97 protein-coding genes, 6 pseudogenes, 1 riboswitch and 1 other annotated feature are annotated in these 115,343 nt (G+C 51.2%); of the genes and pseudogenes, 41 read left to right on the top strand and 62 right to left on the bottom strand.

What is annotated here, in order from left to right; genetic code table 11:
• Window positions 1-39: 39 nt before the first annotated feature.
• From lpxC to ilvI, 20 genes are all read right to left on the bottom strand, one after another.
• The gene (gene lpxC, locus QUE74_RS00515) at window positions 40-957 is read right to left on the bottom strand and encodes a UDP-3-O-acyl-N-acetylglucosamine deacetylase (protein WP_000595482.1); all 918 of its coding nucleotides are present in this window, start codon (window positions 955-957) and stop codon (window positions 40-42) included.
• A gap of 100 nt (window positions 958-1,057) precedes the next feature.
• The gene (gene ftsZ, locus QUE74_RS00510; RefSeq protein ID WP_000462776.1) at window positions 1,058-2,209 is read right to left on the bottom strand and encodes a cell division protein FtsZ; all 1,152 of its coding nucleotides are present in this window, start codon (window positions 2,207-2,209) and stop codon (window positions 1,058-1,060) included.
• Window positions 2,210-2,269: 60 nt separating this feature from the next.
• Window positions 2,270-3,532 carry a cell division protein FtsA gene (gene ftsA, locus QUE74_RS00505; protein ID WP_000588474.1) on the bottom strand — a complete coding sequence of 421 codons (1,263 nt, stop codon included), beginning with the start codon at window positions 3,530-3,532 and terminating at the stop codon, window positions 2,270-2,272.
• The gene (gene ftsQ / locus QUE74_RS00500; RefSeq protein ID WP_000075744.1) at window positions 3,529-4,359 is read right to left on the bottom strand and encodes a cell division protein FtsQ; all 831 of its coding nucleotides are present in this window, start codon (window positions 4,357-4,359) and stop codon (window positions 3,529-3,531) included. The genes ftsA and ftsQ overlap by 4 nt, the downstream gene beginning before the upstream one ends.
• Window position 4,360: 1 nt before the next feature.
• Window positions 4,361-5,281 carry a D-alanine--D-alanine ligase gene (gene ddlB / locus QUE74_RS00495; RefSeq protein ID WP_000130049.1) on the bottom strand — a complete coding sequence of 307 codons (921 nt, stop codon included), beginning with the start codon at window positions 5,279-5,281 and terminating at the stop codon, window positions 4,361-4,363.
• On the bottom strand, window positions 5,274-6,749 hold the full coding sequence (gene murC / locus QUE74_RS00490; RefSeq protein ID WP_001096048.1) for a UDP-N-acetylmuramate--L-alanine ligase: 1,476 nt from the start codon (window positions 6,747-6,749) through the stop codon (window positions 5,274-5,276). Before murC ends, ddlB begins: the two co-directional genes overlap by 8 nt.
• 53 nt (window positions 6,750-6,802) lie before the next feature.
• Window positions 6,803-7,870, bottom strand: a complete 1,068-nt coding sequence (murG, locus tag QUE74_RS00485) for an undecaprenyldiphospho-muramoylpentapeptide beta-N-acetylglucosaminyltransferase (RefSeq protein ID WP_000016571.1) — start codon at window positions 7,868-7,870, stop codon at window positions 6,803-6,805.
• The gene (gene ftsW / locus QUE74_RS00480) at window positions 7,867-9,111 is read right to left on the bottom strand and encodes a cell division protein FtsW (protein ID WP_001355212.1); all 1,245 of its coding nucleotides are present in this window, start codon (window positions 9,109-9,111) and stop codon (window positions 7,867-7,869) included. The genes murG and ftsW overlap by 4 nt, the downstream gene beginning before the upstream one ends.
• Window positions 9,111-10,427, bottom strand: coding sequence for a UDP-N-acetylmuramoyl-L-alanine--D-glutamate ligase (gene murD, locus QUE74_RS00475; RefSeq protein WP_000796457.1), 1,317 nt, complete (start codon window positions 10,425-10,427; stop codon window positions 9,111-9,113). The genes ftsW and murD overlap by 1 nt, the downstream gene beginning before the upstream one ends.
• Window positions 10,428-10,429: 2 nt before the next feature.
• Window positions 10,430-11,512: a phospho-N-acetylmuramoyl-pentapeptide-transferase gene (gene mraY / locus QUE74_RS00470; RefSeq protein ID WP_000964122.1), complete on the bottom strand. Its 1,083-nt coding sequence runs from the start codon at window positions 11,510-11,512 to the stop codon at window positions 10,430-10,432.
• Complete coding sequence (gene murF, locus QUE74_RS00465) at window positions 11,506-12,864, bottom strand: UDP-N-acetylmuramoyl-tripeptide--D-alanyl-D-alanine ligase (protein WP_000626660.1); 1,359 nt, start codon at window positions 12,862-12,864, stop codon at window positions 11,506-11,508. The genes mraY and murF overlap by 7 nt, the downstream gene beginning before the upstream one ends.
• Window positions 12,861-14,348, bottom strand: a complete 1,488-nt coding sequence (gene murE, locus QUE74_RS00460; protein WP_000785123.1) for a UDP-N-acetylmuramoyl-L-alanyl-D-glutamate--2,6-diaminopimelate ligase — start codon at window positions 14,346-14,348, stop codon at window positions 12,861-12,863. Before murE ends, murF begins: the two co-directional genes overlap by 4 nt.
• Entirely contained in the window at window positions 14,335-16,101 is a 1,767-nt protein-coding gene (gene ftsI, locus QUE74_RS00455; protein ID WP_000642222.1) for a peptidoglycan glycosyltransferase FtsI, read from the bottom strand. The genes murE and ftsI overlap by 14 nt, the downstream gene beginning before the upstream one ends.
• 15 nt (window positions 16,102-16,116) lie before the next feature.
• On the bottom strand, window positions 16,117-16,482 hold the full coding sequence (gene ftsL / locus QUE74_RS00450; RefSeq protein WP_000625658.1) for a cell division protein FtsL: 366 nt from the start codon (window positions 16,480-16,482) through the stop codon (window positions 16,117-16,119).
• Window positions 16,479-17,420, bottom strand: a complete 942-nt coding sequence (gene rsmH, locus QUE74_RS00445; RefSeq protein WP_000970479.1) for a 16S rRNA (cytosine(1402)-N(4))-methyltransferase RsmH — start codon at window positions 17,418-17,420, stop codon at window positions 16,479-16,481. The genes ftsL and rsmH overlap by 4 nt, the downstream gene beginning before the upstream one ends.
• Window position 17,421: 1 nt before the next feature.
• Window positions 17,422-17,880 (bottom strand): division/cell wall cluster transcriptional repressor MraZ, encoded by a 459-nt coding sequence (mraZ, locus tag QUE74_RS00440; protein ID WP_001295770.1) that lies wholly within the window; start codon window positions 17,878-17,880, stop codon window positions 17,422-17,424.
• Window positions 17,881-18,480: 600 nt separating this feature from the next.
• Window positions 18,481-19,485, bottom strand: a complete 1,005-nt coding sequence (cra, locus tag QUE74_RS00435; protein ID WP_000762400.1) for a catabolite repressor/activator — start codon at window positions 19,483-19,485, stop codon at window positions 18,481-18,483.
• Between the two features lie 81 nt (window positions 19,486-19,566).
• On the bottom strand, window positions 19,567-19,653 hold the full coding sequence (locus tag QUE74_RS00430) for a hypothetical protein (protein WP_032160836.1): 87 nt from the start codon (window positions 19,651-19,653) through the stop codon (window positions 19,567-19,569).
• An 11-nt stretch (window positions 19,654-19,664) separates the two neighbouring features.
• Window positions 19,665-20,156 (bottom strand): acetolactate synthase small subunit, encoded by a 492-nt coding sequence (ilvN, locus tag QUE74_RS00425; protein ID WP_001252744.1) that lies wholly within the window; start codon window positions 20,154-20,156, stop codon window positions 19,665-19,667.
• A gap of 2 nt (window positions 20,157-20,158) precedes the next feature.
• Window positions 20,159-21,883, bottom strand: a complete 1,725-nt coding sequence (gene ilvI / locus QUE74_RS00420) for an acetolactate synthase 3 large subunit (RefSeq protein WP_000425647.1) — start codon at window positions 21,881-21,883, stop codon at window positions 20,159-20,161.
• Between the two features lie 117 nt (window positions 21,884-22,000).
• Here ilvI and QUE74_RS00415 point away from each other — a divergent pair, with 117 nt between their 5' ends.
• Window positions 22,001-22,045, top strand: coding sequence for a hypothetical protein (locus QUE74_RS00415; RefSeq protein WP_175565144.1), 45 nt, complete (start codon window positions 22,001-22,003; stop codon window positions 22,043-22,045).
• A 154-nt stretch (window positions 22,046-22,199) separates the two neighbouring features.
• On the opposite strand, the gene leuO is transcribed toward QUE74_RS00415, so the two are convergent.
• Window positions 22,200-23,144 (bottom strand): transcriptional regulator LeuO, encoded by a 945-nt coding sequence (gene leuO, locus QUE74_RS00410; RefSeq protein ID WP_001355213.1) that lies wholly within the window; start codon window positions 23,142-23,144, stop codon window positions 22,200-22,202.
• 656 nt (window positions 23,145-23,800) lie between these two features.
• Here leuO and leuL point away from each other — a divergent pair.
• The 5 genes from leuL (at window position 23,801) to leuD (ending at window position 28,661) form a co-directional block, all read left to right on the top strand.
• Entirely contained in the window at window positions 23,801-23,887 is an 87-nt protein-coding gene (gene leuL / locus QUE74_RS00405; RefSeq protein WP_001300467.1) for a leu operon leader peptide, read from the top strand.
• A 92-nt stretch (window positions 23,888-23,979) separates the two neighbouring features.
• Window positions 23,980-25,551, top strand: coding sequence for a 2-isopropylmalate synthase (leuA, locus tag QUE74_RS00400; protein WP_000082846.1), 1,572 nt, complete (start codon window positions 23,980-23,982; stop codon window positions 25,549-25,551).
• Complete coding sequence (leuB, locus tag QUE74_RS00395) at window positions 25,551-26,642, top strand: 3-isopropylmalate dehydrogenase (RefSeq protein ID WP_000042368.1); 1,092 nt, start codon at window positions 25,551-25,553, stop codon at window positions 26,640-26,642. The genes leuA and leuB overlap by 1 nt, the downstream gene beginning before the upstream one ends.
• A gap of 2 nt (window positions 26,643-26,644) precedes the next feature.
• Window positions 26,645-28,045, top strand: a complete 1,401-nt coding sequence (gene leuC, locus QUE74_RS00390; RefSeq protein WP_001140645.1) for a 3-isopropylmalate dehydratase large subunit — start codon at window positions 26,645-26,647, stop codon at window positions 28,043-28,045.
• A 10-nt stretch (window positions 28,046-28,055) separates the two neighbouring features.
• A complete protein-coding gene (gene leuD, locus QUE74_RS00385; RefSeq protein ID WP_000818223.1) occupies window positions 28,056-28,661 on the top strand; it encodes a 3-isopropylmalate dehydratase small subunit in 606 nt (201 codons plus the stop codon).
• A gap of 107 nt (window positions 28,662-28,768) precedes the next feature.
• Here leuD and sgrT read toward each other — a convergent pair whose 3' ends face one another.
• Complete coding sequence (sgrT, locus tag QUE74_RS00380) at window positions 28,769-28,900, bottom strand: glucose uptake inhibitor SgrT (protein WP_001248768.1); 132 nt, start codon at window positions 28,898-28,900, stop codon at window positions 28,769-28,771.
• A gap of 88 nt (window positions 28,901-28,988) precedes the next feature.
• Between sgrT and sgrR the strand changes: the two genes are divergently transcribed.
• The 4 genes from sgrR to thiQ all read left to right on the top strand — a co-directional run bounded on the left by sgrR (window position 28,989) and on the right by thiQ (window position 34,059).
• A complete protein-coding gene (gene sgrR / locus QUE74_RS00375) occupies window positions 28,989-30,644 on the top strand; it encodes a DNA-binding transcriptional regulator SgrR (RefSeq protein WP_001355215.1) in 1,656 nt (551 codons plus the stop codon).
• A gap of 33 nt (window positions 30,645-30,677) precedes the next feature.
• A riboswitch (TPP riboswitch) is annotated at window positions 30,678-30,777 on the top strand.
• 30 nt (window positions 30,778-30,807) lie between these two features.
• On the top strand, window positions 30,808-31,791 hold the full coding sequence (gene thiB / locus QUE74_RS00370) for a thiamine ABC transporter substrate binding subunit (RefSeq protein WP_001355216.1): 984 nt from the start codon (window positions 30,808-30,810) through the stop codon (window positions 31,789-31,791).
• The gene (gene thiP, locus QUE74_RS00365; RefSeq protein ID WP_000235658.1) at window positions 31,767-33,377 is read left to right on the top strand and encodes a thiamine/thiamine pyrophosphate ABC transporter permease ThiP; all 1,611 of its coding nucleotides are present in this window, start codon (window positions 31,767-31,769) and stop codon (window positions 33,375-33,377) included. Before thiB ends, thiP begins: the two co-directional genes overlap by 25 nt.
• On the top strand, window positions 33,361-34,059 hold the full coding sequence (gene thiQ / locus QUE74_RS00360; RefSeq protein WP_000916312.1) for a thiamine ABC transporter ATP-binding protein ThiQ: 699 nt from the start codon (window positions 33,361-33,363) through the stop codon (window positions 34,057-34,059). Before thiP ends, thiQ begins: the two co-directional genes overlap by 17 nt.
• Window positions 34,060-34,171: 112 nt before the next feature.
• Here thiQ and QUE74_RS00355 read toward each other — a convergent pair whose 3' ends face one another.
• Window positions 34,172-34,936 carry a DedA family protein gene (locus QUE74_RS00355; protein WP_001148408.1) on the bottom strand — a complete coding sequence of 255 codons (765 nt, stop codon included), beginning with the start codon at window positions 34,934-34,936 and terminating at the stop codon, window positions 34,172-34,174.
• Between the two features lie 85 nt (window positions 34,937-35,021).
• Complete coding sequence (gene araC, locus QUE74_RS00350) at window positions 35,022-35,900, bottom strand: arabinose operon transcriptional regulator AraC (RefSeq protein WP_001300811.1); 879 nt, start codon at window positions 35,898-35,900, stop codon at window positions 35,022-35,024.
• Window positions 35,901-36,238: 338 nt separating this feature from the next.
• On the opposite strand from araC, the gene araB reads away from it, so the two are divergent.
• The 7 genes and pseudogenes from araB to QUE74_RS00315 form a co-directional block, all read left to right on the top strand.
• Window positions 36,239-37,939, top strand: a complete 1,701-nt coding sequence (gene araB / locus QUE74_RS00345) for a ribulokinase (RefSeq protein ID WP_000951832.1) — start codon at window positions 36,239-36,241, stop codon at window positions 37,937-37,939.
• Window positions 37,940-37,949: 10 nt separating this feature from the next.
• Window positions 37,950-39,452 (top strand): L-arabinose isomerase, encoded by a 1,503-nt coding sequence (gene araA / locus QUE74_RS00340; protein WP_000151727.1) that lies wholly within the window; start codon window positions 37,950-37,952, stop codon window positions 39,450-39,452.
• Between the two features lie 114 nt (window positions 39,453-39,566).
• Window positions 39,567-40,262, top strand: coding sequence for an L-ribulose-5-phosphate 4-epimerase (gene araD / locus QUE74_RS00335; protein ID WP_000888679.1), 696 nt, complete (start codon window positions 39,567-39,569; stop codon window positions 40,260-40,262).
• 74 nt (window positions 40,263-40,336) lie between these two features.
• Window positions 40,337-42,688 carry a DNA polymerase II gene (gene polB / locus QUE74_RS00330; RefSeq protein ID WP_000035609.1) on the top strand — a complete coding sequence of 784 codons (2,352 nt, stop codon included), beginning with the start codon at window positions 40,337-40,339 and terminating at the stop codon, window positions 42,686-42,688.
• Between the two features lie 163 nt (window positions 42,689-42,851).
• A complete protein-coding gene (gene rapA, locus QUE74_RS00325) occupies window positions 42,852-45,758 on the top strand; it encodes an RNA polymerase-associated protein RapA (protein WP_001117040.1) in 2,907 nt (968 codons plus the stop codon).
• A gap of 11 nt (window positions 45,759-45,769) precedes the next feature.
• Window positions 45,770-46,429 (top strand): bifunctional tRNA pseudouridine(32) synthase/23S rRNA pseudouridine(746) synthase RluA, encoded by a 660-nt coding sequence (gene rluA / locus QUE74_RS00320; protein ID WP_000525176.1) that lies wholly within the window; start codon window positions 45,770-45,772, stop codon window positions 46,427-46,429.
• 213 nt (window positions 46,430-46,642) lie between these two features.
• Window positions 46,643-46,821: pseudogene (locus tag QUE74_RS00315) on the top strand (transposase DNA-binding-containing protein); the annotation flags it as partial.
• Window positions 46,822-46,837: 16 nt separating this feature from the next.
• On the opposite strand, the gene espY1 reads toward QUE74_RS00315, so the two are convergent.
• Window positions 46,838-47,599, bottom strand: coding sequence for a T3SS effector EspY1 (gene espY1, locus QUE74_RS00310; RefSeq protein WP_000868890.1), 762 nt, complete (start codon window positions 47,597-47,599; stop codon window positions 46,838-46,840).
• 294 nt (window positions 47,600-47,893) lie between these two features.
• Entirely contained in the window at window positions 47,894-48,709 is an 816-nt protein-coding gene (djlA, locus tag QUE74_RS00305) for a co-chaperone DjlA (RefSeq protein ID WP_001200577.1), read from the bottom strand.
• Between the two features lie 254 nt (window positions 48,710-48,963).
• Between djlA and lptD the strand changes: the two genes are divergently transcribed.
• The 6 genes from lptD to apaH are packed head-to-tail and all read left to right on the top strand — an operon-like array spanning window position 48,964 to window position 55,699.
• Complete coding sequence (gene lptD, locus QUE74_RS00300) at window positions 48,964-51,318, top strand: LPS assembly protein LptD (RefSeq protein WP_000746156.1); 2,355 nt, start codon at window positions 48,964-48,966, stop codon at window positions 51,316-51,318.
• 52 nt (window positions 51,319-51,370) lie between these two features.
• Window positions 51,371-52,657: a peptidylprolyl isomerase SurA gene (gene surA, locus QUE74_RS00295; protein WP_000800469.1), complete on the top strand. Its 1,287-nt coding sequence runs from the start codon at window positions 51,371-51,373 to the stop codon at window positions 52,655-52,657.
• Entirely contained in the window at window positions 52,657-53,646 is a 990-nt protein-coding gene (gene pdxA, locus QUE74_RS00290; protein WP_000241268.1) for a 4-hydroxythreonine-4-phosphate dehydrogenase PdxA, read from the top strand. Before surA ends, pdxA begins: the two co-directional genes overlap by 1 nt.
• Window positions 53,643-54,464, top strand: a complete 822-nt coding sequence (rsmA, locus tag QUE74_RS00285) for a 16S rRNA (adenine(1518)-N(6)/adenine(1519)-N(6))-dimethyltransferase RsmA (RefSeq protein ID WP_001065391.1) — start codon at window positions 53,643-53,645, stop codon at window positions 54,462-54,464. Before pdxA ends, rsmA begins: the two co-directional genes overlap by 4 nt.
• Before the next feature lie 2 nt (window positions 54,465-54,466).
• Complete coding sequence (gene apaG, locus QUE74_RS00280; RefSeq protein WP_000610901.1) at window positions 54,467-54,844, top strand: Co2+/Mg2+ efflux facilitator ApaG/CorD; 378 nt, start codon at window positions 54,467-54,469, stop codon at window positions 54,842-54,844.
• A 6-nt stretch (window positions 54,845-54,850) separates the two neighbouring features.
• Window positions 54,851-55,699 carry a bis(5'-nucleosyl)-tetraphosphatase (symmetrical) ApaH gene (apaH, locus tag QUE74_RS00275; RefSeq protein ID WP_000257195.1) on the top strand — a complete coding sequence of 283 codons (849 nt, stop codon included), beginning with the start codon at window positions 54,851-54,853 and terminating at the stop codon, window positions 55,697-55,699.
• Here apaH and QUE74_RS00270 read toward each other — a convergent pair.
• The 10 genes and pseudogenes from QUE74_RS00270 to QUE74_RS00225 form a co-directional block, all read right to left on the bottom strand.
• Window positions 55,696-56,010 (bottom strand): annotated as a pseudogene (locus QUE74_RS00270) (CcdB family protein). The gene apaH and the pseudogene QUE74_RS00270 sit on opposite strands and share 4 nt — an antisense overlap.
• 2 nt (window positions 56,011-56,012) lie before the next feature.
• Window positions 56,013-56,246 carry a type II toxin-antitoxin system CcdA family antitoxin gene (locus QUE74_RS00265; RefSeq protein WP_000125566.1) on the bottom strand — a complete coding sequence of 78 codons (234 nt, stop codon included), beginning with the start codon at window positions 56,244-56,246 and terminating at the stop codon, window positions 56,013-56,015.
• Window positions 56,247-56,331: 85 nt separating this feature from the next.
• A complete protein-coding gene (gene folA / locus QUE74_RS00260) occupies window positions 56,332-56,811 on the bottom strand; it encodes a type 3 dihydrofolate reductase (RefSeq protein WP_000624375.1) in 480 nt (159 codons plus the stop codon).
• Between the two features lie 192 nt (window positions 56,812-57,003).
• Entirely contained in the window at window positions 57,004-58,866 is a 1,863-nt protein-coding gene (gene kefC, locus QUE74_RS00255; protein WP_000377141.1) for a glutathione-regulated potassium-efflux system protein KefC, read from the bottom strand.
• Window positions 58,859-59,389 (bottom strand): glutathione-regulated potassium-efflux system oxidoreductase KefF, encoded by a 531-nt coding sequence (gene kefF / locus QUE74_RS00250; protein ID WP_000600746.1) that lies wholly within the window; start codon window positions 59,387-59,389, stop codon window positions 58,859-58,861. The genes kefC and kefF overlap by 8 nt, the downstream gene beginning before the upstream one ends.
• 107 nt (window positions 59,390-59,496) lie before the next feature.
• On the bottom strand, window positions 59,497-60,828 hold the full coding sequence (locus QUE74_RS00245) for an MFS transporter (RefSeq protein ID WP_001183187.1): 1,332 nt from the start codon (window positions 60,826-60,828) through the stop codon (window positions 59,497-59,499).
• Between the two features lie 58 nt (window positions 60,829-60,886).
• Window positions 60,887-61,174 (bottom strand): ferredoxin-like protein FixX, encoded by a 288-nt coding sequence (fixX, locus tag QUE74_RS00240; protein ID WP_000203741.1) that lies wholly within the window; start codon window positions 61,172-61,174, stop codon window positions 60,887-60,889.
• Window positions 61,171-62,457 carry an FAD-dependent oxidoreductase gene (locus QUE74_RS00235; RefSeq protein ID WP_001287744.1) on the bottom strand — a complete coding sequence of 429 codons (1,287 nt, stop codon included), beginning with the start codon at window positions 62,455-62,457 and terminating at the stop codon, window positions 61,171-61,173. The genes fixX and QUE74_RS00235 overlap by 4 nt, the downstream gene beginning before the upstream one ends.
• A 50-nt stretch (window positions 62,458-62,507) precedes the next feature.
• Complete coding sequence (locus QUE74_RS00230; RefSeq protein ID WP_001091487.1) at window positions 62,508-63,449, bottom strand: electron transfer flavoprotein subunit alpha/FixB family protein; 942 nt, start codon at window positions 63,447-63,449, stop codon at window positions 62,508-62,510.
• 14 nt (window positions 63,450-63,463) lie between these two features.
• Window positions 63,464-64,234: an electron transfer flavoprotein gene (locus QUE74_RS00225; RefSeq protein WP_000692219.1), complete on the bottom strand. Its 771-nt coding sequence runs from the start codon at window positions 64,232-64,234 to the stop codon at window positions 63,464-63,466.
• 472 nt (window positions 64,235-64,706) lie between these two features.
• Between QUE74_RS00225 and caiT the strand changes: the two genes are divergently transcribed.
• From caiT to caiE, 6 genes and pseudogenes are all read left to right on the top strand, one after another.
• The gene (gene caiT, locus QUE74_RS00220; RefSeq protein ID WP_000787108.1) at window positions 64,707-66,221 is read left to right on the top strand and encodes an L-carnitine/gamma-butyrobetaine antiporter; all 1,515 of its coding nucleotides are present in this window, start codon (window positions 64,707-64,709) and stop codon (window positions 66,219-66,221) included.
• A gap of 30 nt (window positions 66,222-66,251) precedes the next feature.
• Window positions 66,252-67,394: a crotonobetainyl-CoA dehydrogenase gene (gene caiA, locus QUE74_RS00215; RefSeq protein ID WP_000347098.1), complete on the top strand. Its 1,143-nt coding sequence runs from the start codon at window positions 66,252-66,254 to the stop codon at window positions 67,392-67,394.
• 128 nt (window positions 67,395-67,522) lie between these two features.
• Window positions 67,523-68,740 (top strand): L-carnitine CoA-transferase, encoded by a 1,218-nt coding sequence (caiB, locus tag QUE74_RS00210; RefSeq protein WP_000349918.1) that lies wholly within the window; start codon window positions 67,523-67,525, stop codon window positions 68,738-68,740.
• A gap of 72 nt (window positions 68,741-68,812) precedes the next feature.
• A complete protein-coding gene (caiC, locus tag QUE74_RS00205) occupies window positions 68,813-70,366 on the top strand; it encodes a crotonobetaine/carnitine-CoA ligase (protein WP_001355218.1) in 1,554 nt (517 codons plus the stop codon).
• Between the two features lie 108 nt (window positions 70,367-70,474).
• Window positions 70,475-71,260, top strand: coding sequence for a crotonobetainyl-CoA hydratase (gene caiD, locus QUE74_RS00200; RefSeq protein WP_001353468.1), 786 nt, complete (start codon window positions 70,475-70,477; stop codon window positions 71,258-71,260).
• A 5-nt stretch (window positions 71,261-71,265) separates the two neighbouring features.
• Window positions 71,266-71,855 (top strand): annotated as a pseudogene (gene caiE, locus QUE74_RS00195) (carnitine operon protein CaiE).
• 116 nt (window positions 71,856-71,971) lie between these two features.
• Here caiE and caiF read toward each other — a convergent pair.
• From caiF to QUE74_RS00140, 11 genes are all read right to left on the bottom strand, one after another.
• Window positions 71,972-72,367, bottom strand: a complete 396-nt coding sequence (gene caiF / locus QUE74_RS00190) for a carnitine metabolism transcriptional regulator CaiF (protein WP_000333125.1) — start codon at window positions 72,365-72,367, stop codon at window positions 71,972-71,974.
• 261 nt (window positions 72,368-72,628) lie between these two features.
• Window positions 72,629-75,847, bottom strand: a complete 3,219-nt coding sequence (gene carB, locus QUE74_RS00185) for a carbamoyl-phosphate synthase large subunit (RefSeq protein ID WP_001126398.1) — start codon at window positions 75,845-75,847, stop codon at window positions 72,629-72,631.
• A 17-nt stretch (window positions 75,848-75,864) separates the two neighbouring features.
• Entirely contained in the window at window positions 75,865-77,013 is a 1,149-nt protein-coding gene (gene carA / locus QUE74_RS00180; protein WP_000597260.1) for a glutamine-hydrolyzing carbamoyl-phosphate synthase small subunit, read from the bottom strand.
• Window positions 77,014-77,468: 455 nt separating this feature from the next.
• Window positions 77,469-78,290 (bottom strand): 4-hydroxy-tetrahydrodipicolinate reductase, encoded by an 822-nt coding sequence (dapB, locus tag QUE74_RS00175; protein WP_000543585.1) that lies wholly within the window; start codon window positions 78,288-78,290, stop codon window positions 77,469-77,471.
• A gap of 166 nt (window positions 78,291-78,456) precedes the next feature.
• Window positions 78,457-79,371, bottom strand: coding sequence for a ribonucleoside hydrolase RihC (gene rihC, locus QUE74_RS00170; protein ID WP_001239114.1), 915 nt, complete (start codon window positions 79,369-79,371; stop codon window positions 78,457-78,459).
• 65 nt (window positions 79,372-79,436) lie between these two features.
• A complete protein-coding gene (ispH, locus tag QUE74_RS00165; RefSeq protein WP_001166395.1) occupies window positions 79,437-80,387 on the bottom strand; it encodes a 4-hydroxy-3-methylbut-2-enyl diphosphate reductase in 951 nt (316 codons plus the stop codon).
• Window position 80,388: 1 nt separating this feature from the next.
• Complete coding sequence (gene fkpB / locus QUE74_RS00160; RefSeq protein ID WP_000004655.1) at window positions 80,389-80,838, bottom strand: FKBP-type peptidyl-prolyl cis-trans isomerase; 450 nt, start codon at window positions 80,836-80,838, stop codon at window positions 80,389-80,391.
• Between the two features lie 107 nt (window positions 80,839-80,945).
• The gene (lspA, locus tag QUE74_RS00155) at window positions 80,946-81,440 is read right to left on the bottom strand and encodes a signal peptidase II (protein ID WP_000083381.1); all 495 of its coding nucleotides are present in this window, start codon (window positions 81,438-81,440) and stop codon (window positions 80,946-80,948) included.
• Entirely contained in the window at window positions 81,440-84,256 is a 2,817-nt protein-coding gene (ileS, locus tag QUE74_RS00150) for an isoleucine--tRNA ligase (RefSeq protein ID WP_001286887.1), read from the bottom strand. The genes lspA and ileS overlap by 1 nt, the downstream gene beginning before the upstream one ends.
• 42 nt (window positions 84,257-84,298) lie before the next feature.
• A complete protein-coding gene (ribF, locus tag QUE74_RS00145; protein WP_000767324.1) occupies window positions 84,299-85,240 on the bottom strand; it encodes a bifunctional riboflavin kinase/FAD synthetase in 942 nt (313 codons plus the stop codon).
• 7 nt (window positions 85,241-85,247) lie between these two features.
• Complete coding sequence (locus QUE74_RS00140; RefSeq protein ID WP_001353471.1) at window positions 85,248-85,466, bottom strand: DUF2575 family protein; 219 nt, start codon at window positions 85,464-85,466, stop codon at window positions 85,248-85,250.
• A 102-nt stretch (window positions 85,467-85,568) separates the two neighbouring features.
• Here QUE74_RS00140 and rpsT point away from each other — a divergent pair, with 102 nt between their 5' ends.
• From rpsT to QUE74_RS00110, 6 genes and pseudogenes are all read left to right on the top strand, one after another.
• Window positions 85,569-85,832 carry a 30S ribosomal protein S20 gene (gene rpsT / locus QUE74_RS00135; RefSeq protein WP_001274021.1) on the top strand — a complete coding sequence of 88 codons (264 nt, stop codon included), beginning with the start codon at window positions 85,569-85,571 and terminating at the stop codon, window positions 85,830-85,832.
• A 485-nt stretch (window positions 85,833-86,317) separates the two neighbouring features.
• Window positions 86,318-87,790, top strand: coding sequence for a hypothetical protein (locus QUE74_RS00130; protein WP_000651452.1), 1,473 nt, complete (start codon window positions 86,318-86,320; stop codon window positions 87,788-87,790).
• Window positions 87,791-88,033: 243 nt separating this feature from the next.
• Complete coding sequence (locus QUE74_RS00125) at window positions 88,034-88,567, top strand: fimbrial protein (protein WP_000759925.1); 534 nt, start codon at window positions 88,034-88,036, stop codon at window positions 88,565-88,567.
• Between the two features lie 50 nt (window positions 88,568-88,617).
• A pseudogene (locus tag QUE74_RS00120) lies at window positions 88,618-89,299 on the top strand (fimbria/pilus periplasmic chaperone).
• 12 nt (window positions 89,300-89,311) lie between these two features.
• Window positions 89,312-90,767, top strand: a pseudogene (locus tag QUE74_RS00115) (fimbria/pilus outer membrane usher protein); the annotation flags it as partial.
• A gap of 102 nt (window positions 90,768-90,869) precedes the next feature.
• Window positions 90,870-91,829, top strand: a complete 960-nt coding sequence (locus QUE74_RS00110; protein ID WP_000826127.1) for a fimbrial protein — start codon at window positions 90,870-90,872, stop codon at window positions 91,827-91,829.
• 37 nt (window positions 91,830-91,866) lie between these two features.
• Here the strand turns inward: QUE74_RS00110 and nhaR are convergent, their stop codons facing one another.
• From nhaR to QUE74_RS00085, 5 genes and pseudogenes are all read right to left on the bottom strand, one after another.
• Window positions 91,867-92,766: a transcriptional activator NhaR gene (nhaR, locus tag QUE74_RS00105; protein WP_001300855.1), complete on the bottom strand. Its 900-nt coding sequence runs from the start codon at window positions 92,764-92,766 to the stop codon at window positions 91,867-91,869.
• Between the two features lie 65 nt (window positions 92,767-92,831).
• Entirely contained in the window at window positions 92,832-93,998 is a 1,167-nt protein-coding gene (nhaA, locus tag QUE74_RS00100; RefSeq protein WP_000681365.1) for a Na+/H+ antiporter NhaA, read from the bottom strand.
• A 235-nt stretch (window positions 93,999-94,233) separates the two neighbouring features.
• A complete protein-coding gene (locus tag QUE74_RS00095; protein WP_000494931.1) occupies window positions 94,234-95,493 on the bottom strand; it encodes an IS1/IS1595 family N-terminal zinc-binding domain-containing protein in 1,260 nt (419 codons plus the stop codon).
• 128 nt (window positions 95,494-95,621) lie between these two features.
• On the bottom strand, window positions 95,622-97,115 hold the full coding sequence (locus QUE74_RS00090; RefSeq protein WP_001355224.1) for a sulfatase family protein: 1,494 nt from the start codon (window positions 97,113-97,115) through the stop codon (window positions 95,622-95,624).
• Window positions 97,116-97,135: 20 nt separating this feature from the next.
• Window positions 97,136-97,896: pseudogene (locus QUE74_RS00085) on the bottom strand (outer membrane protein OmpK).
• A 615-nt stretch (window positions 97,897-98,511) separates the two neighbouring features.
• Here QUE74_RS00085 and mokC point away from each other — a divergent pair.
• Window positions 98,512-98,664 carry a type I toxin-antitoxin system toxin MokC gene (gene mokC, locus QUE74_RS00080; protein ID WP_000809168.1) on the top strand — a complete coding sequence of 51 codons (153 nt, stop codon included), beginning with the start codon at window positions 98,512-98,514 and terminating at the stop codon, window positions 98,662-98,664.
• 103 nt (window positions 98,665-98,767) lie between these two features.
• On the opposite strand, the gene dnaJ is transcribed toward mokC, so the two are convergent.
• Both dnaJ and dnaK read right to left on the bottom strand, forming a co-directional pair.
• Complete coding sequence (gene dnaJ, locus QUE74_RS00075) at window positions 98,768-99,898, bottom strand: molecular chaperone DnaJ (protein WP_001118464.1); 1,131 nt, start codon at window positions 99,896-99,898, stop codon at window positions 98,768-98,770.
• Window positions 99,899-99,986: 88 nt separating this feature from the next.
• A complete protein-coding gene (gene dnaK / locus QUE74_RS00070; RefSeq protein ID WP_000516135.1) occupies window positions 99,987-101,903 on the bottom strand; it encodes a molecular chaperone DnaK in 1,917 nt (638 codons plus the stop codon).
• 375 nt (window positions 101,904-102,278) lie between these two features.
• Between dnaK and QUE74_RS00065 the strand changes: the two genes are divergently transcribed.
• The 3 genes from QUE74_RS00065 (at window position 102,279) to satP (ending at window position 104,137) form a co-directional block, all read left to right on the top strand.
• Window positions 102,279-102,683: a DUF2541 family protein gene (locus QUE74_RS00065; protein WP_000843579.1), complete on the top strand. Its 405-nt coding sequence runs from the start codon at window positions 102,279-102,281 to the stop codon at window positions 102,681-102,683.
• 25 nt (window positions 102,684-102,708) lie between these two features.
• Window positions 102,709-103,422, top strand: coding sequence for an acidic protein MsyB (msyB, locus tag QUE74_RS00060; protein ID WP_001102367.1), 714 nt, complete (start codon window positions 102,709-102,711; stop codon window positions 103,420-103,422).
• Between the two features lie 148 nt (window positions 103,423-103,570).
• A complete protein-coding gene (gene satP, locus QUE74_RS00055) occupies window positions 103,571-104,137 on the top strand; it encodes an acetate uptake transporter (RefSeq protein ID WP_000528541.1) in 567 nt (188 codons plus the stop codon).
• 34 nt (window positions 104,138-104,171) lie between these two features.
• Here the strand turns inward: satP and mog are convergent, their stop codons facing one another.
• Entirely contained in the window at window positions 104,172-104,759 is a 588-nt protein-coding gene (mog, locus tag QUE74_RS00050) for a molybdopterin adenylyltransferase (protein WP_001094685.1), read from the bottom strand.
• A 114-nt stretch (window positions 104,760-104,873) separates the two neighbouring features.
• Window positions 104,874-105,827 carry a transaldolase gene (tal, locus tag QUE74_RS00045; RefSeq protein WP_000130187.1) on the bottom strand — a complete coding sequence of 318 codons (954 nt, stop codon included), beginning with the start codon at window positions 105,825-105,827 and terminating at the stop codon, window positions 104,874-104,876.
• Between the two features lie 278 nt (window positions 105,828-106,105).
• On the opposite strand from tal, the gene QUE74_RS00040 reads away from it, so the two are divergent.
• Both QUE74_RS00040 and yaaA read left to right on the top strand, forming a co-directional pair.
• Window positions 106,106-107,536, top strand: a complete 1,431-nt coding sequence (locus QUE74_RS00040) for an alanine/glycine:cation symporter family protein (RefSeq protein WP_001112573.1) — start codon at window positions 106,106-106,108, stop codon at window positions 107,534-107,536.
• A 69-nt stretch (window positions 107,537-107,605) separates the two neighbouring features.
• Window positions 107,606-108,382: a peroxide stress protein YaaA gene (gene yaaA / locus QUE74_RS00035; RefSeq protein ID WP_000906203.1), complete on the top strand. Its 777-nt coding sequence runs from the start codon at window positions 107,606-107,608 to the stop codon at window positions 108,380-108,382.
• Between the two features lie 191 nt (window positions 108,383-108,573).
• On the opposite strand, the gene QUE74_RS00030 is transcribed toward yaaA, so the two are convergent.
• The 6 genes from QUE74_RS00030 to thrL all read right to left on the bottom strand — a co-directional run bounded on the left by QUE74_RS00030 (window position 108,574) and on the right by thrL (window position 115,154).
• On the bottom strand, window positions 108,574-109,554 hold the full coding sequence (locus QUE74_RS00030; protein ID WP_000399529.1) for an IS110-like element IS621 family transposase: 981 nt from the start codon (window positions 109,552-109,554) through the stop codon (window positions 108,574-108,576).
• 260 nt (window positions 109,555-109,814) lie between these two features.
• On the bottom strand, window positions 109,815-110,111 hold the full coding sequence (locus QUE74_RS00025) for a DUF2502 domain-containing protein (protein WP_000738723.1): 297 nt from the start codon (window positions 110,109-110,111) through the stop codon (window positions 109,815-109,817).
• A gap of 213 nt (window positions 110,112-110,324) precedes the next feature.
• Window positions 110,325-111,611, bottom strand: coding sequence for a threonine synthase (gene thrC / locus QUE74_RS00020; RefSeq protein WP_000781038.1), 1,287 nt, complete (start codon window positions 111,609-111,611; stop codon window positions 110,325-110,327).
• A complete protein-coding gene (gene thrB / locus QUE74_RS00015; RefSeq protein ID WP_000241660.1) occupies window positions 111,612-112,544 on the bottom strand; it encodes a homoserine kinase in 933 nt (310 codons plus the stop codon).
• Between the two features lies 1 nt (window position 112,545).
• Entirely contained in the window at window positions 112,546-115,008 is a 2,463-nt protein-coding gene (thrA, locus tag QUE74_RS00010) for a bifunctional aspartate kinase/homoserine dehydrogenase I (protein ID WP_001264706.1), read from the bottom strand.
• 25 nt (window positions 115,009-115,033) lie between these two features.
• Window positions 115,034-115,153, bottom strand: a sequence feature (Thr leader region).
• The gene (gene thrL / locus QUE74_RS00005; RefSeq protein WP_001386572.1) at window positions 115,089-115,154 is read right to left on the bottom strand and encodes a thr operon leader peptide; all 66 of its coding nucleotides are present in this window, start codon (window positions 115,152-115,154) and stop codon (window positions 115,089-115,091) included. Its footprint overlaps the feature before it by 65 nt.
• Between the last annotated feature and the right edge of the window lie 189 nt (window positions 115,155-115,343).

Raw genomic sequence — 115,343 nt, 5'->3', positions numbered from 1 at the left:
GATTTGCCAGTCGAATTTTATACGACAGTATAAATGTCGTTATGCCAGTACGGCTGAAGGCGCTTTGAAGGCCAACGGCAGTTCTGCGTCGTCCTGGAAGGTCACATATTCCCAGGCTTCCTGTTTTGCAAGGACAGCCTGCAGCAGTTTGTTATTCAGTGCATGACCAGATTTATAAGCGGTAAATGCACCAATAATATTATGACCACACATGAACAAGTCACCGATCGCATCGAGCATTTTGTGACGCACAAATTCGTCTTCAAAACGCAGGCCGTCTTCGTTCAGTACGCGATAATCGTCAACAACGATGGCACAATCGAAGCTGCCGCCCAGGCACAAACCACGGGACTGCAGATATTCGATATCACGCATGAAACCGAACGTACGCGCACGGCTGATCTGGCGCATAAACGCATCAGCGGAGAAGTTCATCGCATAGCGCTGGTTGCTGGAATCAATAGCCGGATGGTTAAAATCGATGGTGAAATCCAGCGAAAAACCATTGTACGGCTTAAATTCAGCCCACTTATCGCCATCTTCGACACGAACAGTCTCTTTGATGCGAACAAATTTCTTGGCGCAGTTCAACTCGTCGATACCGGCGTCAAGCAGCAGGTATACAAACGGAGCGGCGCTGCCGTCCATGATCGGGATTTCCGGCGCGTTAACTTCGATAACAATGTTATCGATGCCCAGGCCCGCGAGAGCAGCATTGAGGTGCTCTACGGTTGAAATCCGTACATCATGCTCGTTGACCAGACACGTACAGAGCATGGTATCACGCACAGATTTGGCATCGGCCGGGAAATCTACCGGTGGATTCAAGTCGGTGCGACGATAGATGACCCCGGTGTTGGCCGGCGCAGGGCGTAACGTCAGGGTGACTTTCTTGCCGGTATGTAAACCGACACCCGTCGCCTGAACGATACGTTTAAGTGTCCTTTGTTTGATCATCGTATTATCTCGCCAAATTACCTATCCAACCGAAGTGTACTATACATTCGGCGGGCCAGTTTAGCACAAAGAGCCTCGAAACCCAAATTCCAGTCAATTCTTAATCAGCTTGCTTACGCAGGAATGCTGGGATATCCAGATAATCCGGCTCTTTCGCAGTTTGCGGTGCGTTGTCATTCACGACTTTAGCAACCGGTTTCTGCTCCTGAGTCAGCGGTGCCATCCCGTGCTGCTGGTAGCGATCCATCACTGGCTGCTGAACCTGCTTATTGGTCACCAGGGTGATTTCAGGACGTTTGTCCATACCGATACCTGTCGCAACAACGGTTACGCGCAGCTCGTCATTCATATCCGGGTCAAGAGAAGTACCGATAACCACAGTTGCGTTGTCGGATGCAAATGCACGGATGGTGTTACCTACCGTTTCGAACTCATCCAGACGCAGGTCGAAGCCCGCCGTGATGTTAACCAGCACGCCGCGCGCGCCAGACAGATCGATATCTTCCAGCAGCGGAGAGGAGATAGCCATTTCAGCAGCTTCTTCCGCACGGTCTTCGCCGCTCGCCACACCAGAACCCATCATTGCGTAGCCCATTTCAGACATTACGGTACGTACGTCTGCAAAGTCCACGTTCATCAGGCCTGGACGAGTAATCAGTTCAGCGATACCTTGCACAGCACCTTTCAGTACATCGTTCGCTGCGCCAAATGCATCCAGCAGGGAGATACCGCGGCCCAAGACTTTCAGCAGTTTGTCGTTAGGGATAGTGATCAGAGAGTCCACATGCTTGGACAGTTCAGTGATCCCCTGCTCAGCGAATGCCATACGCTTCTTGCCTTCAAAGTTGAAAGGCTTAGTCACGACAGCAACGGTCAGGATCCCCAAATCTTTTGCCACTTCAGCGACAACTGGTGCTGCACCTGTACCGGTACCACCACCCATACCCGCAGCAATAAAGACCATGTCTGCACCTTCCAGCGCCGCACGCAGTGCATCGCGATCCTCATCAGCCGCATTACGGCCAACTTCTGGATTTGCGCCAGCTCCCAGTCCTTTGGTGATACCGCTACCGATTTGAATCGTCTGTCCAACCGCTGTTTTACGCAGCGCTTGTGCATCGGTATTTACCGCGAAGAATTCAACACCTTCAATGCGCTCGCGCACCATGTGTTCAACAGCATTACCGCCGCCGCCGCCGACGCCGATGACTTTAATCACCGCGTCATTGGTAAGTTCCATTGGTTCAAACATAGTTTCTCTCCGATTTGTGCCTGTCGCCTGAGGCCGTAATCATCGTCGGCCTCATAAAAATTAAAACTCTTTTCGCAGCCAACTATTGAGTCGCTTGATCCACGAGCCAACTGATGCTGTAACACGTTTTTCTACTTCAGCTTCACCGTTAAGATGTGACTCTTTCCCATAGTGAAGCAATCCCACCGCCGTCGAATAATACGGCTCCTGAGCATAATCCGTTAAACCGGTAATGTTCAGCGGCGCGCCGATACGCACTTGCGTATGAAACACGCGCTGAGCACAGGCTGCAAGACCTTCGATCTGCGCTGCGCCACCAGTTAAAACAATGCCTGCCGCCAGGTGATGTTTAACCCCTTGTTGGCGAAGCTTTTCCTGCAACTGCAATATCTCTTCGTTGACCAGGTTGAGCAGCTCGGTATAGCGCGGCTCGATCACCTCTGCCAGGGTCTGACGTTGCAGACTCCGCGGTGGACGACCGCCTACGCTCGGCACTTCCACGCTCTCATCTTTTCCAACGATGGAACCCAGCGCACAACCGTGGCGAACTTTAATCGCTTCGGCGTCGCTTGGCGGCGTGCCAAAGGCGTAAGCGATATCACTGGTCACGACATTGCCAGCATAAGGAATTACCTTAGTGTGGCGCAATGCCCCACCGGTATAAACGGCGATATCCATTGTACCACCACCGATATCGACGACGCAGACACCCAGTTCACGTTCATCTTCCGTCAATACCGAATAACTTGATGCCAGTCCGGCAAATATCAGTTGGTCAACTTTCAGCCCACAACGTTCAACCGCTTTGACGATGTTTTTCGCCATATCGTTGTGACATGTGATCAGATGCACTTTTGCCTGCATCCGCACGCCCGAAAGTCCTACCGGATTCTTGATCCCTTCCTGATAGTCAATCGCATACTCTTGCGGGATCACATGCAGCACACGATGCTCATCGCGCACACGCACTGATTTCGCGGTATGGACGACGTTTTCCACATCTTCTTGCGTCACTTCTTCTTCAGAAATAGGCACCATACCAATTTCATTCTGGCAGCTGATGTGCTTACCAGAAAGCGCCAGATATACCGAAGAGATCTGACAATCTGCCATCAATTCTGCCTGGTCAATGGCGCGTTGTACGCACTTGACCACGGATTCGAGGTCGTTTACCCCGCCTTTATCCATACCACGCGACGGGCAGCTGCCCACGCCAATGATATTGACCATACCGTCGGGCAGAACTTCCCCTACTAAAGCGGCAACCTTCGCGGTACCAATCTCCAGTCCTACTACCAGTTTTCTGTCCGTCGCCTTGATCATTGTTGTTCTGCCTGTGCCTGATTTTGTTGCTGAGTAGATTCCTCTGGCGGCAAAGGCGCCCAGCCTACTGCCGCTCCAGAGTCATAACGCAAATCAACGTAGCTAATCCGTTTGCCATCGGTTTGCGCCTGCTGCTGTAAAACCGGATAAAGTTCTACAAAGCGAGCCAAACGTTTCATCGTATCGCCCCGGCCAAGATTGAGCTTAATATCGTTATTCAGCGTCAACTGCCAGGAACGCCGCGCGGTCATCGCCGCTTCCTTCAGAGTAAATCTGTCCTTTGCCAGCATCTGCCCCATTTCGCGATAGCCCTGCAACACTTCATTGGCGCTGCCTTCCGGGCCATACAGCATTGGAAGCACCTGCTTGCTGGTGCGATCTGGCGGCACGCTGAAAGTGTTTCCTTCCGCGTCTACCATATGTTGATCATTCCACCGCGCAATCGGCACATATTCAACCAGATGAATCTTCAATTCATCAGGCCACTGCTTTCTGACGCTCACCTGCTTAATCCACGGCAGGCGTTGTTCTATTTGCGTCTGGATGATGTTGACATCCTGGGTCATAAAGGTACCTGGCTCACCCAATGCCAGGATCGACTGTCGGATATCGTCATTACGCGTGTAATGGCGTTCACCGGTCAACACCAGCTTTGAGAGCGGCAGGCGTTGCGCATCTTCCATCCAGCCCAACACGACCCAGCCGCTCACCAACACTGTCGTTAAAACGGTCAGCAGGAAAAGGATCCCCGCCAGACGCGTTCCATTATTGCGGCGAGAAGAAACCTCTTCTTCGCTGTTTCGCGTGTTCAGAGCAGCCTGCGACATATTAGTCCGCCAGTTCCAGAATTCGTACTACCAACTGCGAGAAGCTCATACCTGCCTGACGTGCCGCCATTGGCACCAGGCTGTGACTGGTCATACCCGGTGAGGTATTGGCTTCCAGCAGATAAAACTGTCCATCGCTGTCCAGCATAACGTCAATACGTCCCCATCCTTTGCAACCTAACGTCGTCCATGCTTTCAGCACTAATGCCTGCAAATTGGCCTCTTGTGACGCATCCAGCCCTGCGGGGCAGAAATACTGTGTCTCATCAGAGAGATACTTCGCCTCATAATCATAGAAGGTTCCGGCCGGTTGAATACGTATTGACGGTAAAATTTCTTCACCAAGTATCGCAACCGTGAACTCCGGCCCACTTAGCCATTTTTCAATCAATACTTCTTCATCGTGCTGAAATGCCAATCTTAATGCATCTTGTAGAGCATTTTCTGCTACTACTTTTGACATTCCCACGCTGGAACCTTCGCGACTCGGCTTAACGATAACCGGCAAACCTAAGGCAGAAATTTCTGCTAACTGCTTATCGCTCAGGCCTTTTTCAAACTCTGCGCGGGTTAATGCTACCCACGGCGCTACCGGTAAACCAGCGCCCTGCCAAAGCAATTTGCTGCGTAGTTTATCCATTGAAAGCGCAGATGCCATCACTCCGCTGCCGGTATAAGGCAAGCCCATCAGCTCGAGCATACCCTGCAGCGTGCCATCTTCACCGCCGCGACCATGTAGCGCGATAAACACTTTCTGAAAGCCCATCGACTTCAGTTGCGTCACGTCGACTTCTTTCGGGTCGACAGGATACGCGTCAATACCGCCTTCACGCAGCCCGGCTAACACCGCTGCACCAGAATTCAGAGAAACTTCCCGCTCAGCGGAGGTCCCGCCCAACAGGACCGCGATTTTATCAGTCATGTTGTTCTTCCTCCGGAGTTTGCGGCTTCAGTTTGATTTCAGCTAAAGAACGAGCAATTTTTCCGATATTACCGGCCCCCTGAACGAGAATCAGGTCGTTACCGGTTAATACCGGTGCCAGCATCTCGGCTACCTGCGCCGGGTCCGGCACCAGAATGGGATCAATTTTCCCACGTCCACGAATTGTGCGACACAGCGAACGGCTGTCCGCTCCCGGAATTGGCGCTTCGCCAGCCGGATACACTTCCAGCATCAACAGGGTATCAACCTGCGTCAGCACATTGGCGAAATCATCATACAGGTCGCGCGTACGGGTAAAACGGTGCGGCTGAAACAGCATTACCAGGTTTTTATCCGGCCAGCCAGCACGCGCCGCTTTAATGGTGGCATCCACTTCGGTCGGATGGTGACCGTAGTCATCAACCAGCATTGCCGTACCGCTTTTACCATTCACTGGCTCCAGCGGGAATTCACCGAGGAAATCAAAACGACGGCCTGTCCCCTGGAAACTCTCCAGCGCACGCAAAATAGCCTCGTCGTCAATCCCCTCTTCCGTGGCAACAGCGACCGCAGCTGCGGCATTCAGCGCGTTATGACGGCCTGGCGCATTCAGGGTAACGCGCATCGGCTCTTTGTCCTGGCGCAGCAGCGTAAAGTGCCCCTGCGGACCAATCTGCTGATAATCTTCTACACGCACGTCGGCATCTTCGCTGAATCCGTAAGTCGTGGTCTGACGCCCCACACGCGGTAACAATTCGCGGATCACCGGATCATCTACACACATCACCGCACGACCGTAAAACGGCAGGTTGTGCAGAAAATTAATAAAGGTCTGTTTTAAATTCTCAAAGTCGCCCTGGTAGGTATCCATGTGGTCGGCTTCGATATTGGTGACAATCGCCACCATCGGTTGCAAATGGAGGAACGATGCATCGCTCTCATCCGCTTCGGCAATCAGGTATCGACCATGCCCCAAACGCGCATGAACACCCGCCGCTTTTACCAGCCCGCCGTTAACGAAGGTTGGGTCGAGCCCCGCTTCTGCGTAGATGCTGGAAACCATCGCGGTGGTTGTCGTTTTGCCGTGCGTTCCGGCAATGGCGATGCCATGACGAAAACGCATTAACTCAGCCAGCATTTCGGCACGACGGATCACCGGAATACGCGCTTCATGAGCTGCGACAATTTCCGGGTTATCGGCAGAAATCGCGCTGGAAACAACGACCACACTGGCATCACGTACGTTTTCCGGGCGATGGTTGAAATAAATCGTCGCTCCCAGATTCATTAACTGTTGCGTGACCGGATTTGGCGCTAAATCGGAACCACTGATCTGATAACCTTCATTGGCCAGAACTTCGGCAATACCGCCCATACCGGCACCACCGATGCCGACAAAATGTATGTGCCGAACGCGACGCATTTCGGGCACGATGGAACGCAGTTTTGCCAATTGTTGTGTATTCATTCTTTACGCCATTAACTTCTTACATTCATACGATGCAAAAGGCATCGCTACAATTACGCCCGGGCAGCCCGGCTCACTTCATTTGCCACTCGCTCGGTGGCATCCGGAATGGATGCAGCACGGGCGCGTTCTGCCATGGTTAATAAGGTTTCTCGCGACCACCCGGCCAGGGTGTTGGCGACAGCATCCACAGTAAGCTGTGGCTGCTCGATAATTTTGGCTGCGCCCGCTTTTTCCAGCGGTAGCGCATTCCAGTATTGCTGGCGGTCTTTATGTTGAAACGGCACAAACAATGCCGGTAGCCCCGCTGCGGCAATTTCACTCACCGTTAACGCACCGGAGCGGCAAACAACGACATCTGCCCACGCATACGCCGCCGCCATATCATCAATAAATTCCGTCACTTTATGCTGCGGTTGCCCCGCTTCCGCATACGCCTGTTCAACGGATTGTTGCGAACCTTTGCCGCTCTGATGCCAGATAGTGACTGAATCACCCAGTTTCGCAGCAACCTGCGGCATTGTCTGGTTAAGAATGCGTGCGCCCTGGGACCCCCCCACTACCAACACACGAACCGGACCTTCACGACCAGCCAAACGTTGCTGCGGCAGTGGCAACGCCAGCACATCGGTACGCACCGGGTTACCCACCACTTCCGCATTAGGGAAAGCGCCTGGAAACGCCTGCATCACTTTGGTGGCAATCTTCGCCAGCCATTTATTGGTTAAGCCCGCAATACCGTTTTGTTCATGAAGTACAACCGGAATGCCTAACGACCACGCTGCCAGTCCACCTGGACCTGATACGTAGCCGCCCATACCGAGCACCACATCAGGTTTGAACGCTTTCATAATCGCCCGTGCCTGACGCCAGGCGTTAAAAATACGCAGAGGTGCAGCTAACAGTGCTTTTATACCTTTACCACGCAGACCAGAGATACGAATGAAATCAATTTCGATGCCATGTTTTGGCACTAAGTCCGCTTCCATACGGTCGGCAGTCCCCAGCCAGCGAACTTGCCAACCCTGAGCCATTAGATGGTGCGCAACCGCCAGTCCCGGGAACACATGTCCACCGGTTCCGCCGGCCATCACCATTAATCGCTTTCCTTGACCACTCATCGTGAACCTCGTACAAACGCCTGCGCTTTCTCCAGACGCGTTTCATAATCAATACGCAACAGCATCATGATGGCTGTCGACATAATCAGTAAGCTCGAACCACCGTAACTGATCAGCGGCAATGTCAGACCTTTGGTCGGTAACATCCCCGCTGCCGCGCCTACGTTAACCAGCGCCTGGAAACTAAACCAGATGCCAATGGAACAGGCGAGAAAACCGGAAAAACGATGGTGAATTTCTAATGCTTTACGGCCAATCGACATCGCACGAAAAGCGACGAAGAATACCATTAAAAGTGCCAGCACCACACCGACATACCCCAGTTCTTCGCCGATAATGGCGAAAATAAAGTCAGTGTGTGCTTCCGGCAGATACTCCAGTTTTTGAACCGAGTTACCTAAACCTTGCCCCCACAGTTCGCCGCGACCAAACGCCATCAGCGATTGCGTTAACTGATAGCCGCTGCCAAAGGGATCTTCCCACGGATTCCAGAATGCGGTAACACGGCGGATACGGTACGGTTCGGCGAGGATCAGTAACACAACCGCTGAAATCCCCATGCCGATAATGGCAATGAACTGCCACAATTTCGCCCCCGCCAGGAACAACATCGCCAGCGTGGTCACAAACAGCACCACCACCGTACCAAGGTCTGGCTGTGCCAGCAGTAACACTGCCAACACCAAAATCACGCCCATCGGTTTCAAGAAGCCGCGCAGGTTATTACGCACTTCGTCGCCTTTACGCACCAGATAGTTGGCGATATAGCAAAACAGCGACAGTTTTGTCAGCTCCGCAGGCTGGATACGCAGCAAGCCGAGATCGATCCAACGCGATGCCCCTTTAACAGAGCTACCCACTACCAGAACGATCATCAACAGGATGATTGAACCGAGTAGCATCGTAGCGCTGTAACGTTGCCAGAACTCCATCGGCAGACGCAGCGTAATGATCGCCAGAATGAACGCCAGGATCAGGTAGACGCCATCACGCTTAGCGAAGAAAAAGGGATCGTTAGTCAAGCGTTGTCCGATAGGCATTGATGCGGACGTCACCATGATAAAGCCGATCGCCGCGAGGCCGAAGGTCAGCCACAGTAAGGTGCGATCGTACATGATCAGGCTGTCGGTATCTTTTTCCCGCGAGCCCATCACCCAGCCCTTTAGCGCCGTGGAGATCCAGACCAGAATACTGAATCCTGGCAGGCGCGGCATTTTCAGGCGAGGGAGAGATAAACGCATCAACCTAACTCCTTCGCCAGACGGGCAAACTCATTGCCTCGTTGTTCAAAGTTCTTGAATTGATCAAGGCTGGCACAGGCCGGGGAGAGCAGAACCATATCTCCTGGTTGAACACGCGGAGCCAGCAAGCGCATCGCCTGTTCCATGGTTTCGGTTTGTTCTGCCACTTCCGGGCGCAGTGCCGCCAGCTGTGCGCCGTCACGACCGAAACAATACAAACGTACGTTATCGCCATTCAGGTAACGTGCCAGCGGACTAAAGTCCGCCGATTTACCATCGCCGCCCAGCAACAAATGCAGCGTGCCATCTACGTGCAGGCCATTGAGCGCCGCTTCCGTACTGCCGACATTGGTCGCTTTCGAGTCGTTAATCCAGCGCACACCGTTATGTTCCAGCACCACTTCAAAGCGATGCGGCAAACCAGTGAACGTAGTTAACGCTTTCAGGCTACTGGCGCGTGGCAAACCAGCTGCGTCTGCCAGCGCCAGTGCCGCCAGCGCATTGGTGTAGTTATGCTGACCGGAAAGTTTCATCTCTTTCACGTTCAACACTTTCTCGCCTTTCACCCGCAGCCAGGTTTCACCCTGCTGATGATTCAGGTGATAGTCGCCCATATTGATACCAAAGCTAACGCAGCGTTCATCCGCACCACGAATCGGCATTGTTAAGGCATCATCAGCATTAACCACGCAAACTTTCGCATTTTCATAAATGCGCAGTTTTGCCGCACGATACTGCTGTAAACCAAATGGATAGCGATCCATATGATCTTCAGTCACGTTCAGAATGGTCGCTGCTACCGCCTGTAAGCTGGAGGTGGTTTCAAGCTGGAAGCTCGACAGCTCGAGCACGTACAGTTCGCACTCATCATCCAGCAGCATCAACGCAGGCAGGCCAATATTGCCACCCACACCAACGTTAACCCCCGCCGCTTTCGCCATTTCACCCACTAGCGTGGTGACCGTGCTTTTGCCGTTAGAACCGGTGATCGCCACAATCGGTGCTTGTGCTTCGCGGCAGAATAGCTCGATATCGCCAACGATTTCGATTCCGGCATCAGCGGCAGCGCTTAAGGATGGATGCGCCAGTGCAATACCGGGACTGGCGACAATCAGATCGGCCGCCATCAGCCATTCATCATTCAGACCGCCCGTGTGGCGTTCTACGGCTTCGGGTAATTTATCCAGGCCAGGCGGTGTCATACGCGTATCCATAACGCGCGGCGTCACACCGCGAGCGAGGAAAAAGTCCACGCAAGAAAGCCCGGTGAGGCCCAGGCCGATAATGACGACATTTTTACCCTGGTAATCAGCCATGATTAACGTACCTTCAGCGTTGCCAGACCAATCAGGACCAGCATCAGCGAAATAATCCAGAAACGTACAATGACGCGCGGTTCCGGCCAGCCTTTCAGTTCATAGTGGTGATGAATCGGTGCCATGCGGAAAATACGTTGTCCGCGCAGTTTAAAGGAGCCGACCTGCAGGATGACGGAAAGTGTTTCTACCACGAACACGCCCCCCATAATCACCAGCAGGAATTCCTGACGCAGCAGTACGGCGATAATGCCTAACGCACCACCTAACGCCAGCGAACCGACATCGCCCATAAAGACCTGCGCCGGATAGGTGTTAAACCACAGGAAGCCCAGCCCTGCCCCGACTATCGCGGTACAGACAATGACCAGTTCCCCGGCGTGTCGTAGATACGGTATGTGTAAATAGCTGGCAAAGTTCATGTTGCCGGTTGCCCATGCCACCAGCGCAAAACCACCGGCGACGAATACAGTCGGCATAATCGCCAGGCCATCAAGACCATCGGTCAGGTTTACCGCGTTGCCAGTACCCACAATGACGAAGTAAGCCAGCAGAATGTAGAACAGCCCCAGTTGCGGCATCACATCTTTAAAGAACGGAACCACCAGCTGCGTTGCGGGCGTGTCTTTGCCGGCAAGGTACAGCGCGAAGGCAACACCCAGCGCAATGACCGACATCCAGAAATACTTCCAACGAGCGATCAACCCTTTGGTGTCTTTACGCACCACTTTGCGATAGTCATCAACAAAGCCAATGATGCCGTAACCTACCAGCACCACCAGTACGCACCAGACGTACGGATTGGATGGATAAGCCCACAGCAGCACGGAGATCACAATCGCCGTCAGGATCATAATCCCGCCCATGGTCGGCGTACCGCGCTTGCTGAAGTGTGATTCAGGACCGTCGTTACGCACCACCTGACCAAAGGAGAGTTTTTGTAAATGAGCAATCATGCGCGGGCCCATCCACAATGAGATGAACAGCGCAGTCAGCAGGCTGACGATGGCGCGAAACGTCAGATAGGAAAAGACGTTAAAGCCGGAATAATATTTGACCAAATGTTCGGCCAGCCAAACTAACATGTCCCATTCTCCTGTAAAGCGCGTACTACCTCTTCCATGGCAGCACTACGTGAACCCTTAACTAAAATCGTAATTACCTGTTGCTCAGCAATCAGTGATTTAAGACGTGTGATAAGCGCAGTTTTATCGGAAAAATGTTCGCCAACGCCGCTGGCGGTGCTGATAGCATGGCTTTGTTTACCCACACTTAACACGCGGTCAATACCCGCCGCCTTCGCCGCTTCGCCCACCTGTACATGGCAGGCCTCGCTTTCAGCGCCCAGTTCCGCCATATCGCCCACCACCAGCACACGGTAGCCCGGCATTTCAGCCAGTACCTGAACAGCGGCGGTCATGGAGCCGACGTTAGCGTTGTAGGAGTCGTCGAGCAGCAACTGATTTTCCGCCAGTTGAATGGGGAACAGACGGCCAGGAACAGCTTTCAGATTTGCCAGCCCCGCTTTAATAGCATCAAGCGTTGCGCCCACGGACATGGAGAGCGCAGCGGCTGCCAGCGCATTCGCAATATTGTGACGCCCCGGCAACGGCAGCAGAACATCGACGCTACCCGTTGGGGTTTGCAGCGTAAATTCCGTACCGTGCGAGGTCACGTGGATATTGGTGGCGGTGAAATCGCTGTTGTTAGCATTCGGTGAGAAGCGCCACACTTTGCGTGAGCCAATCACACTCTGCCAGTTCAGCCAGTCGTTGTTGTCGGCATTCATAATGGCGATACCGTTTTCCGGCAGGCCGCTAAAGATTTCACCTTTCGCTTTCGCGACACCCGCAAGCGAGCCAAAACCTTCCAGATGCGCCGCTGCCAGGTTGTTGACCAGCGCCGCTTCCGGGCGAGTCAGACTCACAGTCCAGGCAATTTCGCCCTGATGGTTCGCGCCAAGTTCAATTACTGCGTAATCGTACTCTGGCGTTAAGCGCAACAGCGTCATCGGTACACCGATATCGTTGTTGAGATTGCCTGCCGTATAAAGCGTGTTGCCACACTGGCTTAAAATCGCTGCCGTCATCTCTTTAACGGAGGTTTTGCCGGAGGAACCGGTCAGAGCAACCACGCGCGCCGGAACTTGCTGGCGAACCCATGCAGCCAGTTCACCAAACGCCAGACGCGTATCCTTGACGATTAACTGCGGCAGATCGATATCCAGCGGACGGCTAACCAGCAGTGCACCCGCACCGCCAGCTTTCGCCTGGTCAGCAAAATCATGGGCATCGAAACGTTCGCCTTTCAGGGCAACAAACAGGCAACCCGGCGTCAATTTACGGGTGTCAGTGGTTACAGCATCAAGGGTAATATCTGCCCCTTTTAGTTCACCGTTGAGAATATCGGTAAGTTGGCTAAGGGTTACGCTAATCATGCAATCACCCCCAGTAGACGCGCTACCGTGACGCGATCGGAGTAGTCCAGACGCTGGTTGCCAACAATCTGATAATCCTCATGGCCTTTGCCCGCGATCAGCACCACATCATTCTCTTTAGCCTGCATAACAGCGCAAGTCACCGCTTCAGCGCGGCCTTCCATCACTTTGGCATGTCCGGCGTCCAGCATTCCCGCCAGAATATCGTTGATGATAGCGCGCGGTTCTTCGGTACGCGGGTTATCGTCCGTTACCACCGCCACGTCAGCAAACTCTTCAGCAATTGCTCCCATCAGTGGACGCTTACCTTTATCGCGATCGCCACCACAGCCAAAGACGCACCACAGCTTGCCTGCACAGTGAAGACGTGCAGCCTGCAAGGCTTTTTCCAATGCATCCGGCGTATGCGCGTAATCCACCACCACCGTCGGTTTGCCCGGTGCAGTGAACACTTCCATACGTCCGCAAACCGGTTGCAGACGCGCGGCGGTTTTTAACAGATCAGCCAGCGGGTAGCCAAGTGCCAGCAGCGTCGCCAGCGCGAGCAGCAGGTTGCTGACGTTAAAAGCGCCCATCAGATGGCTTTCAATTTCGCCATCACCCCAGCTTGAGCTAAAGCGAATAGTCGCACCGCTGTCGTGATAGTTCACTTCAGTCGCTTTCAACCAGCGTCCGTGACAGTTCGGATTGATATGATCTTCCATTGATACCGCAACCGCGTCCGGCAGTTTTGCCAGCCAGCGGCGGCCCACTTCATCGTCGGCGTTAATAATCGCCTGACCGCAATGATGCTCAGAATAAAGCAGCCATTTCGCGGCTTCGTAGTGTTCCATATCACCATGATAATCAAGGTGATCGCGGCTTAAGTTGGTAAAGACCGACGCCGCAAATTTCAATGCCGCCACACGGTGCTGTACCAGTCCGTGGGAGGAAACTTCCATTGCGCAAAAAGTCGCGCCCTGATCCACCAGCCCCGCCAGCTCATGCTGAACATCGACTGCCGAACCGGTGGTATTTTCTGTCGGGATCACTTTTCCCAGCAGGCCGTTACCAACGGTGCCCATTACCGCGCTGGTTTCGCCAAGCAGTTGGCTCCACTGCGCCAGCAGCTGGGTAGTCGTGGTTTTGCCGTTGGTGCCCGTTACGCCTACAAGACGTAAATTGTCAGAGGGTTCATGGTAAAAGCGGCCCGCCAGTGCAGATAAACGCTCGTTGAGCTGGCTGAGATAGATGACTGGTACGCCGTGCATTTCACGGATTTCACCGTCGGTCGCCTCATCTTTCGCCTCTGCAATAATGGCAGCCACACCTTGCGCTATCGCCTGCGGGATATATCGACGCCCGTCCGCCTGATGACCTACTACAGCTACAAAGAGATCGCCCGCCGCAGCCACACGGCTGTCGAGTGTCATCTCTCGCAGTGCTCGCGAAGGTGCGTCTGGCACCCACGGAGCAAGAAGGTCGCGCAAATTACGATCTGCCACCTGTCCCCTCGCCTTGATTAATCACAAATTCATTTTTATCGCCCGTTGTCAGCGCATCCGGCTCGATGTTCATGGTACGCAATACGCCGCCCATGATGGCACCAAAGACCGGCGCGGAAACGGCGCCGCCGTAGTATTTACCCGCCTGCGGATCGTTGATAACAACAACCAGCGCGAAGCGCGGCTGACTCGCAGGCGCAACGCCTGCGGTATAAGCAATATATTTATTGATGTAGCGACCGTCCGGCCCGACCTTTTTCGCGGTACCGGTTTTAATGGCGATACGATAGCCTTTAATCGCCGCCTTCACGCCGCCACCGCCCGGTAGCGCCACGCTTTCCATCATATGCACCACGGTGCGAACAATGGACTCCGGGAAGACACGTTCACCGGGAACCGGGGGATCAACTTTGGTAATCGACAGCGGGCGATAAATGCCATAGCTGCCGATAGTTGCGTAGACTCGCGCTAACTGTAACGGTGTTACCATTAGCCCATAGCCGAAAGAGAAGGTGGCCCTCTCTATGTCAGACCACCGTTGTTTTTGAGGATATAAGCCACTGCGTTCTCCGACCAACCCCAAATTGGTCGCTTTTCCCAGTCCAAAACGTGAGTAAGTATCTACTAACGCTGAGGACGGCATCGCTAACGCCAGTTTGGAAACACCGACGTTACTCGACTTCTGTAATACCCCGGTCAGGGTTAATTCGCTGTAGCGTGCCACGTCTTTGATTTCGTGGCCGTTAATTCGATAAGGAACGGTATTCAGTACCGAGTTTTCTCGCACCACGCCACGTTGCAACGCGGTCATCACCACCATCGGTTTGACCGTTGAGCCAGGTTCAAACACGTCGGTGATGGTACGGTTACGCATCGCCTCTTTCGGCGTGCCACTCAGATTGTTTGGGTTGTATGACGGGCTGTTAGCCATCGCCAGCACTTCACCGGTGTTGACATCCACCAGCACGGCACTACCAGATTCAGCCTTGTTAAAGGCCACCGCGTTATTCAGTTCGCGATAAACCAGCGCCTGCAGGCGTTCATCAATACTCAGCGCCAGGTTGTGTGCCGCCTGACTGTCGGTGGAAGAGATATCTTCAATTACGCGACCATAGCGGTCTTTACGCACAATGCGCTCGCCAGGCTGCCCGGTAAGCCATTTATCGAAACTCTTCTCGACGCCCTCAATCCCCTGACTATCGACGTTAGTAAAGCCGATGAGGTGAGCGGTCACTTCGCCAGACGGATAGTAACGGCGAGATTCTTCACGTAGATGAATCCCCGGCAGCTTCAGTTTTTTGATGTACTCAGCCATGTCAGGGTTAACCTGACGCGCCAGATAGATAAAGCGCCCTTTCGGGTTGGCATTAATGCGGGCGGAAAGTTGATCCAGCGGAATATTGAGCGCGTTAGCCAGCGCCTTCCAGCGGTCACCGACGCTGATGCCGCCAGCTTCATGCACTTCTTTCGGGTCGGCCCAGATCGCTTTTACTGGCACACTCACTGCTAACGGGCGACCAGAACGGTCGGTAATCATGCCGCGGGAGGTGGAAACTTGCTGAACGCGAAGAGAACGCATGTCGCCCTCTTTTACCAGCATATCCGGGGAGATAACTTGTAACCACGCTACGCGTCCGAGCAGAAAAGCCAGCGCCAGGAGAATACAGCCGCATAACAACGCAAAACGCCAACTGATAAAGTTGGCATGTTCTTCCTGACGTTTTGGTTTCTGCGTTTTCGCCGCTGCTTTCATGCGTCGCGTTTATCCTTATTTTTGCACTACGATATTTTCTTGTGACGGATCAACATGCTGCATTTGCAGCTTTTCCGTGGCGATCCTTTCCACCCGGCTATGGTCGCCGAGCGCATTCTCTTCAAGGATCAGGTTGCGCCATTCAATGTCTAAAGCATCTCGCTCCAGCACCAGTTGTTCGCGCTGAGCGGTCAGTAAACGGGTATGGTGCGCCGTGGTTACCACGGTCACCGCCGTCAAAATAATGCAAATGAACAGGCAGAGTGGCAGCTTCCCAAATCGCAAAAGATCGTCACCGATAACACCAGGCAATGCATGGCGCTCGTGGCTTCCCATCGATCCTTTAACTTTGCTTAGAGCTTCTGTCACTCTGCTGATCATGCGTTCGTCCTCTCTGCAATACGCAGAACTGAACTACGGGCACGAGGGTTCTCAGCCACCTCTTCTTCGCCCGGCATTAACTTGCCTAGTGCTCGCAGCTGACGGCCACCCAGTTTTTTGAGTTGCTCTTCAGTCATCGGTAACCCTGCCGGAACTTGCGGACCACGGCTGTTTTCACGCATAAAGCGTTTCACAATGCGGTCTTCCAGCGAGTGGAAGCTGATGATCGAGAGCCGCCCCCCCGGGGCCAGCACGTTGAGCGAGCTTTTTAGCGCCTGCTCTATCTCCTCCAGTTCACTGTTTACCCAAATGCGCACCGCCTGGAAGGTACGGGTCGCGGGATGTTTAAACTTATCTTTCACCGGCGTTGCGGCAGCCACGACTTCCGCCAGTTCTTTGGTGCGGGTCATCGGCTGTTCGCGGTTTCGCTCGACAATGGCGCGGGCAATGCGTTTGGCAAAACGCTCTTCACCATAGGTTTTCAATACCCAGGCGATATCGGCTTCTTCTGCGGTTTGTAGCCATTCAGCGGCTGACTGCCCACGGGTTGGGTCCATACGCATGTCCAGCGGACCATCGCGCATAAAGGAAAAGCCGCGTTCAGCATCATCAAGTTGCGGTGAAGAGACGCCAAGATCGAGGAGAATGCCGTCGATCTTGCCGATAAGATCGCGCTCGGCAACGTATTCGCCCAGCGCGGAGAAAGGTCCGTGGATGATGGAGAAGCGCGGATCATCAATAGTCTTCGCAACGGCGATAGCCTGCGGGTCGCGATCGATCGCCAGCAAACGCCCCTCTTCGCCAAGCTGCGAGAGGATCAGACGTGAGTGACCACCGCGACCAAAAGTCCCATCAATGTAGATGCCATCAGGACGGATATTGAGGCCATTAACGGCTTCATCCAGCAGCACCGTAGTATGTTTATAGTTTTCCATCATTTTATAGAGACAAGTCCTGCAGTCGCTCCGATAAGTCTCCAGTAGCCAACTGCTCTGCGTCGATATCTTCCTTGACCTGTTGATGCCAGGTTGTTTCATCCCACAGCTCAAACTTGTTGAACTGTCCAACCAGCATCACTTCTTTTGTCAGACCGGCATGTTGCCGCAGTACTGGCGCGATTAACAATCGACCGGCGCCATCCATCTGACATTCGCTGGCATGACCTAACAGAAGGCGCTGCACACGGCGCTCAACCGGGTTCATGCTCGACAGACGCGATAATTTTTGCTCGATAATTTCCCATTCAGGCAGGGGGTAAAGCAGCAGGCACGGGTGATGAATGTCAATGGTGCAAACCATTTGACCGGCAGCGTTCTCAAGCAGCTGTTCCCGATAACGGGTAGGCACTGATAAGCGCCCTTTGCTGTCGAGATTGACTAACGTTGCTCCCCGGAACATGCCAGCCTCACCCCTTATTCCCACTTTGCCCCACAATTTCCCACTGAAAGGAGTTTACGGAGCGGAGGAAAAGCTTGTCAAGCCAGTCACAAGGCATACCGAGGTAAAAAACCCGATGTTTACGGCTAATATCAGCGTTGTTTATTTTACGTCCAACGTGCGAAGCAAATTAACGTTATGAATAGCTGTAAGAAAAAATCCCTCATGGTCATCACCGTTTTAAAATGACTAACTATTTTCCACAGCAAATATAAAGTGTCAGTTTGCGACGCGAGCGGCATTTTAGGACATATCTTCCCCGGTTAACAGTCCCTGTTGCGTCTGTGTGGCGCTTGATGCCAGCAGGTTTGCGCAAAAGCAAAGAAAAGTGTTTGTTAAATCGGCAATTCATCTCTGCATGTAACAAAATAATGCAAAAACGCTCTGTCAATATTGCTTAATTATTGTGAATTTCAGCAGGTGAGTTAATTAATGGGCGGGTTTAAAAGCATTTATCAATAATAGCCAGGAATAGTCTTATTTACTTTAAGGATATTGATGTCCATTCCCGTACTCGACGCGCCAATGAGAAATTCACTGGCGCGTATTTTTGTTCGCGGCTTAGTTACGGCTGAGCACGCCGCGGCGATAGAGATTACGTTTAATGCGCGTTAACCCAGGTTTTGGCTTACGCGGTTCGTCCAGGCTTGCCAGGACAATTTCCAGCACACGCTCTGCGACATCGCGGTGACGTTGAGCCACTGCCAGCACCGGGCACTGTAAGAAGTCGAGCAGTTCGTTATCGCCAAAGGTGGCAATTGCCAGGTCAGAAGGCAGTTTGCCATCGCGACGCAGCGTGACATCCATCACCCCTTGCAACAACGCAAACGACGTTGTGAACAGCGCCTGCGGCATCGGATGCGTTTCCAGCCATTTTTCGAATAACTGGGCAGCCGCCTCCCGCTCATAACTGTTGGCATAAAGGAAATGCACTTCGCGCGGATCATCTTTCCAGGCAGTACGGAAACCTTGCTCACGCAAGAAGCTCACAGAAAGCTCCGGCAGCGCGCCAAGATAAAGCACCGTCTCGGCGGGAAACTTACGTAACTCTTCCGCCAGCATTTCGGCATCATCCTGATCGGCACCAACCACGCTGGTGAAGTGTTCACGATCGAGGGCGCGATCCAGCGCGACAATCGGGAACGGGTCGTTAGCCCAGCGTTGATAAAAAGGATGCTCTGGTGGCAACGACGTCGAAACAATAATGGCATCAACCTGACGCTGTAGAAGATGCTCAATACAACGCATTTCGTTGTCTGGCTGATCTTCTGAGCAAGCAATCAGCAGTTGATAACCCCGTTGCCGCGCCTGACGTTCAAGATAATTAGCGATGCGGGTATAGCTGGTGTTCTCCAGATCGGGGATCACAAGACCAATAGAACGTGTGCGTCCAGCACGAAGCCCAGCTGCCACGGCGTTCGGGTGGTAATTGTGCTCACGCACCACAGCCATGACTTTTTCAACGGTTTTGTCGCTCACACGGTATTGCTTCGCTTTGCCGTTAATAACATAGCTTGCAGTGGTCCGCGACACTCCCGCTAGCCGAGCGATTTCATCCAGTTTCACAATTGCCCCTTGCGTAAAATGTAAAAACCATAGCCATTGTGCTGGTATGGGTTAAATTCATTAACATCTAAGCGCAGAAAATTAACTGCGGCAACTGCTTTTATTCCAGGTTCCCACTGAATTCGCAAAAAAAGCCCAACGTGACATGTTGGGCTGCAAATTGCGCATTGAGATCATTCTCAACGCATTATTTTATCGCCGCGCGAAAGTCCAACTACACCAGAGCGAGCAACTTCCACAATTTTCGCCACATCGCGAATCGATGCTAAAAATGCATCAAGCTTATCGCTGGTGCCTGCCAGTTGGACGGTGTAAAGCGATGGCGTGACATCGATGATTTGCCCACGAAATATTTCCGTATTGCGCTTCACTTCGTCACGTCCGTAGCCGCTGGCCTGAATTTTCACCAGCATGATTTCCCGCTCGACGTGCGCCCCCTGCCCCAGCTCGCTCACGCGCAAGACATCGACCAGTTTGTGTAATTGCTTTTCGATCTGCTCAAGCACTTTTTCATCGCCCACGGTCTGGATGGTCATACGCGATAATGTCGGATCATCGGTGGGCGCAACGGTCAGGCTTTCAATGTTGTAGCCACGTTGGGAAAAAAGGCCAATCACGCGGGATAACGCGCCTGATTCATTTTCGAGTAAGACTGATAATATCCGGCGCATAATCAGGTTCTCTCCGTTTTGCTTAACCACATTTCATCCATTCCGCCCCCGCGAATCTGCATCGGGTAGACGTGCTCACTGCCATCGACGGTAACATCAACAAAGACCAGACGATTATTGCGCACCTGTTCCAGCGCCTCGCTAAGTTTGCTTTCCAGCTCTTGCGGATGAGAAATCTGAATCCCGACATGCCCATAGGCTTCCGCCAGACGGACGAAATCGGGTAGCGATTGCATATAAGATTGTGAATGACGGCCGGAATAGATCATGTCCTGCCACTGCTTCACCATCCCCAGATAGCGATTATTGAGATTCACCACCAGTACGGGCAACTCGTATTGCAACGCGGTAGACAGTTCCTGAATGTTCATCTGAATACTGCCGTCGCCAGTGACGCAAACCACGGTTTCTTCTGGCAACGCCATTTTGACGCCCAGTGCCGCAGGTAAACCAAACCCCATCGTGCCGAGGCCACCAGAGTTAATCCAGCGACGCGGTTTGTCGAAAGGATAATAAAGTGCGGCGAACATCTGGTGCTGCCCGACATCGGACGTCACGTAAGCGTCCCCCTTCGTCAGCCGCCAAAGAGTCTCGATAACCGCCTGCGGTTTAATCTTTTCACTGTGAATATCGTATTTCAGGCACTGACGAGCACGCCACTGTTCAATCTGCTGCCACCAGTCGCGGATCTCATCCAGCGGTTGATGGGCGGATTCTTGCGACAGGAGTTCAAGCATTTGTTCGAGGACCTGGCGGGCATCCCCAACAATCGGGATATCAGCAGTCACAGTTTTAGAAATGGAGGTAGGATCAATATCGATATGCAAAACAGTGGCATTTGGGCAGTACTTTGCCAGATTGTTCGTCGTTCGATCATCAAAACGTACCCCGACGGCAAAAATCACATCCGCGTTATGCATCGTCATATTGGCTTCGTAGGTGCCGTGCATTCCCAGCATGCCCAGTGCCTGACGATGCGTTGCCGGAAACGCCCCCAGCCCCATTAATGAGGAAACAACAGGCAGATTTAACGCCTCCACCGTGTCTTTCAACTGCTGATGGCAGCCCGCCGTGATTGCCCCACCGCCTACATACACAACCGGTTTTTTTGCCGCCACCAGCGTTTGCAGAGCGCGCTTAATTTGCCCTTTATGTCCGGAGGTCGTGGGATTGTAAGACCGCATACTGACCGACTCCGGCCAGACGTAGGGTAATTTGTTCGCAGGATTAAGAATATCTTTCGGTAAATCAACGACCACTGGTCCAGGGCGACCACTTGCCGCCAGCCAAAAAGCCTTTTTCAGCACCTGCGGAATGTCTTCCGTTTGCTTAACCAGAAAACTGTGCTTCACCACCGGGCGGGAAATTCCCACCATGTCGCACTCCTGAAAGGCATCGTAGCCTATCAACGAGGTCGCTACCTGCCCGGAAAGGACAACTAATGGAATGGAATCCATATAAGCGGTGGCAATGCCAGTAATCGCATTGGTCGCCCCTGGACCCGACGTTACCAGCACGACGCCGACTTCCCCGGTCGCGCGCGCCAGACCATCGGCCATATGCACCGCCGCCTGCTCATGACGAACTAAAACATGATCGATACCACCCACGGTATGCAATGCATCGTAAATATCAAGGACCGCGCCTCCGGGATAACCGAATACTTGTTTAACGCCCTGATCGATAAGCGATCGGACGACCATCTCGGCTCCAGACAACATCTCCATGGCCTGCCTCACTGTTTAACGGAAAAATGTGTAAAACACATTAACCGTCCGATCTTGCTTAAGCAATTGGTAGCCAGAGACATAAACACGAGGTAATAAGAATAAACAGGAGGAAAGGTGAAAAGAAACGATAAAATCCTCCATTACGGAGGATTAAATTGATAATAAATCGGCTAAATCCCACAACTTACAGCAATTTCTCTATTTTTTTAATTAATCCTAAAATAGCGAGCTCTCACATTTAGAATAAAATTCTATATTAAATAAAAAATACAGAATAAACCAGACATCAATGCCTGACCTATTCTGCATCCAGTTAGCGTTTGCAAATTGAGACTAATTGCTCTTCCATCCACTGATGGCCTTTGTCGCGTCCGGCAGCTTCATGCCAGGAGAGATAACAGGTTCTGCTGTTGTGTTTTAATGGCAGCGGTAATACCTGTAACTCTAAAGATTCAGCGAACTCTTCAGCCAGCCAACGCGGCGCAATAGCGACCAGATGCGTTTGCGATACCACGCTCAGTACGCTCATCATTGCCATGCCCTGATACGCGATACTGGCTTGCTTGTCTACCGTGTCATACCACGGTTGACTAAATGACGCGAAACGATCGAGCGAAACTGCCGCATGTTGTTCGTTATAAACATCATGTTTCAGTAACGGGCCTTTAATTGTTGGATGATTTTTGCTGGCTACCAGCACCATTTCATCTTTAAATAATGGCACACTGGTAAATTCAGGACGATGGAAGTCTTCATAACTAATCACAAACTCCGTTTCCTGATAACGCAGCTGATGTTCAGTGTTCTGATTTAATGAAGACTTGAACATAACATGTATATTTGGCGCAGTTTGCTCAATGTGATTATATATCTGCGAGGTCAGAATGCTGTCTAACGGGCTGCAAACACAAAGATGAAATACACGTTCACTGCTCGCGGGTTCAAAACCTGAACCTGGCAATTCATTTTGCACTAATTGCAATGCCTGACGAACTGAACCAAAAAGTTGAAATGCGCGAGCAGTCGGTTGAATGCCACGGCCATAACGAACAAAAAGCTCGTCATTAAACATCACCTTCAGGCGTGCAACCGCGTTACTGACCGCAGGTTGCGACATCCCCAGAACATGAGCGGCACGGGTGATGTTTTGCTCCTGCATCACGGCATCGAAAACGGTTAATAAGTTGAGATCGACCATGCGTAGCTGTGGTTTGCTTAACTCCGCCGTCTCTGGTTGATCTGTTTGTACCTCTGGCATACTTAACTCCACTGTCACACTTAACTCCCTTTCCCTTATTGGAATGCAGAGAAATAATCCTCGAGAATATGATTTATCATGCATATAAAATAAGAAAAAGGAAAATGAGAAAAATTAGGAAAACATAAAGATACGGGTTCTTATAAAAACAGAACCCATTGCCAAGTAAAGAGTCATTTACCGCAGCATAATAATCCATAATGTTTTTGTTGCGAAAACAATCTAATCATAACTACCGCGAATACTCAATCATCCACAAAATGGATTAAATGTGCTTTTTAATAATTAATTTATATGTTTAATGCATTAATTCTTAACATTAATCGAACAATAATATTCACCAAATGAATATCAAAAAATTAGCAAAATATATAATTCAATACAAATCATCAAGATAGGTTTTGTACGCGTGCATTTTATCCCCCTTTTCCTCGTTGATTAGATGCAAAAATTTATTCTGAAATATGTCAACCGATGAAAAGCGTCGGTGGTTAAGCAGAAATTAATATCGCTTGTTTTAACCACCGCAGCACAATTAGCTAATTTGACGAATGCAGAACTCACTCTGGCGGAATGTTTTTATTGCGTCAGGGTTGACATCCGTTTTGGTATCCAGTAACTCTAAAAGCATATCGTATTCATCTGGAGCTGATTTAATGACTCACATCGTTCGCTTTATCGGTCTACTACTACTAAACGCATCTTCTTTGCGCGGTAGACGAGTGAGCGGCATTCAGCATTAAGCCAGCACGCAGTCAAACAAAAAACCCGCGCCATTGCGCGGGTTTTTTTATGCCCGAAGCGAGGCGCTCAAAAAGAGACAAGGACCCAAACCATGAGCCAGCAAGTCATTATTTTCGATACCACATTGCGCGACGGTGAACAGGCGTTACAGGCAAGCTTGAGTGTGAAAGAAAAACTGCAAATTGCGCTGGCCCTTGAGCGTATGGGTGTTGACGTGATGGAAGTCGGTTTCCCCGTCTCTTCGCCGGGCGATTTCGAATCGGTGCAGACCATCGCCCGCCAGGTCAAAAACAGCCGCGTATGTGCGTTAGCTCGCTGCGTGGAAAAGGATATCGACGTGGCAGCTGAATCTCTGAAAGTTGCCGAAGCCTTCCGTATCCATACCTTTATTGCCACTTCGCCAATGCACATCGCCACCAAGCTGCGCAGCACGCTGGACGAAGTGATTGAACGCGCTATCTATATGGTGAAACGCGCCCGTAATTACACCGATGATGTTGAATTTTCTTGCGAAGATGCCGGACGCACACCCATTGCCGATCTGGCGCGCGTGGTTGAAGCGGCGATTAACGCCGGTGCCACCACCATCAACATTCCGGACACCGTGGGCTACACCATGCCGTTTGAGTTCGCCGGAATCATCAGCGGCCTGTATGAACGCGTGCCTAACATCGACAAAGCCATTATCTCCGTACATACCCACGACGATTTAGGCCTGGCAGTTGGCAACTCACTGGCGGCGGTACATGCCGGAGCGCGCCAGGTGGAAGGTGCAATGAATGGGATCGGCGAGCGAGCCGGTAACTGTTCGCTGGAAGAAGTGATCATGGCGATCAAAGTTCGTAAGGATATTCTCAACGTTCATACCGCCATTAATCACCAGGAAATATGGCGCACCAGCCAGTTAGTTAGCCAGATTTGTAATATGCCGATCCCGGCAAACAAAGCCATTGTTGGCAGCGGCGCATTCGCACACTCCTCCGGTATCCACCAGGATGGCGTGCTGAAAAACCGCGAAAACTACGAAATCATGACACCAGAATCTATTGGTCTGAACCAAATCCAGCTGAATCTGACCTCTCGTTCCGGTCGTGCGGCAGTAAAACACCGCATGGATGAGATGGGGTATAAAGAAAGTGAATATAATTTAGACAATTTGTACGATGCCTTCCTGAAGCTGGCGGACAAAAAAGGTCAGGTGTTTGATTACGATCTGGAGGCGCTGGCCTTCATCGGTAAGCAGCAAGAAGAGCCGGAGCATTTCCGTCTGGATTACTTCAGCGTGCAGTCTGGTTCTAACGATATTGCCACTGCCGCCGTCAAACTGGCCTGTGGCGAGGAAGTTAAAGCGGAAGCTGCCAACGGTAATGGTCCGGTCGATGCCGTCTATCAGGCGATTAACCGCATCACTGACTATAACGTCGAACTGGTGAAATACAGCCTGACCGCCAAAGGTCACGGTAAAGATGCGCTGGGTCAGGTGGATATTGTCGCCAACTACAATGGTCGCCGCTTCCACGGCGTCGGCCTGGCCACCGATATTGTCGAGTCCTCCGCCAAAGCCATGGTGCACGTACTGAACAATATCTGGCGCGCCGCAGAAGTCGAAAAAGAGTTGCAACGCAAAGCTCAACACAACGAAAACAACAAGGAAACCGTGTGATGTCGAAGAATTACCATATTGCCGTTTTACCCGGAGATGGGATCGGGCCGGAAGTGATGACCCAGGCACTGAAAGTGCTGGATGCCGTGCGTAACCGCTTTGCGATGCGTATCACCACCAGCCATTACGATGTAGGCGGCGCAGCCATTGATAACCACGGGCAGCCGCTGCCGCCTGCGACGGTTGAAGGTTGTGAGCAAGCCGATGCCGTGCTGTTTGGCTCGGTGGGCGGCCCGAAATGGGAACATTTGCCGCCAGACCAGCAACCAGAACGCGGCGCGCTGTTGCCTTTGCGTAAGCACTTCAAATTATTCAGCAACCTGCGTCCGGCAAAACTGTATCAGGGGCTGGAAGCATTCTGTCCGCTACGTGCTGACATTGCCGCTAACGGCTTCGACATCCTGTGTGTGCGCGAACTGACCGGCGGCATCTATTTCGGTCAACCAAAAGGCCGCGAAGGTAGTGGACAATATGAAAAAGCGTTTGATACCGAGGTGTATCACCGTTTTGAGATCGAGCGCATTGCCCGTATCGCGTTTGAATCTGCCCGCAAGCGTCGTCGCAAAGTCACCTCAATCGACAAAGCCAATGTGCTGCAATCCTCTATTTTATGGCGGGAGATTGTTAACGAGATCGCCACGGAGTATCCGGATGTCGAACTGGCGCATATGTACATCGACAACGCTACCATGCAGCTGATTAAAGATCCGTCGCAGTTTGACGTACTGCTGTGCTCCAACCTGTTTGGCGACATTCTGTCTGATGAATGCGCGATGATCACAGGCTCGATGGGCATGTTGCCTTCCGCCAGCCTGAACGAGCAAGGTTTTGGTCTGTATGAACCGGCGGGCGGCTCGGCACCCGATATCGCAGGCAAAAACATCGCCAACCCGATTGCACAAATTCTGTCGCTGGCGCTGCTGCTGCGTTACAGCCTGGATGCCGATGATGCGGCTTCCGCCATTGAACGCGCCATTAACCGCGCGTTAGAAGAAGGCATTCGCACCGGGGATTTAGCCCGTGGCGCTGCCGCCGTTAGTACCGATGAAATGGGCGATATCATTGCCCGCTATGTGGCAGAAGGGGTGTAATCATGGCTAAGACGTTATACGAAAAATTATTCGACGCTCACGTAGTGTACGAAGCCGAAAACGAAACCCCGCTGTTATATATCGACCGTCATCTGGTACATGAAGTGACCTCACCGCAGGCGTTCGATGGTCTGCGCGCCCACGGTCGCCCGGTACGTCAGCCGGGCAAAACCTTCGCCACCATGGATCACAACGTCTCGACTCAGACTAAAGACATTAATGCCTGCGGTGAAATGGCGCGCATCCAGATGCAGGAGCTGATCAAAAACTGCAAAGAGTTTGGCGTCGAGCTGTATGACCTGAATCACCCGTATCAGGGGATTGTCCACGTAATGGGGCCGGAACAGGGCGTCACCTTACCAGGAATGACCATTGTCTGCGGCGACTCACATACCGCCACCCACGGGGCGTTTGGTGCACTGGCCTTTGGTATCGGTACATCCGAGGTCGAACACGTACTGGCAACGCAGACCCTGAAACAGGGGCGCGCGAAAACCATGAAAATTGAAGTCCAGGGCAAAGCTGCGCCGGGCATTACCGCGAAAGATATTGTGCTGGCGATTATCGGTAAAACCGGCAGCGCTGGCGGTACCGGGCATGTGGTGGAGTTTTGCGGCGAAGCAATCCGTGATTTAAGCATGGAAGGTCGTATGACCCTGTGCAACATGGCAATCGAAATGGGCGCAAAAGCCGGTCTGGTTGCGCCGGACGAAACCACCTTTAACTATGTTAAAGGCCGTCTGCATGCGCCGAAAGGTAAAGATTTCGACGACGCCGTTGCCTACTGGAAAACTCTGCAAACCGACGAAGGCGCAACTTTCGATACCGTTGTCACTCTGCAAGCAGAAGAGATCGCCCCGCAGGTAACATGGGGAACTAACCCCGGTCAGGTGATCTCCGTGAACGATAACATTCCCGATCCGGCTTCGTTTGCCGATCCGGTTGAACGCGCGTCGGCAGAAAAAGCGCTGGCCTATATGGGGCTGAAACCGGGTATTCCGCTGACCGAAGTGGCTATCGACAAAGTGTTTATCGGTTCCTGCACCAACTCGCGCATTGAAGATTTACGCGCGGCGGCTGAAATCGCCAAAGGCCGGAAAGTCGCACCGGGCGTGCAGGCACTGGTGGTTCCCGGCTCTGGCCCGGTAAAAGCACAGGCGGAAGCGGAAGGTCTGGACAAAATCTTTATTGAAGCTGGTTTTGAATGGCGTTTACCCGGTTGCTCAATGTGTCTGGCGATGAACAACGACCGCCTGAATCCGGGTGAGCGTTGTGCCTCCACCAGCAACCGTAACTTTGAAGGCCGCCAGGGGCGTGGCGGGCGCACGCATCTGGTCAGCCCGGCAATGGCTGCCGCTGCTGCTGTGACCGGACATTTCGCCGACATTCGCAACATTAAATAAGGAGCACACCATGGCAGAGAAATTTATCAAACATACAGGCCTGGTGGTTCCACTGGATGCCGCCAATGTCGATACCGATGCAATCATCCCGAAACAGTTTTTGCAGAAAGTGACCCGTACAGGTTTTGGCGCGCATCTGTTTAACGACTGGCGTTTTCTGGATGAAAAAGGCCAACAGCCAAACCCGGACTTCGTGCTGAACTTCCCGCAATATCAGGGCGCTTCCATTTTGCTGGCACGAGAAAACTTCGGCTGCGGTTCCTCGCGTGAGCATGCGCCGTGGGCATTGACCGATTACGGTTTTAAGGTGGTGATTGCGCCGAGTTTTGCTGACATCTTCTACGGCAATAGCTTTAACAACCAGCTGCTGCCGGTGAAATTAAGCGATGCAGAAGTGGATGAGCTGTTTGCGCTGGTGAAAGCCAATCCGGGGATTCATTTTGATGTAGACCTGGAAGCGCAAGAGGTGAAAGCGGGTGAGAAAACTTATCGCTTTGCCATTGATGCCTTCCGCCGCCACTGCATGATGAACGGTCTGGACAGCATCGGCCTGACCCTGCAGCACGACGACGCTATTGCGTCTTATGAAGAGAAGCAACCGGCATTTATGCGTTAGTTTGTAAACCGTCCGGCACTCAATCGCCAAAAAGAAAAAAGCCAGCAGATAATCACTGCTGGCGTGGCGATTAACACCAATACTCAGTCACACATGATGTCCGCAAATCAGTAGTCAGAATGACTCCCCTCCCACTGCATCAGCTCTTCAAGCATGGTTAATCGTTGTGGGACGCTTAACCAACGCAACCAGCACAACTTCGCTGTCGCGGTAAAATAGTGCTGATAAAACTGACGCATGGGGCACCTCCTTGCTTCATCGTTAGGAATTATTGACTTAATATAGGGAAAATAAAATTGCTGTCTTTTGCGCAGGAGTTCCCCTTTTATGCCATCCGCTCGTCTGCAACAACAGTTCATCCGCCTGTGGCAATGCTGCGAGGGTAAATCGCAGGACACAACGCTCAACGAACTGGCAGCGTTATTGAGCTGCTCGCGTCGTCATATGCGCACCCTGCTCAACACCATGCAGGATCGCGGCTGGCTGACGTGGGAAGCGGAAGTCGGGCGCGGTAAACGCTCGCGTCTGACATTCCTCTATACCGGGCTGGCGCTTCAGCAACAGCGGGCGGAAGACCTGCTGGAGCAGGATCGTATCGACCAACTAGTGCAGTTGGTTGGCGACAAAGCGGCTGTGCGGCAAATGCTGGTTTCTCATCTGGGCCGCAGCTTCCGCCAGGGGCGGCACATCCTGCGCGTGCTCTACTATCGTCCGTTGCGTAATCTGCTACCTGGCAGCGCATTGCGCCGTTCTGAAACCCATATCGCCCGGCAAATCTTCAGTTCGCTAACGCGCATAAATGAGGAAAATGGGGAACTGGAAGCAGACATCGCCCACCACTGGCAGCAAATATCACCGCTTCACTGGCGCTTCTTTTTGCGTCCAGGAGTCCATTTTCATCATGGTCGTGAACTGGAAATGGACGATGTGATCGCCTCTTTAAAACGAATCAATACGCTGCCACTCTATTCACATATTGCTGAAATTGTGTCGCCGACACCCTGGACGTTAGATATCCATCTCACGCAACCAGACCGCTGGTTGCCGTTACTGTTGGGACAAGTTCCGGCGATGATCCTGCCACGAGAATGGGAAACCCTCAGTAACTTTGCCAGCCATCCCATCGGCACCGGTCCGTATGCGGTGATCCGCAACAGCACCAATCAACTGAAAATTCAGGCATTCGATGACTTCTTCGGTTACCGGGCATTAATCGACGAAGTTAACGTCTGGGTTCTGCCGGAAATTGCCGACGAGCCAGCCGGAGGGCTGATGCTAAAAGGTCCACAGGGCGAGGAAAAAGAGATTGAAAGTCGGCTGGAAGAAGGTTGCTACTATTTACTGTTCGACAGCCGCACCCATCGTGGGGCGAATCAGCAAGTCAGGGACTGGGTAAGTTATGTGCTTTCTCCAACTAATCTGGTCTATTTCGCCGAGGAACAATACCAGCAACTCTGGTTTCCAGCCTACGGGCTGTTGCCGCGCTGGCATCATGCCCACCCGGCGCAGTGCGAAAAACCTGCCGGGCTGGAAAGCCTCACCCTGACCTTTTATCAGGATCATATTGAGCATCGAGTGATTGCCGGGATCATGCAGCAGATTCTGGCAAGTTATCAGGTCACACTGAAAATCAAAGAGATCAGCTATGATCAGTGGCACGAAGGAGAGATCGAGAGCGATATCTGGCTTAACAGCGCCAACTTTACGCTGCCGCTGGATTTTTCGCTGTTCGCGCATTTGTGCGAAGTGCCGCTGCTACAACACTGTATTCCGATCGACTGGCAAGCCGACACCGCCCGCTGGCGCAATGGCGAAATGAATCTGGCGAACTGGTGCCAGCAACTGGTCGCCAGTAAAGCAATGGTGCCACTTATCCACCACTGGCTGATCATTCAGGGGCAACGCAGTATGCGCGGTCTGCGTATGAACACCCTCGGCTGGTTCGATTTTAAATCAGCGTGGTTTGCGCCGCCGGATCCATGATTGCTGGTTGATAACAAAATCACTACACTAACGCCGTTCTCAACGGGGTGCCACGCTGCCGCGTGCGCTGAGAAAATACCCGTCGAACCTGATCCGGATAACGCCGGCGAAGGGATTTGAGGCTCCTTCTCAAGTCCTTTGCCACTCTTCTTTGAGGTGCAAAGTGTTAAAAAAATATCTTCCCCTGCTGTTGCTCTGTACAGCACCCGCTTTCGCTAAACCCGTTCTGACTGTTTATACCTACGACTCCTTCGCCGCCGACTGGGGGCCAGGTCCGGTGGTGAAAAAAGCCTTTGAAGCCGACTGTAATTGCGAACTGAAACTGGTGGCGCTGGAAGATGGCGTTTCGCTTCTCAACCGTCTGCGGATGGAAGGCAAAAACAGTAAAGCCGATGTGGTGCTGGGGCTGGATAACAATCTGTTAGATGCCGCCAGCAAAACCGGGCTGTTTGCTAAAAGCGGTGTGGCAGCGGATGCCGTTAACGTTCCCGGCGGCTGGAATAATGACACTTTCGTCCCGTTTGATTACGGCTATTTCGCCTTCGTCTATGACAAGAACAAACTGAAAAATCCGCCGCAAAGCCTGAAAGAATTGGTTGAAAGCGATCAAAACTGGCGGGTGATTTATCAGGATCCGCGCACCAGCACGCCGGGGCTGGGTCTGCTGTTGTGGATGCAAAAAGTCTATGGCGATGACGCCCCACAAGCCTGGCAGAAACTGGCGAAGAAAACGGTCACGGTCACCAAAGGCTGGAGCGAAGCCTACGGCCTGTTTTTAAAAGGCGAAAGCGATCTGGTACTGAGTTACACCACTTCTCCGGCTTATCACATTCTCGAAGAGAAGAAAGATAACTACGCCGCCGCGAACTTCAGCGAAGGTCACTATTTGCAAGTGGAAGTCGCCGCCCGCACCGCTGCCAGTAAACAGCCGGAGCTGGCGCAAAAATTCCTCCAGTTTATGGTTTCTCCGGCTTTTCAGAATGCGATCCCAACCGGCAACTGGATGTATCCGGTGGCAAACGTCACGCTGCCTGCCGGTTTTGAAAAATTGACCAAACCGGCAACCACGCTGGAGTTCACGCCAGCCGAGGTGGCGGCACAACGTCAGGCATGGATTAGCGAATGGCAACGCGCCGTCAGCCGTTAATTCCCGGCTGGTTAATTCCAGGCGTAAGCGCCGCTACGCTTGTGGTGGCGGTTGCACTGGCGGCATTTCTCGCCCTGTGGTGGAACGCGCCGCAGGGTGACTGGATGGCAATCTGGCAGGACAGCTACCTGTGGCATGTGGTGCGCTTCTCCTTCTGGCAGGCGTTTCTCTCGGCGCTGCTCTCTGTCGTACCCGCGATATTCCTCGCCCGCGCGCTCTATCGCAGGCGCTTTCCGGGTCGGCTGGCGCTGTTGCGTCTGTGCGCAATGACCTTGATCCTCCCGGTGCTGGTTGCTGTTTTCGGCATTCTTAGCGTCTATGGTCGCCAGGGCTGGCTGGCATCACTCTGCCAATCGCTCGGTCTGGAGTGGACCTTTTCGCCCTACGGCCTGCAAGGTATTTTGCTGGCGCACGTATTTTTTAATCTGCCGATGGCGAGCCGCTTATTACTCCAGGCACTGGAAAACATTCCCGGCGAACAACGTCAGCTTGCCGCCCAGCTTGGGATGCGCGGCTGGCATTTTTTCCGCTTCGTCGAATGGCCGTGGTTACGGCGTCAAATCCCGCCGGTTGCCGCGCTTATCTTTATGCTCTGTTTCGCCAGCTTCGCCACCGTGCTATCGCTGGGCGGCGGTCCGCAGGCGACCACTATCGAGCTGGCAATCTATCAGGCGTTGAGTTACGACTACGATCCCGCCCGCGCGGCGATGCTGGCGCTGATCCAGATGATATGTTGCCTTGGGCTGGTGCTGTTGAGTCAGCGACTAAGTAAAGCCATTGCGCCCGGCACCACGCTGCTGCAAGGCTGGCACGACCCGGACGACCGTCTGCATAGCCGCATTTGCGACACGGTGTTAATTGTGCTGGCGCTGCTGCTGTTGCTGCCACCGTTACTGGCGGTGATTGTCGATGGGGTAAATCGCCAGTTGCCAGAGGTGCTGGCACAACCGGTGCTGTGGCAGGCGCTGTGGACCTCGTTGCGTATTGCGCTGGCGGCAGGCGTATTGTGCGTGGTGCTGACCATGATGCTGCTATGGAGCAGTCGCGAATTGCGGGCACGGCAAAAAATGCTGGCGGGCCAGGCGCTGGAGATGAGCGGAATGCTGATCCTCGCCATGCCGGGGATTGTGCTGGCAACGGGCTTCTTTTTACTGCTCAACAACACCATCGGCCTGCCACAATCTGCTGACGGCATCGTGATTTTCACCAATGCGTTAATGGCCATCCCTTATGCGCTGAAAGTGCTGGAAAACCCGATGCGCGATATCACTGCCCGCTACAGCATGCTATGTCAGTCGCTGGGCATTGAAGGCTGGTCACGCTTAAAAGTGGTGGAGCTGCGCGCCCTGAAACGTCCGCTGGCGCAGGCGCTGGCCTTTGCGTGTGTGCTGTCGATTGGTGATTTTGGCGTGGTGGCGTTGTTCGGTAACGATGATTTCCGTACCCTGCCGTTTTATCTCTACCAGCAAATTGGCTCCTATCGTAGCCAGGACGGCGCGGTGACCGCGTTAATTCTACTGCTGCTCTGTTTTCTGCTGTTTACCGTGATTGAAAAACTACCGGGGCGAAATGTTAAAACTGACTGATATCACCTGGCTTTATCACCATTTGCCGATGCGTTTTAGCTTAACGGTGGAACGCGGCGAGCAGGTGGCGATCCTCGGGCCAAGCGGCGCGGGTAAAAGTACCCTGCTGAATTTGATCGCCGGTTTTCTGACGCCAGCCAGCGGTTCGCTGACTATCGAGGGTATTGATCACACCACTACGCCGCCGTCACGCCGTCCGGTATCGATGCTGTTTCAGGAGAACAACCTGTTCAGTCACCTGACGGTCGCGCAGAACATCGGGCTGGGGCTTAATCCTGGATTGAAGCTGAACGCGGCGCAGCAGGAGAAAATGCATGCTATCGCCCGCCAGATGGGGATTGATAATTTAATGGCGCGATTACCGGGCGAGCTTTCTGGCGGTCAGCGACAGCGCGTGGCGTTAGCGCGTTGTCTGGTGCGCGAACAGCCGATTTTATTGCTCGATGAACCGTTCTCTGCGCTCGATCCGGCGTTACGTCAGGAGATGCTGACGCTGGTGAGCACGAGCTGCCAGCAGCAAAAAATGACGCTATTGATGGTGTCGCACAGTGTGGAAGATGCGGCGCGGATCGCCACACGCTCGGTGGTGGTCACCGACGGGCGCATCGCCTGGCAGGGTAAGACTGAAGAATTGTTGAGCGGTAAGGCGAGTGCTTCGGCAATATTGGGGATTACGGGTTAGTATGCACTGTCGGATGCGGCGTGAACGCCTTATCCGACCTACGGACAGTGCGTTTTGTAGGCCTGATAAGACGCGGCAAGCGTCGCATCAGGCAACCCGCACAGACTATCCCCTAAACCCCAACCACTTTCCGCAAAATATCGATATATACCGGCATCAACGGGTGGCGAATTAACACCACCAGCGCCACCACGCCGATGGCAGAAATCAACGGTGTCAACCACAACAAATGACCGCGCGACAAATAATGACTTAAACGATCAGTTACCTTGCCGCTGCGCCATAACCGCCAACACAGCCAGCCGCCAACCCACAAAAACACCGCTGTTGCCAGCAGCAACCACTTAAATTCACCGCTCTGCATCCCGGCAGGAATATCGATCGCCGCACCCGCCAGAATCCCCGGCAGGAAGTAAAACGGAGGCCATAACAGGCAGCCGATAATATTTGGCGTAATAAATTTCGCCACCGGGAGATCCAACATTCCCGCCACCATTGGCACCAGCGGACGCGTCGGGCCGACAAAACGACCGACCAGAATGGTAAACATGCTGTGTTGATGCAACGCATGTTCAGTTTTATCGAGTAATGCTTTGTTCTTCTTCAGAAATGACCAGCGATGCAACGGCTTTTTAAAACGCCAGCCCAGCCAGAAGGAGATCCAGTCGCCCAGCAGGCAACCGACGATCCCTGCCAGCCAGGCGTGCCAGAAACTTAACTCGCCGCTGCCAATCAGCGCCCCCAGTCCCGCCATTAGCACCGTACCGGGTAAAATCAAACCGACCAGCGCCAGCGACTCCAGAAAGGCCACCAACACCACCGCCATCAATGAATACACGGTGGATTGGGTAATAAAGTGTTCCAGCAATGCTTGCATAATGTGCCTGTCAAATGGACGAAGCAGGGATTCTGCAAACCCTATGCTACTCCGTCAAGCCGTCAATCATCTGATTCGTTACCAATTATGACAACTTGACGGCTACATCATTCACTTTTTCTTCACAACCGGCACGGAACTCACTTGGGCTGGCCCCGGTGCATTTTTTAAATACCCGCGAGAAATAGAGTTGATCGTCAAAACCAACATTGCGACCGACGGTAGCGATAGGCATCCGGGTGGTGCTCAAAAGCAGCTTCGCCTGACTAATGCGTTGGTCCTCGCGCCAGCTTAAGACGCTAATTCCTAACTGCTGGCGGAACAGATGCGACAGACGCGACGGCGACAGGCAAACATGCTGTGCGACGCTGGCGATATCAAAATTGCTGTCTGCCAGGTGATCGCTGATGTACTGACAAGCCTCGCGTACCCGATTATCCATCGGTGGATGGAGCGACTCGTTAATTGCTTCCATGCGCCGAAGTAACAATTGCTCAAGCAGATTTATCGCCAGCAGCTCCGAATAGCGCCCTTCCCCTTGCCCGGCGTTAATGATTTGCCCAAACAGGTCGCTGAAATGCGGCTGGTGCGCTTCATCCGGGCGAAAGAAACCGGTATTGGCAAATATCGACGGCCAGTTAAGCCATTCATGCCAGTAGGCGCGCGGACGAAAGTAAACCCACTGGTGATACCATTCGCGAGCCTCCGGATGACGACCGTAGTGATGAATCTCTCCTGGCGGGAACAGCAAAATATCACCAGGGCGGCAGACAAATTCTCGTCCCTGATTTTTCACCACCCCCTGGCCGCGTATGGTGAGATTGAGAATATAACCCTTCATTCCCAGTGGTCGGTCGATAAAAAAATCGAGATATCCGTTGGCCTCAATCGGCGTTAAACCCGCCACCAGATGGGCGTTAAACGAGTATCCCGGCAGCAGGGGATCATTTTGCGCTTCAGCCATACTTTTCATACTCCCGCCATTCAGAGAAGAAACCAATTGTCCATATTGCATTAGACATTGCCGTCACTGCGTCTTTTACTGGCTCTTCTCGCTAATCCAACCAGTAACCCCGCTTATTAAAAGCATTCTGTAACAAAGCGGGACCAAAGCCATGACAAAAACGCGTAACAAAAGTGTCTATAATCACGGCAGAAAAGTCCACATTGATTATTTGCACGGCGTCACACTTTGCTATGCCATAGCATTTTTATCCATAAGATTAGCGGATCCTACCTGACGCTTTTTTTCGCAACTCTCTACTGTTTCTCCATACCCGTTTTTTTGGATGGAGTGAAACGATGGCGATTGCAATTGGCCTCGATTTTGGCAGTGATTCTGTGCGAGCTTTGGCGGTGGACTGCGCCACCGGTGAAGAGATCGCCACCAGCGTAGAGTGGTATCCCCGTTGGCAGAAAGGGCAATTTTGTGATGCCCCAAATAACCAGTTCCGTCATCATCCGCGTGACTACATTGAGTCAATGGAAGCGGCGCTGAAAACCGTGCTGGCAGCGCTTAGTGCCGAACAGCGCGCAACCGTGGTCGGGATTGGCGTAGACACAACCGGCTCAACGCCCGCACCGATTGATGCCGATGGTAATGTACTGGCGCTGCGCCCGGAGTTTGCCGAAAACCCGAACGCGATGTTCGTATTGTGGAAAGACCACACCGCGGTTGAAGAAGCGGAAGCGATTACCCGTTTATGTCACACGCCGGGCAACGTTGACTACTCCCGCTATATTGGCGGTATTTATTCCAGCGAATGGTTCTGGGCAAAAATACTGCATGTGACTCGCCAGGACAGCGCCGTGGCGCAATCTGCCGCATCGTGGATTGAGCTGTGCGACTGGGTGCCAGCTCTGCTTTCCGGTACCACGCGCCCGCAGGATATTCGCCGCGGACGTTGCAGCGCCGGACATAAATCTCTGTGGCACGAAAGCTGGGGCGGCCTGCCGCCAGCCAGTTTCTTTGACGAACTGGACCCAATCCTCAATCGCCATTTGCCTTCCCCGCTGTTCACTGACACCTGGACTGCCGATATTCCGGTGGGCACGTTATGCCCGGAATGGGCACAGCGTCTCGGCCTGCCTGAAAGCGTGGTGATTTCCGGCGGCGCGTTTGACTGCCATATGGGCGCAGTTGGCGCAGGCGCACAGCCTAACGCTCTGGTAAAAGTTATCGGTACTTCCACCTGCGACATTCTGATTGCCGACAAACAGAGCGTTGGCGAGCGGGCAGTGAAAGGCATTTGCGGTCAGGTTGATGGCAGCGTGGTGCCTGGATTTATCGGTCTGGAAGCAGGTCAGTCGGCGTTTGGTGATATCTACGCCTGGTTCGGTCGCGTACTCGGCTGGCCGCTGGAACAGCTTGCCGCCCAGCATCCGGAACTGAAAGAGCAAATCAACGCCAGCCAGAAACAACTGCTTCCGGCGCTGACCGAAGCATGGGCCAAAAATCCGTCTCTGGATCACCTGCCGGTGGTGCTCGACTGGTTTAACGGCCGCCGCACGCCAAACGCGAACCAACGCCTGAAAGGCGTGATTACCGATCTGAACCTCGCTACCGACGCTCCGCTGCTGTTCGGCGGTTTGATTGCTGCCACCGCCTTTGGCGCACGCGCAATCATGGAGTGCTTTACCGATCAGGGGATCGCCGTTAATAACGTGATGGCGCTGGGCGGCATCGCGCGGAAAAACCAGGTCATTATGCAGGCCTGCTGCGACGTGCTGAATCGCCCGCTGCAAATTGTTGCCTCTGACCAGTGCTGTGCGCTCGGTGCGGCGATTTTCGCTGCCGTCGCCGCGAAAGTGCACGCAGACATCCCATCAGCCCAGCAAAAAATGGCCAGTGCGGTAGAGAAAACCCTGCAACCGCGCAGCGAACAGGCACAACGCTTTGAACAGCTTTATCGCCGCTATCAGCAATGGGCGATGAGCGCCGAACAACACTATCTTCCAACTTCCGCCCCGGCACAGGCTGCCCAGGCCGTTCCGACTCTATAAGGACACGACAATGACGATTTTTGATAATTATGAAGTGTGGTTTGTAATTGGCAGCCAGCATCTGTATGGCCCGGAAACCCTGCGTCAGGTCACCCAACATGCCGAGCACGTCGTTAATGCGCTGAATACGGAAGCGAAACTGCCCTGCAAACTGGTGCTGAAACCGCTGGGCACCACGCCGGATGAAATCACCGCTATTTGCCGCGACGCGAATTACGACGATCGTTGTGCAGGTCTGGTGGTATGGCTGCACACCTTCTCTCCAGCCAAAATGTGGATTAACGGCCTGACCATGCTCAACAAACCGTTGCTGCAATTCCACACCCAGTTCAACGCGGCGCTGCCGTGGGATAGCATCGATATGGACTTTATGAACCTGAACCAGACTGCACATGGCGGTCGCGAGTTCGGCTTTATTGGCGCGCGTATGCGTCAGCAACATGCTGTCGTTACCGGTCACTGGCAGGATAAACAGGCACATGAGCGTATCGGCTCATGGATGCGTCAGGCGGTATCTAAACAGGATACCCGTCATCTGAAAGTCTGCCGTTTTGGCGATAACATGCGTGAAGTGGCGGTCACCGATGGCGATAAAGTTGCCGCACAGATCAAGTTCGGTTTCTCCGTCAATACCTGGGCGGTTGGCGATCTGGTGCAGGTAGTGAACTCTATCAGCGATGGCGATGTTAACGCGCTGGTCGATGAGTACGAAAGCTGCTACACCATGACGCCTGCGACACAAATCCACGGCGAAAAACGACAGAACGTGCTGGAAGCGGCGCGTATTGAGCTGGGGATGAAGCGTTTCCTGGAACAAGGTGGCTTCCATGCGTTCACCACCACCTTTGAAGATTTGCACGGTCTGAAGCAGCTTCCAGGCCTGGCCGTGCAGCGTCTGATGCAGCAGGGCTACGGCTTTGCGGGCGAAGGCGACTGGAAAACTGCCGCCCTGCTTCGCATCATGAAGGTGATGTCAACCGGTCTGCAGGGCGGCACCTCTTTTATGGAGGACTATACCTACCACTTCGAGAAAGGTAATGACCTGGTGCTCGGCTCCCACATGCTGGAAGTCTGCCCGTCGATCGCCGCAGAAGAGAAACCGATCCTCGACGTTCAGCACCTCGGTATTGGTGGTAAAGACGACCCGGCCCGCCTAATCTTCAACACCCAAACCGGTCCGGCCATTGTCGCCAGCCTGATTGATCTCGGCGATCGTTACCGTCTGCTGGTTAACTGCATCGACACGGTGAAAACGCCGCACACCCTGCCGAAACTGCCGGTGGCGAATGCGCTGTGGAAAGCGCAGCCGGATCTACCAACCGCTTCCGAAGCGTGGATCCTTGCTGGTGGCGCGCACCACACCGTCTTCAGCCATGCGTTGAACCTCAACGATATGCGCCAGTTTGCCGAGATGCACGACATTGAAATCACGGTGATTGATAACGACACCCGCCTGCCAGCGTTTAAAGACGCGCTGCGCTGGAACGAAGTGTATTACGGATTTCGTCGCTAAGTAGCTGCATCAGGTATGTAACGCCTGATGCGACGCTGACGCGTCTTATCAGGCCTACGCGCTGTGATTTTGTAGGCCGGATAAGCAAAGCGCATCCGGCACGAAGGAGTCAACATGTTAGAAGATCTCAAACGTCAGGTTTTAGAAGCCAACCTGGCGCTGCCAAAACACAACCTGGTCACGCTGACCTGGGGCAACGTCAGCGCCGTTGATCGCGAGCGCGGCGTCCTGGTGATCAAACCTTCCGGCGTCGATTACAACGTTATGACCGCTGACGATATGGTCGTGGTCAGCATCGAAACCGGTGAAGTGGTTGAAGGTACGAAAAAGCCCTCCTCCGACACGCCAACTCACCGGCTGCTCTATCAGGCATTCCCGTCCATTGGCGGCATTGTGCATACGCACTCCCGCCACGCCACCATCTGGGCGCAGGCGGGCCAGTCAATTCCGGCAACCGGCACCACCCACGCCGACTATTTCTACGGCACCATTCCCTGCACCCGCAAAATGACCGACGCAGAAATCAACGGCGAATATGAGTGGGAAACCGGTAACGTCATCGTTGAAACCTTCGAAAAACAGGGGATCGACGCAGCACAAATGCCCGGCGTTCTGGTCCATTCTCACGGCCCGTTTGCATGGGGCAAAAATGCCGAAGATGCGGTGCACAACGCCATCGTACTGGAAGAAGTCGCTTATATGGGGATTTTCTGCCGCCAGCTTGCTCCGCAGTTACCGGATATGCAGCAAACATTGCTGGATAAGCACTATCTGCGTAAACATGGTGCGAAGGCATATTACGGGCAGTGATGACTGTATAAAACCACAGCCAGTCAACCAAAACCAGGCTATACTCAAGCCTGGTTTTTTGATGGAATTTCAGCGTGGCGCAGGCAGGTTTTATCTTAACCCGACACTGGCGGGACACCCCGCAAGGGACAGAGGTCTCTTTCTGGTTAGCGACGGACAACGGGCCGTTACAGGTTATGCTTGCACCGCAAGAGTCCGTGGCGTTTATTCCCGCCGATCAGGTTCCCCGCGCTCAGCATATTTTGCAGGGTGAACAAGGCTTTCGCTTGACGCCGCTGGCGTTAAAAGATTTTCACCGCCAGCCGGTGTATGGCCTTTACTGTCGCGCCCATCGCCAGTTAATGAATTACGAAAAGCGCCTGCGTGAAGGTGGCGTTACCGTCTACGAGGCCGATGTGCGCCCGCCAGAACGCTATCTGATGGAGCGGTTTATCACCTCTCCGGTGTGGGTCGAGGGTGATATGCGCAATGGCGCTATCGTTAATGCCCGTCTGAAACCGCATCCCGACTACCGCCCGCCGCTCAAGTGGGTTTCTATTGATATTGAAACCACCCGCCACGGTGAACTGTACTGCATCGGTCTGGAAGGCTGCGGGCAGCGCATCGTTTATATGCTGGGGCCGAAGAATGGCGATGCCTCCGCGCTTGATTTCGAACTGGAGTACGTCGCCAGTCGTCCGCAGCTGCTGGAAAAACTCAACGCCTGGTTTGCTAACCACGATCCTGATGTGATCATCGGCTGGAACGTGGTGCAGTTCGATCTGCGAATGCTGCAAAAACATGCCGAGCGCTACCGTATTCCACTGCGTCTGGGGCGCGATAACAGTGAGCTGGAGTGGCGCGAGCATGGCTTTAAAAACGGTGTGTTTTTTGCCCAGGCTAAAGGTCGGCTAATTATCGACGGTATTGAGGCGCTGAAATCTGCATTCTGGAATTTCTCTTCATTCTCGCTGGAAACCGTCGCTCAGGAGTTATTAGGCGAAGGAAAATCTATCGATAACCCGTGGGATCGGATGGACGAAATTGACCGCCGTTTCGCCGAAGATAAACCTGCGCTGGCGACTTATAACCTGAAAGATTGCGAGCTGGTGACGCAGATCTTCCACAAAACTGAAATCATGCCGTTTCTACTCGAACGGGCGACGGTGAACGGCCTCCCAGTAGATCGGCACGGGGGATCGGTGGCGGCGTTTGGTCATCTCTATTTTCCGCGAATGCATCGTGCTGGTTATGTCGCGCCTAATCTCGGCGAAGTGCCGCCGCACGCCAGCCCTGGCGGCTATGTGATGGATTCGCGGCCTGGTCTGTATGATTCGGTGCTGGTGCTGGACTATAAAAGCCTGTACCCGTCGATCATCCGCACCTATCTGATTGATCCCGTCGGGCTGGTGGAAGGCATGGCGCAGCCTGATCCAGAGCACAGCACCGAAGGCTTTCTCGATGCCTGGTTCTCGCGGGAGAAACATTGCCTGCCGGAGATTGTGACTAACATCTGGCACGGGCGCGATGAAGCCAAACGCCAGGGCAATAAGCCACTGTCGCAGGCGCTGAAGATCATCATGAATGCCTTTTATGGCGTGCTCGGGACTACCGCCTGTCGCTTCTTCGATCCCCGCCTGGCGTCGTCAATCACCATGCGTGGTCATCAGATCATGCGGCAAACCAAAGCGTTGATTGAAGCGCAGGGCTATGACGTAATCTACGGCGATACTGACTCAACGTTTGTCTGGCTGAAAGGCGCGCACTCCGAAGAAGAAGCGGCGAAAATCGGTCGTGCACTGGTGCAGCACGTTAACGCCTGGTGGGCAGAAACGTTGCAACAGCAACGGCTGACTAGCGCATTAGAACTGGAGTATGAAACCCATTTCTGCCGTTTTCTGATGCCAACCATTCGCGGAGCCGATACCGGCAGTAAAAAACGGTATGCCGGGCTGATTCAGGAGGGCGATAAGCAGCGGATAGTGTTTAAAGGGCTGGAAACCGTGCGCACCGACTGGACGCCGCTGGCCCAGCAGTTTCAGCAGGAGCTTTACCTGCGTATCTTCCGCAACGAGCCATATCAGGAGTACGTCCGCGAAACCATCGACAAACTGATGGCGGGTGAACTGGATGCGCGGCTGGTTTACCGTAAACGCCTTCGCCGTCCGCTGAGCGAATATCAGCGTAATGTTCCGCCTCATGTACGCGCCGCTCGCCTTGCCGATGAAGAAAACCAAAAGCGCGGTCGCCCCTTGCAATATCAGAACCGCGGCACCATTAAGTACGTATGGACCACCAACGGCCCGGAGCCGCTGGACTACCAACGTTCACCGCTGGATTACGAACACTATCTGACCCGCCAGCTACAACCCGTGGCGGAGGGAATACTCCCTTTTATTGAGGATAATTTTGCTACACTTATGACCGGGCAACTTGGGCTATTTTGAGCAAAAAAAGAGTTCGCCAGATACCATTTTGATGCGTGACGAATGCTTTGCCATCCAGTACCATAGCGCCCTTTCCATTCCTGGACCTGAATAACACCACTACCTCATAAGCACGGTAGCGGGTGGTTATTGCCTGCAATTAAAGATATAGAGCCGAACACATATGCCTTTTACACTTGGTCAACGCTGGATCAGCGATACAGAAAGCGAATTGGGACTTGGAACCGTTGTCGCGGTGGATGCGCGAACTGTCACTTTACTTTTCCCATCTACTGGTGAAAACCGTCTGTACGCACGCAGTGATTCCCCCGTGACCCGCGTGATGTTCAACCCTGGTGATACCATTACCAGCCATGACGGCTGGCAGATGCAAGTCGAAGAAGTAAAAGAAGAAAATAGCTTGCTGACCTATATCGGTACTCGCCTGGATACTGAAGAGTCCGGCGTAGCCCTGCGTGAAGTTTTCCTTGATAGCAAACTGGTGTTCAGCAAACCGCAGGACCGTCTGTTTGCCGGGCAGATTGACCGTATGGACCGCTTTGCGCTGCGTTATCGTGCACGTAAATATTCCAGCGAACAGTTCCGTATGCCGTACAGCGGCCTGCGCGGTCAGCGTACCAGTCTGATCCCGCATCAGCTCAACATCGCTCATGATGTTGGTCGCCGCCATGCGCCGCGCGTCCTGCTGGCTGACGAAGTGGGTTTAGGGAAAACCATTGAAGCCGGGATGATCCTGCATCAGCAGTTGCTCTCTGGCGCTGCTGAACGTGTACTGATTATCGTCCCGGAAACCTTACAGCATCAGTGGCTGGTAGAAATGCTGCGCCGTTTCAACCTGCGTTTTGCCCTGTTTGATGACGAGCGTTACGCCGAAGCCCAGCACGATGCCTACAACCCGTTCGACACCGAACAGCTGGTGATTTGTTCGCTGGATTTTGCCCGTCGTAGCAAACAGCGTCTGGAACATCTCTGTGAAGCCGAATGGGACCTGCTGGTGGTCGATGAAGCGCATCACCTGGTGTGGAGCGAAGATGCGCCGAGCCGTGAATATCAGGCCATTGAACAACTGGCAGAGCATGTGTCCGGCGTTCTGCTGCTGACTGCGACCCCGGAACAACTGGGGATGGAAAGCCACTTCGCCCGTCTGCGCCTGCTGGACCCGAACCGTTTCCACGATTTCGCGCAGTTCGTTGAAGAGCAGAAAAATTATCGTCCAGTAGCAGATGCCGTTGCCATGCTGCTGGCAGGTAACAAACTGAGCAATGATGAACTGAACATGCTCGGTGAGATGATCGGCGAGCAGGATATTGAGCCGTTACTGCAGGCGGCAAACAGCGACAGCGAAGATGCCCAGAGCGCCCGTCAGGAACTGGTTTCGATGCTGATGGATCGCCACGGCACCAGCCGCGTGCTGTTCCGTAACACGCGTAACGGCGTTAAAGGCTTCCCGAAACGCGAGCTACACACTATTAAACTGCCGCTGCCGACGCAGTATCAGACGGCTATTAAAGTGTCCGGCATTATGGGCGCACGTAAAAGTGCCGAAGACCGCGCTCGCGATATGCTCTACCCGGAGCGTATTTATCAGGAATTTGAAGGCGATAACGCCACCTGGTGGAACTTCGACCCGCGCGTTGAGTGGCTGATGGGTTACCTGACCAGCCATCGCTCTCAGAAAGTGCTGGTGATCTGCGCTAAAGCCGCTACCGCGCTGCAACTGGAGCAGGTACTGCGTGAGCGTGAAGGTATCCGCGCTGCGGTGTTCCACGAAGGCATGTCGATTATTGAGCGTGACCGCGCTGCGGCATGGTTTGCCGAAGAAGACACCGGCGCGCAGGTGCTGCTGTGTTCGGAAATTGGTTCTGAAGGGCGTAACTTCCAGTTCGCCAGCCACATGGTAATGTTCGATCTGCCGTTCAACCCGGATCTGCTGGAGCAGCGTATTGGTCGTCTGGATCGTATCGGCCAGGCGCACGATATTCAGATCCATGTGCCTTATCTGGAGAAAACCGCTCAGTCGGTGCTGGTGCGCTGGTATCACGAAGGTCTGGATGCATTCGAGCACACCTGCCCGACCGGACGCACTATCTACGATAGCGTATACAACGATTTGATTAACTATCTGGCCTCGCCGGATGAGACCGAAGGCTTTGATGATCTGATCAAAAACTGCCGCGAGCAGCACGAAGCGCTGAAAGCACAACTGGAACAGGGCCGTGACCGCCTGCTGGAGATCCACTCCAACGGTGGCGAAAAAGCGCAGGCATTAGCTGAAAGCATTGAAGAGCAGGATGACGATACCAACCTGATCGCCTTCGCCATGAACCTGTTCGATATTATCGGTATCAATCAGGACGATCGCGGCGACAACATGATCGTGCTGACGCCGTCCGATCATATGCTGGTGCCGGACTTCCCGGGCCTGTCGGAAGATGGCATCACCATCACCTTCGACCGTGAGGTAGCGCTGGCGCGTGAAGATGCGCAGTTTATTACCTGGGAGCATCCGCTGATCCGCAACGGTCTGGATCTGATCCTCTCTGGCGATACCGGTAGCAGCACGATTTCACTGTTGAAAAACAAAGCGTTGCCGGTAGGTACGCTGTTGGTGGAATTGATTTATGTCGTTGAAGCCCAGGCTCCGAAGCAGTTGCAGCTCAACCGCTTCCTGCCGCCGACGCCGGTACGTATGCTGCTGGATAAAAATGGCAACAACCTGGCGGCGCAGGTGGAGTTTGAAACCTTTAACCGTCAGCTTAACGCGGTTAACCGCCACACTGGCAGCAAGCTGGTTAATGCCGTGCAGCAGGATGTTCACGCTATCCTTCAGTTGGGTGAAGCGCAGATCGAGAAATCTGCCCGTGCATTGATTGATGCAGCACGTAACGAAGCCGACGAAAAACTGTCTGCCGAGCTGTCTCGTCTGGAAGCGCTGCGCGCAGTGAACCCGAACATTCGTGACGATGAACTGACCGCCATTGAGAGCAACCGTCAGCAGGTAATGGAAAGCCTGGATCAGGCAGGCTGGCGTCTGGATGCCCTGCGTTTGATCGTTGTGACGCATCAGTAACGGAGCCGAAAATGGGGATGGAAAACTACAATCCGCCGCAGGAGCCCTGGCTGGTTATCCTGTATCAGGATGACCACATTATGGTGGTCAACAAGCCGAGCGGTTTGTTGTCTGTGCCGGGTCGTCTGGAAGAGCACAAAGACAGCGTGATGACACGCATTCAGCGTGATTATCCGCAGGCGGAATCGGTGCATCGTCTGGATATGGCTACCAGTGGCGTGATTGTAGTGGCGCTGACCAAAGCCGCGGAGCGGGAGTTAAAACGCCAGTTCCGCGAGCGCGAGCCGAAAAAGCAGTATGTGGCCCGCGTCTGGGGGCATCCATCCCCAGCGGAAGGTCTGGTCGATCTGCCGCTGATTTGCGACTGGCCAAACCGCCCGAAACAGAAAGTCTGTTACGAAACGGGTAAACCTGCGCAGACGGAATATGAAGTGGTGGAGTATGCAGCGGATAACACGGCAAGAGTGGTGTTAAAACCGATTACCGGGCGTTCGCATCAGCTGCGTGTGCATATGCTGGCGCTGGGCCATCCGATTCTCGGCGATCGTTTTTATGCATCACCAGAAGCGAGAGCTATGGCACCGCGTTTGTTGCTGCATGCCGAGATGCTGACGATTACCCATCCGGCGTATGGCAATAGTATGACGTTTAAGGCGCCAGCGGATTTTTAATCCTTTTCTGTACGTTTATACCCTCATCCTAAGGGCTGCCTCTTGTACATAAATCCCCGAGTCCGGGGATTTTTTGTTTCTGCCAAACTGCTTTCAGTTGTTGCGTGTGGCTACGCTTTCCATTCGGTAATTCCCTTCCTGCTCCACAGCGAATTTTTGAACTTTTTCTTCACCCGTTGATCGTCTCTATTATTTCATTTTATCGGGTCTGTTATGGTCCTTTCTGATTGTTATTCATGGGCTAATTAGCAGTCTGGTTGGCGATGCCCATCTCGGTGATCCGCGTCGTGCACGACGCCTTGCATCACCAGCATCTTCTCTAGCTCATCATGCAGATCTTTCTAATTGTGAAATCATCCCACGCTACTGCTAAGGTTGAAGGGGCGTTCCAGCCCCTTCAACCTTAGCTTATTCTGGATCATTCAATAATTGCGTTGGCAATAATTTTTCAGCAGTACTTTGTTTAGTGGTAATTTCTTCAGTAGCAATTTTTTTGGTGGTAATTTTATTAATAATAATTACCTCAGCATATAGGCGGGTAGCACCGTCCACGGTAGCACCGTCCAGGATAGCACCGTCCAGGGTAGCACCGTCCAGGTTAGCATTCCACCCAGGTTTCATGTAAAGGTTTTCATTGCTATATTTCATTATTTTTTTACCAAAGTAACAATCCCTCATGTCAACACCGGGAAGGTAAGCCTCTCTAAGATCAACGCCCAAGTTACCTGGGCCTTTATGCAGCTGCAACGTCTGAGTACATATCTCCTTATTTTCAATAAAAAAAGTGACACTTAACTCGATATCACCGAAGGTCTCGGCGACCCAGCGCATATTGCCCTTTGCGACCATCTCATCCGGATTTTTTACGCATGTTTTGAGTTCATTGAATAATTCCAGACTATGGATAAACTTTTCTTTCTCATTCTCGTTGACAGCCCCAGTAAAGTATTTTGAGGCGTTGATGTTGCCAGCCTTTTTATTCACGAAATTGAACAGAAGTTTATAAGCCTCAGTCTGTTTATCTGACCAGAACAGATGACGTAACGTCTCCCACAAGCGTTGAAAGATATTCATCTTCACGTCCATCTTGTCCCCGCTCACCATCTTATAAATATCGTTATTGTTCATATTTAAAAGTGTTGCCGGCATGCCTGGAACTGATACTTTCATGGTAATAGCCTCGCATTGAGTTAAAAACTCATGATGCGCGCTCTGAATAAATATACTTTCAAAAATCGCTCATTCAGATATGTGTTTTTTATTTTTAAGACGTAAAAATATAATTCCGCTCGTCGTAAAGCTCTCAACCTTAAGCAGGGTCAACGCGATAAAACCAACAGAACCCCTCCCGTAAACCGTGCATTGAGCCTGTCCACCATTCTGAGTAAACGCCTTTTCTCAAAGAAGTGACCGCCAGGGCGGCCACCTTTAATCGTGGGCAGTTACTCAGCATCATTTACAGGGTTATTTAAACCCTTTCTGCTGCTTTATCAGCTCATAGGCCTGCTGAATTTCCTGCGCTTTTTGCTTCGCCATCTCCATCATCTCAGGCGGCAAACCTTTTGCTACCAGCTTATCGGGATGGTGCTCGCTCATCAGCTTACGATAGGCACGTTTAATGGTGGTCGCATCATCCGTCGGCTTCACACCCAGCACATTACAGGCATCTTCCAGCGTCGGGCCACGCTGCGCTTGCTGCCAGTTACCACTGCCAGATTGCTGCTGATAACCGCCGCCAAACTGTGCACCGCCCTGCATCATGCGCAAAAACTGGTCAAACTGGGCACGGGAGATCCCTAATTCTTCAGCAATGACATACAGCACCGCCCGTTCATTCGGATGCAGCGAACCATCAGCAAACGCTGCCTGAATCTGGATCTCCAGAAACATACGAATTAAGTCAAAACGACCAAAGCAGACACTGCGAAACTGGCGCATCTTTTCGCGCAGTGGGTAATTGTCTGATTTTCCAACCCGGAACGCATTTTGCGCCGCAGTACGGGAAGCGCCATGAAGGTTCATTCGGTCCATCAACTGGCTGGCGATATGAATATCAGCCTCCGTGACGCGACCTTTGGATTTGGTTAAATGCCCCATCACTTCAAAAGTGGTGGCAAAAAACAGCGCCTGACGCTCACGCTGGTTGGCGAACCACGCCATTTTACGGCTACGGGCTTTATCAAACATATGGCCAATTAACAGGCCTAACACTACGCCCCAAAAGCCGCCGCCCATCAGTAAGGCCACGGCCACGCCAATGATTTTTCCCCAATACTGCATATATTCCCCAAATCGACACACGGATATCAGGGCTATCTCCCACAATATAAAGGTGCTTTTACCGTTTTCCGGCTGCGGTCAATTGTGGGACATCGCCTATAATTTGCATTATCATACCTGTCATTCAATGCCGTGCCTAACACCACTGACGCTATTCGGACAGGATTAACACTAGCGTAGAGATGACGAGTACGTTAGTCTCTGACCGTTTGTCACGCGCAACGTTACCGATGATGGAACAATAAAATCAACGTATGAAAAAACGTATCCCCACTCTCCTGGCCACCATGATTGCCACCGCCCTTTATAGTCAACAGGGACTGGCAGCCGACCTCGCCTCACAGTGCATGTTGGGCGTGCCAAGCTATGACCGTCCTCTGGTACAGGGCGATACCAATGACTTACCCGTGACTATCAATGCTGACCACGCGAAAGGGGACTACCCGGATGACGCCGTGTTTACTGGCAGCGTGGATATCATGCAGGGTAACAGCCGTCTGCAGGCCGACGAAGTGCAGCTCCATCAAAAAGAGGCACCAGGACAACCGGAGCCGGTACGTACCGTTGATGCGCTCGGTAATGTCCATTACGACGATAACCAGGTCATCCTCAAAGGGCCGAAAGGCTGGGCGAACCTGAACACCAAAGATACCAACGTCTGGGAAGGTGATTACCAGATGGTGGGTCGCCAGGGTCGCGGTAAAGCGGACCTGATGAAACAACGTGGTGAAAACCGCTATACCATTCTGGATAACGGTAGCTTTACCTCCTGTCTGCCGGGTTCCGACACCTGGAGCGTAGTAGGTAGCGAAATTATTCATGACCGCGAAGAACAAGTTGCGGAAATCTGGAACGCCCGCTTTAAGGTGGGTCCGGTACCGATCTTTTATAGCCCATATTTGCAGTTGCCGGTGGGTGACAAACGTCGCTCTGGTTTCTTGATCCCGAACGCCAAGTACACCACCACCAACTACTTTGAGTTCTACCTTCCATATTACTGGAACATCGCGCCAAATATGGATGCCACCATCACGCCGCATTATATGCATCGTCGTGGCAATATCATGTGGGAGAACGAATTCCGCTACCTCTCCCAGGCGGGCGCTGGCTTGATGGAACTGGACTATCTGCCTTCAGATAAAGTCTATGAAGATGAACACCCGAACGATGACAGTTCACGTCGTTGGTTGTTCTACTGGCAACACTCCGGGGTTATGGATCAGGTGTGGCGTTTCAACGTCGACTACACCAAGGTGAGCGATCCTAGCTACTTCAATGATTTTGATAACAAGTACGGTTCCAGTACTGACGGCTACGCAACGCAAAAATTCAGCGTTGGCTATGCGGTGCAAAACTTCAATGCCACCGTTTCAACCAAGCAGTTCCAGGTCTTCAGCGAACAGAACACCAGTAGCTACTCGGCAGAACCGCAGTTAGACGTTAACTACTACCAGAATGATGTTGGTCCGTTTGATACACGCATTTACGGCCAGGCAGTACACTTTGTTAACACCAGAGACGACATGCCTGAAGCAACCCGTGTTCACCTGGAACCGACCATCAATTTGCCGCTCTCTAATAACTGGGGCAGCATCAATACCGAAGCGAAGTTGCTGGCAACCCATTATCAGCAAACTAATCTTGACTGGTATAACTCCAGAAACACAACCAAGCTGGACGAATCCGTTAACCGCGTAATGCCGCAATTCAAAGTTGACGGCAAAATGGTCTTTGAACGCGATATGGAAATGCTGGCACCGGGTTATACCCAAACGCTGGAACCGCGCGCGCAGTATTTGTACGTGCCGTATCGCGATCAGAGCGACATCTATAACTACGACTCGTCTCTGCTGCAATCTGACTACTCTGGCCTGTTCCGGGACCGGACTTACGGCGGTCTTGACCGTATTGCCTCCGCTAACCAGGTGACGACCGGTGTCACATCTCGCATATATGATGATGCTGCCGTTGAACGTTTTAATATTTCCGTTGGTCAAATCTACTATTTCACGGAGTCTCGCACTGGCGATGACAACATAACATGGGAGAATGACGACAAAACGGGCTCACTGGTGTGGGCAGGCGATACTTATTGGCGTATCTCCGAGCGTTGGGGATTACGTGGCGGGATTCAGTACGATACACGTCTGGATAACGTAGCAACCAGTAACTCCAGCATTGAATACCGTCGGGATGAAGACCGTCTGGTACAGCTGAATTACCGTTACGCCAGCCCGGAATATATTCAGGCTACGCTGCCTAAGTACTATTCCACGGCTGAGCAATATAAGAATGGTATTTCGCAGGTAGGTGCCGTCGCCAGCTGGCCAATTGCCGATCGTTGGTCAATTGTCGGGGCCTACTACTACGACACCAATGCGAACAAGCAAGCCGACTCTATGTTAGGTGTGCAATATAGCTCCTGCTGCTATGCGATTCGCGTCGGTTACGAGCGGAAGCTGAACGGTTGGGATAACGATAAACAACATGCGGTATATGACAACGCAATCGGCTTTAACATCGAACTTCGCGGCCTGAGCTCCAACTATGGTCTGGGTACGCAAGAGATGCTGCGTTCGAACATTCTGCCGTATCAAAACACTTTGTGATTTGTTGATTTACCACGTAATCCGCAGTGCGGTTAATTGAAATGGAAAAAGTATGAAGAACTGGAAAACGCTGCTTCTCGGTATCGCCATGATCGCGAATACCAGTTTCGCTGCCCCCCAGGTAGTCGATAAAGTCGCAGCCGTCGTCAATAACGGCGTCGTGCTGGAAAGCGACGTTGATGGATTAATGCAGTCGGTAAAACTGAACGCTGCTCAGGCAAGACAGCAACTTCCTGATGACGCGACGCTGCGCCACCAAATCATGGAACGTTTGATCATGGATCAAATCATCCTGCAGATGGGGCAGAAAATGGGAGTGAAAATCTCCGATGAGCAGCTCGATCAGGCGATTGCTAACATCGCTAAACAAAACAACATGACGCTGGATCAGATGCGCAGCCGTCTGGCTTACGACGGTCTGAACTACAACACCTATCGTAACCAGATCCGCAAAGAGATGATTATCTCTGAAGTGCGTAACAACGAAGTGCGTCGTCGCATCACTATCCTGCCGCAGGAAGTCGAATCCCTGGCGCAGCAGGTGGGTAACCAATACGATGCCAGCACTGAGCTGAACCTGAGCCACATCCTGATTCCGCTGCCAGAAAACCCGACCTCTGATCAGGTGAACGAAGCGGAAAGCCAGGCGCGCGCTATTGTCGATCAGGCGCGTAATGGCGCTGATTTCGGTAAACTGGCGATTGCTCACTCTGCCGACCAGCAGGCGCTGAACGGCGGCCAGATGGGCTGGGGTCGCATTCAGGAGCTGCCGGGGATCTTCGCCCAGGCATTAAGCACCGCGAAGAAAGGCGACATTGTTGGCCCGATTCGTTCCGGCGTTGGCTTCCATATTCTGAAAGTTAACGACCTGCGCGGTGAAAGCAAAAACATCTCGGTGACCGAAGTTCATGCTCGCCATATTCTGCTGAAACCGTCGCCGATCATGACCGACGAACAGGCCCGCGTGAAACTGGAGCAAATTGCTGCCGATATCAAGAGTGGTAAAACGACTTTTGCCGCTGCAGCGAAAGAGTTTTCTCAGGATCCAGGCTCTGCTAACCAGGGCGGCGATCTCGGCTGGGCTACACCAGATATTTTCGATCCAGCCTTCCGTGATGCGCTGACCCGCCTGAACAAAGGTCAAATGAGTGCACCGGTTCACTCTTCATTCGGCTGGCATTTAATCGAACTGCTGGATACCCGTAATGTCGATAAAACCGACGCTGCGCAGAAAGATCGTGCATACCGCATGCTGATGAACCGTAAGTTCTCGGAAGAAGCAGCAAGCTGGATGCAGGAACAACGTGCCAGCGCCTACGTTAAAATCCTGAGCAACTAATGGTTAAAACCCAACGTGTTGTGATCACTCCCGGCGAACCCGCCGGGATTGGCCCGGACTTAGTTGTCCAGCTTGCACAGCGTGAGTGGCCGGTCGAACTGGTTGTTTGTGCCGATGCCACTCTTCTTACCGACCGGGCAGCGATGCTCGGTTTGCCGCTCACCCTCCGCCCTTATACCCCCAACTCCCCTGCACAACCGCAAACTGCGGGCACATTAACGCTACTTCCTGTCGCGCTACGTGAATCTGTCACTGCGGGGCAGTTAGCGGTTGAAAATGGGCATTATGTGGTGGAGACGCTGGCGCGAGCGTGTGATGGCTGTCTGAACGGTGAATTTGCTGCGCTGATCACAGGCCCCGTGCATAAAGGCGTCATTAACGACGCTGGCATTCCATTTACCGGTCATACCGAGTTTTTCGAAGAGCGCTCGCAGGCAAAAAAAGTGGTGATGATGCTGGCAACCGAAGAACTTCGCGTGGCGCTGGCAACGACGCATTTACCGCTGCGCGATATTGCGGACGCCATCACCCCTGCGCTTTTGCACGAAGTCATTGCTATTTTGCATCACGATTTGCGGACCAAATTTGGTATTGCCGAACCGCGCATTCTGGTCTGCGGGCTGAATCCGCACGCGGGCGAAGGCGGTCATATGGGTACGGAAGAGATAGACACTATCATTCCGGTGCTCGACGAGTTACGGGGGCAGGGGATGAAACTTAACGGGCCGCTGCCTGCCGATACCCTGTTTCAGCCGAAATATCTCGATAACGCCGACGCCGTGCTGGCGATGTACCACGATCAGGGTCTTCCCGTGCTAAAATACCAGGGCTTCGGGCGCGGTGTGAACATTACGCTGGGCCTGCCCTTTATTCGCACATCAGTGGACCACGGCACCGCGCTTGAACTGGCGGGACGTGGCAAAGCCGATGTCGGCAGTTTTATTACGGCGCTTAATCTCGCCATCAAAATGATTGTTAACACCCAATGAATAATCGAGTCCACCAGGGCCACTTAGCCCGTAAACGCTTCGGGCAAAACTTTCTTAACGATCAGTTCGTGATCGACAGCATTGTTTCTGCCATTAACCCGCAGAAGGGCCAGGCGATGGTCGAAATCGGCCCCGGTCTGGCGGCATTGACCGAACCGGTCGGCGAACGCCTGGACCAGCTGACGGTCATCGAACTTGACCGCGATCTGGCGGCACGTCTGCAAACGCATCCATTCTTAGGCCCGAAACTGACTATTTATCAGCAGGATGCGATGACCTTTAACTTTGGCGAACTGGCTACGAAAATGGGACAGCCGCTGCGTGTTTTCGGCAACCTGCCTTATAACATCTCCACGCCGTTGATGTTCCATCTGTTTAGCTATACTGATGCCATTGCCGACATGCACTTTATGTTGCAAAAAGAGGTGGTGAATCGTCTGGTTGCAGGACCGAACAGCAAGGCGTATGGTCGATTAAGCGTCATGGCGCAATACTATTGCAACGTGATCCCGGTGCTGGAAGTTCCGCCGTCAGCCTTTACACCACCACCCAAAGTGGATTCCGCCGTCGTGCGCCTGGTTCCTCATGCAACGATGCCTCACCCGGTCAAAGATGTTCGCGTGTTGAGCCGCATCACCACCGAAGCCTTTAACCAGCGTCGTAAAACCATTCGTAACAGCCTCGGCAACCTGTTTAGCGTCGAGGTGTTAACCGGAATGGGGATCGACCCGGCGATGCGAGCGGAAAATATCTCTGTCGCGCAATATTGCCAGATGGCGAACTATCTGGCGGAGAACGCGCCTTTGCAGGAGAGTTAACGATGATCAATTCGCCCCGAGTGTGTATTCAGGTTCAAAGCGTCTACATTGAGGCACAATCTTCACCTGATAATGAACGTTACGTTTTTGCTTATACCGTAACCATACGCAATCTGGGGCGAGCGCCAGTTCAGTTGTTGGGGCGTTACTGGCTGATCACCAATGGCAATGGCCGTGAAACCGAAGTCCAGGGCGAAGGAGTGGTTGGCGTTCAGCCACTTATCGCGCCTGGCGAAGAGTACCAGTACACCAGCGGTGCAATCATTGAAACCCCGCTGGGCACCATGCAGGGTCACTACGAAATGATCGATGAAAATGGCGTCCCTTTCAGCATCGACATTCCCGTATTCCGACTCGCCGTTCCCACACTCATTCATTAAAAGAATATGGCGACATACCTTATTGGCGACGTTCATGGTTGTTACGATGAACTGATCGCATTGCTGCATAAAGTAGAATTTACCCCTGGGAAAGATACCCTCTGGCTAACAGGCGATCTGGTTGCGCGCGGCCCAGGTTCGCTGGATGTTCTGCGCTATGTGAAATCCTTAGGCGACAGCGTACGTCTGGTGCTGGGCAATCACGATCTGCATCTGCTGGCGGTATTTGCCGGGATCAGCCGCAATAAACCGAAAGATCGCCTGACACCGCTGCTGGAAGCGCCTGACGCCGACGAGCTGCTTAACTGGCTGCGTCGCCAGCCTTTGCTGCAAATCGACGAAGAGAAAAAGCTGGTGATGGCCCACGCAGGGATCACGCCGCAGTGGGATCTGCAGACCGCCAAAGAGTGCGCGCGCGATGTAGAAGCGGTGCTGTCGAGTGACTCCTATCCCTTCTTTCTTGATGCCATGTACGGCGATATGCCAAATAACTGGTCACCGGAATTGCGGGGGCTGGGAAGACTGCGGTTTATCACCAACGCCTTTACCCGTATGCGTTTTTGCTTCCCGAACGGTCAACTGGATATGTACAGCAAAGAATCGCCGGAAGAGGCCCCTGCCCCACTGAAACCGTGGTTTGCGATTCCTGGCCCTGTCGCTGAAGAATACAGCATCGCCTTTGGTCACTGGGCATCGCTGGAAGGCAAAGGTACGCCGGAAGGTATTTACGCGCTGGATACTGGCTGCTGCTGGGGTGGTACATTAACCTGCCTGCGCTGGGAAGATAAACAGTATTTTGTCCAGCCGTCGAACCGGCATAAAGATATGGGTGAGGGAGAGGCGGCCGCGTCTTAAATCCCGTCGAGCATAAAATCTAATGCTCCTTTAATCAACGTTCGGTGCGCGCTGGCATCGCAAAATTTCGTTCCCAGCGCGTTAACTGGAACAGTTGCAGTCTCATGCGTCATGAGCACATATTCTTTGCCATATACCAGTAAAAGGATTGGGTTAAGCCGTTCTGGTGGGCGAATATGGCTAAATCGTTCAATAGGTGTTCATGGAATAACGATACGGCGATTAATCTCACCAATAATGTCGCTGGTAACATCGATAACAAAGGGCAACGCGGCGTTCCTGCCGCGACTGCGGTATACCGTAAATTGCATCGCTAGAAGCTCCGGTACTCATCAGAGAAACATCCGGTTTCATCAGCCAATTGATTTAACGCAGCGATAGCTTCTGCGTTCTCTTCACGCCAACGTGTTGCTGCATGTTTTTTAAGTTCAGCATTGAGCGCAACCGTAAGGGTGGCGCTCATATTTAAGCCTGCATCACGAGCGCGATTGACTAACTCACGGTCGACGGTGACGGTCACACTTTGTGTGGTACGTTTTGCAGTCATGATATCGTGCTCCTGTACAATTTATACGTCTAGTATGCACGGATATCTGCACGTATCAGTGATGCCGGAATTCTAATATACAAACTTACCGCCGCTCCAGAATCTCAAAGCAATAGCTGTGAGAGTTCTGCGCATCAGCGTCGTGGAATTCGCTGAATACCGATTCCCAGTCATCCGGCTCGTAATCCGGGAAATGGGTGTCGCCTTCCACTTCTGCGTCGATATGCGTCAGATACAGTTTTTGCGCTTTTGGCAGGAACTGCTCATAAACGCGACCACCGCCAATCACCATGATTTCTGGTACGTCACCACACGCCGCGATGGCTTCATCCACCGACTTCACCCACGTTACGCGATCATCCGTACCCGGTTGACTGCTGAGGATAATATTTTTGCGTCCTGGCAGCGGACGACCGATGGATTCCCAGGTATGGCGGCCCATAATCACGGGTTTATTTAAGGTGTTGCGTTTAAACCAGGCGAGATCGGCAGGCAGGTTCCACGGCATGGCGTTTTCCATGCCGATAACGCGATCTACCGCTAACGCCGCAATCAGACTAATCATTGATTTATCCTGGATATAAAAAATTGTCGCCACTATACGTAAAGCGTAAACCTTCGTCGACTGGCGCAAGGATGATGTTGAGGAAAATTTTACGTTCTGCTGGCGAGTCCACGCTCTCTTCGTGGACTCGCTGCATTACAATGAAACAAAAACAATCAGTTAGCTGTAAAGTGTGATTTACGTCACTCTTTATTAGGATGAGGGTTTCGTTTCCGGTTCATCCGCTATGTTGCCGGTATGTTTACCTTCTTCGGTGCCCTGCCAGCCATGTCGTTGAATTAATGACAGATGTTCGCGGTCTTCGGTAATGATCTCACTTAACATCGCACTGGTGCGTTTATAGACCGCTGCGCGGGCTTTGGTGTCGTTCTCAACTACTGCCATCTCTTCCACCATCTGAATATTAAAGCGGCGGAATACATCTGCACGCTCCCGCGCTTCATACGGCCCCAGACCTAAACTTTCCAGCGCCAGACGCCCGGTTTTCAGTGCCCCTTCAAAGGTTTCACGCTCTGGCTTTTCAACGCCTGCCTGACGCAAACGAATGTAGTGATCGACATCGCGGGCGCGGGCAATAATCTGCAGATGCGGGAAATGTTCTTTCACCATCTCCGTCAGTTGCAGGTTGGTTTGAGGATCGTCAATGGCGTTAATCAGCACTTCCGCTTTCGCCGCTCCGGCAGATTCCAGTAAATCCATCCGCGTGGCATCGCCGTAAAACACTTTCATGCCGAATTTTCGCAGCGTTTCGATATGGTCCGGATCGTGATCGAGTACCACCATTTTCACCCCGCTGGAGAGCAGTAAACGTCCGGTGATCTGCCCAAAACGACCGAATCCGGCAATGATTACCCGCGGCTGTTCTTCGTCGATCTCATCGGCTTCACGCGCCTCTTCAGTAGAAGATTGCTCAAGGCGATTGAGGATCACCAGCAGAATCGGCGTTGCTGCCATCGACAGCGCCACCGCCAGGGTCAGCGATTTCGCCCACTCCGGCTCCAGCACATTCGCCATCTGCGCCGCACCAAATACTACAAAGGCAAACTCACTGCCCTGTCCTAATAACACCGCAAACCAGCGACGCTGTTTATTTGGCACCTGCAACGGTCGGGCAATCAGCCACAGCATGGCGATTTTGATGATGAGGAAACCGAGCAGCAAAATGACAATGCGCAATGGGTTTTCAATCAGCGTGCCAAAGTCTATCGACATGCCAACACCGATGAAAAACAGCCCCAACAGCAAACCTTTAAATGGCTCGATATCGCTTTCCAACGCATGGCGGTATTCCGAGCTTGCCAGCAGTACGCCCGCCAGAAACGCCCCCATCGCCATCGACAAGCCGACCTCTTCCAGCAGCAAACCAAAGCCAAACACGAGGAATAACGCCACGGCACTAAACACTTCCCGCAAGCCAGAGCGGGCAACAAAACGCAGCGCCGGACGCGTGACATAGCGCCCCAGCAGTACCACCAGCACCAGTGCACCCGCCACTTTTAACGCCGAGAGAGCAAATGCGCCCATCGTCGTCGAGGCACTGCTCGCCGCCAGTAGCGGGATCATCGCTACCAGCGGGATCGCGGCGATATCCTGGAACAGCAGCACCGCAAAGGCGCTACGGCCCATTTGTGTCACCATCAGGTTGCGTTCATTCATCGCCTGCATGGCAATTGCCGTTGATGAGAGCGCCAGTGTCATGCCGATCAGTTCCGCTACCTGCCAGCGCAGACCAAGGAACATGCAGAACAGCCCCAGCAGGCCGCCGCAAACCACCATCTGTAATGCACCACCACCAAACACTGCCGCACGCAACTTCCACAGCCTTTGTGGATCGAGTTCGAGGCCGATAATAAACAGCATCAGCACCACGCCGATCTCGGCAAAGTGCAGAATAGATTCGGCATCGGTCACCAGTCGCAGCCCCCACGGGCCAATAATGCAGCCGGCGATCAGGTAGCCAAGTACCGATCCCAGACCAAGACGTACCGCAATGGGTACAATCAGCGCCGCCGAACCGAGATAAATCAGCGCCTGAATCAGCGTATGGCTATCCATGATGTGCCTCCTGCCATTCCAGCAGACGTTGCTTATAGTGACGCGCCTGCCCTTCGAGGGTTTCGTCGTCACAAATAAAGGTACAGTGCATGGCAAACGGTGGCAGCCAGTTCAGCCCGCAGTAGATTGCCGTCGCCTGTAGCGGCTGCGACAGCACATCAAAGCCCGGATGTGCACCAATCTCAAAATGGCTTTCCCCGCCGCCGGTCGTCACCGCCCACAGCAAATGTTTACCATGCAGTGCCGTGCCGCCGTGACCGTAAGCCCAGCCGTGCGAGAAGACTTTATCGATCCAAAGTTTAAGGAGCGGAGGAATGCTGTACCACTGCATCGGGTGCTGCCAGACGATCAGGTCGGCGCGAGACAACGCCTCCTGCTCGGCAGCAATATCGATATTGAAGTCAGGATAGAGTTGATAAAGAGAGCGAACTTCGACGCCTTCCAGCGTCCTTGCCTGTTCAAGCATCCGTTTATTCGCATGAGAATGATGCGGATACGGATGCGCATAAATTATGAGGATCATAGTTAACTCGCGTGTTTACGCCTTTGTTTTCCCACAAAGTGTAGTCACATATTCACGCAGCTAATAGTCAATAATATTGATTCAAAAAAGGCAGAAATCTGAATAAATTACCCCATTCGTTGCCTGCGAATCGTCATATTGCTGGTCTGGGCCAGCGACATCCCCCGTGTCTCTGGCGCAAACGCAATGGAAATCAACAAACCAAACAGCGAGATACCTGCTCCCATCAGCATCGTGTTACTGATGCCGTAATTATTGATAAAGATCGGCAGCGCCCAGGTTGAAACAATGGTGCCAATACGGCTTAAGGACATAATAACGCCCACAGCAGAGGCGCGGATATCCGTCGGGAAGAGTTCATTAGGATAGAGCCACTGCAAATTACCTGGCCCGCCAGAGAAAAAGGCATACACCGCAAATGCCATCACTACCAGCCAGATCCCCATATCCGGGATCAGCCCCAAAACCGCCAACGCCAGCGTCATCATGGCAAAGCTGCCAATCAACAACGGACGCCGTCCGGCAGTGTTTAGCCACAGCATCGGCGGAATACAGCCGAGCATAAAGAACAGGCTAATCACCACGTTCCCCAGTGCCGCGTTTTTGCCAACGCCCAATCCCAGCAGACCAACTATTTGCGGGCCAAAGGTGTAAATAGCGAACATCGGGATCACCTGGCAGGTCCAGATGGCGGCAACAAACAGAACAAAAGGAAAATGGCGGCGATTAAACAGATCGCGAAAACGGGTTTGCTGCGGCGGCTCTTCGTCGAAAGCCACCGGCTCACCAAACAGTTTGATCATCATCTCTTCGCACTCTTTCACTCGCCCTTTGCGTAATAACCAGCGGGGAGATTCTGGCAGTTCGAATCGACCAATCAAAATCAACAAACAGGGGATCGCCGCGCTACCCAGCATCCAGCGCCAGCCGCCTTCCACATCATAAAGCCAATAGCCGACCAAATCGGCGCAGGTCGCGCCGACATACCACATAGCGGCGATAAAGCTGATTGAAAACGCCCGCTGTCGGGTGCTGGAGAACTCGGTGATCATCGAAGTCGCGATGGGATAATCCGCACCGATGACAATGCCGATGAGTACCCGCATCACCAGTAGTTCGATGGGGGATGAGACAAACATCGTTGCTACCGATATCACACCAATGGCGATGATATCAATGAGGAACATTTTGCGCCGTCCGACTTTATCGGAGATATAGCCAAACAGCGATGTACCGACAAACAGCCCGGCGAGCGTTCCCGCCCCCAGCAAGCCAATCCAGTCTGCGTCCAGCTTTAGCGCAGGAGTCAGTTGCTCCAGCGCCACGCCAATCATTACCAGTACATAACCATCCAGAAACGGGCCACCGCTTCCCCACAGCAAAATGCGGCGGTGAATTGAGGAGAATTTGAGATCGTCAAAGTTTCTGGACGGTTGCATGGGTTATTCCTGTTTTTTTACAATGAGAGTCAGTACGGCGTTACGTATCAAACCAACATCAGCCGTAACGAAACTCCACACCAAAGGTGCCGCGCGGGTATTCCCACTGTTCCAGCGCCGACCCCAGCCCCAGAATTCGGCAGGTGCCACACTCCAGACATCCGGCGTAATCGAAACGCACGCTGCCGTCATCCTGCTTCTTATACAGACCTGCGGGGCACGCTTTCACCAGCAGCTCCAGCGCCTGTTTATCCGCATCGGCCTTTACAACAATGTGCGGATGCTCTTCATCGACATTGAATTTATTGACGCCCAGTTTGACGTCCACATTGACGGGAGAAGTCATAAAACGGTCACTCCTTTCATGCCATCCTTGATCAGATTGATGAAGCCCACTTTCTTGCCGTGGCGGAGGATTTTCTTGCGCATCAGTTCCGGCACGCTGCCGTCAATGGTGAACAGGTCACGCGCCACGCCCACCGCCAGTTCCGGGTAGCCGCTAAACATGCGTGGGTTATCAAGGAACGTCGGTAGTTTCTGGTACATGCGCATATCGCGCAGTGGGCCACTCTCCAGATGCTGACGATATTCCGTCAGTTTTTGCTTACTGAAATCGTCGCTTTTCATCGCTGAAAGCACGGTTTTTGCAGCAGCTTCCCCGGCGGCAATCGCCAGATCCATACCGCGAATAGTAAAACCGAGGTTCATACACATTCCGGCGGCATCACCGGCAATCAACACGCCGTCACCGACCAGCTCCGGCAGCATGTTGATGCCTGCTTCCGGCACTACGTGAGCGGAATATTCCACCAGCTTGCCACCCGCAATCAGCGGTGCAACTGCCGGATGTTGTTTGAAATCTTCCAGCATTTGCGGCACCGATTTTTTTGCGTCATGCAGATGATGCAGACCGCAAACCAGCCCCAGCGACAGGGTATTTTCATTGGTATAAAGGAAGCCGCCGCCCATCAGGCCATCAGTAGGTGATCCCGCAAATAAGCAAGCCGCCCCCTGATTACCCTGCAACTGAAAACGGTCTTCGATAACCGACTTCGGTAACTCGATCAGTTCCTTCACGCCAACCGCCACATCCGTCGGTTTGACGCGTTTTGCCATCCCCAGCTTTTCGGCAAGGATCGAATTCACTCCGTCAGCAAGGATCACCGTTTTCGCTTCAATCACATCGCCATCGGCTTCTACGCCGACAACTTTGCCATCGCGCTGTACGAGGTTATCGACACGAATCCCGGTAATTAACTGCGCGCCCGCCTCTTCGGCCTGCTCCATCAACCAGGCATCAAATTTACTGCGCAAAACGGAGTAAGAACGCTGGGATGGCGAGGTTTCGTCGCCATTGCAGTAGTCCATAGTCATCGCTGACTTTTCCGTCATAAACGCGAGTTTTTCATGGGTGATCAGGCGTTCTACGGGGGCGGATTCGGCGAAACCAGGAATAATGTGTTCCAGACTGTGGGCATAGAGACGCCCGCCGGTGACGTTCTTGGCACCTGCGGAATTGCCACGCTCGATAACTAACACTTGCGCACCTTCGCGGGCGAGCACCAGTGCGGCAACCGAACCGGCAAGCCCTGCACCTACGATGATGGCGTCAAAGATATCTTCGGACATAAGAGCTCCCTGTCAGCGGCAGGGCCGAAATGCAGCCCTGCCAGAGTGGATCAACGCGCTAAAGCGGCGGTCAGCGCCGGAAGGATCTTCACGGCGTCACCAACAATGCCGTAATCCGCGAACTGGAAGATCGGCGCATTTTTATCTTTGTTGATGGCGAAAATAGTTTGCGACGCGTTAGCGCCAACCATGTGCTGGATCTGCCCGGAGATCCCCACCGCCAGGTACAATTCAGGTTTCAGCATCAGGTTGGAGATACCGACATAGCGTTCGTGCTCCATCCATTTTTCGTTTTCCGCCACCGGACGAGAACAGGCCAGCTCCGCACCTATCGCCTTGCAAAGCTGTTCTGCCAGCGCAATGTTCTCTTTGCTGCCAATGCCGCGACCGACGCTGACCACCAGACGGGCTTTATCCAGATCGACGCTGTTGCTCTGGCGCGCCTGCGTTGCCGTGCGGGTAATCGCCACCGCCGGAGCCTGCCACGCCACGGTGTGTGTTTCGCCAGTACGTGACGCGTCTGGCTGAGCCGCATCGAACGTGCCGCTGCTGATGGTCAGTACCGCATACGGCGTGGCAATGCGTTCTTCGCCAATCGCCAGACCGCCGTAAACCATGTGTTTCACTGTCGCTTTACCGTCCTGCACGCTAACGGCGCTGGCATCGTTCGAAACCGCCGCTTTAAGGCGATAACCCAGTTTTGCCGCCAGTAATTTGCCGCGACGAGTATTCGGCAACAGCACCAGACCGTCTGCGCCGTGCTGGCGAATAGTGTCAGCCATGACACCGGCGTAATCTTCGATCATCCGATCGTCCGGTTTGCCGCTTAATTTCCAGACATGATTAGCGCCAAACTGGATTGCCAGTGCGCCGTCGGCATCATTGAGGACAAAGGTGTTGATTTGATTAGCTAAAGCCTGCGCACCGTTCATCAGTTCCGGCAGACGAGAAGGGGTATCGCTGAATACCCAGACTTGAGAAAACGTGTTCATAGCATCCCCTGTAATTAAATGACTTTGCGAAGATTTTCAGCAAATGCGGCGATCTGTTCTTCGCCGTCGCCTTCAATCACAATGCGCTGACGCTCGCGCTGTTTCGGTGCGGCAACCTGTTGTTCAGACCAGGCTTCCACGGCGTTAAAGCCAATGTCCGCCGCCGACCATACCTGGACTGGCTTTTTCGCCGCGCCGAGAATGGCTTTCATTGAAGGAATTTGTGGGGAGTTGATATCAGTGGAAACAGCAACAACCGCAGGCAGCGGAATGCTTAACGTTTCTGTTTCATCTTCCAGTTCGCGTTCAACGGTGAGGGTATCTGCCGTCAGGGAAATAATTTTGCTGACACCGTTAACGACTGGAATATCGAGGATTTCGCCCACCAGCAAACCAACCTGTTGGGCATAAAGGTCGGAAGAACCATCGCCGCAGAGGATCAGATCAAACCCTGCTTTCTGGGCGGCTGCAGCCAGTGCTGTCGCCGTTTGTTGCGGCAGTGCCTGCTCGAACTGGTCATCAATTACCACAATCAGTTCATCCGGACCGCGCGATAGCACATCTTTACGCCCTTTGGCATTGGTCAGGGCTTTACCGCCCACACTTAAGGCCGTCACCTGCGCTTCTGCCGCCTGCTGTTTTAACTGACAAGCCGCTTCAATAGCGTTGAGATCGTATTGGCTTATTTTGGCATCGGCTTTACTGAAGTCTAACGAACCATCAGCATTATTGACCGCAATATCCTGTTCATCAGGCACGCACTTATAGCAAGTAATAATCTTCATTGCATCTCCAGAAATCATGAAGGAAACGTCGTTCATATCGGTGGTGTTAATTACAGATATCACGCCCTTTAATTTGGAAATAAAACTTTAATCACCAATATTGAAAATGTCACACGCAGATAAATCCAACTTTCAATATTGTTAAGTTCCTCACCAATATTGAAAACACGGCGTAGCAAAAAGAAATTTTCAATATTGTTTTATGGATCACCAATATTGAAAGTCAGATGCTATTTTTTTACTCATATCAGAACATAACACACTGATTAATAATCAAAATTAACACAAAAATGCCCTCTATTCACCCGAAACAAAAATGTGATAACAATCACAGAATGCAGCTTGTTGAATACCCATTATGAGTTAGCCATTAACGCGTCCACGAGGTTAATGATAATTATATTAAATGTTAACAAAAATAAAACAAACGGGAACGCAAAATAAATATTCGTTTTCACAGTGGAATTAACTCATGAAGAATGAAAAGAGAAAAACGGGAATAGAACCGAAGGTTTTCTTTCCGCCGTTAATAATCGTCGGCATACTTTGTTGGCTTACAGTCAGAGACCTGGATGCAGCGAATGTCGTTATTAATGCTGTATTCAGTTACGTCACCAATGTATGGGGATGGGCATTTGAATGGTATATGGTGGTGATGCTTTTCGGTTGGTTCTGGCTGGTGTTTGGCCCGTATGCCAAAAAGCGTTTAGGTAACGAACCACCAGAATTCAGTACCGCCAGTTGGATCTTTATGATGTTCGCCTCCTGTACGTCTGCTGCCGTACTGTTCTGGGGATCGATTGAGATCTACTACTACATCTCTACCCCGCCGTTTGGCTTAGAACCGAACTCGACGGGTGCGAAAGAGCTGGGGCTGGCTTACAGCTTGTTCCACTGGGGACCGTTGCCGTGGGCCACTTACAGCTTCCTCTCCGTCGCCTTCGCTTACTTCTTCTTTGTCCGCAAAATGGAAGTGATTCGCCCCAGCTCCACCCTGGTGCCGCTGGTAGGTGAAAAACACGCCAAAGGGCTGTTCGGCACTATCGTCGACAACTTCTATCTCGTCGCCTTGATCTTCGCCATGGGCACCAGCCTGGGCCTTGCTACGCCGCTGGTGACCGAGTGTATGCAGTGGTTGTTTGGTATTCCGCATACCCTGCAACTGGACGCTATCATCATTACCTGCTGGATTATCCTCAACGCCATTTGCGTCGCCTGTGGTCTGCAAAAAGGGGTACGTATCGCCAGTGACGTGCGTAGTTACCTGAGCTTCCTGATGCTGGGTTGGGTGTTCATCGTCAGCGGTGCCAGCTTCATCATGAACTACTTCACCGATTCGGTGGGAATGTTGCTGATGTATCTGCCGCGTATGTTGTTCTATACCGATCCCATCGCCAAAGGCGGCTTCCCGCAGGGTTGGACCGTATTCTACTGGGCATGGTGGGTAATTTACGCTATCCAGATGAGTATCTTCCTTGCCCGCATCTCCCGTGGTCGTACCGTGCGTGAACTGTGCTTCGGCATGGTACTGGGTCTGACCGCATCCACCTGGATCCTGTGGACTGTACTCGGTAGTAACACTCTGCTGTTGATGGATAAAAACATCATCAACATTCCGCATCTGATCGAACAGTACGGTGTCGCGCGCGCCATCATCGAAACCTGGGCTGCTCTACCGTTCAGCACCGCCACCATGTGGGGCTTCTTCATCCTCTGCTTTATCGCCACCGTTACCCTGGTTAACGCCTGCTCTTATACCCTGGCGATGTCCACCTGCCGCGAAGTACGCGATGGCGAAGAGCCACCGCTGCTGGTGCGTATCGGCTGGTCAATTCTGGTTGGCATTATCGGTATTGTTCTGCTGGCGCTCGGCGGCCTGAAACCGATTCAAACCGCCATTATTGCCGGAGGATGCCCGCTGTTCTTCGTCAACATTATGGTGACGCTCTCCTTTATTAAAGACGCGAAACAGAACTGGAAAGATTAATTAACCCACAAAATATCAAGAGGTTGAAAGATGGATTTTAATTTAAATGATGAGCAGGAACTGTTTGTCGCCGGTATCCGCGAACTGATGGCCAGCGAAAACTGGGAGGCCTATTTTGCCGAGTGCGACCGTGACAACGTCTACCCGGAACGTTTTGTCAAAGCACTGGCAGATATGGGTATCGACAGCCTGCTTATCCCGGAAGAGCACGGCGGGCTGGACGCAGGTTTTGTCACCCTCGCCGCCGTGTGGATGGAATTGGGTCGTTTGGGGGCACCAACCTACGTGCTGTACCAGTTGCCGGGTGGATTCAACACCTTCCTGCGCGAAGGCACACAAGAGCAGATCGACAAGATTATGGCGTTTCGTGGTACTGGTAAGCAGATGTGGAACTCAGCGATTACCGAACCAGGGGCTGGCTCTGACGTGGGTAGCCTGAAAACGACTTATACCCGTAGAAATGGTAAGATTTATCTTAATGGTAGTAAGTGTTTTATTACCAGCAGCGCCTACACCCCGTACATCGTGGTGATGGCGCGTGACGGGGCTTCTCCGGACAAACCTGTCTACACCGAATGGTTTGTTGATATGAGCAAACCGGGCATCAAAGTGACCAAACTTGAGAAGCTCGGTCTGCGTATGGATAGCTGCTGTGAAATCACCTTTGACGATGTGGAACTGGACGAGAAAGACATGTTCGGTCGGGAAGGTAACGGCTTTAACCGCGTCAAAGAAGAGTTCGACCATGAACGTTTCCTGGTAGCCCTCACCAACTACGGTACGGCGATGTGCGCCTTTGAAGATGCGGCGCGCTACGCCAACCAGCGCGTGCAGTTTGGCGAGGCTATTGGTCGTTTCCAGTTGATTCAGGAAAAATTCGCCCACATGGCGATCAAATTAAACTCCATGAAAAACATGCTGTATGAAGCAGCGTGGAAAGCAGACAACGGCACCATCACCTCTGGCGATGCAGCGATGTGCAAATACTTCTGCGCCAATGCGGCATTTGAAGTGGTGGATAGCGCAATGCAGGTGCTGGGCGGTGTTGGGATTGCGGGCAACCACCGCATAAGCCGCTTCTGGCGTGATCTGCGTGTAGACCGCGTCTCCGGGGGATCTGACGAAATGCAGATCCTGACGCTGGGTCGTGCGGTGCTGAAACAATACCGCTAAGTCCGTGCGCTGCCTGATGCGACGCTACCGCGTCTTATCAGGCCTACGGGAGTACGAATGTAGGCCTGATAAGGCGTTTACGTCGCATCCGGCAGTCATGCGCTACATAAATTTTTCAGGAGCTAATAATGGATCATCTACCCATGCCGAAATTCGGGCCGCTGGCCGGATTGCGCGTTGTCTTCTCCGGTATCGAAATCGCCGGACCGTTTGCCGGACAAATGTTCGCAGAATGGGGGGCGGAAGTTATTTGGATCGAGAACGTCGCCTGGGCCGACACCATTCGCGTTCAACCGAACTACCCGCAGCTCTCCCGCCGCAATTTGCACGCGCTGTCGTTAAATATCTTCAAAGATGAAGGCCGCGAAGCGTTTCTGAAATTAATGGAAACCACCGATATCTTCATCGAAGCCAGTAAAGGTCCGGCCTTTGCCCGTCGTGGCATTACCGATGAAATCCTGTGGCAGCACAACCCGAAACTGGTTATCGCTCACCTGTCCGGTTTTGGTCAGTATGGCACCGAGGAGTACACCAATCTTCCGGCCTATAACACCATCGCCCAGGCCTTCAGTGGTTACCTGATTCAGAACGGTGATGTTGACCAGCCAATGCCTGCCTTCCCGTATACCGCCGATTACTTTTCTGGCCTGACCGCAACCACGGCGGCGCTGGCAGCACTGCATAAAGTGCGTGAAACCGGTAAAGGTGAAAGTATTGATATCGCCATGTACGAAGTGATGCTGCGTATGGGCCAGTACTTCATGATGGATTACTTCAACGGCGGCGAAATGTGCCCGCGCATGACCAAAGGTAAAGATCCCTACTATGCCGGTTGCGGTCTGTACAAATGCGCCGACGGCTACATCGTGATGGAACTGGTGGGCATTACCCAAATTGAAGAGTGCTTTAAAGATATTGGCCTCGCACATCTGCTTGGCACGCCAGAAATTCCGGAAGGCACTCAGCTTATCCACCGTATCGAATGCCCTTACGGCTCACTGGTAGAAGAGAAACTCGATGCCTGGCTGGCGGCACATACCATCGCGGAAGTAAAAGAACGCTTTGCTGAACTGAATATCGCCTGCGCCAAAGTGCTGACCGTACCGGAACTGGAAAGTAATCCACAGTATGTGGCCCGTGAATCGATCACCCAGTGGCAAACAATGGATGGTCGCACCTGCAAAGGGCCAAACGTGATGCCGAAATTCAAAAATAACCCCGGTCAAATCTGGCGCGGAATGCCATCACATGGCATGGACACAGCCGCCATTTTGAAAAATATCGGCTACAGCGAAAACGACATTCAGGAGTTGGTCAGCAAAGGTCTGGCCAAAGTTGAGGACTAAACGCGTGGCGTCAGTCAGCTTGCCTGACTAGCGCCCGCCCAATAACAAACGACTAAAATGGATAGAGGTGCAATGGATATCATTGGCGGACAACATCTACGTCAAATGTGGGACGATCTGGCGGACATTTACGGTCATAAAACGGCGCTGATTTGTGAATCCAGCGGCGGAGTCGTTAACCGGTACAGTTATCTTGAGTTAAATCAGGAGATTAACCGCACGGCAAACCTGTTTCATACGCTGGGGATTCGCAAAGGCGACAAGGTTGCTCTACATCTCGACAACTGCCCGGAATTTATCTTTTGCTGGTTCGGGTTGGCAAAAATTGGCGCGATTATGGTGCCGATTAACGCCCGCCTGTTGCGCGAAGAAAGCACGTGGATCCTGCAAAATAGCCAGGCGTGCCTGCTGGTGACCAGTGCGCAGTTCTATCCCATGTATCAACAGATTCAGCAGGAAGATGCCACTCAGTTGCGGCACATTTGCCTGACAGATGTGGCACTTCCCGCTGATGATGGCGTGAGTTCGTTTACTCAACTGAAAAATCAACAACCTGCCACCTTGTGCTATGCACCGCCGCTATCGACTGACGATACGGCGGAAATTCTCTTTACCTCCGGTACCACTTCCCGGCCGAAAGGGGTGGTGATTACCCATTACAACCTGCGCTTCGCCGGATATTACTCCGCCTGGCAGTGCGCACTACGTGACGATGACGTCTACCTGACGGTAATGCCTGCATTTCATATCGATTGCCAGTGTACTGCGGCGATGGCGGCGTTTTCTGCCGGAGCCACCTTTGTGCTGGTCGAGAAATACAGCGCCCGCGCCTTCTGGGGACAGGTACAAAAGTACCGCGCCACCGTTACCGAATGCATTCCGATGATGATCCGTACCTTGATGGTGCAGCCGCCTTCTGTGAACGATCGGCAACACCATCTGCGGGAAGTGATGTTTTATCTCAACCTGTCGGAGCAGGAAAAGGACGCATTTTGTGAACGCTTTGGCGTCCGCTTGCTGACGTCTTATGGGATGACGGAAACCATTGTTGGCATTATCGGCGATCGCCCCGGCGATAAACGACGCTGGCCGTCAATTGGCCGTGCAGGATTTTGCTACGAAGCGGAGATCCGCGACGATCACAATCGTCCGCTCCCGGCTGGTGAAATCGGTGAAATCTGCATTAAAGGCGTACCAGGGAAAACCATCTTCAAAGAATATTTTCTTAACCCGCAAGCCACTGCCAGAGTCCTGGAAGCCGATGGCTGGCTGCACACTGGCGATACCGGATACCGCGACGAAGAGGGCTTTTTTTATTTCGTCGATCGCCGCTGCAATATGATTAAACGCGGTGGCGAGAATGTCTCCTGCGTGGAGCTGGAAAATATTATCGCCGCACATCCGAAAATTCAGGACATCGTAGTTGTTGGTATTAAAGATTCGATTCGTGATGAAGCTATCAAAGCATTTGTGGTGCTGAATGAAGGTGAAATATTGAGCGAAGAGGAATTTTTCCGCTTCTGCGAACAAAATATGGCGAAATTTAAAGTGCCCTCTTATCTGGAGATCAGAAAAGATCTGCCACGTAATTGCTCGGGGAAAATAATTAGAAAGAATCTGAAATAAATGAAACGGCAGGGAACTACCCTGCCCGCTAATAATAACGCTCTAAAACAATATGCATTTTTTGCAGGGATGTTGTCGTCCCTGAAAAAGCAAAAATGGAGAAAAGGAATGAGTGAATCATTACATCTGACCCGCAATGGATCAATTCTGGAAATTACCCTTGATCGCCCAAAAGCGAATGCTATTGATGCAAAAACCAGCTTTGAAATGGGCGAAGTCTTTCTAAATTTCCGTGACGATCCGCAATTACGCGTCGCCATTATTACCGGTGCCGGAGAGAAATTCTTTTCCGCGGGCTGGGATTTAAAAGCGGCAGCAGAAGGCGAAGCACCTGATGCTGACTTTGGCCCGGGTGGTTTTGCGGGATTAACCGAAATTTTCAATCTCGACAAACCGGTTATCGCAGCTGTGAACGGCTACGCCTTTGGCGGCGGCTTTGAACTGGCACTGGCGGCAGATTTTATTGTCTGTGCCGATAACGCCAGCTTCGCCCTGCCGGAAGCCAAACTGGGCATCGTTCCTGACAGCGGCGGTGTGCTGCGTCTGCCGAAGATCCTGCCGCCTGCTATCGTCAATGAAATGGTGATGACCGGCAGAAGAATGAGCGCAGAAGAGGCGCTGCGTTGGGGGGTAGTCAACCGCGTGGTTAGCCAGGCGGAACTGATGGATAACGCCCGCGAACTGGCGCAACAACTGGTTGACAGCGCCCCGCTGGCGATTGCGGCGCTGAAAGAGATCTACCGCACCACCAGCGAAATGCCGGTAGAAGAAGCGTATCGCTATATTCGCAGCGGCGTGTTGAAACACTATCCATCGGTTCTGCATTCGGAAGATGCCATTGAAGGGCCGCTGGCGTTTGCCGAAAAGCGCGATCCGGTGTGGAAAGGACGTTAACAACCGTGAGTTATTACGCCTTTGAGGGGTTAATTCCAGTGGTTCACCCGACGGCGTTTGTCCATCCCAGTGCGGTCTTGATTGGCGATGTGATTGTGGGAGCCGGTGTCTACATCGGCCCACTCGCCTCACTGCGTGGTGACTACGGGCGGTTGACGTGCAAGCGGGAGCCAATATTCAGGATGGTTGCATTATGCATGGCTACTGCGACACTGACACCATCGTTGGGGAAAACGGCCATATCGGGCACGGAGCAATCCTGCATGGTTGTGTGATTGGTCGCGATGCATTGGTCGGGATGAACAGCGTGATTATGGATGGCGCGGTCATTGGCGAAGAGAGCATTGTTGCCGCCATGAGCTTTGTCAAAGCAGGCTTTAGCGGCGAGAAACGTCAGTTGTTGATGGGTACGCCTGCCCGCGCTGTACGCAGTGTTAGTGACGACGAGTTACACTGGAAGCAGTTGAATACCAAAGAGTATCAGGATCTTGTCGGCCGCTGCCATGTAGCGTTACATGAAACGCAGCCGTTGAGACAAATGGAGGAAAATCGCCCCCGTTTGCAGGGGACGACGGATGTGACGCCGAAACGGTGATCTTGCCGGATGCGGCGCAAACGCCTTATCCGACCTGGCTGGAGAGCAACCGTAGGCCGGATAAGATGCCAGCATCGCATCCGGCAACCAGACCGCACGGTATCAACGAAATTAAATTAACGACGCATACTCTTCGACAACATCATTTGCCACTTCTGCTCGCGGTTAAGTTCCGTGAGTGGAACGGCAGGAATACGCGGTGTCTTTCTTACGCCGACTAATTTTTCCCGACTGTTATTGCGCAGGCGCGCGTAAATTTGCTCATCGATATCGACCACTTTAACCAGTCGCTGACACTGGCATCCCCGCCCTTCCAGCTTATTAGGGATCATCTTAACTTCGCAGCTTATTTCTGTGACTTCCGACAGAATATAAGTGAGGGTATTAACCGCCTTGCTGTGTTCAATATCGAAATGAATAGAGATCTCTCTTGCTATCACCCACCGATTTTCAGCCATCATCCATTCGGCGATTAACAAGTAGAGTGGTTTTTCAACATATCCTTCACACATACGAACTCCAGTTTCACAAATTAAAAGTCTGGCTATGACTCGTTTTGAAGCAATTAAACAAGGCCATATTAAAATTGTGGATATATCGATAGTATGCAACTTCACCGTCGATAAGTGTGAGCTAAATCCTGCTTATGTCATCAAAAATATCGATTCCCCAAAAGATTTACTTAATGGGCAAAAAAAAACGGTCCTCATCAGAGAACCGTATTAGTTATTCGATCAAATTAGCGGATGAAAAATATCCGCCATGACACGCTATTATTTGATCTGCGCGTGCATTTCCTGCACCGAAATTACTTTTTCAGTCGCATCGGCATTCAGCGCCATCGCGGTAGCGAAACCACCGTTCAGGGTGGTGTCATAATGCACTTTATATTGCAGCGCACTGCGACGAATCACGCGGGAGTCCTCAATCGCACGACGGCCTGACGTGGTGTTGATGATGTAGGTATATTCGCCATTCTTGATACGGTCCTGAATGTGCGGACGACCTTCATGCACCTTGTTCACCAAACGCGGGTTAATACCTGCTTCGCCCAGCACAATCGCTGTGCCGTGGGTCGCATCCAGCTCGAATCCCTGTTTCAGCAGTTTTGCCGCCAGGTCAACCACGCGTTCTTTATCGCCTTCACGCACGGAGAGCAACGCACGACCGTGTTTCTTCATCGTGGAGTTACTGCCCAGCTGCGCTTTGGCAAACGCTTCAGCGAAGGTGCGGCCCACGCCCATCACTTCCCCGGTAGAGCGCATTTCTGGCCCTAACAGCGGGTCAACGCCGGGGAATTTGTTGAACGGCAGCACCACTTCTTTCACCGAGTAATACGGCGGGATAACTTCTTTAGTTACGCCCTGCTCAGCCAGCGATTTGCCAGCCATCACACGCGCCGCCACTTTCGCCAGCGGTACGCCGGTGGCTTTGGAGACGAACGGAACAGTACGCGCCGCACGCGGGTTAACTTCAATCAGGTAGACTTCGTTGTTTTTCACCGCAAACTGCACGTTCATCAGTCCGCGCACCTGCAATTCGAAGGCCAGTTTCTGCACCTGTTGGCGCATCACATCCTGAATTTCCTGACTTAAAGTGTAGGCTGGCAGAGAACATGCGGAGTCACCGGAGTGCACGCCCGCCTGCTCAATATGCTCCATGATGCCGCCAATCAGCACCATTTCACCGTCGCAGATGGCGTCCACATCCACTTCTACCGCGTCATCGAGGAAGTGGTCCAGCAATACTGGTGCATCGTTAGACACGCTCACCGCCGTCTGGAAGTAGCGACGCAGGTCAGCTTCGTCATAGACGATTTCCATCGCCCGACCGCCGAGAACGTAAGACGGACGCACCACCAGCGGGTAACCAATCTCTTTTGCCTTCTCAACCGCCATTTCAATAGCGGTAACGGTGGCGTTCGCCGGTTGTTTCAGTTTCAGACGGTCAACCGCATGCTGGAAGCGTTCACGGTCTTCCGCACGGTCGATAGCATCCGGGCTGGTGCCGATAACCGGTACGCCAGCGGCTTCCAGTGCGCGCGCCAGTTTCAGCGGGGTCTGACCGCCGTACTGAACGATAACGCCTTTCGGCTTCTCAATACGCACGATTTCCAGCACATCTTCCAGAGTTACCGGCTCGAAGTAGAGGCGATCGGAAGTGTCGTAGTCAGTGGAGACGGTTTCCGGGTTACAGTTAACCATAATGGTTTCGTAACCGTCTTCGCGCAGCGCCAGTGAGGCGTGTACGCAGCAGTAGTCGAATTCGATACCCTGACCGATACGGTTCGGGCCGCCGCCGAGGACCATGATTTTGTCACGGTCAGATGGGTTGGATTCGCACTCTTCTTCATAAGTGGAGTACATATAAGCGGTGTCGGTAGCGAACTCTGCCGCACAGGTATCCACGCGCTTGTAAACCGGGTGCAGGTCATACTGGTCACGCAGCTTACGGATTTCTGCTTCACGCACGCCCGCCAGTTTTGCCAGACGCGCATCGGCAAAGCCTTTGCGTTTCAGCTGGCGCAGGAAGTCAGCGTTCAGGCCAGTGATGCCCACTTCCGCTACTTTCTCTTCCAGGCGCACCAGCTCTTCAATTTGTACCAGGAACCAGCGGTCGATATTGGTCAGATTGAAGACGCCGTCTACGGACAGGCCCGCACGGAACGCATCGGCGATATACCAGATACGCTCTGCGCCTGCGTCTTTCAGCTCGCGGCGAATTTTGGTCAGCGCTTCCGGGTCGTCGAGACTCACTTTCGGGTCGAATCCAGTCGCACCGACTTCCAGGCCGCGCAGCGCTTTTTGCAGGGATTCCTGCTGCGTGCGACCAATCGCCATCACTTCACCAACCGATTTCATCTGAGTGGTCAGACGGTCGTTAGCACCAGCGAATTTCTCGAAGTTGAAGCGAGGAATTTTGGTCACCACGTAGTCGATAGACGGCTCGAAGGACGCCGGAGTACGCCCGCCGGTGATGTCGTTCATCAGCTCATCGAGGGTGTAACCTACCGCCAGTTTCGCCGCCACTTTGGCAATCGGGAAACCGGTGGCTTTCGACGCCAGCGCCGAAGAACGGGACACGCGCGGGTTCATTTCGATAACAATCAGGCGACCATTTTTCGGGTTCACCGCAAACTGGACGTTGGAACCACCGGTTTCAACGCCGATTTCACGCAGCACCGCCATCGAGGCGTTACGCATGATTTGATATTCTTTGTCGGTCAGCGTTTGGGCTGGCGCGACAGTGATGGAGTCACCGGTATGGATGCCCATCGCATCGAAGTTTTCGATAGAGCAGACGATGATGCAGTTGTCGTTTTTATCACGCACCACTTCCATCTCGTACTCTTTCCAGCCGATCAGCGACTCATCAATCAGCAGTTCTTTGGTCGGAGAGAGATCCAGACCGCGGGCGCAAATTTCTTCAAACTCTTCGCGGTTATAAGCGATACCACCACCGCTACCACCCATGGTAAAGGATGGGCGAATAATGCACGGGAAGCCCACTTCAGCGGCAACTGCCAGCGCTTCTTCCATGGTGTGTGCGATACCAGAACGCGCAGTTTCCAGACCGATTTTCTTCATCGCCACGTCGAAACGGCGGCGGTCTTCGGCTTTATCAATCGCATCGGCGGTGGCACCAATCATGGTGACGCCGAACTCTTCCAGCACGCCCTGACGCTCCAGCTCCAGCGCACAGTTCAGCGCTGTCTGACCGCCCATCGTTGGCAGCACCGCGTCCGGACGCTCTTTTTCAATAATCTTGCGTACCACTTCCCAGTGAATCGGCTCGATGTAGGTCGCATCGGCCATTTCCGGGTCGGTCATGATGGTCGCAGGGTTGGAGTTCACCAGAATGACGCGGTAACCCTCTTCGCGCAGGGCTTTACATGCTTGCGCGCCAGAGTAGTCAAACTCACACGCCTGACCGATAACAATCGGGCCCGCACCCAGAATCAGGATACTTTTTATATCTGTACGTTTTGGCATGGCTCTTTTACTCCTGATTACTTAGCGGTTTTACGGTACTGCTCAATTAACTCGATAAAGTGGTCGAACAACGGCGCGGCGTCGTGTGGACCCGGACTGGCTTCAGGGTGGCCCTGGAAGCTGAATGCCGGTTTATCGGTGCGATGAATGCCCTGTAACGTACCGTCGAACAGGGATTTATGCGTAACACGCAGGTTTGCAGGTAATGTTGCTTCATCCACCGCAAAACCGTGGTTCTGGGCGGTGATCATCACCACGTTTTTTTCAACATCTTTAACCGGATGGTTGCCGCCGTGGTGTCCAAATTTCATTTTGACAGTCTTCGCACCGCTCGCCAGCGCCAGCAACTGATGGCCGAGGCAGATGCCGAATACCGGGATGTCGGTTTCGAGGAATTTCTGGATGGCAGTAATAGCGTAATCACACGGTGCCGGGTCGCCAGGACCGTTGGAGAGGAAGATACCGTCTGGATTCATTTTCAGTACATCTTCGGCAGATGTTTGCGCCGGAACGATGGTCAGGCGGCAGCCGCGGTCAACCAACATGCGCAGGATGTTGCGTTTGGCGCCGAAATCATAAGCCACGACGTGGAACGGCAACTCGTCTTCTTTTTTTGCTTCTGGCAAGCCGCCAGTCAGCGTCCAGCTCCCTTGTGTCCAGCTATAGGCTTCTGCGGTAGTCACTTCTTTTGCCAGATCCATGCCGTTCAGACCTGGGAACGCGCGGGCTTTTTCTAACGCCAGCGCCGCATCCGGGTTATCGCCTGCGATAATGCAGCCATTCTGTGCGCCTTTCTCACGCAGTAAACGCGTCAGCTTACGGGTATCGATATCAGCAATCGCCACGATGTTATGGCGTTTAAGGTAAGAAGAGAGGTCTTCGGTATTACGGAAGTTGCTGGCAATCAGCGGCAGGTCGCGAATCACCAGACCTTGTGCATGTACCTGAGAAGATTCTTCATCGGCGTCATTAGTGCCGACATTGCCAATATGGGGATAAGTAAGAGTAACGATTTGACGAGAATAGGAAGGATCAGTGAGGATTTCTTGATAACCGGTCATTGAAGTATTGAAAACGACTTCCCCAACCGCCGAACCTGTTGCCCCTATGGCCCGACCGTGAAACTGGGTTCCGTCTTCCAGAACCAATAGCGCTGACTTAATCAAAACACCCTCCAGAGAATATTCACTCACTTTATTTGCATATTAATTCACAATGATGACGTAAATCAATGCAAATCTGCTTACCGACGAATTTCTGGCAAACGGCGGCATTCTGGAGAGATGAGAGCTAAAAGTCAACTTAATGGTGGTATTTTTTATATTATTTTGTGGCTCATGCATGTTTTGCAGGCATTAAGCGACAAAAAGATCATATAACCCGTTCTGGAAAACGCTTGCGCAGCAAGAAGATTGTATAAAATCAAAACGCGTAGAAAAAAGTGGACCAAATGGTCAAAATTTACATTAAAACAACAAAAACAGAAGAGAAAACATGTTATTTTTAGCACGCTATACGCTTTTATAAATAAAAAACTCAAAATAAAAGGGCTAAAAATTAAAGCCCTTTATAATCAATAAATTAAATACGTTATTTTTGCACCATCACAAATGTTTTGTGGTTACAAATTATTGAGATCAAGCACATCTCGCATATCAAAAAGACCACTTTCCTTACCACTCAACCACAATGCCGATCTTACCGCACCGTTAGCAAATGTCATGCGGCTGGAAGCCTTATGGGTGATCTCCAGACGCTCGCCGATATCGGCAAACATGGCGGTATGTTCACCAACGATGTCACCTGCACGCACGGTGGCAAAACCAATGGTGCCAGGCACACGTTCACCGGTATGGCCTTCACGACTGTAGACCGCGCAATCTTTCAGATCTTTATCCAGGGCGTGGGCGATCGCCTCTCCCATTGCCAGTGCGGTGCCTGAAGGCGCATCAACTTTATGTCTATGATGTGCTTCAATAATTTCGATATCGGTGTAGTCACCCATCACTTTGGCTGCTTTCTCCAGCAGCTTAAGCATGACGTTAACGCCAACGCTAAAATTGGCGGCAAAGACAATCGCAATATCGGCGGCGGCGTCACGAATCGCCTGTTTACCGGCTTCGTCAAACCCCGTAGTGCCGATCACCATCCCTTTGCCATGCTGGCGACAAAAAGCGAGATGGTTCAGCGTACCTTCCGGACGGGTAAAATCGATAAACACATCAAAATCATCTTTTATCGCATCAAGGCTGCTTTGCACAGTAACGCCTGTTTTTCCTGCACCCGCCAGCTCACCGGCGTCGCTGCCCAGTAAAGAAGATCCTTCGCGCTCCAGCGCCGCGCCCAGCTGCACGCCTTCTAATGCCAGCGCCGCCTGAATCAACTGGCGGCCCATACGCCCCCCGGCTCCCGCGATGGCAACGCGGATGTTTGCATCATGCATAGCTATTCTCTTTTGTTAATTTGCATAGACCGTTTTCAGAGTAACCAGCGCATCGCTACGCCGCCAGCCAAAAACGCTGATAATTAGAAATTAATGATAAACAGGGAGGGATATCAGTGAAAGGCATGAGTCGATGAATGACTGCATGCCGATAACATGTGACAGGTTACGACGCCAGAGCCAGCACCTCAGCCACCCACTGCTGGAAACCTTTCACATCCAGATCCAGCGCCACCTGCACGTTTGCAGGTTTACTCAGGCAACCATCAATATCAACAACCGTAGTACCTGAGGTAAATTCACCCTGAGTTTCCACCGCCACAAAACACGGTTTGAGAGTGAACAAGTCTGGGCGCACCAGCCAGGCGATGGCGCAGAGATCGTGCATACGCAGACCGCTTTGCATACTGCCGCTACGGTAGTGGCTAAACAGGGCGTGCAACATTTTCCCGGTACGATTCAACTCCGGCAAAGTAGCGAGATAGTCAGGAGTTAATATTGCCTGATTGGTGACATCCAAACCGCACATAACGATTTCGATGCCGCTACGGAAGACACAGGCTGCTGCTTCTGGATCGGCAGCGATATTAAACTCGGCGTTTGGTGTGCAGTTGCCGCGACCGGCAGAACCGCCCATGATCACCAGACGGCGAATATGCGGTTTGCATTCCGGGCATTGTGAAAGTAACAGCGCAATATTGGTTAACGGGCCGATGGCTACCAGCGTAACAGGCTCAGGCGCACGCAGCAGGGCATCACGAATCGCCAGAAATGCGGGTTTGTCCAGTGGGCTTCTGTTGTGCTCGACAAAGTCGTAGCCAGCCATTCCCGATTCACCGTGCACAGATGCTGCATTACGCGGTGCGCGTACCAGCGGCACAGCGGCTCCCTGGGCGAGCGGAATATCCGCATTCCAGAAATGCAGCAGTTGCAGGGCGTTGCGGGTAGTTTTCTCAACCGAAACATTACCCGCGACGGTGGTCATCAGTTGCAGGTCGAGTTCGGGGGCAAAAATCGCGGCGGCAATGGCGACCGCATCGTCAATACCGGGGTCTGTATCGAGGAAGATAGGTAAACGCATGTTTTCTCCATAAAAAATGCCGGTAACAGGACCGGCATTTTCGCATAACTTAGGCTGCTAATGACTTAATCGACTTCACGAATATCGACACGCAGCTCTTTCGGCACTTCGAAAACAATGTTTTCTTCACGGCCTTCCAGCGGGATGGCTTCACCACCGCCCAGCTGCTGCAAACGTGCCACCACATTCTGCACCAGAATATCCGGAGCCGATGCGCCCGCAGTCACGCCGACGCATTTAACCTCTTTCACCCACTCTTCCTGGATATCTTTCGCATCGTCAATCAAAAACGCGCGTTTGCCCATACGCTGGGCCAGTTCCGCCAGACGGTTGGAGTTGGAAGAGTTTTTTGAACCAACCACCAGTACTACTTCCGCCTGTTCTGCCAGAGCGCGTACCGCTTCCTGACGGTTAGTGGTGGCGTAGCAAATGTCATCTTTGCGCGGCCCGACAATTTTCGGAAAGCGTTTACGCAACGCATCGATCACATCAGACGTGTCATCCACCGACAGCGTAGTTTGGGTCATAAAGGAGAGTTTCTCTTCGTTTTTGACCGTCAGTTTCCACACATCGTCCGGCGATTCGACCAGATACATTCCCCCTTCCGGGTTGCTGTACTGACCCATCGTCCCTTCCACTTCCGGGTGACCGGCGTGACCGATAAGAATAGACTCTTCACCACGGCGGCTGGCACGGGCGACTTCCATATGCACTTTGGTCACCAGCGGACAGGTGGCATCAAACACCGTCAAATCACGGCTTTTCGCTTCGTTACGTACCGCCTGAGAAACACCGTGTGCGGAGAAAATCAGGATCGCGCCGTCCGGGACTTCGCTAATCTGCTCAATAAAGATAGCCCCACGCTCGCGCAGGCTATCGACCACGTAGCGGTTATGCACCACTTCGTGACGGACATATATCGGTGCGCCGTAAATGGCCAGCGCGTTTTCAACAATGCTGATAGCGCGGTCTACCCCGGCACAAAAACCACGCGGGTTGGCCAACAGGATCTGCATGTTACGCCTCCAGTGCCGGATCGATTTCCAGCACTTCAATATCAAAATGAACGGTCTGCCCGGCCAGCGGATGATTGAAATCAACGGTAATGGAGTCGCCGTTAATTTCGCGGATCACGCCAGGCATCTCACTGCCATCCATTGCGGTAAAAAGCATGATTGCACCAATTTCTGGCTCGCCTGCATCCATAAACTCACGGCGGGAGAAGTACTGAATCAGGTCCGGTGACGGCACGCCAAACGCCGCATCTGGCTCCAGCGAGAAGGTGGTTTTATCACCCACTTTCAGCCCCAGCAGGTGTTGCTCCAGACCTTCGGAGAGAGAAGCATCGCCCAGGCGGAACAGCGCCGGTTTACCGTTGTTGCGGGTAGACTCGGCGGTGGTGCCATCGTCGAGTTTTAGCGTGAAGTGCACCAGGACGGCGCTATTGCTCTGTACAGATTCAGACATGCAGGTTTGCTCTTATATTTTGAGGATTTTTGCCGGATGCGGCCTACGATTTCACAGCAATCTGTAGGCCGGATAAGATGCGTCAGCATCGCATCCGGCAGGGTTTATTATTGTTTTTTCGCTTTCGAAGGTAAAAAACCTTCCAGCACAATCAGTGCCGCACCGACACAGATAGCAGTATCGGCGAGGTTGAAGGTGGCGAAGTGCCAGTCGCCGACGTAGAAGTCGATCATATCGACAACGAAGCCGTGCCACAGGCGGTCGAACAGGTTGCCCAGCGCGCCGCCAATAATCAGCGCGTAAGCGATATTGTTCAGCTTCTGCGTGGCCTTCGAGCGATACATCATCACTACCAGAATCACGCTAATACCAATCGCAATACCGGCAAAGAACCAACGCTGCCAGCCGCCGCTATCGGCAAGGAAACTAAACGCCGCGCCATAGTTACGCGCATAATGCAGATTAAGCGACGGGAACAGCGGGACCGTATCCCCCAGAGCAAAGTTCTGGAGGATCAGGTATTTGCTGCCCAGATCGATAATCAGCACGACTACCACCAGCCACAGCCAGCGTAGCCCTGTTGAACAGATCGATTGACTCATCAGGCAAACTTACGTTTTTCACCGTCACCGGCGACGTTGCTGACACAGCGGCCGCAGATTTCTGCGTGTTCCGCCACCTTGCCGACATCCTGGGTGTAGTGCCAGCAGCGTGGGCACTTCTCACCTTCGGCTTTACTCAACGCGACTTTCAGCCCTTTGAGTACTTCGCTCTGCTGAGCATCAGCAGGGGCGTCGTTATAGTCTGCAACGGTAGCGCCGGAGGTCAACAGGACAAATCGTAATTCATCGCCCAGCGCGGTCAGTTTCGCCGCCAGTTCCGGTTCTGCATACAAGGTTACTGCCGCTTCCAGCGAGCCACCCACTTTCTTGTCGGCACGTGCTTGCTCAATGACTTTGTTCACTTCGCCACGCACTTTCAGCAGCTCGTCCCAGAACGCATCGTTCATCGCTTCGCTGTCTGCCAGACCAAACAGGCCTTCGTACCACTCGCCGGTGAAGACGTATTTTTCACGTTCGCCCGGCAGATAGCCCCACACTTCATCAGCGGTGAAGGAGAGGATTGGTGCCATCCAGCGAACCAGCGCTTCTGCGATGTGATACAGCGCAGTCTGGCAGCTACGACGCGCCACGCTGTCCGCTTTCGCGGTGTACTGGCGGTCCTTAATGATGTCGAGGTAGAAAGAGCCCATCTCAACGGAGCAGAAGCGCATCAGACGCTGTACCACTTCGTGGAAATCGTATGCTTCGTACGCCTTGAGGATGTCTTCCTGCGCCGCTTTCGCACAACCTACGGCCCAGCGATCCAGTACCACCATCTCTTCCGGTTTCACCATATCTTTTGCCGGATCGAAACCGTTCAGGTTTGCCAGCAGGAAACGTGCAGTGTTACGGATACGACGATAGCTGTCGGCTGCACGTTTCAGGATCTCGTCAGAAACGGCCATTTCACCGGTGTAGTCCGTTGATGCCACCCACAGACGCAGAATATCCGCGCCCAGTTTGTTCATCACATCCTGCGGCGAAACGGTGTTGCCGATGGATTTAGACATCTTGCGACCCTGACCATCCACGGTAAAGCCGTGGGTCAGTACCTGACGATACGGCGCTTTGCCTTTCATCGCGGTGGAGATCATCAGGGAAGACATGAACCAGCCACGGTGCTGGTCAGAACCTTCCAGATACATGTCCGCTGCGTGACCAGCAAATTCCGGACGCACGTCAACAACAGAAGAGTGGGTAGATCCGGAGTCAAACCATACGTCCAGCGTATCCGGCACTTTCACGTACTGATCAGCTTCGTCGCCGAGGATCTCTTTCGCATCAAGATCCCACCATGCCTGAATGCCATCAACTTCAACGCGTTTTGCCACTTCTTCCATCAGTTCGAGGGTACGCGGATGCAGCTCTTCCGTGTCTTTGTGCACGAACAGTGACATCGGTACGCCCCAGGTGCGCTGACGGGAGATACACCAGTCAGGACGGTTAGCGACCATCGACTCGATACGCGCCTGGCCCCAGTCAGGGATCCACTGCACGCCTTTGATCTCTTTCAGTGACTGCGCACGCAGACCTTTCTGATCCATGCTGACGAACCACTGCGGCGTAGCGCGGAAGATGATCGGCGTTTTGTGACGCCAGCAGCACGGATAGCTGTGCTGCATTTTCTCAACGTGCAGCAGCGCGCCTTTTTCCTGTAGCAGCGCAACGACGATGTCGTTCGCTTTGAAGACGTTAACACCATCCAGCGTCGGGTAAGTACCCGGCAGATAAGTACCGTCCGGGCCAACCGGGTTAGCGGTTTCCAGACCATATTTCTGACCGATCACATAGTCGTCCGGACCGTGGCCTGGCGCGGTGTGAACGGCACCGGTACCGGCATCCAGCGTAACGTGATCGCCAAGAATTGCCGGAACGTCGAAGCCCATAAACGGATGGGTAAAGCGCAGCAGCTCCAGCTCCGCACCTTTTACCGTGCCGAGAATGGTGTAATCGGTCACGCCGATACGCTGCATTACGCTTTCAACCAGATCTTTCGCCAGAATCACGGCCTGACCGTCGATCTGCACCAGCGCATAGTCGAAATCCGGTGCAATGGAGATTGCGCGGTTGGCAGGCAAAGTCCACGGTGTAGTGGTCCAGATCACCAGCGAGATTGGACCGTTAACGTTGCTTACGCCAAATTTTGCTTTCAGTGCATCCTGATCGACTGCCTGGAAAGCGACGTCGATGGACGGAGAAGTTTTGTCGTAATACTCAACTTCCGCTTCTGCCAGTGCAGAACGGCAGTCAACGCACCAGTGCACCGGCTTCGCGCCTTTGTGCAGGTGACCGTTGCCGATGATTTTGCCCAGCGCGCGGATGATGTTGGCTTCAGTTTTGAAGTCCATAGTCAGGTACGGGTGCGACCAGTCGCCCAGCACGCCCAGACGGATAAAGTCTTTGCGCTGACCGTCAACCTGGGTCGCAGCGTATTCACGGCACTTGGCGCGGAACTCGGCAGCGGTGAATTTCTCACCCGGCTTACCGTATTCTTGCTCTACTTTCAGCTCGATCGGCAGACCGTGGCAGTCCCAGCCAGGCACATACGGCGAGTCATAACCGGAAAGCCCTTTGGACTTCACGATAATGTCTTTCAGAATCTTGTTAACCGAGTGACCAATATGAATGCTGCCATTCGCATAAGGAGGGCCATCATGCAGAATGAAGGTTTTTTTGCCTTTTTTAGCCGCACGGATGATGCCGTACAGATCATCATCAGTCCAACGCGCCAGCATTCCCGGTTCACGCTTGGCGAGATCGCCACGCATCGGGAACCCTGTTTCCGGCAAATTCAGGGTTGATTTATAGTCACTCATCAGATTCTCGGTTCCGTATTTCGGTTTGATTACATAACAGGCTTAAGCCGGTTTTGTTAGCCCAAAAAATTCGCGGGCGGTTAATTCATCACGCGCAATCTGCGCTTTCAGTTCGTCCAGCGACGCAAATCGCTGCTCATTGCGTATTTTTTTACGCAGCACTACTTGTATATGGCGACCATACAGGTCCATTGCAACATCTAACAAATGCACTTCCAGCTGCTGGCGAATACCGGCAACCGTTGGGCGTGTTCCGATGTTTGCCACGCCGGGTAACGGCTTTTCACCGAGGCCCAGCACTTCTACCGCATAAACCCCTTTCACCGGGGAAACCTGACGGCGCAGCGGTACATTCGCCGTCGGGAAACCTATAGTGCGCCCTAATTCATCACCGTGGACCACACGCCCGGAGATGGCAAACGGGTGCCCCAGTAAACTTTCTGCCAGAGCCAGATTGTCATCCGCCAGCGCCTGACGTACAGCGGTACTGCTGATGCGCACGCCACCTTCGCAAAAAGTTTGCGTACTGGTGATATCGAAGCCGTATTCCGCGCCAGCTTTCTGTAATAACAAGAAATCGCCTTCACGACCAGCGCCAAAGCGGAAATCATCACCTACGGCAAGAAATTTTACCCGCAAATGCTTCACCAGAAGGTCACTGATGAAATTTTGCGCGGTTAACGCCGCGAAACGCCTGTCGAAACGCACGCACAGCACGTAATCAACGCCACACTCTGCAAGGTAACGCAGTTTTTCCCGCAGTCGGGTCAGCCGTGCCGGGGCTTTATCGGTAGCAAACAGTTCCAGTGGTTGAGGTTCAAAAAGCATCACCATCACCGGTAAGTTGCGCTTGCGCCCTTCTTCCTGCAAGCCCTGTAACAGCGCGCGATGACCGCGATGCACGCCGTCGAAATTACCAATAGTCAGCACACACCCTTCTTGCGGGGCCTGGCTGAGATTATGTATGCCGCGTATCAGCTTCATGTCTGGCTCAAAACAGTGAAAATCGTCCGAGTATACCTTGTACAGCGGTCAAGGTTAACCGGCGATTGAGTACCGAAATCAGAAAGAAGTGGCTTTTCATTGCCATGCCGCAAATTACGGGAAGAAACAGACCGCCTGCTGCAATTTTTATCGCGGAAAAGCTGTATTCGCACCACGCAAGCTGGTAGAATCCTGCGCCATCACTACGTAACGAGTGCCGGCACATTAACGGCGCTTATTTGCACAAATCCATTGACAAAAGAAGGCTAAAAGGGCATATTCCTCGGCCTTTGAATTGTCCATATAGAACACATTTGGGAGTTGGACCTTGGCTAATATCAAATCAGCTAAGAAGCGCGCCATTCAGTCTGAAAAGGCTCGTAAGCACAACGCAAGCCGTCGCTCTATGATGCGTACTTTCATCAAGAAAGTATACGCAGCTATCGAAGCTGGCGACAAAGCTGCTGCACAGAAAGCATTTAACGAAATGCAACCGATCGTGGACCGTCAGGCTGCTAAAGGTCTGATCCACAAAAACAAAGCTGCACGTCATAAGGCTAACCTGACTGCACAGATCAACAAACTGGCTTAATCGCCAATTTGCTGAAGCTTTGTGAAAAAGCCCGCGCAAGCGGGTTTTTTTATGTCTGCGGCTTTTGTGATGCCTGAGAGAACACAATGGCGATTGCCAGAGAGTCAAAAGTTGCAGGTGCTTGCAGACATGCCGTTACACTCTCTGGACTCTTCGTGGCTTAAAAATCGCAGAACCATCGGCTGATACATTCTGAATAAGAATATCTACTCAATCTCCAGACTCCCCTACATAGAATGTGGAGATCGTGATACATATTGAGGTCTTAAACTTAAGATCACTCTATTTTTGAATTAAATTCCTATACTCTTTAACCATCCATAAATATCACTTTATTAAATCTAATAAATTATTAACCACAATCAATACAGGTCAAATACTTATTTATAATGTACTTATTAAAAACTAATGAGCGATTTTTGATAGTAATCACATATACTTTAAAATAAATTAATAAAAAAACTCATCAAATTCAAGGACTGATAATGAAAGATGGTATATATACTTTGCCACATTATCTTTATAAATCAAATATAGCAGATAATGAAACAATAAAGGAAACAAGAAAAGACAATTCATTAAAAATATTATGCGAGTATAAAACAGAGTTAATTATTTTATTTGATGATTTTTTTAGAAGCCAACAGTTACCTAAAATATCTCCAGCACTTCATTTTTTATTTCAACAGACTAATTTGATAGATGCGCATTTTTATAGATGTAAAGTCCAAGAACACACAATCCAACTTTCTTTTTTAAAAGACAAAAACATCACATTACTTAGATTGGATGTTTTTGATGACGTCACAAGTGAATATATTACTGAAGATATTAAGATATCAGAAGATTGCCATGTCAAATTCCTTAAATTTTTAAAGACAAACTTCGATCAGGAAATATACGATCAGTTATATACTCCTGAAATATTTTATGAAGCCTGCAAAAAAGTTCAGTCATTTTATGATCATCAGGATACCTTGCTAAACAGAAAATACAGAGAAATAGACAAGAAAAAAGGTTATCTTAGCAAGGAACTCAAAAAGCTAATTAAAATGAATACATACCCTGAGTTATACAATGGGCAATATCAAAAAATCCCTTACTTATCCATCGATGTTAACCAAGATATAACATGGCAGAATTTTAAAACTAGCAACACAGCATATTCACAGCTTTGTGAAAAATTATCATCTTTTAAAATTACGACTAATCAATTAATACAAAAAACAGCTTGCTGCACAACTGAAAAAACGACCACCAATAAATTTAATGTTGTCTTTTCTTACGACGGATATTATATAAAGGAATTCATACTTTTATTACCCTATAATAAATCCATGGAGATTTATGAACTTAACAAGCAAAAAATCCAGTACTTGACTGCTCCAAATATTAACATACATAAAATATTGCTATCAAACTTAACGATAGAAAAGAGCAACCTGACATATGGTTATTATTCCACTTGTATATTATCAAATATATCATGCTTTGAAAGTGACTTATCAAACACAACCTTTTTCAATGGAGAAATAAATAATCTTTTCTTAAAAAAATGTAATATATTTGGAGTATTCTTCATTAAAACAAAAATAAAAAACCTTCTCTGTGAAGATATTATGCCTGTTCGATGGACCACTCAACTTGTCAATAAGTACTTAGGTAACATATATACAGGAGTATTCAAAACACTGGGAAGTATTGATGACAAAGCGTCTCGTTTCGAAATTTTGATTCCATTGGTTCAAACATTAGTTCGCGACAATGTAACGCTAAATAATGATGTGTATCAAGAATTGACTAAGTATATGCACGATTACGACAAAACATCTCCGGAAATGAGTAAATACCTTCAGAGCATCAATGAAAGTATGTTCCTTATGACAAACATCCCTCATCAGGATCCCCCCCCAAAGAAAGATGTTATTCAGAATAAAATTACATCTGATGCATATTAATTCACTGCAGAGAAATAAAAAAACCTGAAACATGCACTCAAATATCCTACTCTTCACTCTAATGAGTGAACCCCAGAACTTTTATAAAGAAGCGAGCAACGAAGAATATTAAACTTTCAACATTTCATCAACTTCACATCAAAAATTTAAAAACTTAAACATTAATATAAATAGTAACAACCTGATCACATAATCAGGTTTGAAAATGAGCAACCTTCCATACTAGTCAATTAAGAATGATTTATGAAAAAGTATATTATTCCGTTCGTGGCGACAACGTTGATATTCAGCGTAACAACCTTCGCCAAGGATATCGATCAAGGAACACTAACCGTTAGAGGAGAAGTTGTTGATACAACGTGTTACTTTGTTAATGGTGATTCAACAACCGATATTGTTGTCGAAGATGTTGTAACCAGTGCAATGAATCAACTTATTAATAATGAAATCTATACTTTAAAAACCGGTTCAACCGCTCATGACTTAGAAATTCAGTGTGATGGCAATACAGCACCAAATATCGAAGTATTAGCCTCAGAGTTTGATGCTAATAACTTTACGTTGAATAAAGGAACTGCTGAAAACGTTGGCTTTGCCTTTTTCCTCGGTGATGGAAATATGACAAGAATATTGCCAGGTGTAAAAACACCGCTGAAAGATAATGGTTCTGGACAATATTTTCTTAATTTAAATGCACAATATGAGCGTACAAGTACCGATCCTGTAACAAAAGGCTCCGTGGAGTCAACCGTGACGATTAAAATCAGTGCAGATTAAATTTTTTATGCCGGTAGCTCTGCTACCGGTATTATTTACGGAGTGATTACGTGAGAATTATAACAGCATTGCTGATGTCATTTTTTATTTTACCTGTTCATGCGGGTGTGGTCATCTATGGTACGCGTATTATCTATCCAGAAAAAAACAGAGAAGTTCTCGTACAGTTAATGAATCAAAGCAAAAATGCCTCTTTGATTCAGGCATGGATCGATGATGGAAACACAACTATCGCGCCAGAAAAAATTCAGGTCCCATTTATTCTCACTCCGCCAGTAAGTCGTGTAGCAGGAGGTTCTGGCCAACAACTAAAAATAAAAAATGCCAAACAATTTACCTCACAATAAAGAAAGTTTATTTTATCTAAATGTTATAGACATCCCTCCAAACAACCCACAAAATGCAGGAAAGAACAAAATTAAACTTGCATTACAAAACCGTATAAAGTTATTTTGGCGTCCCGAAGGCGTAGCGCCGGTAGATAAAAAAAGCCTGTCTCAATTAAATATCAAAAAGAAAGATAATGCCATCTCAATAAACAATGAAACAGCGAACTGGATAACAGTTACAACTATCAAAGCCCAAAATGTGAAAGTTAATAATGAAAGTATATTACTACCTCCATTTTCTAATAACGACATTACATTAAAAAATAACAACGCCTCAGAGTATGAACTAACGGTAGTTGATGATTACGGGAATAATATCAATAGTAAAATCGCTGCAAAATAACAGGTAAAAGTCATGTTAAGAACGACACGATGGGTCGCTGCAATTATTATTTTGTATTCTTTTCCAGGTTATGCTGAAGAAACTTTTGATACACACTTTATGATCGGCGGCATGAGAGGAGAAAAAGTTTCTGAATATCATTTAGATAATAAACAACCGCTTCCAGGAAACTACGAACTTGATGTTTATGTAAACCACCAGTGGCGTGGAAAACAAGATATCATGATCCCAGAGTCACCAGCCAAACCATGTCTGCCTGAGGAGCTGTTCACCAAACTGGGGGTGAAGACCGATAAGATCAATACAGAAGATAATTGTATTTCACTGGATGAAGCAGTTCATGGTGGTCAATATCAGTGAACACCGACTAAATTTAACGATCCCACAGGCGTATATCATTGAACTTGAAAGAGGCTACGTTCCCCCAGAAAGTTGGGATCGCGGCATTGATGCTTTTTATACCTCCTATAATTTAAGTCAGTATCGCTCTTATGACAGCAATAATAACAGTAATACAGCCAGTTATGGCCGATTTAACAGCGGATTAAATTTATTTAGTTGGCAGATACACTCTGATGCCAGCTATAGCAAACCTGATGATATGAGAGGCACATGACAAAGTAATACTCTTTACCTGGAACATGGCTGGTCGCAAATATTAAGCACAATTCAGATAGGAGAAAATTATACATCCTCACTCATATTCGACTCTCTGCGATTTAGCGGAATACGCTTATTTCGCGATATGCAAATGTTACCTGATTCCATGCAGAGCTTTACACCCTTAGTACAAGGTATTGCGCAAAGTAATGCATTGATAACGGTTTCGCAAAATGGCTACATCATTTACCAAAAAGAGGTTCCCCCGGGACCATTTACTATCGCAGATTTGCAACTTTCGGGCAGCGGCTCTGATCTCGATGTCAGCATAAAAGAAGCAGATGGTAGTGTTCGTTCCTTTTTGGTGCCCTACTCTTCCGTGCCCAACATGCTGCAACCAGGTGTTTCAAATTTCGATTTTATCGCCGGACGCAGTAAGATATATGGTGTAAAGAATCAGGAGGACTTTCTCGAGGCAAATTATATATATGGCCTCAACAATCTTTTGACACTTTATGGCGGTACGATTTTATCCGATAACTATAATGCTATAACCCTGGGAAATGGTTGGAATACACCGCTGGGTGCCATCTCTTTTGACGCTACCCGATCGAGTAGTAAGTTAAATAATGATATAACACACGAAGGTACGAGCTATCAGGTTGCCTATAATAAATATCTAGTGCAAACGGCTACTCGCTTTAGCGTGGCCGCCTGGCGTTATGCTTCGCAGGATTACAGGACATTCAGCGACCATCTTTACGAAAATGATAAACACAATCATCATAGTGAATATGATGATTTTTATGATATTGGCAGAAAAAATAGCCTTTCTGCCAATATTATGCAACCTTTATCCACCGGCATAAAAATTGCTCTCAACGATGAACAGAACTTATTTTGTACCATTACTTTTAAAAACGTTATCGATGAAAATAAAACATATATATGTCAGTAAAAGGAGTTTACTATGAAGAGGCTTTTATTGCTCTCCTTGAGTCTATATTCTTTTATTGTGCAAAGTGCTCCCTGTACACTGACCAATGTCGGTGAACAACGTGGAACTTACACTCTAAAACCACTTAATATGAAAGGTAATCTCGCTGTTGAAAAAATTGAAAACACTGGAAATATCATTGAGTGTGCGGATTTGCAAGATACGACCAACGCCATTAAAGTTCATTTTTTAACACTGAACGCCTTAAGGTTTAAAGTGGGGGGGCGTCATTATATTATTAATTTTCCTTTTGAATCTAACGGTAAAAAAATAGAACTACCCGGTAAATCATCTTATAATTTAGAAGAAATCTTATCTGCAATAAATTTCACGATCCCATATTCTATTACTTCGTTGCCAGATAATTCTTACATCTCAGATATTTTTCCAGGGGCACCTTTTCCTTTGTTATTCGAAATTGAAGTGAGCTCATGCATAGGGAGTAATACTAATTGTAACAGCGTCCGCTTTAACTTTAATTTAAATACCATTTTACAGGTTAACTTAATGACTTGTGGTTTTGAAGACAAATCCATCGACACTGGACGATTTGTACTGTCTCGTATCAATAGTGAAAATTATCAGTTTCATCATATAAGATTTGACTGCATCCAGGGCGAGCAAGGTGAATTAGTTTTTGAACCCAGTGATGTTGAATATTACTTTGAGCCGGTGACGATACAGGAGTCAGGAACCAGCATATTAAAAAATGAGTTAGAAAATAGTGAGGAAGGTGCTGGTCAAGTAGGCTTTCAACTATCGAATGATGGTACGAATGAAATTCTGTATGGCAAAAGCAATAGCTATGCTTTTCAGCATCCCCATGAAGGAAGTAATCAGATTCCTCTTTTTATTCGCCCGCGTACATATGGAAACAATGTCTCAAGCGGGCAAATAATGAGCCGAGTCAAGATTGTGGTTATATACAACTAATCTATCTCCCCCGCCTTAACTTTGGGGGAGTTGCCGATTAACGCGCCGCTGGACTAAAAAGCGCAGAATAATCCGTATTGCAGATTCGCTGTACCGCTGGATGCTGAATCATCCGCTCAGCAAAAATGGCATGGTACTCTTCCATTACATTTTCTACGCGACCAATTTCCACGACAGTTTTATCGGCATAAAAGTCATATGCATAAAGCGTTGGAGCAACGAAGATTGCATTGTGCATCGCACCAAAAGCTTTCATTAATGCGGCATCATCAAACTCGCCAAGGATTTCTACGTTTAATCCCTGGGAGTTAAACCAGTTAAGCAATTTGCGTCCTAACATTGAACGCCGTCCAGGAATCAAAAGCCGCCGTTCTTCCAGACAAGCCGGGAATGGTTTTTCCGGTGGTGGATTTGTACACCAGAAGCTCACGCCACATTCGCCAATTCTCACGGAGAACAGGCCTTCCTGCTGCGTAGAATCTATCGGGCAATCGGAAATGATCATATCCAGTTTATGCTGACTTAATTGCTCCAGCAGCATTTCGTGGGTGGATTCGAAGCAGCGAAGATGAATCGGCTCACCTTCTACCACTGCGGCGTTCAGTACGCTACTGACCAGGCGTTTGGAAAGTGCATCAGCCACGCCAACGTCAAACAATAAATTGGACTCTTTGCGATAGTTCACGATATCCAGCATTTCCTGGCTTAAGGTAAACATTTTATCGGCATAGCGATAGACCAGCTCTCCCAGTTCGCTGGGTTCGAGACCACGTCCCTTGCGCTTAAATAGTTTACCTTGCAGGCGCTCTTCCAGCGCCCGGATCTGCCCGGTAATGGTTTGTGGTGTTAAATAAAGCGCCTCCGCTGCGCCAACCACGGAACCTTCTTTATAGACATGCCAGAAGTAATACAAGTGGTTGTAATTGATATGAGACATGCTCATTTCTCTCCCTGATAATAATGAAAAGGGAGCCGTTTATGGCTCCCCGGTAAACCGTCCTGTCAAACTGATGGACGTAAACGAACGCGTAACCAGCTGTATCCAATTACCGCCGAAGAGATAGAACCGACCAGGATACCGAGTTTCGCCCAGTTAATCAGTTCTGGATCTACGCTACCAAAGGCCAGGCTGGCAATAAAGATAGACATAGTAAAACCGATACCGCACAGGATCCCCACCGCCATAATTTGCTGATAAGTCGTTCCCTCAGGCAGATGCGCCAGTTTCAAACGCAGCGCCAACCAGCAGAACAGACTAATCCCCAGTGGTTTGCCAATCAGCAAGCCAGCGATAATCCCCAATGGCAGAATGGAGGTCAAGCCATCCAGCGTGACGCCTTGCAGTGAAACGCCAGCATTAGCAAATGCAAACAGCGGCAAAATCAGATATGCCACCCACGGGTGCAACACATGCTCCAGTCGCTTCGCTGGAGAACGCCCATGCTTCTCTTTCAAAGGAATAAAGAAGCCGACAATTACCCCCGCCAGTGTTGCGTGAACCCCCGATTTCAACACCGCAGTCCACAACACCACGCCAACCAGAATATAAACGCCCGTGCGGCGTACACCACACAGATTCAGTACCGCGAGTACGGCAATTGCAACGGCCGCGACGCCAAGAGAGGCCATCGATAAGTCATTAGTGTAGAACAAAGCGATGATAATGATGGCCCCAAGATCGTCGATAATAGCCAGCGCCATCAAAAAGATCTTCAGCGCTAACGGAACACGACTTCCCAACAGCGCCAGCACACCAAGCGCAAATGCAATATCTGTCGCCGCCGGAATAGCCCACCCTTCGCGGGTAATCGGATCGGCATAGTTAAAGGCAAGATAGAGTAATGCCGGAACAATCATCCCACCAATAGCGGCGATAACTGGAAATGCGGCCTGGCGTAAGCTGGCTAGCGATCCTTGCATCAGTTCACGTTTAACTTCCAGACCAACTAACAGGAAAAATACCGCCATCAGCGCGTCATTTATCCATAACAGCATGTTTTTGTTGATTTCGAGTGAACCAACCCGGAGCTGAACCGGCGTCTCAAGAAAATCGTGATACCATCCACTGGTTGTACCGCTGTTGGCCATAATCATCGCCAGGATAGCGGCAATTATGAGAATAATGCCTCCCGAGGCATCACTGCTAAAGAATCGATGCAGATGTTTCACTTTTTATTTCTCTTTCAGGTGAATAGATCGTTTTTACTATTTTATCCCGCACAAATCATCGTTAAAAGCAGATTATAGTGTGGGAATAGTTCGTTTTTTACGATCTATTAAAAGAATTGCGCCATCAGCGAGAGATGAGTTTTTGATGCCCGAAAGCGGCGACTGATGACCTTAACCCCCATTAATCATAGTCTAAGGCCAAGATTTCTGAAGAAATTATTCGGAAAAGTAATAATTAAATTGTTCCATGATCTAGTTTTTTATTCCACAGATGTTTGAAGATATCTAATGTAGAAACGACATTCGCAGGAGACATTCGGTTCAATGATATAAGGAAAGGATGGTTCTCCACAAAGTGGATAAAACACGTCGCACTGTTCAAAGTTGCATGCCGCATCTCGCGGACTTTCTTACTGCCAGTGAGATTGCATACAGCCATTGAATAATTGCGGTTAGAAAATGCACGCCAGACATTGTTTCGTACCCCACCACTAAGGAATAATCGCGGTGGAAAATCAATGCTGGCAGGTGCCACACCGCGCTCTTTGACAAAGGAAATATGGCAGCGACCTTGATGAATATGCTGCAAATAAGCCATCAGGCATCCGCCCAATATAAAGCATTCGTGATCAAGGTAATGCTGAACGTTAATGGAATGTTCATCGGTCAGTATTCTGACCAGTTCAAAATGACGATATGCAGGAAGAACCGGCTTCACCAGCATTCCCGGATCGTTTTGATGTAAAACTGCCGGGCCGTAATCAATATCAAACAAGGTATCCCGCCGCATAGTGAGTAACTCTTTGCGTTGGACATGATGTGCCAGCGTCCCTGGAGGCATACGCTCTTCATAGCTCGATGTGTATTGATAATGTTGCTCTACGGCAGATGGGGAGTAATTGGTTGAGATGGCAACCACCCTGCCGCTTTGTTCTTCTGCGGTAACAAGAGCATAAAGAGAGTTATTGCTACCATTATACTTGACGCGAAAAGCACGGGTACTCAGGGTAATATCAGAAGCAGGCAAACACTGTCGACTTTCTTTATAGTTTGCTCCACGCGCTAATTTTAACAGTTCTCGGCTAAGTCCAGTGCTGTTAAGAAGTAATGACTTTCTGATATCCGCAAGTGCCTCCCCTTGCTCAATCATCAATGCTAACTGGGCTCCTCGTGGTGTGGTAATTACATGTTCCAGAGTGATAAATGTTTTCTCACAATGATGGCAATACATTCTTCTCTGGCCTTGTGCAGAATATCCATATTTTTTGAGAGACGTACTTCCGCAAGTTGAACATTGGCAAATCAAACCTCTCCAGGAGTGATTCACAATATTACGATAAATATTAAGCGACTGTTCAGATATCACTGGAAACAAGTAACCACATTCACGGCATAAAATATTTTTACCCTGTGCGACATAATCCTGGCTATTCAGCAACCCCAGGTTTTTACATCCTGGTGTTTTGCAACAATCAACATTTACGTTGGTAAACATATCCACTCCCTGCGAATAGCCGTATCTTGATATTGTTCAACGCGAAAAGAACCTGATTCAATGCATAGCACTGAATCAGGCGGGCATAGCCCTAAATGGCATACATTACATTTATTATAATTATCAGGTTAGCCCCAGGTCACTGCTTCTGGTTTATCACCTCTGGCTTTCATTAGAGAATCATTATCAATATCACTTTTATATTTTAAAAACTTACCATACATCTGTTTTTCAATATCTGGTTTTTTACCGATCAGATTAAGTGTTTCAAAACGATCAGATTTAAGATTATAGAGATATTTCGGTTTATTATTGCGATCGATAATCATCTTCCAGTCACCATCACAGATCGCCCATTCATCGGTTGGATCATCCTGGAATGGCATATCAATCCCGAAAATTAATGGCTTTTCGCGTTTCAATGCTTTTTGCTCAAGAACAGGAACCAACGATTCGCCATCAAAAGTGCGGTCCGTCGGTAATTTGAAGTTCATCATTTTCGCCAGCGTAGGCATCCAGTCCAGACCATAAACGGGAGTATCTGAAACCATTCCCTTTGGAAGATGCTTTCCGTATTTAATAATCGCCGGAACACGGATGCCGCCTTCCCAAAGATTATCCTTGCGACCACGTAATCCATCAGTTTCCCCTGCCAAATTCAGTTCATAAACTTTACGTGCTTCACGGGTTACTGGGCCGTTATCACTGGTAAAAATAACGATGGTGTTATCTTCTTCACCCATCGCTTTGATTTTATCCAGTACTTTTCCAACCTGAGCATCCAGATAACTGATGTTGGCATAATATTCCCCCACACCACGCCAGGGTTTATCCGCCCAGTCGCCATAAAATAAATCAGGATGCTGCTTCTGATACGCGCTCATATATTGTGAGTACATGTCGAGGTATTTTTTGGGCGAAGCCAGGGGGCTATGCACTTCGGTAAAAGCGACATAAAGGAAGAAAGGCTTACTATCCTTTTTGTTATCCAACCAGTTAACGACTTCCGAACTGACATACTCACCACTCATTTTATCGGCACGAGGTGTGGGTTGCCCGTTACGCAACCAACCCGTCGGATACACCATGCCAAAACGGGGACGCTCCTTCGCATTATCCAGAGTAGCGTCGGTAACAAAACCCGCCGTATTAACCAGTGAGTAATCAAAGCCCATATCTTTTGCCTGAGGCTGATCGGTACGATCGCCGCCTGCATTCAGATGCAGCTTACCCATCATTGCCGTGTCGTACCCTTGCGCTTTGAGTAGATTAGCAATCGTGAGTTCATTACGCCCTAATGCCACATCTTTTCCCGTTGGTATCCATGAACGTATGCCGGTACGAAATGGCATCCGCCCCGTTAATAACCCCGCTCGCGAAGGAGAACTTAAGGGAGCTGGGGCATAGTAGTCAGTAAATTTGACGCCCTCCTGGGCAAGCCTGTCAATATTGGGGGTTTTAACGATCTGATGACCATATGTTGCTAAATCGCCATAACCTAAATCATCCGCCATAATAATGACTAAATTAGGTTGTTTAACCTCTGCGGCTAAGGCAGGACTAAAAGCATTCCCTGTGCAAACTGCAAGGCCGATCAAACTGGCCATTAACGTTTTCTGCATAATTATTCCCTGATAAAAAATTAGAAATCATAACCAAGCATATAAATCATTTGATCGCCAAAGCCATCGTAGCCCAGCTTATTATCGAAATAACGCCACGTCACACTGGCTTTCCAGCGAGGATAGAACTTCCAGGCAATAGTTAAACCGCCATTTAACCCGTTCCGACCAAATTGCTGCTCCGTGTAAGCATCGTTCCTATCCAGTTCTATTTCATTCCAGTTAGATAAAACAAATTTTTCGTCAAATAACATAAATGGCAATACTGCTGTCCAGCCAACAACATAACCATTCCAACCATTCGTTTGACCATATTTAGCTGATACGTAGTCACCAGATTGATTATGTAATCCAATATACGGTTTACCCCCCCCCATGAACCATTCCAGCCGAGGTAGCCCAAACCATAAAACATATCAAGATCGTCACCCCATGAGTTATCCCATTGACCATAGATCTTGCCAAAGAAAGTCATATCAGAGTCAAAGAGTCTGACATGCGTCATTGCTGAAACTGTATGATTTCTCCCTGCTACAGCATGATTGAGTACATTACTTTCATAAAATGAGTAAAATTCTGCTTCTTTAAAATTTACCCCAAAATCCGCAGTCACTTTCCATACTTCACCACGGTGAGTGTTTACAAATCCACTATTCCAGTCTGCATAACCCGCATTTATTGAACCAAAGGTTCCTTTATATTCTAATGAAGAATATGCAGGAAAATGATAGATAGCTGTTATCAGGGTACACGCAATAAGAAGTCGTCTTTTGGCAGACATATAATATGTTCTCCATTCATTGTTTTTATGATTCCATAGGAATTAATACACCAGACAATTCATTTTTATTAAGAATGACCAAGCCAGTATATTTAAAGATGACTATCGAAGCGTGATGAAGATCGCAGATTACTTTTGCGAACGGGCGGAGAGATATCGTGTTTCAGAAAATGTGTCTGTTTTAAATATCACCCTTTGATTTATAGGCATTTTTCATGATGAACTTAGCATTGACTGCTGAACGTATTTCTTTGTCTCTCTATAGTATTACACTAACCTTTAATAATTAATTTCCTTTAGCTATTCACTTTTGATAGAGGAAAACACCTTTTTTTTGTGAATCCCTGGATATATTTAAGTTAAATAAATTGATGTATTGAAATATTATTCCGTAAAAATGCGAGGCGTCTTCAGAAAAAGAATTGATAAAACAGAAGTGAATTAAAAGCGCTGTATAATAGCGGCGGGTGCTTGAGGCTATCTGTCTCAGGCATTAGCTGAACGGCAGATAGAGAAAAGCCCCGAGTGATATTTTACCATCAACCCGAGGCCCCCTATATGCTGAACACATGTAGAGTGCCTCTTACTGACCGTAAGGTCAAGGAGAAGAGAGCAATGAAGCAGCATAAGGCGATGATTGTCGCCCTGATCGTCATCTGTATCACCGCCGTAGTGGCGGCGCTGGTAACGAGAAAAGACCTCTGTGAGGTTCACATCCGAACTGGCCAGACGGAGGTTGCTGTTTTCACGGCTTACGAATCCGAGTAAGAGCAACGGCGGGGAGTGATCCCCGCCACTTTACAGGTGCTCGCATATCTTCAACGCACCCTATTTTTACCCAAGCCTGCCCACAGGCAGGCTTTTGGGGAGGTTAGCGAGTCAGGTCGTCAAAAAACTTCTTCACACCATCAAAGAAGCTCTTTGAGCGCGGACTGTTGTGCTCGCCGGTTGGGCCACCGAAGCTTTCTTGCAGCTCTTGCAGCAGCTGTTTCTGCTTCTCGTTCAGGCCTACCGGTGTTTCGACGACAACGCGGCACAGCAAATCACCCTGTGCGCCGCCGCGGACAGACTTGACGCCTTTACCGCGCATACGGAACAGCTTACCGGTCTGGGTTTCGCCAGGCACTTTCAGTTTGACGCGGCCATCAAGGGTCGGTACTTCGATTTCGCCCCCCAGCGCCGCCATAGCGAAGTTGATCGGGACTTCGCAATACAGGTTGTTGCCTTCACGCTCGAAAATCGGGTGCTGTTTAACCTGAACCTGAACGTACAGATCGCCTGCCGGTGCGCCATGCTCGCCCGCTTCACCTTCGCCCGCAAGACGGATGCGGTCTCCAGTGTCCACCCCTGCCGGAATTTTAACGGACAGCGTTTTGCTGCGCTCAACACGCCCATGACCATGACATTTGTTGCACGGATCTTTGATCAGCGTACCGCGGCCCTGACAGTGTGGACAGGTCTGCTGCACAGCAAAGAAGCCCTGGCGCATCTGCACCTGACCAGAGCCATGACAGGTCGGACAGGTCTGCGGCTGTGTACCTGGTTTTGCACCGCTACCGTGGCAAACGTCACACTCTTCCAGAGTCGGAATGCGGATCTCTTTGGTCACGCCACGTACAGCTTCTTCGAGGGTGAGCTCCATGTTATAGCGTAAATCAGCACCGCGCGCCGCACGTTGACGACCACGTCCGCCGCCAAAAATATCGCCGAAAACGTCACCAAAAATATCGCTGAAGTCTGCGCCGCCGCCAAAACCGCCGCCGCCCATGCCGCCTTGCTCAAACGCAGCATGACCATACTGATCGTATGCCGCACGTTTTTGCGAGTCGGTCAGAACTTCATAAGCTTCCTTGATCTCTTTAAATTTCGCCTCGGCCTCTTTGTCACCCTGGTTACGGTCCGGGTGGTATTTCATGGCCAGGCGTTTGTAGGCCTTTTTGATTTCACGCTCTTCCGCTGTTTTGGAAACGCCTAAAATCTCGTAATAATCTTGCTTAGCCATCTTTTTTGATTTGCCCCTAGATGAATGCACGGGCGGAGAGGAAATTCCCCTTCGCCCGTGTCAGTATAATTACCCGTTTATAGGGCGATTATTTTTTGTCTTTGACTTCTTCAAATTCAGCGTCGACAACATCGTCATCTTTCGCGTTGTTTGCAGAAGCATCAGCACCGGCAGTCTGCTGCTGGGCATGTTGCTGCTGGGCGATTTCCATCAGTTTCTGGGAAACCTGTGCCAGTTCCTGCATTTTCGCTTCGATAGCGGCTTTGTCTTCACCTTTCAGAGCAGTTTCCAGTGCAGTCAGCGCAGACTCGATAGCAGTTTTGTCGTCAGCTGGCAGTTTATCGCCTGCTTCTTCAACCTGCTTACGGGTGCTGTGCAGCAGATGGTCGCCCTGGTTGCGAGTCTGTACCAGCTCTTCAAACTTACGGTCAGCTTCGGCGTTCGCTTCTGCGTCGCGTACCATTTTCTGGATTTCATCTTCGTTCAGACCAGAAGAAGCCTTGATGGTGATCTTCTGCTCTTTACCGCTGTTTTTATCTTTCGCGGAAACGTGCAGGATACCGTCAGCATCGATATCGAAGGTAACTTCGATCTGCGGCATACCGCGCGGTGCCGGGTTGATGCCATCCAGGTTGAACTGACCCAGAGATTTGTTATCAGCCGCACGTTTACGTTCACCCTGCAGCACATGGATGGTTACCGCAGACTGGTTGTCTTCAGCGGTAGAGAACACCTGGCTGTGCTTGGTCGGGATAGTGGTGTTTTTCGCGATCAGCGTCGTCATCACACCGCCCATGGTTTCGATACCCAGAGACAGCGGGGTAACGTCCAGCAGCAGTACGTCTTTTACGTCACCAGTCAGAACACCACCCTGAACAGCAGCACCGATGGCTACAGCTTCGTCCGGGTTAACGTCTTTACGCGGCTCTTTACCAAAGAATTCAGCAACTTTCTTCTGAACCATTGGCATACGAGTCTGACCACCAACGAGGATAACGTCGTCGATATCAGATACGGACAGGCCAGCGTCCTGCAGTGCAACTTTCAGCGGCTCAATGGAACGGTTTACCAGATCTTCAACCAGGCTTTCCAGTTTCGCACGAGTCACTTTGATGTTCATGTGTTTCGGACCGGTCGCGTCTGCAGTGATGTACGGCAGGTTAACGTCGGTCTGCTGAGCGGAAGACAGCTCGATTTTCGCTTTTTCTGCCGCTTCTTTCAGGCGCTGCATTGCCAGCGGATCGTTGCGCAGGTCAATGCCCTGATCTTTCTTGAATTCTTCAACCAGATAGTTAATCAGACGGCTGTCGAAGTCTTCACCACCCAGGTGGGTATCACCGTTGGTTGCCAGAACTTCGAAGGTTTTTTCGCCGTCAACTTCGTCGATTTCGATAATGGAAATATCGAAAGTACCACCACCCAGGTCATAAACCGCGATAGTACGGTTGCCAGTACCTTTGTCCAGACCATAAGCCAGCGCAGCTGCGGTCGGTTCGTTGATGATACGTTTTACTTCCAGACCAGCGATACGGCCTGCGTCTTTGGTTGCCTGACGCTGAGCATCGTTAAAGTATGCCGGTACGGTAATAACAGCTTCAGTTACCGGTTCGCCCAGGTAATCTTCCGCGGTTTTCTTCATTTTTTTCAGCACTTCAGCAGAGATCTGCGGCGGTGCCATTTTCTGGCCTTTAACTTCGACCCATGCGTCGCCGTTATCAGCAGCAATAATTTTGAATGGCATGATGGAAACATCACGCTGTACTTCTTCGTCCTGGAAGCGGCGGCCAATCAGGCGTTTAATCGCAAACAGGGTGTTTTGCGGGTTTGTCACTGCCTGACGTTTAGCCGGCTGACCAACCAGAGTTTCACCATCCTGGGTATAGGCAATGATAGAAGGCGTGGTGCGATCGCCTTCGGCGTTCTCCAGCACTCGCGGAGTGGTGCCATCCATAATCGCTACACAAGAGTTGGTAGTACCCAGGTCGATACCAATTATTTTACCCATCTAAACGTCTCCACTATATATTCGGTCATCATGTGGTTGTGAGTCTGTAATAGGGGCGAAACGTCTGGTTTCAACTGCCCAATTTCATTTTTTTGCAGACTCACTCACTGCGGTTGACTACTAAATGGGGTCGTAACCCACGTCATCAAGGGGGAGATGCAAAAATTTTTTGTGCTTTTGCGCAGAAATTTCGCGATATGCCAGAACAAGACACGAAACTGACAGCAATTTTATTCATATAAAGAATGAATGGCAGCCAAGACATTCATAGAAAAATTGTAATAAAAAGAAAATATTACGTACCTGAATCTTCTCTTTATCAGCAGTAAACTAGTGGGTATTCATCCCCTACCTCTCCCCACTAAGAGAATACTTATGAAATCCGTTTTTACGCTTTCCGCCAGCCTGGCGATTAGCCTGCTGCTGTGCTGCACGGCGCAGGCAAACAACCATAAAATCCTCGGCGTCATTGCGATGCCGCGTAACGAAACCAACGATCTGGCGCTGAAACTTCCTGTTTGTCGCATTGTTAAACGCATTCAACTCACTGCCGACCATGGCGATTTACAGTTAAGTGGTGCATCGGTTTATTTCAAAGCCGCCCGTAGCGCCAGTCAGAGCCTGAATATTCCTTCAGAAATAAAAGAAGGGCAAACCACTGACTGGATCAACATTAACAGCGATAACGACAATAAACGCTGCGTCTCAAAAATCACCTTTTCCGGCCATACGGTGAACTCATCGGATATGGCCACGCTGAAAATTATCGGCGACGACTAACGCCAGAATATAGAAGCCACAAAAAATGAATGTTAATTACCTGAATGATTCAGATCTGGATTTTCTCCAGCATTGTAGTGAGGAACAATTGGCAAATTTCGCCCGGCTGCTCACCCATAATGAAAAAGGCAAAACTCGCCTCTCCAGCGTACTGATGCGCAACGAACTGTTTAAATCGATGGAAGGACATCCCGAGCAACATCGCCGCAACTGGCAGCTGATTGCCGGAGAATTACAGCATTTTGGTGGCGATAGTATCGCCAACAAACTGCGTGGACACGGTAAATTGTATCGGGCCATTTTGCTCGATGTTTCAAAACGATTGAAGCTGAAAGCCGACAAAGAGATGTCTACGTTTGAAATTGAGCAACAGTTACTGGAACAATTTCTGCGTAATACCTGGAAGAAAATGGACGAGGAACATAAGCAGGAGTTTCTGCACGCGGTCGATGCCAGGGTGAATGAGCTGGAAGAGCTGCTGCCGCTGCTGATGAAAGACAAATTATTGGCAAAAGGCGTGTCGCATTTGCTTTCCAGCCAATTGACCCGCATTTTACGCACCCACGCAGCAATGAGCGTACTTGGGCATGGTTTGCTGCGCGGCGCGGGGCTGGGAGGCCCTGTAGGCGCGGCACTAAATGGGGTTAAAGCGGTCAGCGGCAGCGCCTATCGCGTGACGATTCCAGCCGTACTGCAAATCGCCTGCCTGCGCCGGATGGTTAGTGCCACTCAGGTCTGATACCGGAAACCGGGGAAAATTTTCATTTTCCCTTCAAAAGATCGTAGACACTGCCCCACTGGCTGATTATTATGCCGCGCCCTGAAAACACTACAGTTATTCAGGGAAATTATTTCACCATTCATTCGATGATGATTTTTGAGGAATTATGGGCAACACTAAGTTGGCTAATCCGGCACCGCTGGGCCTGATGGGCTTCGGCATGACCACCATTCTGCTTAACCTGCACAACGTGGGTTATTTCGCTCTTGACGGTATTATTCTTGCAATGGGCATTTTCTACGGCGGCATCGCGCAAATTTTTGCTGGTCTGCTGGAGTACAAAAAAGGCAACACTTTCGGTTTAACCGCATTCACCTCTTACGGTTCTTTCTGGCTGACGCTGGTTGCGATTCTGCTGATGCCGAAACTGGGTCTGACCGATGCGCCAAATGCACAGTTCCTTGGTGTCTACCTTGGTCTGTGGGGCGTATTTACGCTGTTTATGTTCTTCGGCACGCTGAAAGGCGCACGCGTTCTGCAATTCGTTTTCTTTAGCCTGACCGTGCTGTTTGCCCTGCTGGCGATCGGTAACATTGTCGGTAATGCCGCGATCATCCACTTTGCCGGCTGGATTGGTCTGATCTGCGGTGCCAGCGCAATCTATCTGGCGATGGGTGAAGTACTGAACGAGCAGTTTGGTCGCACCGTTCTGCCGATTGGTGAATCCCACTAATTGTTTTGAGATCCCCCCGCATGGGGGGATTTTTTTATTCGCTAACTTCGCGTCTTGCACTCTTCGGTCTGAATGCTGCAACCACTTCCGGTGCCGTTTCAACGTATGGCCCTTCCAGCAACTGAATGCAGTACGGTACGCTGGCAAAAATACCGTGCACCACAACGTTACCCTCAGCGTCCTTCACACCTTCCAGCGTCTCTTTAATAGACTTCGGCTGACCGGGTAAGTTAAGGATTAGTGCTTGTTTGCGAATCACGCCCACCTGGCGCGAAAGGATCGCGGTTGGAACAAAATGCAGGCTAATTTGGCGCATCTGTTCACCAAAGCCTGGCATCTCGCGGTCCGCTACTGCCAGCGTCGCATCGGGCGTGACGTCACGACGCGCCGGGCCAGTTCCGCCCGTGGTGAGCACCAGATGGCAACTCATTTCATCCACCAGCTCACACAACGTTTGCTCGATGATCGCCTGCTCGTCGGGGATTAAGCGGGTTTCCAGTTCAAACGGCGTGGTTAGCGCCGATGTCAGCCATTCTTCCAGCGCAGGGATGCCTTTATCCTGATAAACGCCGCTGGATGCGCGATCAGAGATGGAAACTAAGCCAATACGTAAAGTATTCATCAAGATTTTTCCGTTTAAACAGTCTCGTTAAACAGAATGATACACTGCGAAGGGAGTGACAGACAGGCTTCAGAAGAGGTAGCGTGACCGACTTCCCGGTCACGCTAAGAATGATTACAGCAGATCGCCGATCATTTTTTCCAGTTTTTCCTGGTCAACAGCAAACTTACGGATACCTTCTGCCAGTTTATCTACTGCCATTGGATCCTGGTTGTGCTGCCACAGGAACTCGGACTCAGTGATACGCGCCGGACGCGCTTTCACTTCGCCGGTGTAAGACAGTTTACGTTCGATAGCCCCTTCGCTCTCAGCCAGCTCTTTCAGCAGTGCCGGTGCGATGGTCAGACGGTCGCAGCCTGCCAGTTCCAGAATTTCGCCGATGTTACGGAAGCTTGCGCCCATCACCACGGTTTCATAACCGTGCTCTTTGTAGTACTGGTAGATTTCAGATACAGAAACCACGCCCGGATCTTCTGCCGGAGCGTACTCTTTCTTATCAGTATTCGCTTTGTACCAGTCAAGAATACGGCCAACAAACGGCGAGATCAGGAACACGCCTGCTTCCGCACAAGCACGAGCCTGAGCGAAGGAGAACAGCAGGGTCAGGTTACAGTTGATACCTTCTTTTTCCAGCTGTTCTGCAGCACGGATACCCTGCCAGGTAGAAGCCAGTTTGATCAGAATACGATCGTTGCTAATACCTGCATCGTTGTAGAGTTTGATCAGGCGTTTTGCTTTCGCAATTGACGCTTCGGTGTCATAGGAAAGACGCGCATCAACTTCAGTTGAGATACGGCCCGGAACCAGTTTCAGGATTTCCAGACCAATATTTACTGCCAGTTTGTCAGTCGCGTCCACGATCTGCTGCGCGCGATCGTTGCTCTGCTGTTTCGCCCAGGCGACAGCATCATCAATCAACTTACGATATTCCGGAATCTGCGCTGCGTTAAGAATGAGAGAAGGGTTAGTTGTGGCATCCTGCGGTTGATACAGCTTCATTGCCGCGATGTCCCCAGTGTCGGCCACTACGGTGGTGTACTGACGAAGGGAGGTCAATTTGTCCGTCATGATAGTATTTCTCTTTAAACAGCTTGTTAGGGGGATGTAACCGGTCTGCCCTGATGATATCACGACGCAACGTCAGCGCAACCGCCGACAAGACGGTTATCGCCTGGCGAGACTGTTTCGGATTTCTGACACTGCGTTGATATCGCCCGCCATTTTTATACAAAACCTCATGTATGCTACGCAGAAGTTATCAACTACCTCGTAGCGTATATACTTCTTAAACAATTGGTAACGTTTACACAGGAAAGTCATCGCGACCGGCAATAAGAGGGATATGCATGCCAGATTTTTTCTCCTTTATTAACAGCGTCCTTTGGGGATCGGTAATGATTTACCTGCTCTTCGGCGCAGGTTGTTGGTTCACTTTTCGCACCGGATTTGTGCAGTTTCGCTACATCCGCCAGTTTGGCAAAAGTCTTAAAAATAGCATTCATCCACAGCCAGGCGGTTTAACCTCATTTCAGTCATTGTGTACCAGTCTTGCGGCGCGCGTGGGTAGCGGCAACCTGGCTGGCGTTGCGCTGGCTATTACCGCCGGTGGACCAGGTGCCGTCTTCTGGATGTGGGTTGCCGCGTTTATCGGCATGGCGACCTCGTTTGCCGAATGTTCCCTTGCACAACTTTATAAAGAACGTGACGTTAATGGGCAGTTTCGTGGCGGACCGGCATGGTATATGGCGCGCGGGCTGGGGATGCGCTGGATGGGCGTTCTGTTCGCCCTCTTTTTGCTCATCGCCTACGGCATAATTTTCAGCGGAGTTCAGGCGAACGCCGTTGCCCGAGCCCTGAGTTTTTCTTTTGATTTTCCCCCGCTGGTGACAGGCATTATTCTTGCTGTCTTTGCTCTGCTGGCAATCACTCGCGGTCTTCATGGCGTCGCCCGGCTCATGCAGGGGTTTGTCCCGTTGATGGCGATAATCTGGGTACTGACCAGCCTGGTAATTTGCGTAATGAATATCGGGCAACTTCCCCACGTCATTTGGTCTATTTTTGAGAGTGCTTTTGGCTGGCAGGAAGCGGCAGGCGGCGCGGCGGGATATACCTTAAGCCAGGCGATTACTAACGGTTTTCAGCGCAGTATGTTTTCCAATGAGGCGGGAATGGGGTCGACGCCAAACGCGGCAGCGGCAGCTGCGTCCTGGCCTCCGCATCCCGCAGCGCAAGGGATTGTCCAGATGATTGGCATTTTTATCGACACCCTGGTCATCTGTACGGCAAGCGCCATGCTGATATTACTGGCGGGTAACGGCACAACCTACATGCCGCTGGAAGGTATTCAGCTTATCCAGAAGGCGATGCGGGTGCTAATGGGCTCCTGGGGTGCGGAGTTTGTTACCCTCGTGGTTATTCTGTTTGCCTTCAGCTCCATCGTTGCCAACTACATTTATGCCGAAAACAATCTCTTCTTCTTACGCCTGAACAACCCTAAAGCGATCTGGTGTCTGCGAATCTGCACCTTCGCAACGGTCATCGGCGGCACCTTGCTAAGTCTTCCGCTGATGTGGCAACTGGCAGATATCATAATGGCCTGCATGGCTATTACCAATTTGACCGCCATATTACTGCTCTCGCCTGTGGTTCATACCATTGCCAGTGATTATCTACGCCAGCGTAAACTCGGCGTGCGCCCGGTGTTTGATCCGTTACGTTATCCGGATATTGGTCGCCAGCTTTCTCCGGACGCGTGGGATGATGTTTCGCAGGAGTAATCACAACTATCGATCAACTCATTCCCTTTTTTTGCTAAAGTCGGCATAAATTTCCTGCAAGGACTGGATATGCTGATTCTTATTTCACCTGCGAAAACGCTTGATTACCAAAGCCCGTTGACCACCACGCGCTATACGCTGCCGGAGCTGTTAGACAACTCCCAGCAGCTGATCCATGAAGCGCGGAAACTGACGCCTCCGCAGATTAGCACGCTGATGCGCATCAGCGACAAACTGGCGGGCATCAACGCCGCTCGCTTTCATGACTGGCAGCCAGATTTCACGCCAGAGAATGCCCGACAGGCGATTCTGGCGTTTAAAGGTGATGTCTACACCGGCTTGCAGGCCGAAACCTTCAGCGAAGACGATTTCGATTTTGCCCAACAACATTTGCGAATGCTTTCCGGCTTGTATGGCGTACTGCGCCCGCTCGATTTAATGCAGCCTTATCGTCTGGAAATGGGGATCCGTCTTGAGAATGCCCGAGGGAAAGATCTGTATCAATTCTGGGGAGATATCATCACCAACAAGCTGAACGAGGCGCTCGCAGCACAAGGCGATAATGTGGTGATTAATCTGGCGTCAGATGAGTATTTTAAATCGGTGAAGCCGAAGAAATTGAATGCCGAGATTATCAAGCCAGTGTTCCTCGATGAGAAGAACGGCAAATTTAAGATAATCAGCTTCTACGCTAAGAAAGCACGCGGTCTGATGAGTCGTTTCATTATTGAAAATCGGCTGACCAAACCAGAGCAACTGACTGGTTTTAATAGCGAAGGTTACTTCTTTGATGAAGCTTCCTCCAGCAACGGCGAACTGGTGTTTAAACGCTACGAGCAGCGTTAAGTTTGCAGTAAATGCCGGATGCGGCATGAACGCCTTATCCGGCCTACAAAAGCATGCAGATTCAATATATTGCAGAATTAACGTAGATACTGTTATGGCCTGCAAGTTTTTTTCTACCCTGGTTTCCCAGATTGCAGGCATGCCAGACACAGCGCCGTCAGGCGCTGTTTTTTTCATCCCTTCCGCGATTTTTACGCAGCTACCGGATTATGCCGTGACGCATCGAACGGCACGCCTGACTTCAGCACTCCATACGCCACCTGTGCCAGCTTGCGCATCATCGCGCCAAGAATCACCTTTCCTTTCTTGCCATTAGCCGTCAGACGGTCACGGAACATCCGTCCCCACTCAGTCTTACTGGTGGCTACCATTGCAGGCATATACAACGCCCTGCGAAGCGACACATGTCCGGCTTTACTCAACCGGCTTGCCCCTCTCACACTACTGCCTGATTCATAACGCCGTGGTGTCAGACCCGCAAAAGCGGCGAACTGTCTGGCATGGGCGAAGCGGTCCTTCAGACCTATATAAGCCAGTAATACCGCAGATGTTTTCTCTCCGATACCCGGGATACTTTCCAGCAGTTTCCTGCGGTGTTTCATATCCGGATCATCGTCTGTCAGGTCTTTTATCTGCTTCTCAAGACGCTTCAGCTCTGCTTCAAGCCACAGAAGGTGAGCATCAATGCTCGGTCTCTGGACTTCCCGCGCCGTTTCAGTGCGGTTCAGTTCCTGCGTGTGCATATCTGTCAGCGCCTGGTGGCGTACTACCAGGGCACGCAACGCGCGTTCAAGCGGGTGAGGCGCTTCCCAGGCTGCAGGGCGCTTCTGACGACAGAACTCTGCCAGCATGCGCGCATCCACGGTATCAGTCTTGTTACGCAGTCCTTCACTCTGAGCGAAAGCTTTACCCAACGCAGGATTAATGACTGACACTATGTAACCTGCATCGTAAAGGCACTCTGCGACAGGTTCCATATAGGTGCCGGTCGCTTCGATGCAGATATGCGCATGGTCAATCTTGTGACCCTTCAGCCATCTCACCAGCTCATCGTGCCCTTTAGTGGTGTTAGCGAATTTTTTGGTGCGATGACGACCATCAGGACGCAACACATCGACATCCAGTTTCTCTTTAGCGGTGTCGATACCGATATAATGAAGTTCATGTTCCATCGTGAAACCAACCTTGCAAATACGGATTACCGGGAAAACCGGTCCATGATACTGTCCGGTTTATCACTTTGGGAGAAAGGCAGTCCGCTGCATAAATCTACGCAACAGGTTGAAAACCTAAGGCCCGATACGGCATGCGGACTGCAGGCAGAGAAAACTGGCCGATTTTCTCTGCACAGGAGGGATAATACAAGGCCTGATAAGACGCGCCAGCGTCGCATCAGGCGCTGAATGCCGGATTGTTACCCGGCATTTGTCATTTAGCGGTGATGTTTGCCTGGACCATGACCGCCGTGATGATCATGAGGAGCTTTCTTATGGTGGCGCGGCGGTGGCGGTGGTCCGTGTGGGTGCCAGCGATTGCCTCGCCATTCATAATGTTGTTTCCACCAGCCGTGGTCGCGCCAGTGACCGCCATCCCAGTAATAGCCACGATTATCACGATCGCCTATCTGTAATTTTACTGACGGGACTAACGTAATTTCCGCAGCCTGTGCTGCCATGGGAGCGACCAGAACCAGGGAAAGTGCGAGTACGATAGATTGCATCTTTTTCACAGGTTACTCCTTTTATCATTGCCCGTTATGGGTCGATATCCGGAGATTACGCGATGAGAACGGCGGTTGTTATTCTCCGCAATCCTAATCTCTAAGTTACCGCATTTATTGAGAATTCCTCCTTTTTTCCTGTCGTTTTTCTCCATATTTTCTTCATAAAAAAGCCGGGCTGTATAAAAGCAAACCCGGCCTGATTGAGATAATGAATAGATGTTACTGATGATTCATCATCAATTTACGCAACGCAGCAAAATCGGCGGGCAGATTATGCGAAAGCAAGGGTAAATCAGCACGTTCTGCCAGCTCTTTTGGCAGATCCAATGTTTCACCGAGAATCGCCTCCACGCTCTCTTTAAATTTCGCCGGATGCGCGGTGCCGAGGAACAGGCCATATTCGCCTGGATGCAACTGGTCGCGCAGCGCACGATAAGCTACGGCAGCGTGCGGCTCCGAGGTATAGCCCAGCGCTTTTAACTCACGCATTGTCTGTTGCGTGGTTTCATCATCCACGGCTGCATAGCCCAGCTCTTTCAGTTGCCAGATTTTGCGGCGGAATAACTCCTCCACACGCGGCCAGTTGTTCGGCTGACTCACGTCCATCGCATTGGATAATGTCGCCTGAGTCGCTTTAGGGGACCACTGCCCGTCGTGCAAGAAACGCGGCACGGTATCGTTCACGTTAGTGGCAGCGATAAAACGCTTCACCGGCAGGCCAAGAGATTTCGCCAGCAGGCCCGCAGTCAAATCGCCGAAGTTACCGCTCGGCACCGAGACAACCAGCTGGTTGCGCGCTTCCTGCGGCAGCTGCGCAACAGCTTCAAAGTAGTAGCAAATCTGCGCCAGTAAACGACTGATGTTAATGGAGTTAGCAGAGTTCAGCCCCAAAGCCACTTTCAGTTCTTCATCATCAAACGCCTGCTTTACCAGCGCCTGACAGGCATCAAAATCGCCGTCAATGGCAATAGTTTCAATATTGCCACCCAACGTACAGAACAGTTTTTCTTGCAGTGGACTGATTTTGCCTCGTGGATAGAGGATAACCACTTTCACATTCGGTAAACCGTAGAAAGCATGAGCCACTGCCGCTCCAGTATCACCGGAGGTCGCGGTCAGAATGGTCACTGGCTTATCGCCCGCAATATGGGTCAGCATTTGTGCCATAAAGCGACCGCCGAAATCTTTAAATGCCAGCGTTGGCCCGTGAAACAACTCCAGACAACCGACATCGCTTTCAACATTGGCGACCGGAGCCGGGAAGGCAAACGCCGCGCATACGCGCTCTTCCAGTATTTCCTGCGGGATTTCATCACCAATAAACGCCGAGAGGATCTTCGCACTGCGGGTGACAAAATCCAGCTTCAGCATCTCATCAATTTCAGTCAGGCTGAATTCCGGTAGGTCGTGCGGAAAAAACAGCCCCTGATTTTTGCCCAACCCCTGAGTTACGGCTTGCGCAAAGCTGACCTGTTCGTTGTGATCTTTCAGATTGTAGAGTTTCATTTAGTTTTCCAGTACTCGTGCGCCCGCCGTATCCAGCCGGCAAATATGAACAAAACCTTCCTGATTTTGCAGGTAGTTCTTACCCAACCAGTCGGCAACGCGCTGGGCGGTATCCGGCTTGTCACACAGAGCGAACAAAGTCGGGCCGGAGCCGGAGATACCGCTCGCTACCGCGCCGATTTCCGCGACCGCCTGCCGCGCCTGCCGGAAGCCTGGCAGTAACCGTTCACGGTAGGGTTCAGCGATAACATCTTTCATCAGCTTCGCGGCAAGCTCAGGCTGACGGGAATAGCAGGCGTGAATGAAGCCTGCCAGATGTCGCCCGTGCGCAATGCAATCCTGGCGACGATACTGTGCCGGTAAAATAGCCCGGGCTTCTGCCGTCGAGACTTTAATCCCCGGATATGCCAGCACCCACAGCCACTCATCAAACCCCGGCACTTGCTGGCTGATGATGTCGTTTTCTTCGATCATCAACTGCATACCACCAAGAAAACACGGTGCCACGTTGTCGTAATGAATGCTGCCGGAGATACGCCCTTCCAGCTCGCCCATCAAAGCCAGCAAACGGGTGTCATTAAGCGGCTTGCCGCAATGTTCATTCATCGCCATCAGCGCCGCCACCACCGAACAAGCGCTGGAGCCTAAACCCGAACCGATCGGCATATTCTTTTCCAGCGTCATTGCCACTGGAATTTGCTTGCCCAGCTCCTGGCAAAAACGCTCCCAGCACTGATAAACGATATTTTCCCGTGGTTCTGACGGCAGCTTATCGGCAAAACGTCCGAGATTGTTGAGACTGAATGTCTCTGCCGCCTCAACCGTTACTACATCTCCGAGCAATGCACCATCAACAGGTGTCACCGCCGCCCCGAGCACATCAAACCCGACGCTCATATTGGCACTGGAAGCCGGGGCATAAACTTTAACCATGTCAGACTCCTAACTTCCATGAGAGGGTACGTAGCAGATCGGCAAAGACACCAGCAGCTGTAACGTCATTGCCCGCGCCATATCCGCGCAGAACCAACGGCAGCGGCTGATAATAGTGGCTATAGAAGGCCAGGGCGTTTTCGCCATTTTTCACTTTGAACAGCGGATCATTGCCATCCACTTCGGCAATCTTCACGCGGCAGATGCCATCTTCATCAATATTGCCAACATAGCGCAAAACTTTGCCCTCATCACGAGCCTTCGCCACGCGTGCGGCAAAGAGATCGTCGAGCTGTGAAAGATTCGCCATAAAAGCTGCAACATCACCCTCTGCGTTAAACTCTGCGGGCAGCACAGGTTCAATTTCAATATCCGCCAGTTCCAGTTCACGTCCCGTTTCACGGGCGAGGATCAATAGCTTACGCGCCACATCCATACCAGAAAGATCATCTCGCGGGTCCGGTTCGGTATAACCCATTTCCCGCGCCAGCGTGGTCGCCTCGGAGAAACTCATGCCTTCGTCTAACTTGCCGAAGATATAAGAAAGCGAACCGGAAAGAATGCCGGAGAACTTCATTAATTCATCACCTGCGTTGAGCAGATTTTGCAGGTTCTCAATAACCGGTAATCCAGCCCCAACGTTAGTGTCATAGAGGAATTTACGCCGCGATTTTTCCGCCGCATAACGCAACTGATGGTAGTAATCCATCGACGAGGTGTTGGCCTTTTTGTTTGGCGTAACCACGTGGAAACCTTCGCGCAGGAAGTCAGCATACTGATCCGCCACCGCCTGGCTGGAGGTACAGTCGACAATCACCGGATTCAGCAAATGATATTCTTTCACCAGGCGAATTAAGCGCCCGAGGTTAAACGGCTCTTTGGCTTGCGCCAGTTCTTCCTGCCAGTTCTCCAGATTAAGGCCATGCACATTGGTGAGCAGAGCCTTTGAGTTGGCAACGCCGCAGACACGTAAGTCGATATGTTTATTCTTCAGCCAGCTTTGCTGACGCTTCAGTTGCTCCAGCAGCGCACCGCCAACGCCACCGACACCAATTACAAACACTTCGATAACCTGATCGGTATTGAACAGCATCTGATGAGTAACGCGCACACCAGTGGTCGCATCATCGTTATTTACCACGACAGAGATTGAGCGTTCAGAAGATCCCTGAGCAATGGCGACAATGTTGATATTGGCGCGGGCCAGCGCGGCAAAGAATTTCGCCGAGATCCCACGCAAGGTGCGCATACCATCACCTACCACCGAGATAATGGCTAGCCGTTCCGTCACCGCCAGCGGCTCCAGCAAGCCTTCCTTCAGTTCAAGATAGAACTCTTCCTGCATCGCCCGTTCAGCTCGCACACAGTCGCTTTGTGGAACGCAGAAACTGATACTGTATTCAGAAGACGATTGCGTAATCAGCACCACTGAAATGCGAGCGCGTGACATCGCTGCAAAGACGCGCGCCGCCATGCCGACCATTCCTTTCATCCCCGGGCCGGAAACACTGAACATTGCCATATTATTCAGATTGGAAATGCCCTTGACCGGTAATTCGTCTTCATCACGGCTGGCGCCAATGAGCGTACCTGGTGCTTGAGGATTTCCGGTGTTTTTAATCAGGCAAGGGATCTGGAACTGAGCGATGGGGGTAATGGTGCGGGGGTGAAGAACTTTAGCGCCGAAGTAGGAAAGCTCCATCGCTTCCTGATAGGACATCGACTTCAACAACCTCGCATCGGGCACCTGACGCGGGTCGCAGGTATAGACCCCGTCAACGTCCGTCCAGATCTCGCAACAATCGGCGCGTAAACAGGCAGCCAGTACCGCGGCGGAGTAGTCGGAACCGTTACGTCCAAGCACCACCAGTTCGCCTTTTTCATTACCGGCGGTGAAACCTGCCATCAGCACCATGTGGTCAGCCGGAATGCGGCTTGCCGCAATACGGCGGGTGGACTCAGCAATATCGACGGTAGATTCGAGGTAATGACCGACTGCCAGCAGTTTTTCGACCGGATCGATTACGGTAACGTTGTGACCACGCGCTTCTAACACGCCGGCCATAATGGCGATCGACATTTTCTCGCCACGGCAAATCAGTGCCGCGTTGATGCTATCCGGGCACTGCCCTAACAAACTAATACCATGCAGGACATGTTTAATTTGGGCAAATTCCTGGTCGACGAAAGTTTTCAGCTGCGCCAGCGGGAATCCCGGCTGAGCGGCGGCGAGTCCCGTCAGAAGTTCGGCAAAAATACGTTCGGCATCGCTGATATTGGGTAAAGCATCCTGGCCGCTAATGGTTTTTTCAATCATCGCCACCAGGTGGTTGGTGATTTTGGCGGGGGCAGAGAGGACGGTGGCCACCTGCCCCTGCCTGGCATTGCTTTCCAGAATATCGGCAACCCGCAGAAAACGTTCTGCATTTGCCACTGATGTACCGCCGAACTTCAACACTCGCATGGTTGTTACCTCGTTACCTTTGGTCGAAAAAAAAGCCCGCACTGTCAGGTGCGGGCTTTTTTCTGTGTTTCCTGTACGCGTCAGCCCGCACCGTTACCTGTGGTAATGGTGATGGTGGTGGTAATGGTGGTGCTAATGCGTTTCATGGATGTTGTGTACTCTGTAATTTTTATCTGTCTGTGCGCTATGCCTATATTGGTTAAAGTATTTAGTGACCTAAGTCAATAAAATTTTAATTTACTCACGGCAGGTAACCAGTTCAGAAGCTGCTGTCAGAGACACTTTTTTTAATCCACACAGAGACATATTGCCCGTTGCAGTCAGAATGAAAAGCT

The sequence above is a fragment of the Escherichia sp. 10290 genome, from assembly GCF_030295155.1.
GTDB lineage: Bacteria > Pseudomonadota > Gammaproteobacteria > Enterobacterales > Enterobacteriaceae > Escherichia > Escherichia coli_F.
This window is presented reverse-complemented; position numbering and strand designations above follow the sequence as displayed.

Coding starts and splice junctions, on each gene's coding strand:
- lpxC (WP_000595482.1), bottom strand. CDS start 957: ATGATCAAACAAAGGACACTTAAACGTATCGTTCAGGCGACGGGTGTC.
- ftsZ (WP_000462776.1), bottom strand. CDS start 2,209: ATGTTTGAACCAATGGAACTTACCAATGACGCGGTGATTAAAGTCATC.
- ftsA (WP_000588474.1), bottom strand. CDS start 3,532: ATGATCAAGGCGACGGACAGAAAACTGGTAGTAGGACTGGAGATTGGT.
- ftsQ (WP_000075744.1), bottom strand. CDS start 4,359: ATGTCGCAGGCTGCTCTGAACACGCGAAACAGCGAAGAAGAGGTTTCT.
- ddlB (WP_000130049.1), bottom strand. CDS start 5,281: ATGACTGATAAAATCGCGGTCCTGTTGGGCGGGACCTCCGCTGAGCGG.
- murC (WP_001096048.1), bottom strand. CDS start 6,749: ATGAATACACAACAATTGGCAAAACTGCGTTCCATCGTGCCCGAAATG.
- murG (WP_000016571.1), bottom strand. CDS start 7,870: ATGAGTGGTCAAGGAAAGCGATTAATGGTGATGGCCGGCGGAACCGGT.
- ftsW (WP_001355212.1), bottom strand. CDS start 9,111: ATGCGTTTATCTCTCCCTCGCCTGAAAATGCCGCGCCTGCCAGGATTC.
- murD (WP_000796457.1), bottom strand. CDS start 10,427: ATGGCTGATTACCAGGGTAAAAATGTCGTCATTATCGGCCTGGGCCTC.
- mraY (WP_000964122.1), bottom strand. CDS start 11,512: ATGTTAGTTTGGCTGGCCGAACATTTGGTCAAATATTATTCCGGCTTT.
- murF (WP_000626660.1), bottom strand. CDS start 12,864: ATGATTAGCGTAACCCTTAGCCAACTTACCGATATTCTCAACGGTGAA.
- ftsI (WP_000642222.1), bottom strand. CDS start 16,101: ATGAAAGCAGCGGCGAAAACGCAGAAACCAAAACGTCAGGAAGAACAT.
- ftsL (WP_000625658.1), bottom strand. CDS start 16,482: ATGATCAGCAGAGTGACAGAAGCTCTAAGCAAAGTTAAAGGATCGATG.
- rsmH (WP_000970479.1), bottom strand. CDS start 17,420: ATGATGGAAAACTATAAACATACTACGGTGCTGCTGGATGAAGCCGTT.
- mraZ (WP_001295770.1), bottom strand. CDS start 17,880: ATGTTCCGGGGAGCAACGTTAGTCAATCTCGACAGCAAAGGGCGCTTA.
- QUE74_RS00430 (WP_032160836.1), bottom strand. CDS start 19,653: ATGCGCAATTTGCAGCCCAACATGTCACGTTGGGCTTTTTTTGCGAAT.
- ilvN (WP_001252744.1), bottom strand. CDS start 20,156: ATGCGCCGGATATTATCAGTCTTACTCGAAAATGAATCAGGCGCGTTA.
- ilvI (WP_000425647.1), bottom strand. CDS start 21,883: ATGGAGATGTTGTCTGGAGCCGAGATGGTCGTCCGATCGCTTATCGAT.
- leuO (WP_001355213.1), bottom strand. CDS start 23,144: ATGCCAGAGGTACAAACAGATCAACCAGAGACGGCGGAGTTAAGCAAA.
- leuL (WP_001300467.1), top strand. CDS start 23,801: ATGACTCACATCGTTCGCTTTATCGGTCTACTACTACTAAACGCATCT.
- leuA (WP_000082846.1), top strand. CDS start 23,980: ATGAGCCAGCAAGTCATTATTTTCGATACCACATTGCGCGACGGTGAA.
- leuB (WP_000042368.1), top strand. CDS start 25,551: ATGTCGAAGAATTACCATATTGCCGTTTTACCCGGAGATGGGATCGGG.
- leuC (WP_001140645.1), top strand. CDS start 26,645: ATGGCTAAGACGTTATACGAAAAATTATTCGACGCTCACGTAGTGTAC.
- leuD (WP_000818223.1), top strand. CDS start 28,056: ATGGCAGAGAAATTTATCAAACATACAGGCCTGGTGGTTCCACTGGAT.
- sgrT (WP_001248768.1), bottom strand. CDS start 28,900: ATGCGTCAGTTTTATCAGCACTATTTTACCGCGACAGCGAAGTTGTGC.
- sgrR (WP_001355215.1), top strand. CDS start 28,989: ATGCCATCCGCTCGTCTGCAACAACAGTTCATCCGCCTGTGGCAATGC.
- thiP (WP_000235658.1), top strand. CDS start 31,767: ATGGCAACGCGCCGTCAGCCGTTAATTCCCGGCTGGTTAATTCCAGGC.
- thiQ (WP_000916312.1), top strand. CDS start 33,361: ATGTTAAAACTGACTGATATCACCTGGCTTTATCACCATTTGCCGATG.
- QUE74_RS00355 (WP_001148408.1), bottom strand. CDS start 34,936: ATGCAAGCATTGCTGGAACACTTTATTACCCAATCCACCGTGTATTCA.
- araC (WP_001300811.1), bottom strand. CDS start 35,900: ATGGCTGAAGCGCAAAATGATCCCCTGCTGCCGGGATACTCGTTTAAC.
- araB (WP_000951832.1), top strand. CDS start 36,239: ATGGCGATTGCAATTGGCCTCGATTTTGGCAGTGATTCTGTGCGAGCT.
- araA (WP_000151727.1), top strand. CDS start 37,950: ATGACGATTTTTGATAATTATGAAGTGTGGTTTGTAATTGGCAGCCAG.
- araD (WP_000888679.1), top strand. CDS start 39,567: ATGTTAGAAGATCTCAAACGTCAGGTTTTAGAAGCCAACCTGGCGCTG.
- rapA (WP_001117040.1), top strand. CDS start 42,852: ATGCCTTTTACACTTGGTCAACGCTGGATCAGCGATACAGAAAGCGAA.
- rluA (WP_000525176.1), top strand. CDS start 45,770: ATGGGGATGGAAAACTACAATCCGCCGCAGGAGCCCTGGCTGGTTATC.
- espY1 (WP_000868890.1), bottom strand. CDS start 47,599: ATGAAAGTATCAGTTCCAGGCATGCCGGCAACACTTTTAAATATGAAC.
- djlA (WP_001200577.1), bottom strand. CDS start 48,709: ATGCAGTATTGGGGAAAAATCATTGGCGTGGCCGTGGCCTTACTGATG.
- lptD (WP_000746156.1), top strand. CDS start 48,964: ATGAAAAAACGTATCCCCACTCTCCTGGCCACCATGATTGCCACCGCC.
- surA (WP_000800469.1), top strand. CDS start 51,371: ATGAAGAACTGGAAAACGCTGCTTCTCGGTATCGCCATGATCGCGAAT.
- pdxA (WP_000241268.1), top strand. CDS start 52,657: ATGGTTAAAACCCAACGTGTTGTGATCACTCCCGGCGAACCCGCCGGG.
- rsmA (WP_001065391.1), top strand. CDS start 53,643: ATGAATAATCGAGTCCACCAGGGCCACTTAGCCCGTAAACGCTTCGGG.
- apaG (WP_000610901.1), top strand. CDS start 54,467: ATGATCAATTCGCCCCGAGTGTGTATTCAGGTTCAAAGCGTCTACATT.
- apaH (WP_000257195.1), top strand. CDS start 54,851: ATGGCGACATACCTTATTGGCGACGTTCATGGTTGTTACGATGAACTG.
- QUE74_RS00265 (WP_000125566.1), bottom strand. CDS start 56,246: ATGACTGCAAAACGTACCACACAAAGTGTGACCGTCACCGTCGACCGT.
- folA (WP_000624375.1), bottom strand. CDS start 56,811: ATGATTAGTCTGATTGCGGCGTTAGCGGTAGATCGCGTTATCGGCATG.
- kefC (WP_000377141.1), bottom strand. CDS start 58,866: ATGGATAGCCATACGCTGATTCAGGCGCTGATTTATCTCGGTTCGGCG.
- kefF (WP_000600746.1), bottom strand. CDS start 59,389: ATGATCCTCATAATTTATGCGCATCCGTATCCGCATCATTCTCATGCG.
- QUE74_RS00245 (WP_001183187.1), bottom strand. CDS start 60,828: ATGCAACCGTCCAGAAACTTTGACGATCTCAAATTCTCCTCAATTCAC.
- fixX (WP_000203741.1), bottom strand. CDS start 61,174: ATGACTTCTCCCGTCAATGTGGACGTCAAACTGGGCGTCAATAAATTC.
- QUE74_RS00235 (WP_001287744.1), bottom strand. CDS start 62,457: ATGTCCGAAGATATCTTTGACGCCATCATCGTAGGTGCAGGGCTTGCC.
- QUE74_RS00230 (WP_001091487.1), bottom strand. CDS start 63,449: ATGAACACGTTTTCTCAAGTCTGGGTATTCAGCGATACCCCTTCTCGT.
- QUE74_RS00225 (WP_000692219.1), bottom strand. CDS start 64,234: ATGAAGATTATTACTTGCTATAAGTGCGTGCCTGATGAACAGGATATT.
- caiT (WP_000787108.1), top strand. CDS start 64,707: ATGAAGAATGAAAAGAGAAAAACGGGAATAGAACCGAAGGTTTTCTTT.
- caiA (WP_000347098.1), top strand. CDS start 66,252: ATGGATTTTAATTTAAATGATGAGCAGGAACTGTTTGTCGCCGGTATC.
- caiB (WP_000349918.1), top strand. CDS start 67,523: ATGGATCATCTACCCATGCCGAAATTCGGGCCGCTGGCCGGATTGCGC.
- caiC (WP_001355218.1), top strand. CDS start 68,813: ATGGATATCATTGGCGGACAACATCTACGTCAAATGTGGGACGATCTG.
- caiD (WP_001353468.1), top strand. CDS start 70,475: ATGAGTGAATCATTACATCTGACCCGCAATGGATCAATTCTGGAAATT.
- caiF (WP_000333125.1), bottom strand. CDS start 72,367: ATGTGTGAAGGATATGTTGAAAAACCACTCTACTTGTTAATCGCCGAA.
- carB (WP_001126398.1), bottom strand. CDS start 75,847: ATGCCAAAACGTACAGATATAAAAAGTATCCTGATTCTGGGTGCGGGC.
- dapB (WP_000543585.1), bottom strand. CDS start 78,290: ATGCATGATGCAAACATCCGCGTTGCCATCGCGGGAGCCGGGGGGCGT.
- rihC (WP_001239114.1), bottom strand. CDS start 79,371: ATGCGTTTACCTATCTTCCTCGATACAGACCCCGGTATTGACGATGCG.
- ispH (WP_001166395.1), bottom strand. CDS start 80,387: ATGCAGATCCTGTTGGCCAACCCGCGTGGTTTTTGTGCCGGGGTAGAC.
- fkpB (WP_000004655.1), bottom strand. CDS start 80,838: ATGTCTGAATCTGTACAGAGCAATAGCGCCGTCCTGGTGCACTTCACG.
- lspA (WP_000083381.1), bottom strand. CDS start 81,440: ATGAGTCAATCGATCTGTTCAACAGGGCTACGCTGGCTGTGGCTGGTG.
- ileS (WP_001286887.1), bottom strand. CDS start 84,256: ATGAGTGACTATAAATCAACCCTGAATTTGCCGGAAACAGGGTTCCCG.
- ribF (WP_000767324.1), bottom strand. CDS start 85,240: ATGAAGCTGATACGCGGCATACATAATCTCAGCCAGGCCCCGCAAGAA.
- QUE74_RS00140 (WP_001353471.1), bottom strand. CDS start 85,466: ATGTGCCGGCACTCGTTACGTAGTGATGGCGCAGGATTCTACCAGCTT.
- QUE74_RS00130 (WP_000651452.1), top strand. CDS start 86,318: ATGAAAGATGGTATATATACTTTGCCACATTATCTTTATAAATCAAAT.
- QUE74_RS00125 (WP_000759925.1), top strand. CDS start 88,034: ATGAAAAAGTATATTATTCCGTTCGTGGCGACAACGTTGATATTCAGC.
- QUE74_RS00110 (WP_000826127.1), top strand. CDS start 90,870: ATGAAGAGGCTTTTATTGCTCTCCTTGAGTCTATATTCTTTTATTGTG.
- nhaR (WP_001300855.1), bottom strand. CDS start 92,766: ATGTCTCATATCAATTACAACCACTTGTATTACTTCTGGCATGTCTAT.
- QUE74_RS00095 (WP_000494931.1), bottom strand. CDS start 95,493: ATGTTTACCAACGTAAATGTTGATTGTTGCAAAACACCAGGATGTAAA.
- QUE74_RS00090 (WP_001355224.1), bottom strand. CDS start 97,115: ATGCAGAAAACGTTAATGGCCAGTTTGATCGGCCTTGCAGTTTGCACA.
- mokC (WP_000809168.1), top strand. CDS start 98,512: ATGAAGCAGCATAAGGCGATGATTGTCGCCCTGATCGTCATCTGTATC.
- dnaJ (WP_001118464.1), bottom strand. CDS start 99,898: ATGGCTAAGCAAGATTATTACGAGATTTTAGGCGTTTCCAAAACAGCG.
- dnaK (WP_000516135.1), bottom strand. CDS start 101,903: ATGGGTAAAATAATTGGTATCGACCTGGGTACTACCAACTCTTGTGTA.
- QUE74_RS00065 (WP_000843579.1), top strand. CDS start 102,279: ATGAAATCCGTTTTTACGCTTTCCGCCAGCCTGGCGATTAGCCTGCTG.
- msyB (WP_001102367.1), top strand. CDS start 102,709: ATGAATGTTAATTACCTGAATGATTCAGATCTGGATTTTCTCCAGCAT.
- satP (WP_000528541.1), top strand. CDS start 103,571: ATGGGCAACACTAAGTTGGCTAATCCGGCACCGCTGGGCCTGATGGGC.
- mog (WP_001094685.1), bottom strand. CDS start 104,759: ATGAATACTTTACGTATTGGCTTAGTTTCCATCTCTGATCGCGCATCC.
- tal (WP_000130187.1), bottom strand. CDS start 105,827: ATGACGGACAAATTGACCTCCCTTCGTCAGTACACCACCGTAGTGGCC.
- QUE74_RS00040 (WP_001112573.1), top strand. CDS start 106,106: ATGCCAGATTTTTTCTCCTTTATTAACAGCGTCCTTTGGGGATCGGTA.
- yaaA (WP_000906203.1), top strand. CDS start 107,606: ATGCTGATTCTTATTTCACCTGCGAAAACGCTTGATTACCAAAGCCCG.
- QUE74_RS00030 (WP_000399529.1), bottom strand. CDS start 109,554: ATGGAACATGAACTTCATTATATCGGTATCGACACCGCTAAAGAGAAA.
- thrC (WP_000781038.1), bottom strand. CDS start 111,611: ATGAAACTCTACAATCTGAAAGATCACAACGAACAGGTCAGCTTTGCG.
- thrB (WP_000241660.1), bottom strand. CDS start 112,544: ATGGTTAAAGTTTATGCCCCGGCTTCCAGTGCCAATATGAGCGTCGGG.
- thrA (WP_001264706.1), bottom strand. CDS start 115,008: ATGCGAGTGTTGAAGTTCGGCGGTACATCAGTGGCAAATGCAGAACGT.